The sequence below is a fragment of the Microcoleus sp. PH2017_12_PCY_D_A genome, assembly GCF_020738565.1.
Lineage (GTDB): Bacteria > Cyanobacteriota > Cyanobacteriia > Cyanobacteriales > Microcoleaceae > Microcoleus.
Genome location: NZ_JAEQCI010000024.1, coordinates 1 through 88,020, shown reverse-complemented (window position 1 = coordinate 88,020; position 88,020 = coordinate 1). Strand labels below are relative to the sequence as shown.

Here is an 88,020-nt window from a genome sequence, read left to right as displayed (position 1 = left end):
TGGAGTTGGAGTTGGAGTTGGCGCGGGCGTTGGTGTCGGCGCCGGAGTTGGAGTTGGAGTTGGAGTTGGCGCGGGCGTTGGTGTCGGCGCCGGAGTTGGTGTGGGTACGACTGCACTGCTGAATTCAAAAGAGCCGCTGTCAACGATCGCCCCTGGAATAGTATCGCCATCTTGAGGGCGAGTCACGCCGCGCTGATCCAAAGCGGGTGCGCCACTTGCAACCCCTTTATCAATTGCTGGACTTCCGAGCAGCAGAGGCCTGACTAAAGCGCCGTTGATGTTTTGCAGGGGGCCGAGTTTCGGATCGGCGACTGTCACACTTGTCGTCGCCTTGATATCGGTGCTAATCACGGGCCACTGAAAATTTCCTCCTCGATCGGCGTATTGATCGGTGACGTGTTGGTTAATTCCCCAAGGGTTGCCTCCGTTAGCCGCCGTATTGTTGGAAAGAACCGTGTTTTTGAGGGTGACACTATTGGCATCGGCAAAGATACCTCCACCAACCCAACCGGCGCTATTATCGGCGATCGTCGTGTTGACAATAGTTGTAGGTGCACCAAGAGTCATTGCACCGCCGAGTTTGTTGAAATCACCAGCAACAAACGCGGTGGAGTTGCCCGAAAACGTACTGTTAGTAATCGTAGCAGGGGCATTTCGCATCCACAGGCCACCACCTTGATTGTTGGCTTTGTTGCCAGCAAAGCTGGTGTTGGTAATAGTCAATCCCTGGTTGGTGCTGTCGCTCAAAATCGTTACACCACCACCATTTCCAGGATTTCCACCGCCGGGGCTGCCTGTTAGCGCCATAACTTCGTTATTTTGGAAGGTGGTGTTTTCCAAAATTACCTTGTCTTGGCTGCCGGTGAACAGATAAGCTGCGCCTCCTTCACCTTGACCTTTATTGTTCTGAAATACGCTATTGCTAATCTTGATTGTGCCGGAAGCTTCGCTCGGATTGCTGGCTCTGTCTGTGTAAATAGCACCACCGTTACCCCTTAAACCAGGATTGCCTTGGCCTGTTGCGTAAGAGGCTGCGCTGGTGTCGTTGCCGATGAATCGCGAGTTGTCAATTGTTAACTTGCCCTGAAGGCTGTTAATTGCCCCACCGTTAATTCCCTTGTTGTTGGTGAAGTCGCTGTTGGTGACTGTAAAAGCTTTGGAACTCAAAAAGCCGATCGCACCTGCACCGCGTTCGTCATTACCTGCCGTCGCGATGTTGCCGTTGAATTTACTGTTCGATACTGTCAGGGTATTGTTGAAATTACCGAAAATTGCGCCACCGCCTTTATCGGCAACGTTGTTATTGAACTGAACGTTGTCTACGGTGAGACTTACTTCGTCGGTTGTGCCGATCGCGCCACCTGTATCAGTCGTTTTACCGTTGGCAATAGTGAGATTTTTGACCGCAAAATTCGTCGCAGTCACAACGTTTGCATTGACAAAAAAGGCACGGGATGAGTTGTTACCGCTGATGGTTAAACCTGCGGCGGCGGCGCCGTCAATCGTGAGGTTTTTGCCAACGGGAATAGCGATTTGACCGCTGGTCAGGGTGATGGTTTGACCGGCTAAACCTGGAGCGAAGGTAATTGTATCGCCGGCAACAGCGGAGGCGACCGCAGCCCTCAAGGAACCAGCTCCGCTATCGCTATTATTGGTGACGACGATAGTAGCTAAATCACCTTGGTAATTTGCCATCACATCGGAGTTCAAGGCTAAGTCCGATTCAATTTGACCCTTAGAAAATTCTAAATTCCAGTCGCCGTCTTTGCCGGTGATGTTGGTGGATGCGGCAACGTCAGCCCCCGTTAATTGGCTGAACTTGTCAACGAAATTAGCGCCTGTACCTGAGGCTACATCGCAGCCGTACAGCATGATGTCTGCGGATGGGGCTAGTGAAGTTTGCCACTTTTCCAACTGGCTTTTGTATTGCTCGATGTTATCTGAACCCAGAGCGGTATTACCGAGTTGCAGGCTGCCAGAACTGCCGTGAGAAATAATGTGTACCGAGTCGATCGCCCCGTTGGTAGAGGCGTAGTTTTCAATTTCAGAGGAGATTTGTTCGATGCCGTTTTTGGTGCCATCGAGTATTACGACCTGCTGTCCCGGCAGCACTCCTGCTGCAATTGAATCGTAATCTTCCACCCCGGAATCAATGAATACTAAGGAACGCAGGGGCAGTTTTTCCAAAGAAGATTGTGAGTTGGTTTGAGCGAACGTAGAACTCATTTTTGATACTCCATTAAGGGCGTTATTGGTAGATACAGCCCGGGAGTCATCTCATCAGTCTTATTTGAATTCATATTAACACCTATTTTGAAAATAGTGCAACATTTTTCAATCAATTATTTAAATGTTTTATTTTCCGGATTGTGCTTGCTTCCGCTTGTAGTTACTCAATTTTTTAATAAAAGCTGTTAAATATTTAACAAATATGTGGCGCCTATAAAAAAAAAACCGCTTTTTTGAAGCCGGATCTTTTCATTGTTATTCGCTGAAAATACCTACATCTATAGGCATCAAAAAGTAGCTTAAGCGTACTTGACTACTCAGTAACCCCTTTAAATTAGATTTAGAACTATTTATTTTAGTATGATATTTTGGGTGTGCGGATACGGCTCAGCCTAAGTCACTACCTGTATTTCAGCGAATTTTTAAATTAGTTATATAATACCTTTTGAATGATTCGATCGATGAAAATCAAGAATGCAAGTGGAGGCCAGAGCAAAATTACGAGCTACCTCAGTCATTCCCAGTTTAAAAATCTAAAATTGTATGAGATAGGCTGCGTGGCTGGCTAGCTTTTTGAGACACCAGAATACTGATACCAAGTTGGTTTTGTGGCATTTACTAAGCATCAAAACAGTCTGACATTAAGTGCCGGTTAATCATCGCACTTAAGTTGTTTGGGCGCGGGCACAGGAACTTTGCGGACTTGGGCCGTCACTACACTACAAACGCTATGAGAATTATTCAACGGGAGCTGATACGATCGATCGCAGCTTCAGTCCGATCGCATCGTCGCGCACCGTCATACCAATTTAATGGGTCGTTGCACATATCTAGATCCCCCTCGCATCCCCCTGGTTGAAGGGGGACGAAAGAGCGGAATCTTGTCCCCCCCTTAATAAGGGGGGTTAGGGGGGATCGGATTCGGGAGCAGCCTCATAAAAAATTGGTATCAGGCGGTTAATGACAATTCCATTGTGGCCAATCACCATGTTTCACGCTCCACAGACTCAATTACATCACTCTCCTTAGCAAACAAGCGATCGCGCGCGCGGCCGTTGCTGAGTGTGTCGCTATCTCGATCGGCATAACACGAACCCAGTCCGTTTTTGTCGCTCAGGGAACCGTGCCATGTTAGCAATTGGCTGTTATCTGGTTCGAGGTAATCTGAACTGTCCCCACAAAATGTGCAAACTTTGTCAATCTCTCTAAGGATAGAGGCATATTTTTGAAGTGCCGAGATAACTTGCTGGATCCCGTCAGAGATGGACTTGACTAAAATTACTGCAAGCGTCGCGAAAATCCCAGAGACAAAATATCCGCCGTCATTAATGCTAGAGCCATTAAATGCAAAACTTCTGGATGCGGGATTTTGGTATTCCGAGGCGGGATTGGTTTCCGTCAAAGAAGTGAACATATTCCTTCCTCCAAAAGGGTGTTGACTGGTAGATGTACCCTTGGAGTCAGACCGCAGGAAACAGGCAGCAACCTGGTTGGTGTTGCTCGTGCCCATTGAACTCATCTATCAGTTTCGCCTATTTCTGCGGCACTGCCATCCGCGATCGCACGGAATTTATATTTTCTGTATTTTCCCCAATTGGGGACAGGCCAGTAATTACCGATAGATCCCAGTATCCTGTAGGTAACCGCTTCCACAAAGACCTTATATTTAATGTCAAAGTTGCCTCCGGCTGCGCCGCACCACCGCTCAAGAGTCTGTAGCAGAGGGCGGTTTCTTCCCCGCATTCCGAATATTAATAATCTTGTTGAGCGCCTCAAACCAAAAAGCAGCTCCCATAGAAATCGCTACGCCGCTCAACATCCAACCAAACAATTTTCCCATCAAAGCCGGCAACAATACGTTCCCTTTAGCATCTAGCTCTAACCTGTTCGGTTCGCTCCAGCCAAAAGGTAGAGCTACATTATCCAAAGCGCGATCGACCTGATTTTGAACTTTTGTGAGATTGGTTAAATTATCCAATTTTGTGTTAGGGTTTTTTTCCACCAACTGCTTAGCGTACAAATTAACAGTCGATCGCAACATCGAATCCTTCGACAACCGATTAACAATATTAATCGTGTCAGCATTAGCAGCCAGGGCGATCGCAGTACCGATCAAAATCGCCACCCCTCTAGAATTCCGCTTGTAAACACCCGAAGCGCGCTCCATCGATCGATCGAACCAACCTTCAATTTCTTTCTGAAACCGCTGCAACTGCTCTTGAGTATTTCCACCACCTGTTTCAGCGCGCTGTGCCAAAATATAAAGACTGCGTTTCAAAGATTCTGGCATACTGTCCAAAGTTTCTTGAATTTGTTTGTAAATAGGACTCTCCTCTTTCTCATCCATAATTTGTGCTACCGCATCCTGACTTTTCCTAACTTTTCTCACAGTATTTAACAAATTGCTCAAACTCGGTTGCAGTTGCGCCCGCAGCGCTGCCCGCTCAAACTCGCTATCAAAACTCGCCTTAATAAAAGCCATCTGTCTCTGAAATTCTCTTCCTCCCTGCTCGGTTTCTGGCAGATAAACCTGAGAATCATTAATATAAAATCCTAACTTTTCCGACATCCGATCCAAACTGTTGTTCAAACTTCCCAAATCGTTTTTATAATCTTCAACAACTCGATTGAACTCGGCAGTCAGCCAGCCAAATTCTTGCTCAATAATTGGTTTAGTAGATTCCGGCAGATTCAGACCCTCTCCAATGACTTGAATTTGTGCCAACTGTAAATCTTTAAATCTTTCCAGTCTGCTTTTAGAGAGCGATTCCACCAAAGCAGAAATTTTTAAAGTATCCAAAAGGCTCGCAGCAAAACTATCGGCTGGAATATAAGAAGGCCCTGTTGATTTATTACCAAAAACATTCTTAGTGCCAGTCATTCCGCGGTAAAAATCTCCCAGGCGGTGCGTAACAGAACGAAATCCCTGTGATAAAAGCCCTTTCGCTCCTTGATTCAAATCCTTGATAATTGGATTGGCATAAATCGAATTTGCTAACTGTCCGACTCGCTGCAATTGCAGCGGATCTTTCGTGCCTTCGCTGCCTCCGGAAATCAGCACCTCGATCGACTTCTTTAAATGTTGGGCCCGCCACTGCAAAACAGTAGCAATCAGTTCCTGAATTTCGGAAGCCAGCAAGCTTAAAGTCAGGTAGATAAACACTAAGCCAATTATAATATCTATGATTACAGGTAAGTTCATGGTATTTCCCCGATCGCAAATAACTGCTGTCTAAGTTTACCTTCTCTTTGGGACGCTAAAAACTCTCTTAATTTATGTCAGAAATCTTTCCATTCCCGGGCCGCAAACCCAAAACTCGCTTCAATGACAGCTTGACAGACAAACTGTGGATGCTGGCTTTTCTGTTGGCTGCGGTGTTGATTTTCGGGCTGAATCTGGGCGGCGCGGCGTTGCGGGATTGGGATGAAGGGATTGCAGCCCAGGTAAGCCGCGAAATTTGGCGCGGTAATTTAAATTGGCTGTATCCGACGATCGGCTCCGTGCCTTATTTGAACAAGCCGCCGCTGGTACACTGGCTGATCGGGCTGTGTTTTAGCGTCGGCGGTGTCAGCGAATTGACGGCGAGGTTGGTACCGGCAATGCTGACGGCGGCTTCAGTGCCCCTGCTTTACGCCATTGGGCGCGAGTTGTTCCCGCAGCGCTCGATCGCCATTTTTTCGGCTCTCGTTTACCTGACGCTGCTTCCGGTAGTGCGGCACGGACGTTTGGCGATGTTGGACGGGGCAGTTTTGTGTTTTTTGCTGGCATCGATCTGGTGTTTGCTGCGATCGCGCCGCGACTTGCGCTACGCTTTGGGGGCGGGAATTGGGTTCGGACTCATTTGCCTGACTAAGGGCGTCATGTTGGGGCTGCTGCTGGGCGCGATCGGCTTTGTTTTCCTGGTTTGGGATACCCCGCGACTGCTAACTTCTGGGTATCTTTGGGGCGGATTGGCGATCGGAACATTGCCAGTAGCGGCTTGGTATTTTGCCCAATGGCTGCACTACGGCCAAGATTTCATCAACACTAATTTATTTAACCAATCTTTCCGGCGAATTGGGGAAACTGTAGGCAATCACAAAGGCCCGCCCTGGTATTATCTTTTAGAAATTTTAGAATCAGCATGGCCGTGGCAGTTATTTTGGCTGCAAGGGCTGCGCTTGAGTTGGGAAAATCGCAATTTTCCCGGGCCCAAATTAGTATTAGTTTGGACGGGAGTATATCTGCTGGCTGTGTCGGTGATGAATACCAAATTACCTTGGTATGTTTTGCCAGTTTATCCAGCTTTTGCGATCGCAGTTGGCAGCTATCTCGCCGAAGTTTGGGAACAAATGTCAGTCCCGGAAGAATCCGCAAAAAAAGATGAAACAGAAGAATATTTTAATGCTATATCCTTGTTGCCTCATCCGGCAATTTTGGTAGTAATAGCCGTAGTTGGTCTCGTCGGCTGCGCGTACTTCAGTGGCTGGGTACGGCTGGGCGGACAAATGGTTTCCCCCCAGCAAGATTTGCAGTTAATGCTGATGTTTGTAGCGTTGACAATGACAATATCTGCCGTGTTGCTGCACCGAAAAGACCGACAATTTTTATTAGTTTTAATTTGGGGGACTTACGTCACGCTGTTAGTATTTGTCGCTTCCGATAACTGGGTTTGGGAACTAGGGGAGGATTATCCGGTGAAGCCGATCGCCGAAATTGTCCGCCAAGGAACCCCAGCCGGTCAGCAAGTCTTTACATCTCATAAATTACCGCGTCCGTCGCTGAATTTTTACAGCGAGAGGCAAGTTATTGTCGCCGACGCACCGACGCTGCAACAGAAATGGCAAACTCTCCCGCAACCTTATTTTTTGTTAGAAAAACCCCTTATCAAAAATTTAGCATTGGATAATGCTGAGGTTATCAAAACAGCCGACGATTGGGTGTTAGTAACTAAAAAATCAAAAGGTTTGTAGTGAGGACTTTAGTCCTCTGGAATGAGAATTAAATAACTTACAATTTTTATTTTTCTTGTGGGATGGGCGGGAGAGCCCGTCCAAAAAAGACGGGCTCTCCCGCCCATCCCACAAATATGTGTAAATTATTTAATTCGCGCTCCTCAGTTATTGTAGGCTGCATCACCAGCTATTTGATGACTCAATCGGCTCAACCGATCGAATATCTCCCTCGATCTCCCTTGATGAGTAATCCCACTTCGAGATAGGGGAAATTCTGGAACTCAATAATAACCGCTCGATCGGTTTCCTCGATCGCTACGCCTCTAATCGCTGATTCATTGGACATTCATTGGAAAACGCATACATATACCCATCGTTGCGGTGGATTGATTTACAGTATCTATGACGCACTGGACTAACCTTGCCGAGTGGCGTCTTCATTTCAAAAACTCCGCTTTCTCTAACCGTCAGCCTGCCGACGTGAGTGCCTGCAAACTTCCCAGATGGGAGAATTGCACTTGCCATGTCGCCAGTTCCAAACCCAAAAAACGTTTTGCAGCGCGTTCTGTGCCTGAGAGGAAATCCATATTTATTGGTTGTACACATTTGACGGTTGCCCCATCATGAAAGCTGCAATTAACAACGGCTGCTCGGTGAAAACTTGCAGCACTTCTTGGTTTCCTACACAAGCTGCATCCAACCAATGAGTCTTAGGTAATCCTAAACGAGTGCGGTTGTACTTGGTTATACCTCCTGTTGAAACTTCTATTGGTAATCCTGTTTGCTTAAGTTGCTGAAATAATGCCCAGCGGGTTGAATTCACAGCAGCCGCATCTTTCAATGGTTGTTTTGCTTGTCTCAAGATGCGGGACAAGATGTTAGGCTTTTTGGACAAGAAATCCCGAATATCTTGATTTCCTTTCTTTTGGTTGCAATTGTGGCAGGCAAGGGTGAGATTGGAAACTCTATCGCTTCCACCTTTTGATTTTGGGTGAATGTGCTCTACCTCAAAAGGTACGTTTTCCACTTCGCAGTAAGCGCACTTTCTCCCCCACTTTTCTCTTCAAGTATTCTCTGACTTCATAGCCCGCAAGTTCACCTTGCTGATACTCCTTGCCTGATATTTCAGGATTCTGCATCGCTTGAAGGTCAAACTTAACCAGTTCTTGGGATATCCCTGTAATCGGTACATATCGACGGATGCGGTTGACCCAGGTAAGGATGTTTGTCACCCTAGATTCTAAGCTTGGTGGCAACCATCCAGACCCTCTTGTGCGGTTAAAAAAACGTGGTTTGCGGTAACGAGTTTTGCGGTTGCGACGATTGCGACGAAGGTTGCGACGCGACTCTAAGTCATTTTTAATTTGTTGCCCGCGATGGGTCAACTGGGCACCCCAGATAACTTTCTCACCCTGCACAATTGCTAGCCCAGTTACTTTTGAGCCTGGATCTATTTTTAATTGGTGTGGCTCTATCTCAGGATTAGGAACCACGTATTTCAACATAATCGTGAATGGGTAGCGGCGATATACAGCCGCTTGTCGTAGGTTCAATAATCGTCTTGCCTGTCCGGGCGGTACTGGTAAGAGTGGTTGTTTTTTGGTATCTAAAACGAATACAAAGTTAGACATGAAAGTCCTCTGATTACTCAGGTTATGTTTTCCTCGCCAAGGTTTTGATGGCTTGTTGGGCTAGAGACACTGACTTAACCAAATACATCTGTTTAATCTCTAACGACAGAGCTACAAGCACCGAAAGGACTTGTAGGTGTCATCACCATCAAAACGTAGTATTCAAGATACTTAGGCTGGCTATTTGTCCAGTTTATGCACTAGCACTCTTGTCTTGTCCACTGTTTGGTCAATAGCAACACCTGCAACTGTCTCTGTCGTCGAAATAGCAGTATAAGCGATATCCTCTATCAACAGCTAACAATCAACAGACTCTCTTTCTATTTTCAAGGCCGTTTCGACTCTTTGGTACTCGGCCTCAACCTGCTTTAACAGCCCGGATTCGAGCCCAGATAAAGGCTTATTTGCCTCTGTCCCCATCCGCCCAATGATTTCGAGTTTCTCGCACAACTCAAACAAGCCAAAAGCACCGAGGGTTCCGCTAATCGACTTCAAAGAGTGAGCATCCCGCCTCAAAGCCAGCGGATCGGCACTGCTCAGGGCCCTAGAGATGCCTCGCAGCAGTTCGGGGGCTGTTTTGAGGTAAAGGTCGATCGCCTCCTCCAAAGCTTCGACATCTCGCAGTCCCTCTATAATCTTGGCGCTCAGACAATCGCGGTTTTCTGAAAAAGCCCGATCGACCTTTGATGCACTCCACCCTACGACGGAGGACGAATTGGGAATTGTCACTTGTGGATTGCCCCCAACAGCCGCATTCGTTAGCGCAGCCCTCGAAGAGGATCGCACTTCTAACTCACTTGTTCCTCCTGTCTTTTCAATCTGCGAGCTCGCACAAAAAATTGGCTGCGGACAATCGAATTCGCCATTTGAGCCAGATTTACACGCGCTCAAAGCTCGCACCAACTCCTCAATGGCGATCGGCTTGCTCAAATAGTCGTCCATCCCCGCAGCCATGCACTCTTCGCGATCGCCCTGCATCGCATTTGCCGTCATCGCCACAATCCAAGGCCTCGTCCATTTGAGATTTTGGATTTTGGATTGGGGATTGTTAGATTGCTCCTGAGTCAATTCGGGATTTTCGATTTGGGATTTTGGATTGTTAGATTGCTCCTGAGTCAATTTTCCATTGTTAAATTCCTCGTCAGTTATGGAAACTTCTGATTCTTCCCTGCCATTTTCTAAGCTCAAAGCTGCTAAAAATCCCTCGCGGATGCGACGGGTAGCTTCCAAACCGTCCATTTCCGGCATTTGCACGTCCATCAGCACCACATCGTAAGGCTGGCGGTGCAAAGCTTCGAGCACTTCGATACCGTTTCCTGCCACATCCGCCCGATACCCCATCCGCTGCAAAATTTGCAAAGCCACCTTCTGATTCACCAAATGATCGTCAGCCAACAGAATCCGCAGCGGTAAACTCTCGGCCAGCACTGGTATGCTTTGCAATAAAGGCCGGAGAAGAGTGCGCTGCATTCTAATTTCAGTATTCTGTTTCCCAAAAATATTGATTAAAACATTGTAAAGTTGAGATTGTTTGATCGGCTTGTTCAAAAAAGCAGCAAAATCGACCTCAATCGCAGGGGTGTTAATTTCTTGTCTGCCGATCGAAGTTAGCATCACTAACGGCAACTTTTGGCAATCAGGATACTGGCGAATTTCGGCAGCTAAAGCCAACCCGTCCATTTGTGGCATTTGCATATCCAAAATTGCCAAGTCAAACACCTCTTTAGCCGCGATCCAATCTAAAGCCAAACGAGCTGAAGCTGAAGCCCTAGGAACCATTCCCCAAGACTGAGCTTGGAGAGTCAAAATTTGGCGGTTGGTTGCATTGTCATCGACAATTAAGACTCGCTTCCCAGTTAATTCTGGTTGAGTAGTGCTCAAATTAACTGGCAAGGAACTGTTGCAGCCACCAACGATCGTGCTGAAATAAAAAGTAGAGCCTGCGGATTTGGGATTTTGGTCGATCGGCTCGCTGCTGAGTAAAGATTTGCCAGAGCTATATTTTTCGGCAATTTCGCAAGATTCTTCACCTGCGATATCCAAAACTGGCACTTTAAAATCTCCCGGAGGATTGCCAGCCAGACAACCCATACTTTCCACCCACATCCTGCCGCCCATCATTTCGGCCAAACGCTTGCTAATTGCTAAGCCCAATCCGGTACCGCCGTACTGCCTGCTCGTTGAAGAATCAACCTGGCTGAAAGATTTAAACAGCCGATCCATACGATCGCACGGAATGCCGATACCAGTATCTTTAACCGCAAATTGTATTTCGTATACTTTGTGAATTGCTCGCGGTTCCCCATTAATTGCTGGCGGTTCTTGAGCGTCGATCCTGGACACTGCAAGCTTTTTGGCAGTCACCGAAACCACCACTTCCCCCCTTTCAGTAAATTTAACAGCATTGCTGAGCAAGTTGATTAAAATTTGCCTCAAGCGGGCGCTGTCACCGAGCGCCGTTGGTGGTACGGAGCGATCGATCAAGTAACCCAATTCCAGTTTTTTTTGTGCCGCCTTGGCAGCTACCAAGTCGAGGGATTCCTCAATGCAAGTGCGGATGTCAAACGGATGTTCCTCCAAGTCCAATTTGCCCGACTCAATTTTCGAGAAATCTAGAATATCGTTGATCAGCGTCAGCAAAGCATCGCCGCTGCTGCGGATAGTTTCTACAAAATCGCGCTGTTCCCGACTTAAGCGGGTATCCAGCAGCAAACCCGTCATGCCGATGACTCCATTCATGGGAGTGCGAATTTCGTGGCTCATGGTGGCTAAAAATTCGCTTTTGGCTTTGGTAGCCGCCAGTGCTTCGTCGCGAGCTTTTGCCAAATCTACGCCTGTTTGCTGGCGATCGAGTTCGCTGCCCACCCACTGAGCCATCAGTTTCACCAACTCTCTATCTACAACTCGGAACGGTTCTGTCAGAGGAGTCGGAGCAAAGAAGCATAGAGTGCCGTAAACTTCACCTGCCACCGTGACGGCAGTGCCCATGTAAGCTTCGATGTTGAAGGCAGGATTGGGAGTATTGAAGCACAAACCCGAAAACCTCACCGACTCAAAGTACATCGGTTCTTTTGACATTGCTGTAGCCACGCAGAAGGTTGTTTCCAGATCGTAGATTTGTGATTTGACGATCGACTCATCGGGACATTCAACAGCAATTATTTGATAGTTGTCGCCTTGAATGCGCGACAAAATTCCCACGGAAAGGCCTAACTGCCGGCATCCCATTGCCAGCAGTTCTTGGAGGCGCAAATCAAAGCTATAAAGGCGGCCTTGGGGGTCTGTACGGGGAGCAGAAGTCACTTGGTACAAAGCTTTAATGGCAGCTTCGCTTTCTCGCAGTTCTTCTTCTGTTTGCTTGCGGACGCTAATGTCGCGGGAAACGCCGATAATTTCTTGCACTCCACCGGTTTCGGGATCGCGGATCGTGCGGCTGGTGGTTTCAAACCAAATGTATTTGCCGTCTTTGTGGCGGATGCGGTAGCTGACGGTGTAAGTAACTGGCAGCGCCAGGACTTTCGAGTGAGCTTTGGCGACGGTTTCTAAATCGTCGGGGTGAAAATAATCGTTGGGAAGGCGCCCAATCAGTTCCGAAGGTTCGTATCCCAGCAAAGCGTGGCTGGCGGGCGAGACGTAGATAAACACGCCTTTGGGGTCGTGTCTGGTAATCATGTCGGTTGAGTTTTCGGCGATCAACCGATAGCGGTATTCGCTCTCCTTGCGTTCGACTTGAGAATTGCCCAATGCTTCTAACATTTGGTTGATGGTGTCGGCCAAGCTGGCGAGTTCATCGCCTCCTGGAATTATTTGAACGCGCAAATCTGGATCGCCGTTGGCTGCGATGTTGCTGACGCTAGTGCTCAAGTGGGCCAATCTCGCCAAGACTAAATTTTCTAGCAACAGCATGGCGATCGCGCTAAATATTAAACCTACTGCCAATATCGAGAAAGTAAAGAGTTCTAGGGTAGCCTGACCTTGGCGAGAGATTACTCGGTCTACTTCTACCCGCAGCAGCAGCGCTAGCTTGCCCCGGATGTCCCGAATCAGGGCGTATCCTGCTACTACGCTGTCGCTGAGCGGCTCGACTAAAATTTCTACTGATTTGAGGTTAGAAATTTTGAGTTTGAGATTGTCCAAATCCTGCCTGGAGCGAGCCAGCGCCTTAGCGCCCTGCCCGGAGTAGTTCGTGGCTCCGACTTTAAAATCTAAACTCGGCAATCTAAAATCCACCGACAGGTGAGTCAGTTCTGCAAGCAAACCGATTTCGGTGTTGTCCAGGTAGCGTGCCAGGATCAGCGTCCCCCGCGGCGGGCCTTGGGCGTTGCTGTTGACGATCGGCTTTGAGGCTATCAGCAGCGTAGCTTCTGGCAGGGTGACGACGCCTGTTTTGGCGGGGTACCCCTGGTCAGAACTTGTCTGGGACTTGAGCAGCGCCTCGGTCAAGTGCTGTTGCAAGCTTGCCGGAATTGGGATTTCGGTTTGGGATTTCAGGTCAAAACCTTTGCTGAAGATGGTCTTACCGTTGGAGTCCAGCAGCACCAATAAGTTTAATCTCAAGTAAACAAACGTGGAATCGACGAAATTTGACTTGACAAATTCCTGGTTCCGTGTATCGACAAAAGAGTACGTATCATCCCACTCGGCGTAATCTTGGGCGCTGGTGTCTAAATTCGACAAGTCGTCATCTAAGGCGTCCAAAGCCCGCGCGACATCCTGGCGGACGTACTGTGCCTCCAGGTTGTTAAAATCGTGCAGCAAAATGGTTGATGCAGTGGCATAGAGAACCACAATCAGGCCGATCAGAGCTGCACCGATGATTAATAGTGTTTTTTTTCGGAGTTGCATGGCGTCGCCCCCCTCACGGTGTTACTAGGCAACTAGCCTGGGGAGGTGTGAGACGTAGGTGGTTTAGCATTGGCGATCGAGCCTGGCCTGCGTGTTTTGACTGTTGTGGGCTCATTTGCAAAAGCCCTCGGTATTTCCAAGGTATCGGGTATCTAGCCCCCCACAGTCAGTGTAGTATTTTCACATCTTTAGTTCCCTTCATTATGCACAACCGATCGCCTGCGAGTCATGAGCTAACCGCGATTTTCAAAAGAAACGGGCGATCGCGCCACGAAAAAACTTCGCGTTTGATACTCGCCCCGCCCTGGGCGGGGTGCCGGTGGCGGTTGACACAACAGGCGTGCTGGATTGAGAACCGCTTTTGATTCGCCCGATCGCAATTCTGTTTTGCTTTACGGTTCGATCGTTCGGAATGCAAGTCCTTCTTCTGGAGGACTTGCATTCCGAACGATCGAACCAGTTGTATAATAGTGAATCGAGGCGACACGAACTTACCAGAAACACCTCACCGCCCTTGAGAATCCTGATAACAATTTTGTTTTGCTTTACGGTTCGTAGTGAGGACTTTAGTCCTTCCTAAATGCGGACTAAAGTCCTCACTACAAACCTGTTTTACAATGGTGAATCGATTTGCTTTACGGTTCGTAGTGAGGACTTTAGTCCTTCTTGAATGCGGACTAAAGTCCTCACTACGAACCTGTTTTACAATGGTGAATCGAGGCGAAATGCTCTTAAGCAGAAATACCTCACCGCTTTTAAGAAGGTCGATAAAAATAGTGCCTGATGTGAGTTTCTACTAACATCAGGCACTATTAGAAATCCGAGCGCACAAATTGACTCTTGTTTATCGGATAACAGCTAAAGCACCAGCACCCGCAGCCGCAGCCGCCGAGGTAAGAGCCGTGAAAAACAGCCACCAAGAGGCAACTTCCGCTGCTTTCCGAGTTTCTTCAGCTTGTTTTTCAGCTTGCAATCTGATGTTTTCGAGGCGAAGCTGCGCTTCTTGCTGCAAGCGTTCTGCTCTTTGCAAGACGCTGTTGCGGCTTCTTTCGATTTGGTCGATCAAACGGTTCGCATCTGCTTCAGAAATGTCCTCGCGCGAACTAATTAAAGCCACTAAAGTATCGCGGTTGAAATGACCGAGGCGATCGCGCAAAGCATCAAATCCGGCTTGCGGATCGTCAAATAACTTCCGCACGTCCCGCGTAATGCCTTCGTAATTGAGTTCCGGGCGATCGAGCGAATTGAGGTAATCGCGAATTTTTCCGAGAATCCCGTCAATTACCGACTGAATGCCCTCCTGAATTTTCTGAATTTGCAGTGCGAATTGGTCGCGCACCGACAAAATTTGATCGACAATGCGATTGGCTTCTGCTTCCGAAATATCCGGCCGCTGAGACAGCAGAGAAACCACTGTAGATCGATCGATATGCGACAGCCGCTCGCCCAAACTGTAAGCGCCGACTTTTGGGTCGTGCAGCAGCAGTTGCAAGTCGCGCTTGATGGCTTCGGGATTTAATTCTTCCTTGCCCGTATTCCGCAAATAATCCTCTAAAATGCTCTGAAAATCCTGGACTTGTGTTTGCACCCGATGAGCCAAACGGCGCGGCGCTTTCACGATCGATCCCAGAGTATCCTGCACTTGGTCGATAATTTGATTGACTTGTTCCTCGGTCAAATCTTCTCTCTGAGAAAGCAGTTTTACCAAAGTATCGCGATCGACCTGAGATAGCCTTCCGCGCAGCGCTAAAGCCCCTTCCTTGGGATTTTCCATCAATTTAGTCAAATCCCGCTTAATCCCTTCAGGATTGAGTTCTTCCTTGCCTGTCTTGCGGAGGTAATCTGCCAGGGCGGTAGTAGTTTGGTCGTACTGATCCTTGGCTTTTTCAGCCAACTTTTGCGGTGCTTCCAGCGCGCTGTGCCAAGTTTCTTCGGCGCTGTCTAGAAGCTGGTTTACTTGGTCTTCGCTGAGGTCTTTCCGCTGAGATAGCAATTTTACCAAAGTTTCGCGATCGAACTTAGAAGCTCTCGCTCTCAGCGCCCACATTCCCGCCTCCGGGTTGTCCAGCAGCGTTTTGAAATCGCGCTTGATGCCTTCGGGATTGAGTTCTTCTTTGCCCGTAGACTTCAAGTATTCTTGTACTTTTTGCCACTGATTGTCCAGTCGGACTTGTGCAGCTTCTTGCAGACCTTGAGAATCTGCTAAAACTACATCTCGCGTCCGTTCCAACTCTTTAACAATCTGTTCGACTTCTTGGAAACCGAAGCCTTCGCGGCCTCTGAGGATTTGCACGAAACTGTCGCGGGTGTAAGGAGCAAGCCGATCGCGCAACTGTTCGTAATTCGCATCAGAATCCTCTAAAATTTTCTTAAAATCGCTCCCGATACCTGCTGCTGTCAGTTCTGCTTTCGGCGTCAGCTTCAAATAAGTTTCCACGCGCCACTGCAAATCGCGAGCTTTTTCTTGCTCCTCAGCAAAAAGCACAGTTTGTAAAACTCGCTGTCTGATTCCTTCTAATTCCTGGGAAATTTCTTTAATTTTGTCTTGGGTAAAAACGCCTCGACTTGCCAGGATTTCCGCAAACTTGGACTGATTGAGTTTTTCTAATTCGCGGCGTACAGTTCCCGGATCGGCGGTTGGATCGTAGAGCACGTCACGAAATCCGCGCTCGATCGCGGTAGGGTTCATCTGCCACGAATAAGTGTTGAGCAAGTAGTTTTCTACGTCGGCGCGAATTGGGCTGTAAGTTTCGGGTTCGCCTTTGACTTGAGCGGTGATTTTATCAGCTTGCTGGCTAACTTTGTCTTTAGCTGTTTTGAGCTGACCGATTACTTTTTCCACATCTAAGTCTGAAATATCCGTGCGGCCCAAAACTATTCCCATTAAAGCATTGACTGCCATTGTCGTTGCTTGGGACATCATTGTGGGGTTTTGTCCGGAATTTTGAGGGCCCAGATTGCCGAGAACTTTTTCTACCCTACTTGTCAGCGTATCTGAGAGCAAATCTCCCGATTTTGCTGATTTGAGATAATCTATCAATTGGGCGATGCCGTCAGATTTCTGGTCTTGTTTTCCTACTTGTTTCCAAGCATCTTGGAGTTGGTCTACAATCCGGTTGACATCGCGTTTTGACCAGGACGATCGCGAACTGACTAAATCTACGAGAGTTTGGCGATCGAGATTCGGCAAATTTTCGCCCGCAATGGTTTTGAGTTGCGGATCGTTGAGCAACTTTTCAAACTCGCCGCGCATCGCTTTGATGTCTAATTCCGGCGGTTTGAGGCTTTGGATGTAGTCTTCGACGTTTTCCCGCAAGCTTGTGGGGTCGATCGCGCTACCGAGTTCGTGGCCCACCGCTGCTGCTGCTGCTTTGGCTGTGGCGACTACTTGATTGCTAGCTGCTTTGGCGCCGAGGGCTGCGGCTGCGGTGCCGAAAATAGCTTGAACGCCTGATGTGGCGGTGTTAACGACGGAACCGATCAGGGAACCGACGGTGGTGGAGCTCACCCAGACGAGGAGTGAGAAATAGGCCGCCCACACGACTAAACCGACGATCGCACCTAAACTGGGACTGCTAATCAAGCTGAGCTTAACTGCTAGCAAGCAAGCGAAGAATAGGGCGATAGTGACGGTGATTAGAGTCCAAGTACCGACTTTGCGGCCGATGTGGCGCACGGGGGGGCTGTTGCTATCCGAGTGGTGTCCGTCGTCGTGGGATTGTCCGATGTAGGAAAGGCCCGCGGCTACTGATAAATTTGTTAGCAAGAGTTGGAAAGCGCAGGCGAGCACGACTCCAGCTATCAGGGCGATAAAAAATTGCGGCCCGGAATACAGGAGTGCTGCATCTTCTACTCTGCTTGTTGTTGTTGTTGTCTGTTCTACAGGCACTTGGGCCAGCCAGAACCCGATGTTATACAGTTGTGGATTTATTGGCAAATTTTGATACATAGTATATTCCTCGTTAAAGGGTGGGTGCGCGCGATCGGCTAATGTATAGTTTTAGTCTCGTACCCCTAAAGGCAAGCATCGCCTTATTGACGAGCTAAAACATCCCCCTACAGTCGGAAGTGTATAGATATGTCTGCGGCCTGCTGTTGATTGAGGGATAATTGTGCTAAGTGAAACGATAACGCCACGCCCGCCTGACACTTAGGTCAAAACTTGTGCGATAAGTGGTGTTTTTTGATTAATTGCACTTAGATATGGGCGGCGCAGCGATCGGGGATTGATGCAGGTTATCGAATTTGCTGCTATCGATGCAGAAGGGTTGGAAAGTTTGGTGGAGTCCGGTTTCGGCGATCGGGCAGATGGTAATCTCGAAGTCGGTAAGGGCATCAAGAAAAGTTGGGTGAGTTTGATGATTGAGGTGTCGCTATGCGATAATTAGTAAATAAGTGGGTGTTTGCTTGCGTTCCCTCAACCCAACTCAGAAAATCGACAATCACAGTAAGAGGTAAGATAATGGATTCAGAAAAAGAAGAACAAAAACAAACTGTCACAGAACTCATCAAATCTGGTGAATTAAACAGTATCTATTTCAACGAGTTTGGTATAGGAGTTTCTAAACATGATATTTTCATATTATTAAGACGCAATGGAAAAGAAGAAGCGATACTCAATGCTTCTCACATTACAGCCAAATCTTTTGTGGATTCTCTCGGTGAAGCTTTGAGAAAATTTGAAGCTAAAACAAATCAAACAATACCTATTTCAGATGAAATTGAAATATTAATGGAGGCGCCAGATGAAACCAACGATCGGTAATCAACAGGATAACAGTCCGAATGGCACTAAGTTAAGGAGAAATAGACGGGCGATTGATACCAGTTCAGAATCGTCAACAAGTTCTTATCATCTATTATCTTTTCCCTTAGAAGGGAAAATAGAAGCGAAAAACTACCCTTTTCAACTATATACACTTGGTGAGAACAAATTTTCCATTACAACCAAAAACTATCCCATAATTTATCAAGAACATAAATTTGACAATCTCCAAAAACAAAAAAATAAATTTAAAATAGGGGAAATAGATAAATTATTGACCTTTGAAGAAATACTGAAATACGGTATTGAGTCTATTAAATTGAAGGATGATTATCTCTTTAATCGTATTCGTGAGTTAAAAGAATTATGCGATTGTGAAGAAGAGTATGATGTTTCTTTGGACTCGCTTAAGACAATGTTTATATTTGTTGAAGCAATTGGAAACATTTCTAAACCTAGTAGCTTAACAGTAAGTGAAAGTGGTCTTTTTTATTTAGAATGGGAAAGAGATAAAAATAATTCAATAACCGTGCGATTCAAGAAAGATTACTTTTTAGACTATGTTATTTTTAAGCCAAGTTTGCATATAGATAAACGAATTATTTTTAATGGTTCGATGTATGCTCTAGATCTAGTTGATTTTCTTAAGGATTTAAACCTAAAAATACACCAACAAATATAAACAATAAATATAAAAATGACAGAGATAAAAGCTGGTAATGTTGCGCGCTATTGTAAGCCTTCAAATTTAAACACTAATGGAATACCACAGACTTCTGCGTTTCAAAGACGAACAGAACCTAAAGAAAAATATTTATCTGTCTATTTGCTTGATTTCTTTGACAAAGAAACTGAATTAGAAAATATTATAGAAATTAAAAAATATATGACAGAAGTAACAGGTTTTACTTGCAAACCTAATGGCTCTTTTGCTATTCTTAATATACAAAAATCCAAACATTATATTTTTGAAGAAATATCATCAGAGATTTTCTATAGGGAAAAGAGATTACCTCATTGTGGTCTTTTCCATGATGCTGAGGATCTATTAATTGCCAAGTTACTTGCTGAGTGCGTTGAAAATAATTATCTCATTAAAGATATCCCAGATTCAACAACTTCGCCCCCATAACCGTGCAAAAAATCTGGGGACTCCCCAAAACCTCTGCGGTGACTTTTCCGCACCACAAACGCAAAATCTCATCCTTAATGGGATTTAAGCTATGGCGGTTCTCTGTCTCTCGTTTGTATCGAAGTCTCGATGCTCTTTGCTAATATTATCAAGAGCGCTCTTCGCGCAACTATGTACCTAATTTATATGGGGCGCCAGGGGGAGCTAGACTCGACTATAAGCCAATACGGTTTACTTAAAATGGTCCGAAGAGAGGAACGAAGCAATCTCCGTATCTATTTTTCATAGGGTTTTACCCCCAGGGCGCCCTTAAGTAAACGGTATTGGACTATAAGCGACATTTATTATGAGTTTAAGCCTTAACTTGACACAATAATAGGCAATTCTCACCGTACATTATCGCAAATTAACCTTCAAAAAATTTGATTATGCAACGCGAAAGTCATGCAATTATTATGGGCGGCAGTTTAGCAGGAATGTTGGCTGCTAGAGTATTAGCAAAACACTTCGATCGCGTAAGTATTGTTGAACGAGATTTTTTTCCCGAAAAACCCGCCCCCCGCCCCGGTATTCCTCAATCCCGTCACCTGCACATCCTTTTGACTCGTGGAAAAATCATCCTAGAACAGTTGTTTCCCGGCTTGGAAAACGAACTGATAGCTCAAGGGTGCTCCGAGGTTAGATCCGAAGTCTATCGGGTGGTTTAGTCCGGCTGGTTGGGCGACACATTTTACCCCCGATCCTGATGATTTAATTATGTTCAGTCGGGATTTACTCGATCGCCAAATTCGCCGCCGCTTGACAGAAAATACGAAGGTGCATTTCCTGGAAGGAGGGACTGTAACAGGGTTGCTGGCGAATACTCAGGGCACGGCGATTGCTGGAGTGTCGGTGCGTTTTCGCGATCGCCAAAACCCAGGTAACATAAATGAAGAGAATTTGAATGCAGATTTAGTTGTCGATGCTAGCGGCAAAGTTTCTCAAACGCCTAAATGGTTGAAAAAACTCGGCTATGAACCGCCACCAGAAACCGTTATCAATGCTTTTGTGGGCTACGCTACGCGCATCTAGGAATGCAGCGGTAAATTGTCAGAGACAGCGCCAGTATTTGTATCAGGATCGCCGCCATTACGCACTCGCGGCGGTGCAATTTTCCCGATCGAAAGCAATCGCTGGCTGGTGACTCTCGGCGGGGGCGATCGCGATTATCCGCCCGCAGACGCAGCAGGTTTTGTAGAATTTGCGCGCAGTCTGCCAACTCCGATGATTTATGATGCGATTAAAGATGCAAAGGCGATCGCACCTGTGTATAGTTATCGAGGTACAGAAAACCGTTTGCGCCACTACGAACGCCTCTCCCATTATCCTGAAAATTTGGTAATTGTCGGCCATGCAGTTTGCGCTTTCAACCCTGTTTACGGCCAAGGAATGACGGTTGCTGGATTGGATGCTCAGATGCTGGATGAATGTCTGCAAAAACAGCGGCAGCGCTATCCTGAAGGCGATTTAACAGGCTTTGGGCGACATTTTCAACAAAAACTCGCAAAATTACATACTATTCCTTGGACGTTTGCTATCAGCCAGGATTCGCGCTATCGGGGAAGTGAGGGTGCGAAACCAAACCTGGCTACGCGACTGACAATTAATTACATGGATCTGGTGTTAAAAGCGTTGACCACAGATGCGAAAGTTTGTCAAGCTTTTTTGGAAGTTCTGCACATGATTGAACCACCGACTTTACTTTTTCATCCTAAAATTGCGGTAAAGGCGATCGGGCAATTCGTCACCGGTAGGCAGAAGCTAGAAGCTAGAAAGCAGAATTAATAGAAAGACTTTTTTGCTAAGCGGTAAGGTGCGCATTGCGCACCCTACATATAGAGGTTCAGTAAGGTGCACATTGCGCACCCTACATATAGAGGTTCAACTGAGTCCTGACCAATTACCTAATCCCTCCGCTTCGCTTCGCCCAATCCCTCCGCTTCGCTTCGCCCAATTACCTATTCCCAACCAAACAATCTAATTCCCGTTGCATTTGATTGGTAACTAAATCGAAACAAGCATCGACATAATCGCGATCGCCCGCCGCCTCTTTACCGTACTTCTCAAATACGATCGGTTCGCACACGCGAGTCCGAATTTGCACGGGAAAAGGCAGATTTGGCAAAGGCCCGATACTCAGTCCCCAAGGCAATCCCAAATACACCGGAAATACCACCGGATCGATGCCCAACAACCACGGCATACCGAATTCATGCAATTGCTTAACTTCTTCGTAAAAATCTGCCAAAACTATTAAAGTATCGTGGGCGCCGTGGGATATAATTGGTACGATCGGCACTTCTTCTCGCAATGCTAATTTAATAAATCCCTTGCGTCCGGCAAAGTAGATTTTATTCCGCAAGTGGTGGGGGCGAAAAGTATCTTCTGCGCCGCCCGGATAGACGAGAACCGGGGCATTTTTTCGCAAAGCTGCGATCGCCATTTTCGGATGCGCTTTGAGGGCGCCGCACTGCACAGCCATTCCAGCAATATCAGGAGAAACTTGCCAAACCGTCGGGTGCATCAATCCGTAGGCCAATCGTTCCGTACCGTATCTGTGGAACCATTCGTATAGGAACATAAACATATCAGGAGCGGCGATTCCTCCGTTGTGAGAGCCGACAACGAGCATTTTTCCGCTCGCGGGGACGTGGTGCCAGCCGTCGCTTTGTACGCGAAAATAGTAGCGGTACAGCCACTCCCAGACTGGCAGCAAAAGTTTAATGAAGTCGGGATTGCGATCGTCTAAGGATAATCCGTCAAAGCGAGATGTTTGGCTGTTGTTTCTGGGGCTGGATGCGGAATATTTCATTGATTGGTGCTTAAGTGCGATCGGCGGTAAAAAAGTATTGTTTTAGTATTGCAAATTTTGGGGAATTGACATATACTCAATTTATAATCGTAATTTGAGTATCAAAAATAAAAAAGTCACTATTTCCATTATTTTATATACATTCTCATAGTACAGCAAAAGACCGAGAAAAGTCAACACCATATTAGGCCATTTTTAACAGGTAAATCATAATTCTTGGACATACAGCCTCAAGACAGGTGGCAAAGTATAAAAACTTCCTGTTTTGTCAATGAAGCAACGCCGCGATAAAGATTGTAGGGCATTGAGCAAGTCTGGCGATCGCACTGTGCCATATTCTAGTAATTTTGCCAAGTTGACTGGTTTGCTTTCCCTACAAAACAAGGAGAGGACTTGTTTTTCTATTTCCGATAAGTGGCTGAACTGCTGTTGCAAAACATCTTTCAAATCTTCGGGCAACAATACGGTATCATTTAATAATAATTCATTTGCGTCAATTCCCAACTCTTGAATCAGAGTTGCCACGCTTTTTAACCATAACGGATTCCCTTGGTAGCGGTGAATGAGTGCTTCGCAGTTATCGATTTCTGTTAATCCTTTATCTCTGAGTATTTCCCGCGCGGCCGCAGTGTCTAAGCCTGTGAGTTGTAAAATACGAATGGGAGTATTTTCGCTGGTGAGTTGAGGAACTTCTTTGGGTGGTTCCCAACCGATTAGCAGGAAGCAACTTTGATGGGATAATTTTTCTATTTGTTTAAATAAAGAGCGATATTCTTCGTATCCGGGTTTATATTTTCCTGCTAATTCGCCGCTGCTGAACAGGTTATGAATATCATCTAAGACTACTAAACACCGATGTTTTTGTAAATATTTAATTAGGGGTAATACTTTCTGGTTAGTTGTGGGTGAGTCTTGCTTTTGGGACTGGGAGAAAAACTGGATTAAGTTGGCTTCAAATTCCGGGAGAGTGAGTGATGTGTCGAGATTGCGCCAAATGACGTATTCAAACTCGTCTTTGATTTGTTGTACGAGTTGTACTGCTAGGGATGTTTTGCCGATGCCGAGTCCGCCGGTGATGGTTATGAGGCGGCTGTTTTGTTGTAGAATCGAGGTTGTGAGGGTTTTAAGTTCGAGGGTGCGATCGTAGAAAGCACCTAATTCTGGCATTTCGCTTAAATCTTGATGCGAGGTTTCTTTATTTGGCGGGTGTGGATTTGGTATGTTTGGCGGATGTCTAGCTTCTCCACAGGTGTTGAAACTACTAATTGCTACGTTTTCAAAATTAGAGACATTTTCAAAGATAAACCTTCCCATTGCAGAGCGAAAATTAGTTTTATTAACCTCTTCGCCTAATTCCTCTGAAAGTGTTTGCCATAATTTTGAGCCAATATCCCTGACATAACTCTCGTTACAGTGAATCTCATCGGCAATTTTGGTGTATTTCTCACCTTGCATGGTTCCCCGCAGAATCGCTTCTTGTAAGTCATCAAGGTGCTTACCGGTTTTGGCAAATACCATCTCATCAGCCATTTGTAACACTTCCTTAAGATTCATGCGGCATCGCAGATGTTGTGATTTTCCATATTATACCCAACATTTTCCAACATTTTCTGGCATTTGCCAACATTTTTCATGCGGGGGAGTTGGAGTAGCAAGCAAAATTGCCAGCAAAATAGAGCATTTTTTGCTTGACATTTTTTTGTTTTAAATTAATCATTGGTAAAAGTATTAAAGTATTAATTTATAAATTAATCATCAGAAGGTAGTCCCATTGTGTCTAGCTGCTTGCCGATACAGAGGTAAAATATGTCAGGTCAAGAACCAAGAAAGATCGCTTTTCTGGCTAATCAACTCCAGAGTAGATCGATCGTAAAACAGGAAACTCAATCTGATATACAAGTTTATAAAGATACTCTTGCTGAAAGGTTTGCACTAGCGCCAACATCAGAAGAATTAGATAGGTTAATACAGCAGAGACGGAAAATCCAGGAATTAGATAGAGAAGCCAGCCAATTGAACCACGCAAAAGAATTGGCAAAAATTCAGATTCAAGACGCGAAACAAAAAGCTATTTTCCAACGCAGCCAACAAGTTGTAGCAAGTGTTGTTTCAATTATCATTGGTCTTTATTTTATGCAAGCTTTTCCTTTGGCATCTTTGTTGTTTTTGGTTTTAGGTTTAGCCAGACCTTTAGGTTATTCTTTAGGAGAGATAAGTGAGCTTTTTGGTGGATTGACAGGGCTTTCTAAAGAGTCAGATAAACTTCTATCTAATGGAAACGAGCAGGAAATCAGGTCTGAGGAGCTTACAGATGAAAGATACTAAACTAGATTTAATCAGTACGTTCAAATTTGAAAAGCGACTTAAACTTTTTGTTGCGGTATATCTTTCATTAGTTTTGCTTGCAGTAACTGCTGTGTTAATCAAGATTGAGATGGCTACCGAGTTACAGCAGGCTTTGATAATTATTCTAGGCTTAATTACAATTGCTACTCTTGATGCGTTCAGAAAAGCTCTAGATAGTACAGGATCTTCTTTGGCTAATCAGTTTAACCAAATAATTTTGCAGGACGGAGGGCTTTACGTTAGTGGTAATTATACTGGCGATTATGTTTTTAGTAGAGACATTAATCAAGGAGGTGAAAAAACGAAAACTCTTGCTGAAGCTGCTGCTGAAATTCAGGAGCTTCTAATACAACTAGAGAAGTCAAAACCTAATGCTACTGAAGCTGAGAAGGTAGCCTACGTTAACGATGAAACCCCTCCCGCTTTAAAGTCTCGTGTAGCTAGTGCAGCCAAGGCTGGTGGTGAAGCGGCTGTGGATACTATTTTGGATAATAGTCCTTACGGTAACATTGCTAGAGCTGTTCTCAGAGCTTGGATATCTCTGGTTTAGTTTAGTAGCTAGGGCAGAATAAGACGCACATTTTTTACTCACAATCTTACGTCTTGCATTGTCTTCATCCACTAAGCACCAACTGATTGCTACAGAACAATCCAGTACAAACTGCATTAAAACCTGCGCCCTTCTTCAATCAGGGAACGTATTGAATTTTTATCCAAGGCAATTTCTTTACGCAGTTGTAGCATTTTAGTAATTGCTGCTTGAATTGATTTTTTAGTAGTTAGCTTTCCCCAAGCGTTATACTTCGGTTTAACTTCCTCAGATGTTAGAGGCTGTACAACTACTAGAACTTCAACAGAAGTATCTTTAAACTCAGTGGGCATTTGGAGAAGCAATATACCATCGGTTCCAATATGCGATCGCAATTTCATTGTTTCCATGTCAGACTCCAGAAACTTTGAGCAATTATAGTTTACCTCGAAGCTCTTGACCTTGACCAGTATCTTGACCCCGCCCAAAAACGGAAGCCCCCGACAATCATCACTGGATATCCCAACATTTTAGACCCAAGTTCAAGCTCCCAGATTCTCTGCGCTGCAAGTAAATCTAAAATCTAAAATCTAAAATCTAAAATCCACTGACGGATTGTATAGATGCTATTGAATGGGGAAGGCGAGATCCCCTGACACCAAATACCAAACAGTGCCATGATTCTACAAAGAGCATCGCCAATTCCCTACTCATAGCGATCGAGACTCGTTATACTCAAAGTATCAATCCTCCACCAGATGCCGCGATGACCATCAAAGAACTCCTGATCCAAGAAATCGATAGCACCCCTGACGAACAGCTCGCCGATATTCTTAGCTTGGTGCGATCGCTCAAATCTACTCCACACCCCCAACTCAATACCTACGAACAACTGCTAGAGCGCATCGACTACCTCGAAGCCATCATCGGCATCCGCAAAGGACTTGAAAGCTTCGATCGAGGTGAAGGACTCCCAGCAGATAGAGCTATGAGGGCGCTACAGCAGCAGTTCAACATTCCTCAGAGTCTATGAGTTATCAAGTCCTAATCCAACCACCCGCCTTTGCTGAAATTGAAAACGCCTACCGTTGGATGTGCGATTATCTGAGTGCTGATGCTGCAAACCATTGGTATTACGACCTCCAAAACGCGATCGCATCCCTGCAACAGTTTCCTTACCGTTGCTCAGTTGCACCCGAAGCTGCCATCATTGGTCGGGACATTCGACAATTGTGGGTTGGTAAAGGAAGAAACTATCGGATTCTGTTTGTGGTGGAGAGCGATACCGTCGCGATATTACACATTCGTCACCGTCGTCAAGCCTCTCTAGGTACTGAACCGCCAGAGTAATCTAATCAAATAGTCAATAAAAGGCGAGATCCCCTGACACCAAATACCAAACAGTGCGATGATTTTACAAATTGCGATCGCCCTGACTGTTTTTTCCCACAATCACCAAACGCACCGAACCAAGTCAAAACCAGAGGAATCTAATCACAATTCAGCATAAAAGTCAACACTGTTTCATCAATTCCCTTGAGTTGCAGCGACTTATATTTAACAATTCGATCCTCCTCAACATAATCTGCAACCGCCGCCGAAATCAGGACAGAATTTGGTTCCGCCACCTCTTGCAAGCGGGCGGCAATATTCACGCTCGGCCCGATCGCAGTATAATCCGATCGATCGGGGCCGCCAAACATCCCCACAACCGCAGTACCCTGGTGAATACCGCAGCGAAACCGCACCGCAGGAACCCCATTTTCCCCAACAATTCCCTGCTCCAACCAGCGCTGGTTAAGCTCCTTGAGAGCTCGCAGCATTTTGCCAGCAGCAGCTATAGCGCGGCGGACTTGCTCGTTGGGCGTTAGTTCCTCCGGCGCCCCAAACAAAGCCATTACCGCATCTCCCACAAACTTATCCACCGTACCGCCGCTGTCAAAAATCGCCTTAGTCATTGCCGCCAAATATTCATTCAACAGCTCAGCTACCCGGCGCGATCGCAGCGTATTTGCCATTTGAGTAAAACCGACAATATCGCTAAACAAAATAGTAATCAATCGCGGTTCCGGGCGCAAATCCAAGGCCAAATCTCCAGCCGCAGCAGCTTTCACCATCGACGGCGGCAAAAATCGGCGCAGCACCGACTCAGTTAAATAATTGTTCAACTGCTGCACTCGCCGCTCGTTTTGCTTGAGGGCGATTAAATTCCGCACTTCCGCCAACAATTCGCGATCGTTAAAAGGCTTCGACAAATAAGCATCAGCACCCCGTTCTACTCCTTCAATCCGAGTATCTGCGTCAGCTTTAGCAGTTAGCAAAATTGCCGGAGTTCCCCGCAATTCTTCATCCTGTCGAATCATCCGAATCAAATCCAAACCCGAAATTACAGGCATCATCAAATCCGTGAGAATTAGATCGGGACGGCGGTTTTTTGCCACGGCAAATCCTTCTTCTCCGTTGCGGGCTAGCAAAACTGCAAAGCCGGAAGCTCGCAGAATTTCCGACACATAAAAGCGCAAATCTGGATTGTCGTCAACCACCAAAACCGTGCCAGCTACTGTTTCGGAATTTATCGGTTCTAGAGCCTCAAAGTTATGATTTTCTGCTTCATCTTCCGACAAATCCGCCTCCACATCTGCCAGTTCCACCGCAGCTTTGGATGCGTGAAACTCGGCGGGGATTTCCAGTACCCGTTCTGGGGGCAAATGAGTCGAACCGAAGTGCAGCCAAATACTAAAAGTAGTACCTTCGCCGTAAACAGAATCGACGGAAATTTGACCGCCGTGGAGTTCGACTAATTCTTTGACAAGTGCCAAACCTAAACCGCTGCCTTCGTAGGAACGGCTGGCGGAACCTTCGGCTTGGTGAAAGCGCTCGAATAAATAGGGAATTTGTTCGGTGCGAATGCCGATGCCGGTGTCTTTTACTTGCAACAAACAGTGAGCGCCCGCTGGTTCAACTGTCAGGGTGATTGTTCCCCCTTCTGGGGTGAATTTGACAGCATTTGATAGCAGGTTGTAAATAACTTTGTCAAATCTTTCAATATCCAAATAAAGTAAAGGGCATTCTTGCAGTTGGGTGATCAATTGCAGTCCTTTTTTGTCGCAGTAGGCGCGGAAAGACTCTGCGGTAGAGTAACAGAAACCGACTAAATCGCAGGGGCGAAAACTCGGCTGCATCCGTCCTGCATCGAGGCGCTGCAAGTCCAGCAGTTGATTTACTAAGCGCAGGAGGCGGCGGGAATTGCGTAAAGCGATGACGGCTTGTTCGTAGGGTAAGTCTTCTTTGCGGCCGCAAGCTGATTCTAGAGGGCCGATAGTTAGGGTGAGAGGGGTGCGGAATTCGTGGGAGATATTTTGGAAAAATTCGGTTTTGAGCCGATCGGCTTCCAAGAGCCGTTCCGCCTGCTGTCTGGTAGTCTGGTAGAGGCGCGACTGCTGCACCGCCAAAGCAGCTTGAGTTGCCACTATTTGAGCCAGGTCAATGTCTGAGAGGTTCCAGCGGCGGGTGCTGCAATTTTGGCGCAGCGAAATGCTGCCGATGATTTTGCCTTCGGAGATTAAGGGCACGACTAACAGGGCGCGGGCTGGCGATCGCACTTGCAGTTCTGTAACATTTAAATCGGGGCGTTCGTTGAGGTCTTCAATCGCCACGGGCTCTTTTGATACCATAACTTGCAGCAACACCGGATTGCCGCGAATCGGCACCAAAGACTGCGGCAGGGAAGGATGGGCAAAAACCCAGCCGGGAGGGTTCGCAGCAGCACTCTCAGCAGCAGTTTGAGGGCTTGGAGGATTCGCAACTACCTCTGAATTGTTAAAACCCTGTTTTACAGCCACCGTATCCCTATTTGTGTCGTAGAGACCAACGCACTGGACATATTCATCATCTTCTGTCCACAGAGATAGGGCGCAGCCGTCAACTTGCAAAGCTTGGCCGAGTTGTTGAGTAATCGCTGCAAAAATATTTTGGGGGTCGAGGCTCGATCGAATTGCCGTAGTAATAGTATTGACTAAGGTCTCGCGCTTTGCCAGCGCCCGTACCTGTTCGTAAGCCCTGGCCTGAGAAAGGGCCAAAGCCGCTTGGTCTGCCACCGTAATTACTAACTGTACCTCGTGGTCTTGCCATTGGCGCGGTCGATCGAACTGGTGCAGCGCCAAGACTGCCATCAGTTCCATTTGGTAAAACAGCGGTACGATTAAGCTCGATCGAATATTCGCAGCTTGGTAAGCCTGCAATCGCTGCTGATTGTCCCAGCTTAAAACTCGATCGTCAGTTTGGGCATCTTGAATCACCTCCACATCCAGAGTTTCCCAAACCAAATCCGGCAGCAAATCCGGCGAAAGTCTGGCGCTAGAAGCATCTCGTCTAGCTTCAGGATCCCCCCGCAACCCTTTAGTTTCCGCCTTCTGATAAACGAACCACTCATCAGCCACCCGCCCGTCTTGGAAAGGCCGCAGCAAACAGCAACTCACCTCAAACATCTGCCCGACGGTTTCCACAATTCTTTGCAGCATTTGCTGGTAATTGGGAGCCGATCGAATAGTATTGGTAACGGCATAAAGCAGCGATTCTTGCGAGAGAGCCCTCCGCAGTTCATTCGTGCGCGCTTTCAAGACATTGTGAGTATCAACAGCTTGACTGACAAGAGCTCTAAGTTCTTCAGCATCCCAAGGCTTAGTAACGAATTTGAATACTTTGCCAGCATTAATAGCTTCAACTAAATCTTCAACATCCGTATAGCCAGTTAAAATAATTCGGATCACATCGGGGTATTGAGCAGCAGTCAGGCTGAGAAACTCCGTACCGCTCATTTTTGGCATTCGCTGATCGGAAATAATCACAGCAACCTCTCCCTCTTTTGCCAAAATTTCGAGGGCGGCGGGGCCAGATTCGGCTCTGAGCACTTTATAGTCTCGATGGAAAGTGCGGTAAAGCAAGTCGAGGTTATCCGGTTCGTCATCGACGATTAGAAGTTTTAGCTTAGGATTTGATTGGGAATTCATGCACCGTTCTCCTGTGCCCCGGGGCAGTTCGATTTAATAAGTCTGATGAAAGGAAGAATTCGCAGGTTTCAATTGCACAAGTCATACCATTTGCGATTTGCGATGGGGATGACTGATGACATAAGAATTTGGAGTTTGCCCGCAGTTGCATTATTTTTTGAAACTAATGTCACAATAATTCGTGAATCTGAAGTTTTTGTGAGTGGGCTCCCGGCAAGCATCAACCTTGATTTTTAATGTCTGGGTTTTCAATTCCGAATTCTTCGCTCGCCACAGTTGTCGTGCACCCCAATTTTATTATTTAATGATATTCACAAGAATCTCGTCTTGCGGGAAGTGTCCTTGACCCCTCACCTCTATGCTGAGCGCGAACATAGGAATCCGCCACTTTTAACTGCCCTCTGGATATCTCATAATACATAGGAATAATCTCGTCCCGATCGTGAGTGGATTTGCCTTTCTTTATGTGCTATTATCGCTCATTTTCCTGTTTTATTAGGTGTGTAAAAACTGTCTGTATCAGCATAAAATAGACAACCAACATCTTCCCCTATGTTTTTCCTGCCTAGGTGATAGCAACTTTAACATTCTGCCAAGGATATGGCTTTCCTCCCCAGATCCTGTGATCCTGACGGATATTCGGGGGTGGCCCACAGACAACACAGGCGGGGAAGTGCGAGTGACGCAATTGCTGTACCATTTTAGTGAGACTGGCACTTTTTGGGCAGAGCGTGGCATTTTTTGTGCCTCGTGCAGACCTTCTTGAAGCCAATTACTGCGGCGAAACACCGCTATCTCGAGCATCCATCTGTTAATCTTAGCTAGGGATGTACTCTGTGGAAACCGGCCAATTAGCTCGATCGAAGTTTTGAAGGTCTCGATCGCCCGCAGCGCAGTATCGCAGCACAATATCGCTGGACAATATCTAGCCCTCCGGCGCAACAGGTAAGGCCTGTTCGCGAGGGGACGGGCTTCCTGATTGCCCAGCACTGCTGAAAGCTGGGTTGTCGGGTTCTGGGACAGGCAGCCAACATCCGACTTGCGATCGCGCCCGGTATTAGTCTAGTAGATAGTTGATATTGTCAATTACCGCTAGACGGATAAATTATATGCGATCGGGTATTTCCGCAAGCACAGAGCGGTAGGCTTCCGGGAACCAGACATTAAAACCTTTTTGATTGTTTTTAATAAGTTTCCCGCTACCCACAAATCTAGTATTAGGGGATGGGTTTTGATCGGCCATAAATTTAGTCTCAAATACTGAATATTTCCAATTTACATCAGATAATAGTTAGAGTAAAGTACAAAAAGAATGCGATCGAATCGCATTCATAAACTCTGAGTATAAGTCACACAATTTAATGTTTTAAATTTAAGGTCTTAAATTTAAGATTCTCGATGACGAATATCATGATTGGGAGTTGGTCTAAAGTTACATTCTTTTTTTAAAGTGATATTACGTTATCACCAGAAGTGAAATTTCTCAGATGGGCAGATCAGAAACCAGCGTAGAAAAATTAATATAGTGACCTGGAATTGTGAATCCTTCCTTTTTTTCCTCAGCTTCTCATCAACAACAAACTCCCGGACTTTCTGGCTTTTCGATCCGGGTAGCTGCATCGAACGACTTGACGCAGCTAGCCGATATTTTGGCCATGAGCTTTCATTCCCGCGAGGGCTTTGTAGAATGGGTGTATCCAGTGTTGCGTTTAGGCATTTACGAAGATTTAAAAAATCGACTGCGTTCTAAGGCAGAACACTACATTTGTCTCGTTGCTGAGCTAGTCTCGCGGGAGTCAGGAATGCAGAATTATCGATCGCACCAAACTCAGTCTATAGCAGGAACAATAGAAATGGCTCTGCGTTCTCGATTCCCTTGGCAAATCCCGAATTCAGACTATCCTTACCTGTCAAATTTAGCAGTTCACCCGGAGTATCGGCGGCAGGGAGTTGCTCAACAACTGCTCGACAACTGCGAGAATACAGCCCGAGAATGGGGATTTTCCGAGATTTACCTCCACGTTTTGGAAAACAATCATGGGGCGCGACAATTGTACTATCAAGCAGGCTACCGCTTGGAACAAGTGGATTGGCATTGGACTTATTGGCTGTTCGGCCAGCCGCGCCGGCTATTTTTACGCAAGCAGATTTCGTTGTCATCAACTCAGTATGGGTAGTGGTGCATAAGCGCCTGCTTTTCGCACGCTCAATCGTTAGGGAGAAAGGGTTGTATCAATTGCATCATTGAAGAAAGCAGCACTACCCAATTTCTACCTCCTGCTTCACTTCTAGTTGAACTTGAGCCTCAACAAATAGCGATTCCTTGATAATCAATTTGTTCATGAGGCTTGAGATTGTTCGAGAAATTTTTGTCTCCTTGATGCGAAGGCCGCCAAATCTGCCTTGGTGAATTGGGTTTGTTGCCATGAGGGACGAGACATTAGTCGATCGCACCAAGCTTTAATTTTAGGATATCCGTCTATGGATACATCAACCCAGGACAGCAAAGGCACGACGGTACCAGCAACGCAATCGGCTAAAGTTACATGATTGCTACCGAAGAAAGGGCGATCGTCCAACAAACCTTCAAAGAATGTCAACACAGTATCGACTTTTTCCTTAGCCTTTGCGATTTCCTGCGCTTCGGGAATTCCCCAGCCCATTTTTTCACTGCTGAGGGGGTAAAGTGCCGGCCCAAGTTCATTAACCGTGACCAATTCTACCATTTTCACAACTGCCAAATCTTTCGCATCTTTCGGGAGCATTGCCGGTTCGGGATACTTCGCTTCTAGATATTCAAGAATTGCCAGAGACTCGACGACAGTGAAACCATCATCGACCAAAACAGGGACGCGATGAAAAGGATTCATTGCCACAAATTCAGGCTCTAAATGATCGCCGTCCAAGTAGATTGTTATTAATTCAAAGTCGAGGTTTTTTTCGATGAGGGCAACCCACACGCGGCTGGAGTTGGTGGAAATGGGAATATGGTAAAGTTTCATAAATTTTGTGCGTGGTTGTTGAGAGAGTCAGCTTTTGGGGGTTGAGTTGCCGATCGGGCTACTGAAAATATTTAGATTTTAGTCAATTTTACACGCACAGGGGGCGATCGTACTTCTGGCACAATCGGACATCATTACCTGTAGTGCGATCGAGCTTGGATAGCATTTGATAACTTACGCTGCTAAACTGGTACAGCACACAGCGGTTGATCGCTTGTCAAGTTTCGAGGCTGTATTATGACCGTTAACTACCGAGTTGCAGCGATCGCCGATATGACGCTTCTTTTAGAACTTGTTAAAGAGTTTCATAAAAAAGAACAATTGGAATTCGACGAAAAAGTCGATCGTGATGTTTTAGCAAATCTTTTGGCTGATGCGTCTTTGGGAAAAGTGTGGCTGATTCAGCAAGAAGATGAGGCGATCGGCTATATTATTTTGACGCTGGGTTACAGTTTAGAATACCGAGGACGGGATGCCTTTATTGACGAGTTTTATATCCGACCCAACTATCGCGGACAAGGCATTGGAACTCAGACTTTAGCATTTGCAGAGGATACCTGCCGAGTTTTGGGAGTCCAAGCTCTTCATCTGGAAGTAGATTTTGAAAATCCCGATGCACAGCGTCTTTATCACAGAGTAGGTTATCAAAGTCATAACCGTTTTCTGATGACTAAAAATTTGGCAGTCTCTGAAGACAAGGATTTGGGCAATTAAGAATGTTCTCACACTCTTGATGGGCTGATTATTGATTGATAGTGACTTCCTGGCGCACAGACGAGGTAATCGCCTCTACTAGAAATAATCGCTCGCTAAGTGACAAATTAAGCGTTAATTTCATTAATTCTTGAAAAGATAATTCTTCTTTTGCATATTCGGAAGAATTATCATTCCGATCTGGCGAAAAAACCTCATCAGAACTTAAAGGCTTGACTGAAGTATTATGCTCTAAACTTTTCTTCATATCTGCGAGTAGAAGCTCTAAAAATTTAATATCGTTCCCTAGATCCGCAGCCTCATCCTCTTCTATATCTTCAATTACCTGCAAACGTTCTTGATAGGCATTGATTTGATGTTCGATCGCTTCTATAATAAACCTTAAATCTTTAAATGATAAATTCATATTGCTTAGCTGTCATTTGATTTATTTTCTCCAAGTTTATCCTCGACCGTTTCACCGTCTCCACTATCGGCTAAATTGTTACTTTCATCTGAAACTTCATAATTATCCATAATTTCAAGCAATAAATGCTTTAAATTCTTATCCGGTGGTCGTTTCTCAAATTCTGCGTGTGTGTAAATCCAAATTAACACAACTTCTTTTTTTGTAATATCTAACAAATATATAAGTCGCCCCTGTTCCGCAGATCCGCGAAGCTGAGGCATTTTAAACTCCAGCTTCCACAATTCCAATCCCTCACGGCTACTGCCTTTAGGCCATTGTTTAGGCCATTGTTCTAAATGTCCCAACGGTGGACGGGGACGGGGGTCAACAGTCAAAATTCTAAGAAATTTTTGGATTAATTCGACAAATTTTACTAATCCTGTCTGATTTTTACGATAGCGATCGCGGATTAGTTTTTGCTGGGTTCTCTCAAAGTTCTTCGAGAGCTTGATTTGAAATTGCTCTGATCCGTTCACAGGCCTCCTCCGCCGTCATCGCCGAGCTAGTTTCCCACTCTGTAAAAGTCTCTTCCAGGGCTTCAGATAGTGCTTTTTCATAAGCCATATCTTCCCGTTCAATCCCACTTAAAATTGCATTAAGAAGACGTTGAAATGCTCCAGCATAAGCTATAAAAGCATCTTGCTCACCTTTGATTGCAATTGAAAACAAAGAAAAAGCCAAATAAAAACGTCTTAAAAACTTAATAAAAACTCCCTTAATTCCTTGAGGGGGTTCAATTAAGGCATAGGCAAAAATTTTGAGTAATTCTCGTGTTTCAGAGGGAATCTGTTCCCAACGAGCGTCAATGATTACAGCTAAATTGTTTGCTTTTTGAGCCAGTTCCCAAAACTTTGAAGCGCTGGACGTGCGCGGCTGAAATATCTGCCGAATTTCGCTGGGGCTAATTGTAATAGTGGCTGACATTGGCCTGACCTCTTGCGATGCGATCGCTTTACTGATACTCACTCATTCTTAGTATATCAGTCAGGCCCTAAAAAAAATTAGCTGTCATTACCAGTAGACACGTCATACGAAAAAGGCGGGCCCGAAAGCCCGCCCCATCAAACTATCGACTTAATAATCGAAGTCGCCGCCGCCCATGCCGCCGCCAGCGCCAGCAGGAGCGCCATCTTTGGGTTCAGGCTTGTCAACGACGATACACTCGGTTGTCAGCACCATGCCGGCAATAGATGCAGCATTTTGCAGAGCAGAGCGAGTTACCTTCGCAGGGTCAACGATACCAGCTTCAAACATATCGACAAACTCATTTGTCGCTGCGTTGAAACCAACGTTGAACGGCTTTTCTTTGACGCGCTCAGCAATCACAGCGCCATTCAAACCTGCGTTTTCAGCAATCCGCTTCAGGGGAGCAGCCAGAGCCCGTGCCACAATCAAAGCACCGGTCAATTCTTCGCCAGTCAGAGTGCTATTCGCCCACTCTTCCAATTGAGGAGTCAGGTGAGCCAAGGTTGTACCGCCGCCGGGGACAATGCCTTCTTCGACAGCAGCTTTGGTGGCGTTGATGGCATCTTCAAGACGCAGTTTGCGATCCTTCATTTCGGTTTCGGTAGCTGCGCCGACTTTGATGACTGCAACGCCGCCAGCCAATTTGGCCAAACGTTCTTGCAACTTTTCTTTGTCGTAGGAAGATTCGGTTTCGTCCATTTGACGGCGAATTTGTTCGCAGCGGGACTTGACGGCGGCTTCATTACCTTCGGCAACAATGGTGGTGCTGTCTTTGGTGATGGTGATGCGGCGGGCTTTGCCGATCATGTCGAGCTTGGTGTTTTCTAGTTTCAAACCGGCGTCTTCGGTGATTAGTTGACCGCCGGTCAATACGGCGATATCTTCTAACATGGCTTTGCGTCGATCGCCAAAACCAGGTGCTTTAACAGCAGTTACGTTCAACACACCGCGCAGCTTGTTGACAACGAGAGTAGCTAGAGCTTCTTTCTCAATGTCTTCTGCAATGATCAGCAGCGGGCGGCCGGAACGAGCTACTTGTTCGAGCACTGGTACTAAGTCTTGTACCAAGCCGATTTTCTTGTCTGTGAGCAAGATGAAAGGTTCTTCTAGAATCGCTTCCATCCGTTCGGTGTCGGTGACGAAGTAGGGAGAAATGTAGCCTTTGTCGAAGCGCATCCCTTCGGTGATTTCGAGTTCGGTGGTCATAGACTTCCCTTCTTCCAGGGAAATTACGCCTTCCTTGCCCACTTTGTCCATGGCGTTAGCAATCATTTGGCCGACTTCATCGTCGTTACCAGCAGAGATTGAGCCAACTTGAGCGATGGATTTGGAATCTTCTACTTGTTTGGCGTGTTCGGCAATTTGTTCTACCAAGAAGCCGGTTGCTTTGTCAACACCGCGCTTGAGGGCGATCGCATTTGCGCCGGCTGCTACGTTCCGCAGGCCTTCTTTGACCATTGCGTGAGCCAGAACGGTAGCTGTTGTGGTGCCGTCGCCTGCTGCGTCGTTGGTTTTGGAGGCGGCTTGACGGATCAAGGCAACGCCTGTATTTTCTACGTGGTCTTCGAGTTCGATTTCTTTGGCGATGGTTACGCCGTCATTGACGATTTGAGGGGCTCCGAATTTCTTTTCGAGAACGACGTTACGACCTTTGGGGCCGAGGGTAACGGCGACTGCTTCGGCGAGAATGTCCATACCGCGTTCGAGGGCGCGACGTGCATTTTCGTTATAGATGATGCGCTTAGCCATAGTTTTTGGGGATTAGAGGGTTTGAGATTTTTGATTGGGTGTGTCATTAGTTGTTGGGCGGTGTTCGCTTTAAACTGATGACTGATGACTGATGACTTTAATCATTTGTCCTGTGTCATTAGTTGTTGGGCGGTGTTCGCTTTAAACTAATGACTGATGACTGATGACTGATGATTAATTAGTTAACGATCGCCAAAATGTCTTTTTCGGCAAGCAAGACGTATTCGTCGGTGCCGAGTTTGATGTCGGTGCCGGCGTACTTCGAGTAGAGAACTTTGTCGCCGACTTTGACTTCCATTTCCACGCGCTGACCATCGTCGTTGCGCTTGCCGGGGCCCACGGCCGCGACTTCGCCTACTTGGGGCTTTTCCTTAGCTGTGTCGGGTAGAAGGATGCCGCCGGCGGTTTTTTCTTCGCTAGCGCTTACTTTCACGAACACGCGCTCGCCTAACGGTTTAACGGTAGAAACACTCAGTGATACTGCTGCCATAAATAAATCTCCAGATTACAGTTCCTAGTCATTGGGCCGTCTGCGGTCGCTATGAAAGCAACAGCCGACTGCTGATAACTGACATATTAGCACTCTCGACTCCTGAGTGCTAATTTAGCTTCCTTCAGGGGCGATCGCAACTTATGTGTCTGTACGGGTTCCCGAACCGATGATGAGTGGGGGAGTGGGGAGAGAGTGGGGGAGGGGGGAGTGGAGGATGGGGCTCGTGGTGATGACGAGCGATCGCCAAACAATTACTGTTGACGAATGAATAAGATGTCGGAAAATAACAACGATGAATCTTGCAGCCAAGGCTTGAGCGCTTGCGTCCAAAGCCTGGGAATAGAGCGAATTGAACGGCATATTTTTATGTGTGCCGACCAAACCGTGCCCAAGTGTTGCGATCGAGAAAGCAGTCTGGTGGCTTGGAATTACTTAAAAAAACGCTTGCAAGAATTGGGGTTGGACAAGCCAAAAGCCGATCGGCCGAACTGCATTTTTCGGACTAAAGCTAACTGCCTGCGAGTGTGCGCGTCTGGCCCGATTATGGTAGTGTATCCAGACGGAGTGTGGTATCGCGATGTTACTCCCCCCGTCATCGAGAGAATTATTCAAGAACATCTGATCGGCTCACAGGTGGTTGAAGAATACGCTTTTTTAACTCATCCTTTGCCAAAGCCTGCTGAGGCGAAAGCAAATATTTAACTATAGCGCTGTGAAAAGGTACAGCTTGATAAGTAAGGTGTTAGGTTTAAGGTTATGAACTCGAAAGCGTGAGGGTGTTGGACGATCGCACCTGGGTCGCGATCGAAAAACTGTAGTTTCCCGTGTGTCTTTGGTAGTCTTGCTTGTCGCTGTGTGTTTTTTTAGGAGGTGTATCGAAGCAGTTCGATCGCGCGATCGGCTCCAAGTTTGCCGAAAACTTTCTCAGTAGCAGACATCCGGCAGTTTGCCAAACTACACTAGAAATAGTTAAATACGTAAGTAGGGAGCCTGCTTAAATTTCTCTATATCAGAAGTATCATTTAAAACCGGGGCATCAACTTGCAATTGAACCGATCGAGATTAAATATTTAACTTGGGCTCGGGAGCGTGAGTCTTCCATCAATCAAAGCCGCTCGTGACGACGGGCGATCGTCCATTACAGGTTTTGGCTCCGTTCCACGTCGCAAGACATTGACAAACGGGCATCGAACACTGGGAGAGGAAGCGGTAATACCCGCCCCGCTTTCCCCTCACCGCCATCCCTTTACCCCATCGCCGTCCTCAACCCCCAACCAACGGGGCTGGTACGGGACAGACGGAAAAAACAAGAGTGAAAACAAGGAATTGTGCGGGATACTCTAGCGGGAAGAAACATGAAGGACAATAATTCAGGAGAGCAAAAACGGTTGATGCTGGTTGACGATGACCCGAACTTGATCTTGCTAGTCAAGGATTACTTAGAGTTTCGGGGCTACAACGTCATCACAGCAGAAAACGGCAGACACGCTCTAGAAAAACTCGAACAAGAAGTCCCCGATTTAATCATCTGCGATGTGATGATGCCAGAAATGGATGGGTACACTTTAGTCAAACACATCAGGGAAGACCCTCGCACGAACTGGATTCCGGTTCTTTTCTTATCCGCAAAAGGTCAAAGTTCCGATCGAGTAAAAGGCTTGAGCACTGGGGCTGATGTTTATATAGTCAAGCCTTTTGAACCCGAAGAACTGGTAGCCCAAGTAGAATCTTCTCTAAAAGCAGCATCCCGCTTGATTCGCCACTCAAATCCAGGTATTGAGAGCGGCCCCAAAATTAAGGCGCGCCGCAATGTCGAATTGACTCCCACTGAGTTAAAGGTGGTACAGTTGCTAGCGCAGGGCATGGCAAACCGCCAGATCGCAGACGTGATGAATGTCAGCCAGCGCACTATAGAGAGCCACGTCAGCAATATGCTGGGCAAAACAGGTCTGCACAACCGGACAGAGCTAGCTCGCTGGGCCCTTGAAAGCAAAAAGGCTTGAGTTTAGGCTCTCTGCTATAAAATCAGGGGAGCAAAAAATACTGCAATGCAATTCGGTATGCCTGCAGGGCGGTAGGGTGGTTGGCGCGGTAGTTTCGATCCCCATTAACCTTGACACCGCAGCCTCTACTGAGTTACTGGGCGTCTGGTTTTTGAGGGTTGGTCGATCGAATGCAAGCACCCCTAAAAGAGCCCTCTGGCGGTAGAGCCGAAAATATGAAATACTGGGGGGATGGAGTTTTCTGAAGTTTAATCTATTGCCTCAGTTAGCTCCCTATTGCTAAAATGTGATATTTAGATTAACTTCTTTCTACAATTATTAGGTCTAAGTTCTATGACAAACTTAATGAACCGCCTTTCTATTTTTGTGGACGGGAACAATATGTTCTACGCTCAACAAAAGAACGGCTGGTTTTTTGATCCGCGCAGGGTGCTCGAATATTTCAAAACTTCGCAGCCAAATGTCATCTTGATCAATGCTTTCTGGTATACGGGTTTGAAAGACCCCCAAGATCAAAGGGGATTTCGAGATGCTTTGATCAGTCTGGGTTACACGGTTCGCACTAAGATTCTTAAGGAATATTACGATGATGCTTCGGGCAGATATTCTCAAAAGGCTAATTTAGACATAGAAATTGTGGTTGATATGTTTAATACGGTGGATCAGTACGACCAAGTTGTGCTATTTAGCGGAGATGGGGATTTTGAGAGGGCTATAGAGCTACTGCGATCGAAAAATACTCACATTACTGTGGTATCCACCGAAGGAATGATTGCTAGAGAATTGCGAAATGCTACAGATAGGTATATAGACCTAAATGAAATTCGGGAACATATCGAGAAAATGGATTATTAGTCAGTAGTCAGTAGTCATTAGTTATTAGTCATTAGTCATTAGTCAGTAGTCAGCAGTCATTAGTTATGGGTTATGGTTATGGGTTATGGGTTATGGGTTATGGTTATGGGTTATGGGTTATGGGCGCGAAACACAAGACTGGTGCTCCCGCCCAAAAAAGGATACTTGTTTTCTGCAGGACTGTCGCGAGCTGCCAAAAATTTTAGACTAAGAGCTAGTACCTAGGTAGCGAATAGATAGACAAAATAGTACAGTAATAGACAAATCTACGATCTACTATTTTGTTCAAACCCTGCGCGATTAGCATTAACAGCTTGGATTGTCAGCAAAGATACTGCTTAGGGGCGAAATATCAACTTCGGAGGTCGAGCAATGCTTTTATCCATCAAAACAAAGTTAAAGCTAAACAAAAGTCAAGTAACAATGATGAGCAAACACGCTGGCATAGCGAGGTTTACTTATAATTGGGGACTGGCTACTTGGAGCAACCTTTATAAAGATGGATTAAAGCCAAACAAATACCTGCTCAAGAAATTCTTCAACAATCATGTAAAACCTGAATTCACGTGGATAAAGGAGGTGGGAATCTGCCAAAAAATAACTCAATACGCCTTTGACAATCTTGGAGATTCGTTCTCTAAATTTTTCTCAAAAAAAGGTGGATTTCCCAGATTCAAAAAGAAGGGACATCATGATTATTTCACTATTGATGCTGGCGGTAAGCCTATCCCTGTGGGCGGTACGTCTATAAAGCTGCCGACAATCGGCTGGGTAAAAACCCACGAAGGACTACCTCACACAACTTGCAAATCAATTACCATTTCGCGCACTGCCGATAGTTGGTTTATCGCTTTTACTTACGAGCAAAGCCACGAACCAACGGTCAAAAGTCATGACGTTGTAGGAGTTGATTTGGGAGTAAAAGAGTTGGCTACACTTTCAACTGGTGTAGTATTTCCGAACCCAAAGCACTATAAAGCACATCTGGTAAAACTCAAGAGATTATCAAGAGGTCTTGCCAGAAAGGTAAAAGGTTCTGGAAATAGATACAAAGCTAAAGTCCAGTTAGCGAAACACCATGCAAAAATAGCAAACAAGAGAAAAAACACTCTGCATCAAATCACTACTTACTTATGCAAAAACCACGCAACAATAGTAGTAGAAGACTTGAATGTTGGTGGAATGTTAAAGAATCACAAGCTAGCCCAGGTAATAGCTGATTGTGGTTTTCATGAATTCAATCGTCAACTAGAATACAAGGCTAAAAAGTTTGGTTGTGAAGTGATTGTTGCAGATCGCTGGTTTCCATCAAGCAAAACTTGTTCAAATTGTGGGCATATTCAAGATATGCCACTAAAAGAAAGGACTTACAACTGTGAAAATTGTGGTCATTCGATGGACAGGGATTTAAATGCAGCGATAAATTTATCACGGTTGGCTAAACCGTGAAAGCTTACCGAGGGATAGCAGCTCCCATGCTCCCGATGAAGTAAGAAGCAAATGTATAGACTTGTCTAGTATTTGTGTAGCAGTTTAAGCTCCCAGATTCTGTGCGCTGCAAGTAAATCTAAAATTCTTCAAGTCTTTAATCTAAAATCGATCGACTGACTGGGGTTCGCGTGCCCAGAAAAACGGACAAGTAAAAATCAGGAAAATACTTTTGTAGAGCTATGAAAACTCAACCAAGTCAAGACCGGATTATTATTTTCGATACGACTTTGCGGGACGGAGAACAATCTCCTGGTGCATCTCTAAATGTGGATGAAAAGCTGACTATTGCCCGTCAGTTAGCGAGATTGGGTGTGGATGTGATTGAAGCGGGTTTCCCTTTCACCAGCACGGGAGATTTCGAGGCTGTCCAAAAAATAGCTCGGGCCGTCGGTACGGAAGATGGGCCGACAATTTGCGGTTTGGCAAGGGCGAGAAAGCCGGATATTAAAACAGCAGCAGAAGCACTGAAACCAGCCGTAAATGCTCGAATTCACACGTTTCTGGCAACGTCTGACATTCACTTGGAGTATAAGCTGAAAAAGACGCGGGCTGAGGTTCTGGAAATTGTACCGGAAATGGTGGCTTACGCTAAATCTTTTGTGGATGATGTGGAGTTTTCGCCGGAAGATGCTTGTCGTTCGGAACCGGAGTTTTTGTATCAGGTTCTGGAACGGGCGATCGCAGCGGGTGCAACTACTGTTAATATTCCCGATACTGTCGGCTACACAACTCCGAGCGAGTTTGGGGCTTTGATTCGGGGAATTAAGGAAAACGTGCCGAATATCGATCGCGCGATTATTTCGGTTCACGGTCACAATGACTTAGGATTGGCGGTTGCTAACTTTTTGGAAGCTGTAAAAAATGGCGCCCGACAGTTGGAATGCACGATTAACGGGATTGGGGAACGGGCGGGAAATGCGGCGCTGGAAGAGTTGGTAATGGCGCTTTACGTGCGCCGCCAATATTATAATCCGTTCTTGGGCAGACCTGCGGATTCTGAGGAACCGCTGACCAATATTGACTCGCGCCAAATTTACAAAACATCCCGCTTGGTTTCCAATTTGACGGGGATGTTGGTGCAGCCAAATAAGGCGATTGTCGGGGCTAATGCTTTCGCCCACGAGTCGGGAATTCACCAAGACGGGGTGCTGAAAAATAAGCGGACATACGAGATTATGGACGCTGAGTCGATCGGCTTAACCGAAAATCAAATCGTACTCGGTAAATTGTCGGGGCGCCACGCTTTTCACACTCGCTTGAAAGAGTTGGGTTTTGAAATGGCCGACGACGAGTTAAATAAAGCTTTTGTCAAGTTTAAGGATTTGGCCGACAAGAAAAAAGAGATTACTGATTGGGATTTGGAGGCGATCGCCAACAACGAAGTCCACCAAGCGCCGGAACTTTTCCGGTTAGAATTGGTACAGGTTTCCTGCGGCGACAAATCGCGGCCGACAGCAACCGTTACGGTACGGAATCCGGCGGGGGAAGAATTGACCGATGCTGCGATCGGGACTGGCCCCGTAGATGCGATTTACAGGGCGATTAACCGGGTGGTAAATGTCCCGAACGAGTTGATCGAGTTTTCGGTACAGTCGGTGACAGGGGGCATAGATGCGATCGGCGAAGTAACAATTCGCTTGCGTCACGAAGGCAAAGTATTTTCCGGCCACTCCGCAAATACCGACATTATTGTAGCATCCGCAGAAGCATACATCAGCGCCTTAAATCGCCTGTACGTGTCATTGCAGCAAGAATCTGTCGCTGGAAATAAATCGAAAGTGGCAACAGCAGCTCAGTCTTAAATTACCAATTCTTTACCAGTTTTCAGTTAATTTGTAGGGCGGGCCTTGCTCGCCCTACTGCTGTAAAAGTACCGGGAGATGAGGAGAAATGGGTAAATTTTCGGTGCATTTATTGTTGTCGATCGCAGCAATTTTGAGCTACGGTTTAGTTGGATTGCCAGATGCAGCTAAGGCTCAGAGCGAACCTCAACCTGCGGGACAGACTGTTACTGTAACTGAACCCAATCCAGTAGTCAAACCTACTGACTGGGCTTACATAACCTTAAAACTCGTAGCATCAAAATTCAACTGCCCCTCCACACCGGATCTTTCATCAACTTATTTTATATCTGGTGTAGAGATAACACGGTACGAATTTGCACAGGTTTTATCGGAGTGTTTAGATAAAGTAAGTCAACTTCTACGCACACAGGAAATAACAAAAATCATCACCAAGCAAGACATAGCAGCTATACAAAAACTGCAAGAAGAATTTGAGGCTGAACTTTCTACCGTGGGAAAAGGTCTTCAGGGAATTATGTCACCGATATCCATTCAACCGAACGAGCCTATTTACAAACACCTACAGTTAATAATACAGGAATACGGCTGCGTTCCAGAAACGAGAAATAGCAGTTACGATCTTGGCAACACAGAATTGAAGGAAGCAGAATTCGTAGAAATTTTCAACGGTTGTTTGCGGCGAGTTAATCAATTGGCGATATCTGGTACAAAACAGTGGACGCGAGCCGAATTAGAACCTCTGGCTAAACTGGAGAGTGAATTTTATTACAGGCGTATTCGATAATACAAAAATTTGCAGCCAGAAGACATGAATAAGTTGCCAACTAATTCCCGTCAATCAAACACACACAACAAATAGTCAATAAAATGCAAGATGAAACCTTAAAAAAAGAGCGACAATTCCACGATGCTTGGGCATCTACCATAGATATAGATGGCATTCGAGTCAATGATTACTTTGAAGCTTGCACCGCCCCAGAAAATAGATTTATCCTCAAACAAATGGGCGATATTACGGGCAAACGCCTGTTAGATTTAGGCTGCGGCGCCGGAGAAAACAGCGTTTATTTTGCTAAAAAAGGCGCGCATTGCGTCGCAGCAGACTATTCTCAGGGCATGGTAGAAGTTGCGCTGAAATTGGCAGAAAAAAACGGCGTCACCATAGAAGGTTGTACTGTCAATGCAATGGCGCTAGATTTCCCAGACAACAGTTTTGATATTGTTTACGCTTCTAATTTGCTGCACCATTTACCGGAACCAGAAAAGGCAATTCGCGAAATGCAGCGAGTGCTCAAACCGGGTGGCAAAGCTTGTTTTTGGGACCCGATGAAGCACAATCCGGTGATTAATGTTTACCGCAGGATGGCAACTGAGGTGCGGACTGAGGATGAAACTCCTTTGGATATTAATATTGTCAAGTTTGTCGAGTCTCTGTTTTCCGAGACGGCTTACGATACGTTTTGGCTGACGGCGCTGTGGATTTTTTTGCGCTTTTATTTGATCGAAAAGGTGCATCCGAATGAGGAGCGTTATTGGAAGAAGATTATTATTGAACAGGAGAGATTGAAGCCGGAATACTCTCGGTTGGAAGGGTTGGATGGCTTTTTGAAGAAGTTGCCTTTGATGAAGCGGTTGGCTTGGAATTTGGCTGTGGTGGCAACGAAGTAATTAAAAGAAGTACAATAAGTCTAAGCATTTAATTAAGAGGCTAATTATGCCAGAAACTATTACTGCTATCTACGAAAATGGGGTTTTTCGCCCGTTGAGTTCCGTGTCTTTCCAAGATGGGGAAACTGTGCTACTAAAAATAGTACCGGAAGTTCCGTCGGAAGAATTTCAGGGCGATCGCGAAAAAGCGATTAAGTTGATGGATGTACGAGGATTGATGCGTTTGCCAAATAAGCAGGGTAAGCTCGATCGAGCAGAATTAGCACGCCGCGAACAGAAATGGCGCGAATTGATGAAAAAAATGGAACCGCTACCAGGTAAGCCTCTGTCAGAAATCATTATCGAGGATCGTGGCCCGTGGTAAATGCTTATTTTTTCGATACTAGCGCTTTAGTCAAACGGTACGTGCCTGAAATAGGCAGTGACTGGATTTTATCGATTACCGATCCTGCTACAAACAGCGATTTAGTTATTAGCCAGATTACTTGGGTGGAGTTACACAGCGCTTTTGCACGCCGTCTGCGGGATGGAAGTTTGTCTGCGGAGCGCTTTGATTTAATTGTGCAAAAAGTTAGGGAGGATTTTGAAAATGAATACCGAGTTATAGATGTCGATCCAACTGTGATAGAAACAGCCACCGAATTGGTGATGCAACATCCGCTGCGGGCTTATGATGCTGTACAGTTGGCGTCGGCTTTGCGCTTTCAATCTACTACTCTCCTTTCGCAGCCAGATACTCGACTGTTTTTTGTTTCGGCTGATAACAGGCTGCTGAATATTGCTCAGTCGGCTGGTTTGGCGATCGACAATCCTAATAATTATCCACAATCAAATGGTTTGATCGTTCGGACTTTAGTCCTCGGATAGATGCGGACTGAAGTCCTCACTACGAACCTATATTGCTGGGGTGGTTATCTAGAGGATTTCTTTCAAAGTTTTAAGTAATATTTGATTCTGTTCTTCTGTACCTATACTAATTCGCAATTTATCGTCCAATCGCGGCTGATTGAAGTATCGAATCAATATTCCCCGTTCTTTGAGTGTTTGATAAATTCTTTCTGCATCGCCGTTGGGCGGCCTGACTAACAAAAAGTTGGTTTGCGATCGCCAAACTTCAAAGCCTAATTCCTTGAAACTAACGGCTAGTTGGACTCGGTCAGCCTTGATTTTTTCGGCGTTGGCTGTTTTGTGGTCTGAATCTGCGATCGCACCTGCCGCCACCGCATAAGCTATAGCATCCACATTGTAGCTGTCTTTGATTTTATTTAATTCAGCCAACAGTGCCGGATTTGCGATCGCAAAACCCAACCTCAATCCTGCTAGGGAATAACCTTTGGAAAGCGTTCTCAAAACTATAACATTACTGTAGTTTTTTGTCAATTCCAAAGCATTGTTTTCGGCAAAATCTACATAAGCTTCATCGATGACCAGAATGCCAGATAATTCTTGAGCAAGTTTCTCCAAATCTGCCACAGATATCGCTGTTCCCGAGGGACTGTTTGGCGAAGCTACAAATGTCACAGAACCTTTAGCTGCTATTAGCAAATCTACGGGTAATTTGTAGTCGTCTGGATAGGGAACTTCGACAAATTCTGCATCTTGAATTTCTGCCAGCGTGCGGTACAATACATAGGTAGGTGAGGGACAAACAACGGGTTTCCCAGGTTCGCCCGCAGCGCGAACTATCAAGTTTAATAAATCATCGCTGCCGTTACCTACCAAAATCCAATCGTCAGGAACTCCCAAAGCTTTACTAGCAGCGATGCGGAAACTTTTGCCAGTTGGATCTGGATAGCGCCGCAGCATTTCTGGGTCTATTTCCTGAAGCACTTTTAAGGCTTTTGGAGAAGGCGGATAGGGATTTTCATTAGAATTTAGTTTAATGATTTTTGTGCCTAGTGGTGGCTGTTCCCCCGGTACGTAACCGGACATTTCGTGGATGCTTTGGCGAAAGTAGTTCATTTATTAATTGAGTTTTGTGGAACGGGCATCTTGCCCGTTCTCGATCGTGGTGCAAGATATTAAGTTAAACAAATCATATCAAACAATTAGTGACAATCCGAGTTACACCCAAATCAATTAACTTTTGCATATCTTCTGGATCGTCCACCGTCCACGCCACAATGTCAACTCCTTGATTGCGGGTTTCTGCAATCAGTGCGGGGTTTTCCAGCAAAACGCGATACAGGCTGGTAATCAAGTTATCCTGATGGGCGACAGCTTGAGACAATTGAGTTTTGTACGCTTCTAGATTAGCAACAATATGTCCGATCGCCAAATCGCCATCTAGCCGCCGCACTTGTTCCAGAAATTTGTCGCTAAACGAAGTAATAACGCATTTTTCTTTGATTCCTGCACCGTTCAAAGTATTGACAAAATCCGCGACTTCTGCCTCCGACCATTCGCAGTGCGGCTTGACATCAAAGTAGAGAAATTTGTCAACATTCTTGAGGATTCCTAATGCTTCTTTCAAGGTAGGAATTTTTTCGTCGGAAAATTCATCGCTAAACCATTTACCGGCATTGAGTGTCTGCAAGTCTGAGAAGTTTGTTTCCCTGACTTTACCGGAAACTCGGGTGATTCTATCGAGGGTGGCGTCGTGGAAAACTACGGGCACGCTGTCGGCGGATAGCTGGATGTCAAATTCGATCGAACTAGCGCCACGGGCGATCGCCAGTTCAAATGCTGCTAAAGTGTTCTCAGGGGATCTCGCCGAAAATCCCCGATGTGCGATAATTTCTAAATTCATTCTTGGTAATAAGGACTTTAGTCCTAGTTTGTAGTAAGGACTTTAGTCCTAGTTTGTAGTAAGGACTTTAGTCCTTTGCACAAGTGTTAAGAGGACTGAAGTCCTCACTACGAACAGCTATCTAAAAATTCTGCCACAGTTTGATTAAAAGTATCCGGTTGAGTCAAAAAACACCAGTGATTCCCCGGTACTTTGGCAATTGTCAGATTTTGCAAGTATGTTTTGTAGGGCTGCATTTGCCAATCCATGCGATTTACGCCTGTTTCCGGCTGTACGAACAAAGTTGGGATATCAATATTTTCCGTTAAACCGGCAACTTTCATCACTTCGGCAAAAATCTGATTTCTGGCGGGAATCACAAATTTACTTCCCCAACTTCCGTCTGATTTTTGTTCGATTTGGTTTTGGAATATCATTTGCTGCATTTCACTCCAACCAGCGTATTCTCCCGATTGTTTGGCGGCTGCTTCGGCTTGGGCTAAAGTTGCAAACGGGCCCATACATTTGAGACAGTCTAATTTTCGGTAAACTATTGGTAGACTGAGTTTCATCACAGCGGGCAGCTTGGTGATGAAGATTGGGTCTACTAAAATCATACTCGAAATGCGATCGCCCTTCTGCCGCGCCCAAATTGGCGCTAATTTTCCAGTCCAAGAATGTCCGACTATGTGGGCATTTTTCCAGTTGAGGTGTGCCATCAAAGCTTCCAAATCTGCGATCGCCCTAGCAAAAGTATAACCCGTTTCCGGTTTCTCGCTTTCCCCGTGACCGCGCATATCTGGCGCTACAACATGATAGCGGTTCGACAAGTAATTCCCCAAGCTCGTCCAGACGACTGCACTATCTGCTAAACCGTGCAACAGCAGCAAACGCGGAACTTTTTCTGTCCCTGTTTGTGAGTTCCATTCTAAGTAGGAAAGTTCGATATCTGGTAATTTTAAGCTTTTGCGTGTAGGCATATAGAAGTTCGGCAACGGATTTTTTAACGGATTTAACGGATGTAACGAATTTTAGCTATCAAAAAGTAAAAATTTCAGGAATTAATGAGGTGAGAAACCCCCGAAAAGCCGGGTTTCTGAGGTCAAACGCGATATCATATCTAAAGAGAAGCCCCCTAATTAAAATAGGTTCGTAGTGAGGACTTTAGTCCGCATCCATCACCCAATCTCATATCCGAACAAAAACCCCATAAATAAAATAGGTTCGTAGTGAGGACTTTAGTCCGCATTTGGAGAGGAATAAAGTCCTCACTACAAACCTTTTGACTGTGACTAATTGACCGGAAATAATATTCTGATACCAAGCATCCGCACCCTAAAATTTCCCTTTTAAGCTAAACAAAAGAAACTGAGTTTTCTGCGCCTCATCAAAATTATCATCACTCACCAAAACCACACTTTGACTGCCGTCGGGCAACAGTGGGCCCAGAGTCATCCCCTCTAAATTGTACAGCGGAATTCCCCGTTCGCTCAAGTCTAAAAGTAACTTTTTCCTCACAGGTTCAACCATTCCCATTTTTCCTTTAAAACTCTCGATTCTAGAAGTATCTGTAGCCGCCCCAACTGCTACCTGATAAATTTTAGCGCTGTATCCCGACAGTCCAAAAGAACGCTCTAAACTCAAAAAATGACCGCCCCCGACTGTTAATAATTCGGTTAACCCGTTCAAAACAGTCATGGGAACTTGGTCTAATGTGTAAAGATTTTCCGAGACTAATTGCGGCGTTTTATCGACGATGATATAATGTAAAAGACGGACTTTGTTTGCTTTATCTGGGTCTAAATCTTGAATTAACGGTGCTGCTGTCGCTGTAAACAACCTAAACGGATCGAGACCGCCCGGGCTAAAGGTTTCTGGATCGATACTCAAGGATTCAAAACCTAAACTTTTCTGGACTCCTTGCTGCTGTTGTTCATCGTTGGTATCGGGGATGTAACGCTTGGGAATTGGCAAATTTCCTCGCATTTTCCCGGTGGCCAGGTCAAACTCTCCGATAAAAGGATTGCGGCCTTCGCTGGCTACAAATACTGAATTCCGTGGAGACAGGGCGATACCTTCGGGATTGATGGAACCCCAAAGGAAGGTTTCACCGTCTGCTTTTTTGAGGGATGTAACGCCTTCAACAGAAACTTTTTCGAGGCTAATATTGGCTGGATCGCTGGATGTGAGGTCGAGTCGGAGACTGTAAAATCTGGCTTCTCCGTTTTCGCTTTTGTCGTCGGAAAGGGCGTAAAAACGATAAGCTTTGGAAGTGACGCCGCTAATACCTTTGGGGTCGTAGGTGATTCCCGACAAACCGCCGACTGGTACTCCTTCAAAGTTAATTTTTGGCAATTGGTACTCGCCCAAAAAGTTCAGAGATATTTCAGGAAAAGAGCGATCTCTGGCAACGGCGGGAGGGGCGGCGCAAGCTGTGCATACAGTTAGGAAAATTAGAGCTAAACTGAATAGGCGCAAAATGCGTTGGCGAAGCCCTCGAAGAGGATCGCCCAAAGCCTGTAAATTCCAATAATTGCTCAGTGCGGTAAGTTGTATTTTGTTGCTCTTGTTGAACAGTTGGCTTGTGTGCCATCTTTGTGACATAATTTATACCGTTTTGTTAAATATGCAAAACTTGATGTTTCGTGCGGGGCTGCCGAATGGTGGCAATTATATTTCTTTTATGAGAAATTCTTTGCCAATTGGGTGCTTGCTTTGGTTGTGGCTGTGTGCTGGTTCAATTGCTAGCGCCCAAACTAATCCACCACCCCTCGATCAATTTTCTCCTAATCCTCTAGAAATTACCACACCCGATCCCCTAAAACCGGCTACTGAATCTTTGAGTAGCACTCAGCGGGAGGAACTGACAGCGGCTTTGGAAAAGTTAAGCTTAGAAGCAGCGGCTAAACTGCAAGCTGGAGATGGGGCTGGCGCTTTTGATATTTGGTTCCGAGAATTGCGGCTGCAGAGGTATCTCGGCCCGGCGGCGGAAATTGCTGCTTTGAGTCGGGTGGGAAGTGTTGCTTGGAGTAGCAATAAAAACCTGGAACTTCAGCTTATTACTAAACGGTTGCAAGCAATTCACCAACAAGTTAAATCCCAAGTGCCTATCAATACTGAGTTGCTTCCCGCTTTAGCTGCGGCTTTTGGGCAGGTGCGCGCTAAAGGCCCGACTGTAGAAGTTTACCAACAAATTCTCGAAAATGCGCGCCAAAATCAAGATATATTGGCTCAAGGTCAGACTTTAAAGACGATCGCACTTGTTCACATCAATTGGCTGAGTTACGATAAAGCTGCTCCGGTGTATGAGGAATTGGCAACTTTAATTCAGGAAAACCGCGCTGTATTTGCTGCTAATGCTGCTGTACCAAATTCTGCTGTAACGGCGGGAAATGGCGCGCCACCGCAGCCTGTAACTCCTCCGACTGAGGTAGATACTCTGAGACAGTTAGCCTACGTTTACCAGCAGTCGAAACAGCCCCTAAAGGCGATCGCCGCCCGGGAAAAACTAGCATCTGTGTATCTCAACCTGCAAAACCCGGCTGCGATACCGCCGCTCAAAATTGCGATCGGCACCGATTACCAAACTATAGGTCAAATCAACTTAGCAGCTCAATACTATCAGGAAGCCTACAATTTAGCTGTCCCCATTCAACAGTACGCCCAAGCGAGCGAAGCTTTGGATAAATTAGCATTGCTTTATCGATCGCAAAAACAGCTAGAGCCGACTGTGCGAATCTATCAAATGCAGTTGCTGCTGGAAGAACGGGCTTACAATTGGTACGGACTGATGAGTGCTTACGACAATCTCGGTCAAGTTTATCAGGAAATGAAGGATTACAAGAAAGCTTTGGAAGCTTATCAGAAGGGGTTGGAAGTGGCGAAAAGATTGGGACACAGAAAAGAGTATTTTGACAAGAAGATTATTAAGGTTAACAAGCAATTGCAAAAAAGTTCGTAATTGTTAGCCGATAAAAATGTCCAGGGATGAAGCGGTGAACTTAAATGCAGTAAGGTGCGCACTGCGCACCCTACAAAACTGTATCGGTAGCAGTAAGGTGAACTGTATCGGTAGCAGTAAGGTGCGCACTGCGCACCCTACAAAACTGTATCGGTAGCAGTAAGGTGCGCACTGCGCACCCTACAAAACTGTATCGGTAATTCCATGTAAGATAGCTCAATGTCGGGATTGCCGATCGCAAATCCGCTAGTAAGCTTCATCGTAATATCATAGCACTTGTGCAGTCTCGACCCTATTCCAAAGGTTTGAGATTTTTAGCTTTGCTAATTATGACATAATTATGTTATTAATACGTAAGTCCTGAAAAAAAATAGCGTATTTCAAGTGTAAAGAATGGCAAAGGTGATTGCAGTTACAGAAGCTATTAAAAGCCTTGCTGAGGCTGAATCAAGATTGAATTTGAGCCGAACTGAAGATGAGGCTTTTTTTGCAGAATGGCAAGCTGAGTTGCCAAATCTCAGCGATGCCGAACAGACTGGTTTGGATAGGCTACGACGCAGATTACTATATCATAGAGCGGATGGAGAATTGTTAGAAGGGGCTGTGACATTGCTGGTAGCATCACCTTTGCTAGAAATGGCGGGATTCTACGATCCACCTTTCAGGATGAAGGCGGAATCTGCGATTGAAATTGCCATTGATGATGGGGAAGAAACCCTGCGGGGACGAATTGATATCTTGATTTTGCTTCAGCAGCTTTGGGTAATGGTTTTGGAGTGTAAGAAGACTACGATTTCGACGCGATCGGCATTACCTCAAGCATTAGCATACATGATGGCAAATCCCGATTTGGATAAACCGAGATTTGGGATGTTGACGAATGGTGATGATGTGTTGTTTGTGAAACTGATGGCTCAACCTACGCCAGAATATGGGTTATCGCGGGCATTTTCGATTTATACTGTACCAAGTGAATTGCGATCGGCATTTCAAGTCTTGAAACATTTAGGACAAGGCATCAGTTAGGTGACAAAAAACTACTTTACTCCTATCTTTGCCACTAACGTCTTACAGTTTTCAACTAAACGGATGAACTCTGCCCGATAGCCTTCCTTGTCTTCACCTTTCGCCTGACTTGCTAGCTTCAATACTTGATCGAAATTAGCTGCTCCTTTGTACTCAGAATCTCTCAAAACCATCCCGAAAGCAGCTACAGCAGCAGCAAATCTGAAGTTGGCAGAGGCATTTTCTAGTTTTACAGGTTTGTCCATTACTGACTGCGTAATTAACTGACTGACTGTCTCGTTAGGTTTTTTATAACGCAACTTTACCTGCATCAATTCATCAGTTTGAGATGCAGAAGCAGTGGCTGGATTCGGTTGATATTTTAATGGATCGACTTCCGGCAATTTGACATCGCTGGCGACACCAACCGGAATAATTTCGTAAATTGCCGTTACCGAATGTCCCGCACCTAATTCACCTGCATCTTTTTTGTCATCGTTAAAGTCTTGATTTTGCAAAACTCGATTTTCGTAACCAACTAGACGGTAGGCTTGAACTTTAGCCGGATTGAATTCTACTTGAATTTTCACATCTTTGGCTATGGTAAATAGCGTGCCTCCCATTTGAGTGACTAATACTTTTTTGGCTTCCAGCAGGCTGTCGATATAAGCATAATTGCCATTACCTTTATCGGCTAGCTGTTCCATTTTTGCATCTTGCAAATTGCCAGTACCAAATCCCAAGACGCTTAGGAAAACTCCTTGTTCTCGTTTTTCTTCAATCATCCGCACGAGTTCGCCATCGCTGGAAGCGCCGACATTAAAATCGCCGTCTGTTGCCAGAATAACGCGGTTGTTTCCTTGTTTAATAAAGTTGTCTCTAGCAACTTTGTAGGCTAGTTGAATGCCTGCTCCGCCTGCGGTAGAACCACCTGCTTCTAGCTTGTCAATGCTATCTAATATCTTTTCTTTTTGGTTGCCCGGTGTTGGAGGCAAGACTAACCCGGCGGCTCCGGCATAGACTACAATGGTGACGCTATCTTTGGCTCGCAATTCGCTGACGAGATATTTCAAAGATGCTTTGACTAACGGTAATTTGTCCGGCGAATTCATGGAACCGGAAACATCGATCAGAAATACGAGATTGTTCGGCGGTAAATTTTTGGTGGAAATGCTTTTTCCTTGCAAACCAATGTGGACTAATTTGTGTTGGGGATTCCAGGGAGCATTGGCGAGTTCTGTATTAATTGAAAAAGGTCGATCGCCCTTTGGTTGCGGATAGTCGTAGGTAAAGTAATTAATTAGTTCTTCGAGGCGCACTGCATCTTTGGGGGGCATCACACCGCTGTTGATAAAGCGTCGGACATTGCTGTAGGATGCTGTATCGACATCGATGCCAAATGTGGAAAGCGGGTTGTTGCTAGCCCGCTGATAGGAGTTATCGTAAATGCGGTTGTATCCTTCGCGATCGAATTGTTGTTGCTGGGGAAATACAGGGGATATACCGAAAGTTGCTGATTGTGGATTGATGCCACCAGAAACTCTAGTTCTTAATGTATCTTGTCCTATAAGATTCCCAGAAGTGCGACTGTCAAGGTTAAGTCTCACTCGCTGAGGGGATGTTTGGGGAGAAGGCGCTGGTAAAGGTACAGAATTTGGTTCTGAAAGGGGGGGATTTCGATTTTGTTCCAATTCACCACTACGAGCTTCTAATGCGTCAACTCTACCCCGCAGCGTCGCTAATTCAGGGGCGAATTCAGTCTGTAAACGTTGGACTATGGCTAAATCTTCTGGGCCGACTTTTGGCGTACCTGCTGCGATCGCCCGATCGACGTTTACCAAACAACTATTTAAACTTACCGCAAAGTCAGAGCGTTTTAAAGGTCGATCGCCTAAAGTAGTACCAACTGGGGCGACAATCGGGCAACTGTAGCGTTTTGCTAAGGATAGTAGTGCCTGAAAAGCCCAGCTACTTGGTGCAATGTCAGCCGATTGAGAGACATTTGTGGGAGTTGGTGCGTTGGTTTGGCGATCGACTCCTTGGGCGATCGCACTTTTGGCATTCATCCAGCAAAAAGTTAAAACCACTGGACTTAACACCAATATTTGCAACAAAAGTTTACGCATAGACTTTTACTCCTGAAGATATTGCGATCGCGATATGGAACAATATACTACATCAGTTTTATAATAACGACCGTTGTTCTCATATTTGAAACCAACTTTCTGCATCACCCGCTGGGATGCGATATTTTGGAAGTGGGCGATCGCAACTATTCTCTGTAAATTTAATATTTCAAATCTTGTCCGGCTATAAACATTTTAATTTTGTTTCATTCGATGCAAAATATTCAAATCTCGCGACCGAATAATATACTCGATCGCGATCGCAATCGTCAAAATTATGCTGGTATTTCATCCCCACTTTTTCCATTACCCGCCGCGAGGATCTGTTTTCGGCATCTGCAACAGCCACAATTTTTTCTAGTTTCAATACTTCAAATCCATGCTTGAGCGTCGCCGCTGCAACTTCGGATGCTAAACCTTGTCCCCAATAGGCTTTTGCTAACACGTAACCGACTTCTACTTCAGGTGTTTTGCCTAAAAAGCGAAGCCCCCCGTCCCCGATCAATTGGTTATTTTCTTTATTGACAACAGCCCACAAACCGAAAGCGTGTTTTTCCCAATCTGCGACGATCTGAAATAAATCTGCTGCTGTTTCTTCTCTATTTCTGACGCCTTCGCTCAGATACTTCATCACTTCTGAATCGCTGTAGATGCGGTACAGCTCATCTAAGTCGTCTGGCGTAAATTGTCTCAGATACAATCGGGCTGTCTCTATCTCTTGCATGATGATTATATAACTTCTACCAGTCGATTATAATACCAGTTTTGTTTGGATACAAACATTTTAGTTGGGTTGAGGAACGAAACCCAACTAAAATGTTTATACGAATTTTTTATGAAGCTGCAGAGAATTCGATCACCCTGGCACCCCCCTTAAAAAGGGGGGAATAAGAGTCCAATCAAAGTCCCCCGACAATCAGGGGGATGCGAGGGGGATCGGAATATGTGCAACGACCCATTAAATTGGTATTACCGATATTCATGCAAAATATTGATTCTATTTGTTACAATTATTAATTGGATGTATTGTACCATTTTTGGCATCGATGACCATTTCCTCACCAGTAGCAGACACCGAAAACCAACCCCGCCGCGAAACAGACTGGCGGTTATTCATGAGGTTGGCATCTTACGCAACCCGCAGCAAACGCTTGTTGATTATCTCGATCGCACTATTAGTACCGCTAGCAGTCTCAGGAGCAGTTCAACCGATTCTGATCGGACAGGCAATTTCGGTAATTCGAGCGGAACCTACCTATGAATTTTTGCGAGGATTGCCTTTATCTACTGCATTAAATGTTTTGGCAGTGTTGCTGATGCTAACTATAGCATTTAGATTGGCACTGCAATCTGTTCAAGGCTATTTAGTCACGAAAGTAGGGCAAATTATTACTACTGATATTAGAAATGATTTGTTCGCCCACGTCACATCGCTAGCAGTGAGATTTTTCGATCGCACTCCTGTAGGCAGATTGATGACTCGCCTCACCAGCGATGTGGAAGCTTTGGGGGAAGTTTTTTCCTCAGGGGCGATCGGGATTGTCAGCGATTTATTTTCAATTTTAGTAATTGCCATTTTCATGTTTACCATGCAGTGGCAACTAGCTTTAATGTTGGTGACGATGATGGTACCGATTACCGCTTTAATCGTTTATTTTCAGAACCAATATCGGATTGCCAATTACAATACCAGAGAAGAACTTTCCGATCTCAACGCCCAACTGCAAGAAAACCTGACGGGTATTGGCGTAGTGCAGCTATTCCGCCGCGAAAGATTCAACTCAGAATTATTTAGCGTTACCAACAAACGCTACATTAAGGCTGTTGATAAAACTATATTTTACGACTCAGCGGTATCTGCGACATTGGAATGGATTGCTTTAGTAGCAATTGCAGCCGTTTTGTGGATGGGCGGTCAAAATGTTCTGCAAGGTACTCTTAACTTTGGTACTCTGTCAGCATTTATTTTATTTGCTCAGCGTCTCTTCGATCCGCTGCGGCAATTTGCCGAGAAATTTACGGCAATTCAAGCAGGATTTACCGCTGTAGAACGGATTAGCGATATTCTCAACGAACCCATCGAAATTAAAGATCCAACTAGCGGGGAGAAGGAAGAAGGAAGTTCGGCAACGGATTTTGTAGCGGATGTAACGGATGTAACGGATGTAAAAAATAGAAGGAAGAGGGAAGAGGGAAGAAGGGAATATTATTCGCCGCTGCTGATGGCCGGTCATCCAGAGGCACTTGCCTATAATTTATCTTCAAATGAGCCAGAATTGGTAGACAACAATCACACTCCTGTAACTTCTGAATATCGCCTGTCAGCTAACAATCAAAAATCCCTAATTGCCCATGCCCAATCAAAGCAAGCCGCATCAGGAGAAATCCAATTTGACAATGTGTGGTTTGCTTACAAAGATAACGAATATGTTTTGCAAGACCTTAATTTTACGATTAAATCCGGCGAAAAAGTCGCATTAGTTGGCCCGACAGGTGCAGGAAAAAGTTCAATTATTCGTCTTCTGTGTCGCCTCTATGAACCCACGCGGGGCAGGATTTTGGTTAATCATGTAGATATTCGCGATTTGCCTCAAGCAGAATTGCGGAGACACGTAGGTGTGATTATTCAAGATGGCTTTCTTTTTGCTGGTGATGTGAAGAGCAATATTAGCCTTGGCGAAAGTTACTCGATGGAGGAGATTCGAGCAGCAGCAGAAAAGACGAATGTTGCTCGTTTAATTGAAGAATTACCTCAAGGTTATGACACGCAATTGCGGGAGAGGGGAACGAATCTTTCGGGGGGACAAAAGCAGTTGTTAGCGTTTGCTCGCGCGGCTATTCGCAACCCCAGTATTTTAGTTTTGGACGAGGCGACTGCTAGTTTGGATGTGGGGACGGAAGCTTTGATTCAAGAGGCTCTGGAGCGTTTGATGGTGGACAGAACGGCGATAATCATTGCTCACAGGCTTTCGACTATCCGAAATGTCGATCGCATTTTGGTGCTCAAACGCGGGCAGTTAGTAGAGTCTGGGAGCCACGAAGAGTTGTTGCAACAAGAAGGTTTGTATGCCAGTTTGTACAAGCTTCAAATGCTCGGAAGTTAGACAGTAATAAAAAGGGTTCGTACTGAGGACTTTAGTCCTTCTTTATGAGGACTAAAGTCCTCACTACGAACCAGAATAAAAAAGGTTTGATCCTTCGGACTTTAGTCCTTCTTTATGAGAACTAAAGTCCTCACTACGAACCAGAATAAAAAAGGTTTGATCAGGTTTGATCCTTCGGACTTTAGTCCTTCTTTGTTGCGGACTAAAGTCCTCACTACGAACCAGAATAAAAAAGGTTTGATCCTTCGGACTTTAGTCCTTCTTTGTTGCGGACTAAAGTCCTCACTACGAACCAATATTATCGTGATTGTTCGAGCAGACATGATATCCTATTCCTCGCGAGCGATAGGATCGCACTGCGATTGCAAATCTCAAGTCTAAAGTCGGCTCACCTGCCAAAAATAATTTTCCCAAGGGTTTGTGGCAGGTGAGTTATATGTTGAAAAAGCTGATTTGGCCCGATGCCAAACAATAATTGCATCGCCAGCACAATTGCTGCTATAGAAATCGCTGTACCGATGCTGGCTTTCAATACTTTAAAAGCCCAATTAAATACCAGCCAAGATACAAGCAAGGAAGCAATTAAGATAATTAACTCTAGGGGCATATAACATTTTTAACTCTAATTTTTAATTCAAGCAATACTGCCGCGCTTCCGGGTTTCCTTATTAGAAATTCCGACATTTTTTAAACCTGCTTTAATCATTTGTTGCTCTAACAAAGCGAAAAAGCTACTTCGATCGCCCCCGGTGACAACTGCTTGGTTGTGGGCTTCTGCTAGCGTCACGGGATAGCCGCCGCCTTTGTGTACTTGAGCCAGCATCATTCCTAAGGCTAAATCTAGCTCTGTCTTATCTTGTGCTACCCATTCGGGAACTTCTATTCTAGCAATTTCTGTGCCAACATGAACGTAACAAAAATAGATGGGATTGAGACCGTATAAATCTAAAATTCGAGCGTGGGATTTCCACAACGGGCTTCTTTGTCCGGGTAGCAGGATTGTGGCCCACAAGACGGCATCTCGCAGGGGTTCAAATTCTTGACAAGGTGCTTTTTCGTCGAAAGCACTGGTAGCGGAAAATCCGACGTTGGGGCAGTTTGTCATGCAGTCTGGTACTTCGTGGGTGCAGGCTTGAAACCGCAAAAAAGATAAGCTTTCGGTGCTGCGAGAAGCGCTCAAGTATCCTAATAGGGGAATTTTTGCTAAGCGCAATTTGTCCCAAGCTTCTAAAATTGGCTGCAAAATTCGATCGCGCGCTTCGCTAGGTAACTGTTCCAAAAACCAATAAATCAGGGAACCGTCTACCATTGCCAAAGTTGGCGCTGGTAGTTGATTGTCGTTAAATTTTGCCCAATTGCAGCCCATTTCCGCGAGGGCGATGGCTTCGGAAACGGCGCGCCGGTATCCCATCCACTCTTCGGTTCTAATGCCCCACTGGCGCGAAGCATACAAGTCTTCTGGTTTGTAGAAAACTTCGGGCACGCTGTCTAATACTGGGTGGCGGCTTTGGCCGTAGTGCAGCATGACTGTACCGACGTTGATCAGGTAGCAGTAGGCGATTTCGTGATGGCTGGGCGAGATTTGCGATCCGTCTGTGGCGAAGACTGTGTGGGCGGCGGGGGGTGCGGTGATGTATTTGCGATCGTCCAAGGGCTCGATCGGCGTGGCTGCATTGAATAAAGTGCGATCGCTCCAACTTTCTTGCAATTCTACCAAATTTTCTTGTCCTACCGCGGCTTTTTCTAGCAAATTCTGAGCCACTTGCAAACGCAAGCGAGCCGCCAAAGCCTCCACATTCAAATGTTGGCTCATTCCCTGCATTGCTTTGGCTGCTTTAGTTAAATCTAGCATTTGTTTTAAGCCTCAGATTGGTTCGTAGTGAGGACTTTAGTCCTCTCTTGGATGCGGACTAAAGTCCTCACTACGAACCTATTTTATTACTGGGTCATCGACATGAAAAAATCTATTTTTTTTATCGATACCCTTGATTTTTTGGGAAATTCCTGTTATATTTATATCATAATGGGAATATGTTAAAAAATATTATTTACGCCACCATCCCATTATTTAAAAATACCATGCCAGCGCCGCAAAAGTCAACAAAAAAAGTGTGAAATTTAGGGATTTTTTTTGACTCTGCTAAGCGAAAAAAAATCTACCTGCCAACAAGTCTAACATCAACATTCGTCGGGCAGCCAATCGACAAAATCTCCGGCAAACTGCGAGAGAGAAAGCAATTGAACTGGTGGATTTTGAGCCACAGACTCCCGTTCAGCTAAAGTATTGTAACCCCAGTCAGCCAAAAATAACCTTACCTGAGATAAATCCGGCTGCTGCTTCACCGAGAGCAAAGTTTTTAACCGGTCTTCCACAAACCAAATAGTCGTATCTTTGCCAGACGCTGCCAAAAATTCCCGCAAAGTTTGGTGTTTGGGCTTGTTGTATTCCTTGCCAAAAATCAACTCCGACGGCATTTGTACGCCCGCTAGCTGCAAGAGTTCTCGCACAAAACGTCCTTCCTTGGTTGTGACGATCGCCACTTTGACCGAACTATCCTGCAACGAGTGCAGGCGATCGGCTACTCCTGGATAAAAGCGGTGCAAAGACAGCCATCCAGCTAAATCCTCAGCAATCCAATTATCGCGCAGTCCGTCTAACATTGCGCCGACAGACTGGGCTTTTAAATTATTTTCGGTCAATAACTGCGGGACAATGTTCGGCCATTCCAGCAAAATTTGCTCTTCGGTAATTCCTGTCAGCAGTGCGCGAATCAGCAGCGGCATTTCCCAGCCGGTTTCGATGGCTGGCCGCACTCGGTAGAAACTCAAAGCTAAATCTGGCTCGGGGACTGTTTCGATTGGTTTCCAGATTTGACAGTAGCTGCGCCAAGCTGTTTGGAAATATTCGATTAGTCCGTCACAAATTACACCGTCAAAATCAAGGGCGAGAATTGTTGGAGAGTTATTAGTCATCAAGGGATTTTAGATTTTAGATTGGGGATTTTAGATTGGGGATTTGGGATTTGGCTGAATAGTCTCGATTAAAAAGACTGAACTAGCGGTTTGTCGGCAACTGCTTCTAGTGTTTGGGACTGCAACAATTGCGTCCACTCTGCTTTGAGACTCGCATCATCAGGTGCGATGCGTCGCATTTGGGCTAGAGTCGCAAGAGTGTCGTACCAAATCCCATTTTTAGCGCTAGCGATCGCCCTAGCCATAGAGTCGGGATTTGCCAAAGCTTTCTTTAAAGTTTCCTTTGGTTCAATTCGCTCTACGAACCCTACAACATAATAATCCGTAGAGCGCTAGGAGTAAGAATCGCAGCGGGCGATCGGCTTAATTTGTCAATCTTCAGATTCCCAGAAAAAGGACAAATTAAGCCTTGAGAAATCGGGACGATTAAAAAGATTGAACTAGCGGTTTATCGGCAACTGCTTCGAGTTTTTGGGACTTCAACAATTGCGTCCACTCAGTCTTCAGCCGCGCATCATCGGGTGCGACGCTACGCATTTGGGCTAGAGTCGCAAGAGTCTCGTACCAAATGCCATTTTTAGCATAAGCGATCAGCTTCGCCCTCGGGTCGGGATTTGCCAAAGCGCTCTTGAGAGTTCCTTGCGGTTCAACTCGCTGCATCCATCCTTTAGTAATATAATCTCCCGATCGTTCCTGAGGATCGCAAGCCAGTGCAAACGACCAGACATATCGCTTACCAACCTCAATATTTTTTGTCTTGCCTTTGTCAGAAAGGCTAACTCCCACAATTCCAGCTTTGTCAACTTTTAAACTAGATTCGTAGACTACTTCGGATTCATCTTCGTTTAGCAAAACAAACTCTACTTGAGCCGCCGGTTGAGAGACATAGACAAAAAATGTTGGCGACTCTGTTAGGGTTAAGCCAATATTGCTTTCAGGTATTAACGGAGTAATCGATAAACCATCCTGCAACTGACAGCCTCGATGGGCTCCCCCTTGGCGGTTCTCCGGGGCTGTGACTTCAGGGGGTGTGAAATTAACATTCTGACCCAGGGGAGTTGGTGCAGGGACGGCCTGCATCGGTGAAAACAAGCTGGGGAGAGTAATTGCGATCGCCAATACAGCGATCGCCAGTGCCGTAAAATTTAGAAAACGTTTCATTTTTTTCACCAGATAGAATAAAATCAGGGTTGGGATTTTTACTCCTGATACCAAATCCAGGTTTCCGATACCCTTTATGAACCAGTCGGCCTTACTGCCGACTTTGTTTGTGTAGCAGCGGTTTCAACCGCCGAATGATAACGGGGATATCACGCCCCGGATTTGGTATGACTAGGAGTAAGAATCGCAGCGGGCGATCGGTTTAATTTGTCCTTCTTGAGATCCTCAGAAGAAGGACAAAAGAAAGCCTTGAGAAATAGGGAGGCTTAAAAAGACTGAACTAGCGGTTGATCGGCAACAGATTCGAGTTTTTGGGACTGCAACAATTGCTTCCACTCGGCCCTCAGACTCGCATCATTGGGCGCTCTTCGCCGCATTTGGGCTAGAGTACCAATTGTATCGTACCAAATATTATTTTTAGCATAAGCGATCGCCCTAGCCATCGGCTCAGCATTTGCCAAATCTTTCTTGAGAGTTTCCTCGGGTTCAATGCGCTTCACAAACCCTTTAACAAAATAATTTCCCGACGGATCGTCATTGCAAGCCACGGAAAACGACCACTGATACCGCTGGTTAACCTCCAGAGATTTTTTGCCATCGCCTTTGTTAGGAATACTGACCTCAATTATCCCCGGCTTGTCAACTTTGAAAGTCGTTTTATAAGCATCGATTCCTTTTCCGTCGTCAGCTTGCAACCTAAACTCGACTTGAGTCGAAGAGTGAGAAACATAGGCCAAGAATGTTGGCGATTCTGCTAGGGTTAAACCATCATTGCTTTTAGGTATTAAAGGAACAATAAATAAATCCTTCGGACAAGCATTGCCTCGATGCGTCGCCGATTGCCTGTTGTCGGGGGCGTCTACATCGGGAGGTTTAAATTTAACATTCTGACTCAGCAGCATTGGTGCAGGCACAGCCTGCATGGGTGGCCCGAAACTGGGGACACTAAGTGCGATCGCACTTACAGAGAGTGCGAGGGCAGTAAAATGTAGAAAACGTTTCATTTTTTCACCAACTTATAGATATATCATAGATCGCGTCTCGACTGTTAGCGCGGAGTTTTCACCCCGGGCGCGATCGGGTCAACTTTTGCTTCTTCACATCGCCATCAAAAGACGCACAAAAGTTCAATAAATAGCGATCTTTAAAGAGACCCAACCAGCGATTGACCTACCGCTGATTCCAGTCCTTGGGACTGCAACAATTGCGTCCGCTTGGCCCTGGGTCTCGCATCCTGCGGTGTCTGTCGCCGCCTTTGGGCTAAAGTAGCGAGAGTTTCGTACCAAATCTCATTTTTAGCATAAACTTCGAGCCTCGTCATCGGGTCGGGATTTGCCAAATCGCTATGGAGAGTTGGCTGGGGTGCGATGCGCTGTACGAACCCTTTAACAACTGAACCGGACGATCGATCGTCTGGTTCGCAAACCATCGAAAACGACCACAGGTAACGCTTGCCAACTTCTAGTGATTTGTTGCTGTCCCCCGTAGCAAGAATGCTAGTTCCAACAATCCCGTATTCATCAACTTTAAATGTTTTTTGAGACATAACTTTGTTCTCCTTGTCTGTCAGCAAAGTAAACTCTATTTATGCCGAGGTTTGAGGGATACAGACAAAACTTGTGGGAGAATCTTTGATGGTTAAACCGATATTAGTTGGAGACACTAAAAAAGTAATAGATAAACCCGCCGGACAAAAATTGCTACCGCGAGGCACTCCCCCTTAGCTGTTGTCTGGCGCGCTGACATTGGGAGACGGGAAATTAACATTGTGACTCAGCACCATCGGTGGGGATTTTGCCCGCACTCGGGCAAGTTAACTGGGGACGATAGTTGCGATCGCAGATAGGGCTACCGGCAGCGTAGCCCTATCTAAATAACGTTTCATTTTTTTGTATCTTTCCCTATCAATACTTCGGACAGTTTTAGATGCGATCGAGTGTTTGACTTTGCCCCACTCGTTGCAGAAAATGCGTAAAAAATGGCATGGCTTACTACGTAAGGCTTACAGGGCCGTTAAAAAACTGTCCGAAGTATTGCCTATAATATTGCAAACACAGACACTCCCTGCTGGCGACCAATATTTTTGAGAAGCTAGTCTCACACCGCAGATAGAGAATTTGAACCTTGACACATCCATAGCATTAATGAATTAGATCTGCGACTGGATGCTGGGGACAGCAAATCCGGCAGTTGAGGTCGCGACTGTGATTCCATACACATTTCGCTACCAGCGAACTGTAAATTTTTGTTACAAATCGGTCGAAGTTTCCGGGTGTTCTAAGATGGAGGAAGTCTCGTGTAGGTGCCGACAAGCAACATAACTGCTGTTGGGTGAAACGAGTCAAAATTTTATATTGTGGCAATGACTAAAATATCTAACAAATTTCTATCTGACAAAATTCGATCGGCAGCGGCTCAATTGAGTCAACTGTATAAACCATCGCTAACACTTTCTAGATCTGTATTAATTGCCAGCGCGGTAGCAACATTATCGTTGGTGGGGGTCAGGCACCTAGGAATACTGGAACCACTAGAATTAAGCGCTTACGACCAAATGCTGAGATGGCGTCCCGACGAAAAGCCAGATCCGCGCTTGCTAATTGTGGGGATTACCGAAGCAGACATTCAGAAACTGAAGCAGTGGCCGATATCCGATCGCAAAATAGCTGAAATATTACAAAAACTAGAAAAAATGCAGCCGGCAGTCATCGGTTTAGACGTACTGCGAGATGTACCTTTAGGAGAGGGGCGCGAGGAATTAACTAAAGTTTTACAAAAAAGCGATCGAATTATCGGGGTATGTTTAGTCACCGACGGAGGCCCCGAGACTCCCGGTTCTCCCCCTCCTCCGTCCATGCCAGCAAACCGGGTGGGATTTGCAGATTTTGGAATCGATCCGGGCGGCATACTCCGCAGGGCTTTATTATTTATGAAACCACCGATAATTAAGGGCGCTGACTCGGTAGAAAAACATCTTTGCAATGACAATTCTCAAGTCTTAACTTCCTTCAACCTCCAGCTATCACTCCGCTACCTAAAGAAGCACAAAATTTTTCCCAGACTGGCAGCCGATCAATCTTTATGGCTGGGAAAAACCCAATTGAAAAAATTAAAAAGCAATGACGGAGGATACAGCAATGTCGATGCGAGGGGATATCAAATACTAATTAATTATCGTTCCCGGGAGCAAGTCGCAAAGAAAGTCACAATTACCGATGTTTTAGAAGGGAAAGTCGATCCGAATTTAGTTAAAGATAAAATAGTGATGATCGGTTACACCACAGAAACCGTTAAAGATGTATTTTATACTCCTTACAGCGGGCAGCAGCAAAAAAATCAATTCATGCCTGGGCTTGTGGTACACGCACAAGTAATCAGCCAAATTTTGAGTGCTGTTTTAGACAAGAGACCGATGTTTTGGTTTTGGCCGGAATGGGCAGAAATCCTGTGGATTGCAGGATGGTCAATGGTCGGAGGAACCGTGGCATCGCGGATGGCTCACCCAGGGAAGTTGGCGCTGACATTCGCAGCAATACTGTCGGGGTGTGGCGCGATCGGTTTTGGGATTTTTCTGTTGGGAGGGTGGGTGCCTGTGGCAGCGCCAGTCTTAGGATTAATTCTAACTGGCGGCAGCATTGTATCAGCAGACAGATTTAATAAATCGGGATACGGGAAAGCAATTAGCGATCGAGTAAAACAAGTCTTCAAAATCGAAATAGACCAAGCCCAAAAAGAACAGCAAGTTGCAGAAATTGTAGAATCAGATTTCTTTAAAGAATTGCAGCTCAAGAAAGATGAACTCAAAAGTAGCAAAAAAGATCCCTCTGAAAAAGCACTCTTGGAACCCGAAGAAATAACGGTCAGTGCGGGGGATCTTCCCCAGGCCCAAAGCGAGGCAGACGAATTCTTAGCTCAGTTGCAGCTAAAAGCCAAACAGCAGAAGCAGCGGGCCGCCGCGACAGCATCGGAAAGCGACTCAAAAAGCGACTCAAAAACAGAAAGCGCGATCGATCCGGGCGCGAGTGCTAGTTCTGGCGAAACCGAACCCGATGAGGGGTTCAGCGATTTGCAAGCGAGGGCAAAGCAGATGCGGCAGCGCCGGAACGCAGACAAGAGGATAAAAGAGGAAAAGATTGATAGTTTAACAGACCGGGAGGATTTGAGGGGGAAGGAAGATTGAGCGATATATGATGCGATCGTGAATTACATAATAATTGATGCTCTTCGTTTTTACCCGTCATAGTTGTAGAACTTATCGTCAAATATGACTTGCATTCCGTTTTGACGCTGTTACACCTAGTGGGCGAACTACTACGCCCTCTATCTTACAAATCAGGTTGTTGAGATTACTGTTGGTTGTAGACTACAATCTGATCTGCCTCTCAATAATGCCTTCGTTTCTAGAGTCTGATTGATGGGCAGACTTCGCGGCTAAGCAGGGTTCCCACCTATAGAGGACATAAATCAACAACCGAATCTAAATAAAAGTCCAGCATCCCAAAAACTTGAAAGTCCATAAATGACTAGACTTAAAGAGATAATTGTTCAATCTTGGCAATACGCATATCATGTCCAAAATCATCTCTGTCCACTCTTATCGGGGTGGCACTGGCAAATCTAACACGACTGCAAACCTGGCATCTATTATCGCTCGCAGCGGAAACAGGGTTGCCATTGTGGACACAGACATTCAATCGCCCGGGATTCACGTGCTGTTCGGTTTCAGCGAGAACAACATGGAGCGCTGTCTCAACGATTACCTGTGGGGCCGGTGTCCGATCTCGGATACGGCCTACAATGTGAGTTCGCTGCTCCCAAAATTAGCCCGTAACGGCAGCCTATACCTGATTCCTTCGAGCATAAAAGCAGGGGAGATAGCGCGAGTTTTGCGGGAAGGCTACGACGTGGGACTGCTTACCGACGGCTTTCAAGAACTGATCGACGTTCTGAACTTAGACTACCTATTTATCGACACCCACCCGGGGCTCAACGAAGAAACCCTGCTCAGCATCACAATTTCGGACATCCTGCTGCTGATTCTGCGTCCGGATCAGCAAGATTTTCAGGGAACGGCTGTGACGGTAGATGTGGCCCGCAAATTAGAGGTTCCCAAGATTTTGATCACAATTAACAAAGCGCCAGAATCCTTGGATTTCGATGATTTGAAGCAGCAAGTAGAGAGTATTTACAGCATCCCAGTTGCAGGGGTGCTGCCCCACAGCGATAAGATGATGCTGTTAGCGAGTAAGGGGGTGTTTGCCCTGCACTTCCCTAAAGACCCTCTAACTCTGGTGGTGGAAGGGATTGCCAAACAGATTTTGGGATAATTGGGTGTAAGGAGAGCGGGTCACTAACCCCGGCCTGTAGGCACGGGGCTTGTCTGGACTCTAAGCCAATAGAGAAAAGCAAGCGCAAGTAGGACTAGACACTAGCTGAGAAGCTAATTTGAACGATCGGAAGGTGGCACTTCTGGCAACGTTAAGGACACCTCCCTAATCCCTAACCTCTTGGATCGTCAAAGTCGAAGGGAATTAAACAATTAGCCTTACTGGCAAACAAACCAAGATGCAATACGTTCCAGTAGTTGACTCAAGTCAGCGACCTTTGATGCCTACAACACCCGTGGCCCAAAGATGGATTGAATCTGGAAAAGCAACTCCTTTCTTTCGTAAAGGAATCTTTTGCATTCGCTTAAACGTTGAGCCGTCTAATCGTCTAATGCAACCTGTAGCAGTTGGAATCGATCCGGGTTCCAAGCGCGAAGGGTACACTGTCAAATCCAAAGCTCACACCTATCTCAACCAGCAATTTCATGCGGTTGATTGGGTTAAGGATGCTCTTGAGGCGAGTACCAATGCCAGACGTGCCAGACGCAACCGCAAGACACCGTATCGAAAGAATCGCCAAAATCGCAAGCGCGGGGGGATTCCTCCGAGCACAAAAGCAAGATGGCAATTCAAGGTCAGAGTTGTTAAGGTCTTGGCCTCTATCTTCCCTGTTTCCCATATTGGGATTGAAGATATCAAAGCCACAACCAAGAAAGGTTGCAAGGCTTGGAATACATCATTTTCACCCCTGGAAGTTGGAAAGCAGTGGTGCTACTGGGAACTAGAAAAAATTGCACCCGTGACCAAGTTCGACGGCTGGGAGAATACCTATCAAACCAGACAAGCGCTGGGACTGAAGAAGTCCAAGAAAAAACTATCTAACAGTTTTGACGCTCATTGCGTTGATTCGTGGGTTTTGGCTTATTTGCTAGTGGGTGGTGATTCTGGGCCAGACAATACAGCGGTAATGGAGTGCCAGCCGCTTCGCATTCACCGCAGACAACTTCATGTTTTCAATCCCGGCAAGAATGGATACCGCCGCCCTTATGGGGGTTCTATGTCGCAAGGGTTAAAGCGGGGCGGGATTGTCAACCATCCCAAATACGGTAAATGCTATGTCGGTGGTGAAGACATTCAAAAGTCTCGCGTCAGCCTGCACAGTCTTGATACAGGCAAACGCCTAACTCAAGGTGCAAAGCCGGAAGATTGCAAATTCCTTGCCTACAACTCTTGGCGAACTGTAAAGCCGTCCTAGAAGGACGGGGTTTCACACCCTTTTTTCTGATGAAGGTTGACGGCAGGGAGTTGCAGTCTCAATTACTGGGCGCGATGTCCTGCAAGCGCGATCGCTCCTTGCTGTGGAGGAACTTTTTCGGCGACAATATTTGCTTGAGGAGTCAGGAGAATGGCGACAAAATGAGATACAAATAGATTATGAGAATTTGTTAAAAAACTTTAGGAGGAGAACTCATGGAATTTGACTGGCGCATACTAATAGTATTGAGTCCCGTATTGTTGGCGGGCGGCTGGGCTGCTTACAACGTCGGCACTATAGCTCTCAAACAAGTGGAGAAATTGTTGAACAAGGAAACTTAAACTCAGCATTTTCACCGTAATTTCGCAGCCGACTGTTTGTTGAGATACAAAAACAGTCGGCTAATTTGTGCATTGGCTCTCAGGAGAGGGAGGGGTGATGCCATTTTCGATTGTGGCATTGAAGATTTTCGATTGTCAATGACCCCGATTTGCAAATCGAATGACTTACTGCATGAGGGTTTGGAACCCTGACATCGAGTTGCATCCTGTTTGGGAAGTTGTATGATGTTTTGCCGGGAGTTGGCAATGTACGACTTCAGACAGATAGGGCGCAAGCCGCATAAAAGTTATAAAGAAACTTGTGCAGAAACTGGGTGCGATCGACCAAAATAGTCAGCAGCAAACGATCTTGGGTAAGAGTTCCCCATTGACGGCAGTGTCGGCAAGGGTGTAAGTGGGGAGCTTGATGTTTGGCGAGATCCTCAGCATTTGTCATGAGATGGCGACACAAATATTTAGCAAGCACGTTCCCGCAGAAAATATGAGACAATCGCAAAAGTATTTGCCCTGAAAATCGCCCTACAAACTGCGAAGTTTAACCTGTAGGGAATATCGGTCAAATTGTCAATGTTTAACTCCTATATCTTTAGATAGATTATGCTTTTTCCCCGAGCTAGCGGCATTTTACTCCACCCGACATCTTTTCCCAGCCGATTTGGCGTTGGGGATATGGGAATAGAAGCATATCGCTTTATTGACTTTTTAGTAGAGAGCGACCAGCAATACTGGCAGATATTGCCGCTGGGCCCGACAGGATACGGCAATTCTCCTTATTCTTGCTATTCAGCAATGGCTGGAAATCCGCTGCTGTTGAGTCCGGAAATTCTGCGGGACGAGCAATTGCTCGGCGATGAAGATTTAGCTCATTCGCCGGAATTTCCCCTCGATACAGTAGAATTCGATCGCGCGATCGCGCACAAAATACCTCTGCTGAAAAAAGCCTGCGAAAACTTCAAAGCGAAAGCATCGCCGGTGCAGCAAAGAGAATTTTCGGCTTTTTGCGAGAGCAAAGCGACTTGGCTGGAAGATTATGCCTTATTTATGGCACTAAAAGACAGCTTCAACGGCAGTAGCTGGCACACTTGGGAACCAGAAATTGCACAGCGCCAACCGGAGGCGCTAGACAAGTGGCGGCAGGAGCTACATAATGAGATTTATTACTACAAATACGTGCAGTTCGAGTTTTTCCGCCAGTGGACTGAGTTGAAACGCTATGCGAACCTGCGCGACATTAAAATTATTGGTGACATTCCGATTTATGTCGCTCACGACAGCGCGGATGTGTGGTCGCATCCGGACTTGTTTTGTTTGGATGAAGCAACTGGAGAAGCCGCTTTGATGGCGGGAGTTCCGCCGGATTACTTCAGCGAAACGGGTCAATTGTGGGGCAATCCTGTTTACAATTGGGAGGCTTTGGAAGCAACTAATTTTCAGTGGTGGGTGCAGCGTTTTGAGGCGATTTTCGCTTATGTAGATGTGACTCGGATTGACCACTTTCGAGGATTTGATGCTTACTGGGCGGTGAAGCGGGGACAGGAAACTGCGATCGACGGAGAGTGGATTAATGCGCCGGGAACGGCTTTGTTTGAGGTAATTAATGAGAAGTTCGGCAATTTGCCGATTATCGCTGAGGATTTGGGGGTAATTACTCCGGAAGTGGAAGCTTTGCGCGATCGGTTTGAGTTTCCGGGAATGAAGATTTTGCAGTTTGCTTTCGGCGCGGGCCCTGGCGATCCTTTTTTGCCTTTCAATTACGTTCGCAACTGCGTAGTTTACACGGGTACCCACGACAACGACACGACTGTTGGCTGGTTCAATCAACTGCAAAACTACGAAAGAGATGAGGTTTTGCGTTATTTGGGTTGCATCGATCCCCAAGGAATTCACTGGTCTTTAATCCGCATGGGTTGGTTTTCTATTGCTAATTTGGCAATTGTTCCCTATCAAGATTTGTTGGGTTTGGATACGGACGCGCGGATGAATTTTCCGGGGAAAGCAGAGGGAAATTGGGGCTGGCGGTATCGGCGCGAAGCTTTGAATTGGGAGGTGCGCGATCGGCTCAAAACCATGACTTATATCTGTGGGCGCGCTCCCCAGAAAAATTGATAATGGGTAATTGGTAATGGGTAATTGGGAATTGGGAATTGGGAAGAAGGCCTTCCCAGGGCATTGGGCATTTGCTTTCCCAGGGCATGGGTTATTTGTTATTTGTTATTAGAAAAACTACTAACTACTAACGACTAACTATGCCCTGCGCGGGTCTTCTTCCCAATGCCCAATGCCCTATGCCCTATGCCCCATGCCCTATGCCCCATGACCTGGCAAGGCCGATTAACCTTAATTTTTGGGCTTGGCTGAAGGTTTGAGTTCGTCGGCGATAAAAACAACTTCTTTGGCAACTCCCGATTCTCCGAGTTGTTCGGCTTGTCGGTTATTCACAGCAATCATTACACCGCCGGCGTTACCAGCTAGAACTACCAATTTGTTTTGGGCCTGCCAAGTCCGCACAGTTCCTGAAGGCAAAGTTCCCTCAAACTCGGGTTTGCCATCAACTTCAATCTTCATCCATGATTCGGCTTTGAAAGTGACGTTAACCATGACTGGTTGATTGCCAGATTTATCTAAACTTTGACCTGTTCTTGTTGCTTCCACAGCATCGTAACTATCGGCTTTCTGATTTTTTGAAGCGGCGCTCTGGGCTAAACGAGCTTGTTCTTGCTCAAGAGCTAATTCTTTGGTTACCGCACCGTTTTTTGCTGTCATAGAACCGCCCATCAACTGAGATAAGAGATTGACTGAACAGATAATTAGAAATGTGTAAAAGAGGTACAGGTGCATCGGCCGCAATTGTGGGCCATTCTGCCAGGATAGCTTGGTGGTCGATCGCGCTGGCGGTTCGATCGGGAAAAAGTCGCCAAACTGAGCTGCATCTAAACCCATTGCTTCTGCGTACCGCTTGATCAAACCCTGAGTGTAGACGGGTTCGGGGAGTTGGTCGAGTTGGCCGTCTTCAATGGCTTGCAGTAGATTCCGCCGAATCATTGTTACCACGGCTACTTTGTCTAAAGAAATCGACTGCTGTTCGCGGTACTCGCGGAGTTGAGATCCTATTTCCGCTAGTTTCTTCTGAGGTGTTTCTGCCTCTTGGGAGTGCAGTTTCTTCTTAGTTATTTGGGAGAATAAAAACAATAAATTCTTTGTCATATGCTGTGCTCCTGGGGATTCACTGGCACGCTTATTGATGTTAGGTTGACTAGATTCCATAAAAAAATAATTTCTGAATCTTCTAGGGGTCGGTAGCAGCCCGGTGCCAATATCGGCCCTGCGGGGGGCTGCAATTGAATCGGGCCAATGGCTGTGCGGTGGAGGCGTACCACTGGATATCCCAACTGCTCGGCGGTGCGCCGAATCTGTCGGTTTCTCCCTTCTGATAGAATTACTTCTAACAGAGTTTGGTCTCGCGCGCGATCGAGAACTCTAACTTGGGCCGGTAATGTTTTTCTACCGGACAAGATAATGCCCTGACGCCACGCTTGCAGTATGGGTTCCGGGGGATCGCCGAGCACCCAAACTTGGTAAGTTTTGGCGATCGAGTGACGCGGGTGGGTCAAACAAAATGTCAGCTTACCATCATTGGTGAGCAAGAGGGCGCCAGTGGAATCTGCATCTAAGCGTCCTACGGGGTGGATGCCTTGACCAGAGCGCAGTTTGGGCTGCAGCAAGTCGAGAACTTTCGATCGCGCCCTGGGATCGCTGCAAGTAGAAACTACGCCTGCGGGTTTGTTGAGCAACAGATAGACACAAGCCGGTCGATCCGTTGGTTTCACTTGGACTCCATCGACTTCGATGAAATCGCGATCGGGATTTGCTTTTTGTCCTAAACGAACAATATTGCCATTAACTCGGACTCGTCCAGCTACAATCATCTGTTCTGCAAGACGGCGAGAGGCAATGCCCCACTGGGCGAGGATTTTTTGCAGCCTTTCATCAGACATGACGGGAGTGTGGAAACCACCAACACGCGAGCGGTGGAGGGAGGAAATACGACACGGTTAATGGATTAACCTTACTGCCAATGTTTAATTCCTGGTTGGGAATAAATTCTAATGTTTGCTAACCAATCCTTACAGGGCGTCGCACCTGGTGCAGATTGTCCTTATCGCATAACCCTGAATGTGTTGTGCAAAAACTACGAGGAAAAGACTCGCGGCAGGCTATTCCCTGCACCGTTGGTTTGTTGCTTATTTAAAATGTGTGGGTCTGGCACGACCACTAACTAACACTACCATAAAACCGGTACTGGTGGTTAATTTTATACGCTCGATCGCGAAATTTACCTCGGGATCGCACAACTCGCGAATTCTGGAGAGAGTCAGAGGGCCCAAAGGGTGAGAATTTTGCTGCTTCAGGCATTGCTGATGCCTGAAAACTGCTTCGGGAGTGATTTAGGAGTTGCGCTAATCAACCCGGTTCTAACGGAAAATCAGAGGTTGACGGCGATATCTCTGTGGAGAAACCGGGTTTGTGAGACGGGATGCGCTCGTCAACAGTTAATTTTTTGTGTTTGAATGTTAAGGTTTGTATTTTGAAATTGTTTATGACTGTCGATCGCCACTCTCTTTTATTTGACAATATAGCTACCGCTGCGGGCTCTGGTGGGACTGCCAACCTCGACGAGCAAGGGGGGACACCGCCGCCGAGCCAAGGCAGCCGGATCGCGAGTTCGGTGCTGTCTCCGGCGGTGCAGTTGTTGCTGCGATCGCAAGTTCAGCAAGTTGACGAGTTGAAAGTGAAAATTGAGGGGAGCGATCGACAAATCTTTAGCGGTGCGATCCCCAAAGTAACGGCCGCCGCTCGCGGTGCAGTGTATAAAGGATTACACCTAACAGAGGTTGCTCTAGAGGGGTGCGGCATTCGCATCAACCTCGGTCAAGCTCTCAAAGGCAAACCGCTGCGCCTGCTCGAATCTGTTCCCGTGACGGGCGTTTTGAGGCTCTCTCAAGCGGATTTGAATGCGTCCCTGAAAGCGCCTTTGCTGGCGGATGCTTTGAGTGAATTTTTGCTGCCAATGTTACCGCTGACAGATAGCGAAAAATCGCTGAAATTGCAAGATTCTCAGATCAAAATTGAGGCTGGGAAGTTGACGCTTTCGGCGACTATTTTGCGTGCTGGCGGTACGCAAATTCCTGTTGTATTGCGAACTGGTTTGCGGATTGCTAGCGGTCGCGAATTGATGTTTGAATCACCGGAAATCGAAGTCGATGGAGAAATCAAGAGCAGTGATTTCAATGATTTTAAAATTGATTTCGGGCAGGAAGTTGAGATTGATGAGTTGATTTTGAGTCCGGGGGAGATTGTTTGTCGGGGCTCGATTAGAGTTTTGCCTTAGTTAGTTAGCTGTTGATTGTTGACTGTTGACTGTTAGCTGTTGATTGTTGACTGTTGACTGTTAGCTGTTGATTGTTGGCTGTTGGCTGTAACCTGGTTCCCAGGAAGAGCCTGGGAATACATACCCGGAGGAAGAGCCTCCAAATTCCTATGCCCCGTGCCCCATACCCCATGCCCTATGCCCCATGCCCTATGCCCCATGCCCAATTACCGATTAATTAAAAAAGAGTCGATCGCGGGCAATAGCAAAGTCACAAAATAGTAGACTAAGGGTGCAGTAAAAACATAACTGTCAGTGCGATCGAGAATGCCGCCGTGACCGGGAATCAACTGTCCCGAATCCTTAACGCCGGCGTCTCGCTTCATCATCGACTCAGTTAAATCTCCCAACAAGCTAGCAACGCCAATCAACAGACCAAAAGCAGCCCCAGTATAGGGCCACCCCGGCCATTGCAAATACCAAGACCAGGCGGCGGCCACGGCGATGCTGCCGCAAACTCCAAATACGGCACCTTCAACGGTTTTTTTCGGGCTGATGTGGGACAGGCTAGTGCGGCCGAAGAATTTGCCGACAAAATAAGCGCCAATGTCCGCAGCCCAGATGCAGAGGAAAGCCACCAGCAGCGAAGTCAATCCTAAAGATATGTTGCTGGAACTTGTCCAAGACTGGGACGAGTAAATGTTAACGGGCAAATTGCTTGCTACTACTTGCGAAAATTGGGTGGTAGCGAGATTGGCCGGATCGAGGCCGACTCGCAGCCGTACCCAATAGCTGGGCAAATAACCGCCGTAGAACAATCCTAAAATTGAGGAGGCAATATCGGCGATCGTCGATAATTTAGGTTGGAATAACAGGTAGAAACAGATTAAGGTTCCGGCGAGGGGGAACATGGCGTCTACGAGTTGCGGCGCCAGGGCGGCAGTCATCAGCAAGCCTTGACTGACAACTAAGGTAGTTTTGGCCGCAGGTGCAATGCCTTTAGCCCGGGCTAATTGAAAATATTCCAATTGACCTAGGTACACGATGACGCCAAAGCCGAGGGTGAAGTACCATCCCCCCATAATAATCATTCCCAAAGCAAGGACGATCGCAACTATTCCACTCAGGATACGAGACCAAGGCATAAAATGAAGTTCTCACAGCAGACGGCGGGTCAGTCGATTTTAGATTTTAGATTTTAGATTTTAGATTTTAGATTTAGTCCACAGATGAATCTGGGGGTTGGAACTCTAATCTAAAATTTTGTTTTTTGGGCGGGATCGGTCGATTTGGGATGCAAGGATGCAAGGATGGTTAAGGTACTGGTTTGTCCCCCATCCTCAACCGGCGATCCAAAATTTCAACTCTGGCGATCGCTCCAGCTAAGGTCGCCCTTATTCTAAGTATGAACGTTAAGCGAACGTAAAAAAGGTTAAGAATTACATTTAGTGTGTGATTCTCAGTGATACAGCCTCCGGGCCCACATCACCATCTTTGATGTGGTGTGGGAATATCTCAGTGTATTGACTAATGACTAATGACTGATGACTGATGACTGATGACGGCAGGACCAATGACTAATCCAGCTTTTCACCGCTGAGAATAAAGATGGGATTGACAGCGGCAAAGATTTGACTCAGGCCCCGAGTTTCCAACCGGTTGACAGCGGACTGGACTACCTCGATGTTGCGGACTTGCAACTGAGAGAAGGTTTCGGAAAGGGCGTAAAGATTCTCTAAATTCGAGGCTGTGGCGACAACTCGACCCTGTGGGCGCAAGTGTCGCCAGACTTCCTGGAGAATCATTTTAATCGGGCGCCCTCCTTCGATGCAGACTCGGTGGGGGTGTTCGGGGAGGTTTTCGAGGCATTCAGGGGCGCTACCTTCGATGACTTCTACGTTTTTGATCTCGAATCGATCGCAATTTCGGCGAATCAAGCTGGCTACTTCTTCGTCCCTTTCTACGGCAATAATCCGACCTTTGGGACACAGCAAACCTGTTTCTACCGCAATGGTGCCAGTACCTGCACCGATATCCCACACCACTGAGTCTGCTTGCAGCCGCAGGTGGGAGAGTAACAGCAGTCGGACTTCTCGCTTACTCATGGGAATTCCCGGTAAACGTTCAAATAAATCGTCTGGGATACCAGGAGTGACGTAGGGCCAAAGCATAGTTTTATTTTAGATTTTAGATTTTAGATTTTAGATTGAAGCAAGACCGAAGTTGGAAGTCAGGCAGAAGTAGAAATTCTCCCCATTTCTTCCCAGCCTTAATATTTACTTTGCCACAATCCTGAGAGTTTGGAGGCTTCTATCGCTGCAACCTGTGATTTTTCCGCCGGCGGCAAGGATGTGTTGCAGGTAGTCAAGGGCTGTTTGAGTAATGATTTCACCGGGCATCAAAACTGGTATTCCTGGGGGATAGGGACAGATGAGTTCGGCACTGGTGCGATCGACTGCTTTGTCTGCTGCTACGGTTTCCGTTGGCGAAAAGAAGGCCTCGCGGGGGGAGATTGGGGGAGTGGGGGAGAGTGGGAGAGGGGAAACATCTTGCTTCTTGCTTCTTGCTTCCTCTTTAAACATGAATCCGTTAAATCCGTTAAATCCGCTACATAATCCGCTGCCGAACTTGCTTCTTTCGGCTAAAAGCGTAAAAGCTTTAACTAAATTGTCAATATCTGATTCTGTATTTCCCAAACTGATAATAAATGTGAGATGTTGCGGCATTGGTAATTCTGCGGTGACTGCGAACTCCGAGTGCAGAATTTCATCAGCCGCAAATCCAGTAATTCCTAAATCTGATACTTTTACTGTTAGCCTCGTTCTGTCTAATGCTGCAAAACCACGTGTATTTAACTGTTCTAAAACTGATAAGCCGGGAATTTGACTGATGTGCGATCGCGCTTTTGCAGCTAAATCTAAAGTTTGCGCCATTAACTCGTTTCCGTGGAGGGCGATTTGTTGGCGGGCGGCGTCTAATGATGCTAATAATAAGTAGCTGGGACTGGTGGATTGTACAAGCTGCAATGCTCGATCGACTTTTTGGATATTTATGCGATCGCCCTTGACGTGCAGCATCGATGCTTGAGTCATTGCACCGAGGGTTTTGTGGATTGATTGTACTGTTAAATCTGCCCCGGCTGATAGGGCCGGTGCTGGCAAGTTGGGATGGAAGTTAAAGTGCGCGCCGTGGGCTTCGTCTACTAATAACGGTATGTTGTATTGATGGGTAATTTTGGCGATCGCCCGCAAATCCCCGCACACGCCGTGATAGGTTGGGTAGACGACCATTACTGCTTTCGCGTCGGAATGTTGTTCTAAGGCTGCTGCTGCGGCTTCTGGGGTGATGCTGTTGGCAATATCCCAAGTGCGATCGTACTCTGGACTGACAAAAATCGGCATTGCACCGGATAAAATTAAGCCGGAAATCGCCGAAGAGTGGATATTTCTAGGCAAGATAATTTTATCGCCCGGGCCGCAAGTCGCGACAATGGCGGCGATAATTCCGCAAGTCGAACCGTTGGCTAAAAAGCGAGTTGAGTCTGCTTCAAATGCTTGGGCTGCTAACTCTTGAGCTTGGGCAATTGCACCTTCTGGGTTGAAGAGATTATCTAATTCTGGCAATTCGGGCAAATCTGAGCGAAATACTGCGGCCCCGAACAAGTCAACTAAGGGTTGAGAAATGCCTTGTCCGCGTTTGTGTCCGGGGGCGTAGAATGGGCTGTGATGGTGGTTTGTGCGATCGCGCAGCGCATCTAATAGCGGAGTTTGTTGTTGAGGGTTTGCTGGTGACACTTATACAATTTTAGATATTAGATTGGGGATGACTCGCTGGATATGGGTTGGGATATTCCCTAATACTCAAGGCTTAATTTTAGGCGGTCATAACAGTGAAGAATCGCTATTTAGATAGATGTGTTAGCCGCTGTTTTGATTTTAATATAAGAGACTCCTTCATAAATATTTGATTGAGAGTTTAACCGCATATCGAGGCAGATAGACGCAGATAGACGCAGATAAATTTAAGGTGTTTGTCAATTTTGTCAACTCTAATTAACCAATACCACAAATCGGGTGTTTTTGTTTTAAAAGATAGCTGGAAGTGGTGACAAATTGTTTTTGAGACATCTGTATTACTAGCGAGCAAAATACTAACATGATTTATCCCACTCCCGATCCGATGCCAGACCCGCAAATTCCCGGTACTGAACCGGGGCTGCCGGAGATTCCCGCATCGCCACCGGTGCCTGGCCCCGTACCGGAACCTGTACCTGCACCAATTCCGCAGCCAATCCCTGAACCGGTGCCGGAAACTGTACCTTTTCCGATTCCTCAAACAGTTCCGGGCCCTATTCCTCAGACTATCCCTGAACCTATCTAAATTATGTTTTAGTCCACAGGGAAGTTTAACAGAATTTGTGAGGTCGATCGCCCAAACCGAGTTTCTAGCCCAGGACCCAATTTTTGGATAAATAAGGGATGGGGACAGGTTTTGGGCGATCGTTCTTTTGTGTAACAACTTCTGAATCATTGAGCAATCCACCTCAAGTTAGACATTTAGGCGAACACAGGCTTTAAATTTGGGGCAGCCTGTTCGATAGATTGCGGATACTTATGATATTTTTAAACAGTGATATGTGTTTCTAAATAGCTATGCTTACCGCCGGAATTGTCGGACTGCCTAATGTTGGCAAATCAACTCTGTTTAATGCTTTGGTGGCTAATGCCAAGGCGACTGCTGCTAATTTTCCTTTTTGTACGATCGAGCCAAATACGGGTATCGTGGCAGTACCCGACGAACGGTTGAAGGTGCTGAGCAATATTTCCAATTCTGTGCAAACTGTGCCGACGCGGATGGAGTTTGTCGATATTGCCGGTTTGGTGAAGGGTGCGAGTCAGGGGGAAGGGCTGGGAAATCAGTTTTTGTCTCACATTCGGGCTGTAGATGCGATCGTCCACGTTGTCCGCTGTTTTGACAATGATGATATCATCCACGTTTCCGGTTCTGTCGATCCCCAGCGAGATATTGACATTATCAATCTCGAATTAATTTTAGCAGATTTAGCTCAAATTGAACGCCGGCTCGATCGCACTCGCAAACAAGCCCGCAACAACAAGGAAGCTCAAGCAGAAGTAAACGTGCTCGAAAAGTTGGTTGTGGTTTTGAATGCAGAAAAACCCGTGCGCCAAAGCAGTTTAACCGACGAAGAAGCAGAATTAGTTAAAGGTTTAGAATTGTTAACAAACAAGCCGATTATCTATGCAGCTAACGTGTCTGAAGACGATTTGGGAACCGGAAATAGCTATGTCGAACAAGTCCGGGAAATAGCAGCTAAAGAAAATGCTAAGGTTGTCATAGTTTCGGCGCAAGTTGAGTCAGAATTGGTAGAACTACCAGAAGAAGAGCGGGCGGATTTCTTAGAATCTCTGGGGGTAACAGAAGGTGGCTTAAAATCTTTGATTCGAGCTACCTACGAATTATTGGGTTTGCGGACTTATTTCACTAGCGGGCCAAAGGAAACTCGCGCTTGGACAATCATCGCAGGAATGTTAGCGCCGCAAGCTGCGGGGGTGATTCACTCGGATTTTGAGCGGGGTTTCATCCGGGCAGAAACTGTAGCTTATGAAGATTTGGTGGCTACAGGCGCGATGAATGCAGCTAAGGAAAAAGGCTTAGTTCGCAGTGAAGGAAAAGAGTATGTTGTACAAGAGGGGGATGTGCTGTTGTTCCGATTTAATGTTTAGTCTTTTAAGGAGATAAGCACGTGCACATAGATATCGTTTCGCTGATAATTGCTTGGCTGGTAACATCTGTGAGCTTTTTTATTATTTCCAAGTTACCCATCGGGGTAGACATTGACACTTTTGGAAAAGCAATGGTTTCCGCGGCAGTTTTTGGATTGCTGAATGCTTTACTGCGGCCGGTTTTTATGTTGTTTAGTTTTCCAGCTTTGTTGATAACTTTTGGTTTGTTTATGATTGTTATCAACGCTGCTATCTTTGGATTGGCGGCTTGGCTAGTTGAAGGGTTTCGCTTGCGCTGGGGAATTTGGAGCGCTTTGTTGGGCGCTATAGCCCTCGGTTTCATTAACTCTTTTCTTTACAGCATTTTGCCTAATCTTCGCTAGAGAAAGGTAAGGCGGACAAAGGGGCGGGTTTATGTATGCTGTTAGCTATAGCAATATTTTTGCTAGAACCCGCCCCTAATGACCAATGATATTATGCCCGGTCAATTACCAGTAATAAAAATGGTTTGTAGTAAGGACTTAAGTCCTGACAATCAGAGGACTGAAGTCCTCACTACAAACCAAAAAAATAGTTTGTAATGAGGACTTCAGTCCTGATAATCAGAGGACATCAGAGGACTGAAGTCCTCACTACAAACCAAAAAAATAGTTTGTAATGAGGACTTCAGTCCTGATAATCAGAGGACTGAAGTCCTCACTACAAACCAATCTTAATTATCGTCATTCTCTTCGGGTACGATCTGACTAATTATCTGCCACAAAAGCCTCTCGACTGCGACTGTTTGCGACAGGCCAGTTTTTGTTTTCCCCGCCAATAATTAGTTCTTCAATAGTCACAAATTCTTTGCTGAGTTGCTGGAAAACATTAATTAAAACATCGATGCCGATCGCATCGCTAGTCCCCAAATCAAACCAGCAGCGAGCCCAAGAACCTTGATACTCCATTTCTCCCATATTGTGCATCAAAGCCATCATGCTTTGGTCGGCTAGATTAACATCGTAATCCATGTCACTAATATCTAAGCCTTCATCTTGAACTTGCAAATTTTCAGCATTAAATCCTCCCAGTTTTCCCAGGAAAAACCAAGAGTCAAACACTTCTTCTACATACTGTTTTTCGCCGTTTGAAGGCACGTTGCTGAATTTTAGCCAAATCCAGAGGTCAAAGGGGTTAAATTCGCGAAACTGTACTTTCATAGTTTTTTGGTCTTTTTTAGAGTGGTGGTAAAGCCGTCGGCCCCCAGATGCCATCTGCATCTCTAATTTTATCGCGCATCGGGTCGCAGTCGCGAGATTTACTGTCGAGACGGTTGCGGGTTTTGCACTGCTGAAAGAAGATTTCGGCTACTAAACTGCGCGGTAGTTGGTCTGGTTTTGCTAAGGCGGCGTCGAAGTTTTTTCGGGCTTCTTCAAGTATGGTTTTGTTGTTGGATTGAGTCTTGGCTTGAGCAAATAAGACTTGTGCTTTGAGATAAAGGATTTCGGGGTTGCTGGGTGTTTCTGCTAGGGATTTATTGGCAAATTCTAAAGCGCGATCGTACTTTTTCAAGTCTCGATAGCCTACGGCCATGCCGCGATAGGCTAAGTAGCGGGGCGAGGCTTTTTCTTCCAGTCGTTTAATGGCGTCGCTGGGGTTGGAAAAGGGTAGGTTTGAGGCTAACATTAAGTCCATGTAGCCTTTTAGCAGGTTGAGTTCTGGGTCGTTGGGCGCTATTTTTTCTGCTGCATCTAGGTATTGAAATACTACTCGCAGTTTGTTGAGTGCTTGGGGCGCACCTTTGGCTGTTCCTTCTTTGGCTATGGCATTTGCTCCTTCTAGAAAGTGACCTGCTGCTGTGTAAATGTTGCCGCGCAAGGGGTTAGTTTTGGTCAATTTTTCGCCGATTTCGCGGGTTTTTTGAGCGTAGGTATTCATCGAGTTTAAGTCTTGCTCGATGTAGGATAATGAGGCTGCCATTGCATAGGCTAGGGGTTCGTTTGGTTCTGCTGATAGTGCTTGTTGAACTTGGGCTTTTGCTTGTTTGTAGTTTCCTTGCTGAAACATTGTTTTGAAGGCGGTTTCGGTGTTGGGCCCGATCGCCTGCTGGTTGCTCGTGCGGAAGGGATCGCCCGCTACTGCGGAGTTAATGCAGATGCCCAGGGCGATCGCACTTCCACAGGCGATCGCCCGTACTGTCTGTTTGTAACTTAACATTTGCTCCAAGGGCGATGCTAAAGGGTTTTTCGTCATAGTCAATTCTCTCAATGAAATATACTGTAAACTAGAAACAAGAGAGTTACGTTCTCAGACTATCGGGCCGCTAGCAAAAAAGAGTTAAATTTGCTTGATTTTTTGTGGCTCTTGCGGTATATTTTAATAATGGAAGTGTGAATTCTAATATATATGAGCGCACAGATTTCCATTGTCAAAATATACCATAAAAAATGTCAATAATCAAACGCCAAGGCTGAAAAAAACCGAAAATTTTGTAAAGATTTATGTAAAATAAATTTGGGCGATCGGCACCAGCAAAAAACAACCTTAACTATTAATAGCACAACCAAGAGCGGAGGGATAGATGAGTCCCAATGCCCAATGCCCCATACCCCATGCCCAATTTCTAACTACCAATTACGTTAATGCTTTATCTAAAAAACTTAGTCTATCATCCTACAGCCTGTCCCAATGCTATTCTAAAAAATATCAACTTAGAACTGCCATCGCAGCAAATGGGGCTGATAGTCGGCCGCAGCGGTTCCGGCAAAAGTACGCTCTTAGAAATATTAGCAGGTTTAGCAGAAAAAACTAGCGGCGATATCCGCTGGCGCGAACAAGAATTAACACCGGAACACTTGCAACAGTTAGGAGGTTTAGTGTTCCAGTTTCCAGAAAGACATTTTTGCGGAGGTACAATTTTAGAAGAATTGCGACTGGGACATCCCGAATTGGGACAAGAACAAATTAACTCAGCAATGGCAGAAGTGGGACTCGGACATTTGCCGCTGCGCGCTTCCCCCCACGCTTTGAGCGGCGGACAACAGCGCCGGGTAGCGCTGGCGGTGCAGCTAATTCGCCAGCCGCATTTGCTGCTTTTGGACGAACCGACGGCGGGCTTGGATTGGTCGATGCGCCGACAGTTGGTAAGCTTGTTGGGTAAGTTGAAAAATCACTGGACTTTGTTGATTGTAACTCACGATGCTAGCGATTTGTTGAGCGTTGCTGATAAATTTTGGACTTTAGACCATGGGGATTTGCAGGAGGTCGATAGGGCTAAATTAGAGGCTAAGGAAGCAAGTTGTGTTAGTCAGTAGTCATTAGTCAGTAGTCATTAGTCAGCAGTCATTAGTCATTAGTTCTTTCGATAGTTATTAGAAGATGAACCAGACGGAAATTAGTATGTTGCCCGAGATGAATGAGTTGTGGCAGCAAACGCTGAATTGGCAGCCGAATGAGTCGCAGCAGCAACAATTTCAGCGGCTTTATGAGTTAATTGTTGAGGGCAATCGTTCCTTAAATTTAACTCGAATTACTGAGCCGATAGAGTTTTGGGAAAAACATTTGTGGGATTCTCTGCGGGGAATTGCGAGACTGCTGCCACCTCATCACAATTTGGCTGAAAATGCCGAAATTCCTGCTGAGTCGGTGTTGAAAGCGATCGATATCGGGACTGGTGGCGGTTTTCCGGGGTTGCCGATCGCGATCGCCCTTCCGCATTTATCAGTCACTCTCCTGGATTCTACTCGCAAGAAAATCACTTTCTTGGACACGGTTTTGCCGTCTTTGGGTATAGAAAACGCTACGACTTTGCTGGGCAGATCCGATGAAATTGCCCGACAACCGCAGCACAGACAAGCTTACGATATCGCATTGCTGAGGGCAGTTGGAGCAGCTTCTATGTGTGCTAAATACGCGCTACCTTTCCTGAAAAACGGCGGTTTGGCGGTACTTTACCGGGGAAATTGGACGCTGGAGGAAGAGGCAGAGTTGCAAAGTGCGATCGAGCATTTCGGCGGCACAGTCGAGTCAGTCGAAGCATTCACCACGCCGACGAGTCAGGGCGCGCGCCACTGCGTTTACCTGCGGAAAGTTGTCAAGCAGTTCGATCGCCCGATTCGCTAGCGGAAGCCATTTTAGATACAATAGCGGTTGAAACAACCGCCACTGTATCTTTGTTAAACTAACCGATCGCCTTTTCGTAACGTTTGTTAATTTCCGCCCAATTAACAACATTCCACCACGCTTTTAAGTAGTCTGCACGCAGGTTTTGGTATTTGAGATAATAAGCGTGTTCCCAAACATCATTGCCCATAATGGGATACTTGCCATCACTGAAAGGACTGTCTTGATTGCCAGTAGTTGTAATCTCAAGTTTACCAGCTTTATTGCGAACTAGCCACACCCAACCGCTGCCAAAACGCTTAGTACCAGCCTCGTTGAATTTGGCTTTAAAATCCTCAACACTGCCGAAATTTTGCTTAATTGCTGTGGCAATTGCTCCTGTGGGTTCGCCGCCACCTTTGGGACTCATGATTTCCCAAAACATACTGTGATTGAGGTGTCCGCCGCCATTATTGCGTACAGTTGTGCGAATATCTTCCGGCACTTTGCTCAAATCTTTGAGCATATTTTCAACACTCACGTTTTTAAGATTCGGGTATTTATTGACAGCATCGTTGAGGTTTTTAACGTAAGCTGCGTGGTGTTTGTCGTGGTGAAATTGCATTGTCCGCGCATCGATGTGCGGTTCTAAAGCGTTGTATTCGTAAGGCAGAGGCGGTAGTGTAAAAGGCCCGGGAGTTTGGGCTATTTTTGGGCTTTCTGGGGATGGACTTGCTTGCGCTACACTATTGCCTGACGCTTGGCAAGCACCTGCGGTAATAGCTCCGACGGTGGCTGTTAGCAAATACAAGAAATCTCGGCGTTGGAGTGTCATAAAAGATCCCGAAGTGAATTATTAACTGTTTTATCTCAGATTAAAGCAAAATGGGAGAAAGTTGGGAAAAAAATTATAAAATCGTAAATATACCTAATTAAACTTAAAATACAACTCGCGCTCAAGCTTGCTGTGTATATCTTCTTCTTTCCTAATGACTAATGACTACTGACTAATGACTACTGACTACTGACTACTGACTACTGACTACTGACTACTGACTACTGACTAATGACTAATGACTAATGACTACTGACTTATCGCCCGAATGGATGACACAGATGGGCGATGTGGGTGACAACGCCTCAAGTATAGGCTAAGGAGGTACGTGTACATAAGTCTCACGTGCTCCGGCTCACAAACCCGGTTTCTGTCTCGAAACCGGGTTTTTTCGATTATTCTTGGGATAAGCGCTGCACGGCTTCGCCTCCAAAAAGCCGATCGGCTGCTTGGAGAATACCGGGAATTTTCGCAGCGTGGGGGCTGTGGGCGAGACAGCGGCGCAAGTCTAATTCATCCAGGCGATTCCCTACGGGATAGCTGCGCTTCACGGCTTTTTGGCCCGGAAACCAGTGGCTGGCGTTACCTAAAAGGTTGTAGCGCATCTTGCAATAGTCGAGCATATCGTAAGCATTCGCCAAATTCCACAGCCACAAAATCACGCGAATGTTAACTCCTCCGGGAGTATTTTCGATAGTTGGCAAACCGAAGTCCCAAGTCTTAAACCAATCTTCTCCTAATTTATCAATTGCTGCCTTTTCCAGCCTTACTAATATCGGCGGCAAAATTTCATCAGCTTTATCTAACAATTCTACAGCTTTGAGATGCTCGTTAAAATCTTCAGGTTTGGCTGCACCCAAACTCAAAGTATGTACTTGCGGGTGCGACAAACAAAACAAATCATTAAACACCATCGGACTCAGCGGATAACACAAATCTACCAACTTTTGCGGTGGGCTGTAAAGTTGACCGCCTTTGTCGGAAGGACTGATAATAAAAACGCCCATATCGTGACGTTTAGCTGCTTCAATTGCGGGCCAATTATTTTGATTAATGTAGTACCAGTGCAAGTTAAGATAATCGAATTGATTGGTTTCAATGGTTTTGACAATCACATCCCTAGGGCCGTGAGTTGAAAAACCAATAAACCGAACTTTGCCTTCTGCTTGCAATTTTTTCGCTACATCCAAGCAGCCGCCCGGGCGCATAGAATCCTCTAGCAATTCCCAGGTATTAATGCCGTGTATCGAAAATAAATCGACGTATTCTAGCTGTAAATAAGCTAAGGATTTATCAAATTCTTCGCGAAATGCCTCGGAGTTGGCTTGAGGACAAACTTTCGTTTGAACAATCAAGTTTTCGCGGGGAAACTTCGGCAAAATCCACCCCAACTGCATCTCAGAAGTGCCGTAACCGCGAGCAGTTTCTATGTGATTGATGCCGCATTCAAGCGAGTAGCGAATCGTCGCTTCGAGATTTTGTTGATTGTCTGGTGGAATTTCATTTGCTGGCACATCTTGCCATTTGTGGTGATATCTCATGCCGCCGCAGGAAAAGACGGGCATGGATAGTTCTGTGCGGCCGAATCTGCGATATTGCATCATCAAAAAAGAGATACTAACTTATTAACATATCTAAATGTAGGGTGCGCATTGCGCACCTTACGGGAGCTAGCGATTCCCTATTTAGAAATCTCCCGGACTACGGGTTTGCCGTCCTTAATTTCGCCTACTAAAACCAAGTCTGTACAATTGACAAACAAACCATTTTCTAACACGCCGGGAATGTTATTCAAAGTTTTTTCTAATTCCGCAGGATTGTCAAGGTTGTCAAATTGAACATCAATTACCATATTACCTTGATCGGTAATTACCGGGCCAGCTTTTCTGATTCCCATGCGAAGTTCTGGTTTGCCGCCCAATTTTTCAATGGCGCGAGTAACGGGGGTAATTGCCATCGGTATAACTTCGATGGGGACGCGAAAAGTCGAACCCAATTTATCTACCATTTTGGAACTGTCAACTACTACAATAAACTGAGCAGCGAGACAATCGACAACTTTTTCGCGGGTGTGGGCGGCGCCGCCACCTTTAATTAAGTTGAGGTGCGGATCTACTTCGTCAGCGCCGTCAATGGCTACGTCTATTCTGTCAATTTCGTCGAGGGTTGTCAGCGGCACTCCGTACTGTTTGGCTAATACTTCTGATTGAAAGGATGTCGGGACTCCTTTGATATCTTTGAGTTCGCCTGATTTTATGCGATCGCCCAATGCTTGAATAGTATAAGCTGTAGTTGACCCCGTGCCGAGTCCGACAATCATACCAGATTTTACGCGATCGGCAGCAGCAAAGCCAACTTGCTGTTTCATCAATTTTACGGGGTCTTGTGCTGTGGTCATGTTCGGTATTCCTCAATAGCTTTAAGATTATACCATTTATTAGGGATTTTTTTAACCGCAGAGAGCGCAGAGAACGCAGAGAGGAAGAAGCAGAAAAGACCGCACTCACGAATTGTTTCAAGTGGGATATTCTCTCTTTCTTCTCTGC

At 46.0% G+C, this 88,020-nt stretch carries 76 protein-coding genes and 2 pseudogenes; 38 read left to right on the top strand and 40 right to left on the bottom strand.

The genetic code is table 11. The features are described 5' to 3' along the window. The 3 genes from JGK39_RS06700 to JGK39_RS06690 form a co-directional block, all read right to left on the bottom strand. Positions 1 to 2,226: DUF4347 domain-containing protein (locus JGK39_RS06700; RefSeq protein WP_293248733.1), on the bottom strand; the 2,226-nt coding region annotated here is incomplete at its 3' end. Positions 2,227 to 3,211: 985 nt separating this feature from the next. After that, positions 3,212 to 3,643, bottom strand: coding sequence for a hypothetical protein (locus tag JGK39_RS06695; RefSeq protein WP_293248730.1), 432 nt, complete (start codon positions 3,641 to 3,643; stop codon positions 3,212 to 3,214). A 291-nt stretch (positions 3,644 to 3,934) separates the two neighbouring features. Continuing rightward, positions 3,935 to 5,431 carry a hypothetical protein gene (locus JGK39_RS06690; RefSeq protein ID WP_293248727.1) on the bottom strand — a complete coding sequence of 499 codons (1,497 nt, stop codon included), beginning with the start codon at positions 5,429 to 5,431 and terminating at the stop codon, positions 3,935 to 3,937. Positions 5,432 to 5,505: 74 nt separating this feature from the next. On the opposite strand from JGK39_RS06690, the gene JGK39_RS06685 reads away from it, so the two are divergent. Beyond that, positions 5,506 to 7,182 carry a glycosyltransferase family 39 protein gene (locus JGK39_RS06685; protein ID WP_293248724.1) on the top strand — a complete coding sequence of 559 codons (1,677 nt, stop codon included), beginning with the start codon at positions 5,506 to 5,508 and terminating at the stop codon, positions 7,180 to 7,182. A 190-nt stretch (positions 7,183 to 7,372) separates the two neighbouring features. Here the strand turns inward: JGK39_RS06685 and JGK39_RS06680 are convergent, their stop codons facing one another. The 4 genes and pseudogenes from JGK39_RS06680 to JGK39_RS06665 form a co-directional block, all read right to left on the bottom strand. Then, complete coding sequence (locus JGK39_RS06680; RefSeq protein WP_293248741.1) at positions 7,373 to 7,510, bottom strand: hypothetical protein; 138 nt, start codon at positions 7,508 to 7,510, stop codon at positions 7,373 to 7,375. Continuing rightward, positions 7,480 to 8,795: pseudogene (gene iscB, locus JGK39_RS06675) on the bottom strand (RNA-guided endonuclease IscB). Before iscB ends, JGK39_RS06680 begins: the two are co-directional and overlap by 31 nt. A 297-nt stretch (positions 8,796 to 9,092) precedes the next feature. Further along, the gene (locus JGK39_RS06670; RefSeq protein ID WP_293248721.1) at positions 9,093 to 13,640 is read right to left on the bottom strand and encodes a response regulator; all 4,548 of its coding nucleotides are present in this window, start codon (positions 13,638 to 13,640) and stop codon (positions 9,093 to 9,095) included. Positions 13,641 to 14,484: 844 nt separating this feature from the next. Beyond that, positions 14,485 to 17,589 (bottom strand): MFS transporter, encoded by a 3,105-nt coding sequence (locus JGK39_RS06665; protein ID WP_293248718.1) that lies wholly within the window; start codon positions 17,587 to 17,589, stop codon positions 14,485 to 14,487. A gap of 280 nt (positions 17,590 to 17,869) precedes the next feature. On the opposite strand from JGK39_RS06665, the gene JGK39_RS06660 reads away from it, so the two are divergent. The 7 genes from JGK39_RS06660 to JGK39_RS06630 all read left to right on the top strand — a co-directional run bounded on the left by JGK39_RS06660 (position 17,870) and on the right by JGK39_RS06630 (position 21,361). Beyond that, complete coding sequence (locus JGK39_RS06660; RefSeq protein WP_293248715.1) at positions 17,870 to 18,028, top strand: hypothetical protein; 159 nt, start codon at positions 17,870 to 17,872, stop codon at positions 18,026 to 18,028. A 74-nt stretch (positions 18,029 to 18,102) separates the two neighbouring features. Further along, positions 18,103 to 18,405 carry a hypothetical protein gene (locus JGK39_RS06655; RefSeq protein ID WP_293248712.1) on the top strand — a complete coding sequence of 101 codons (303 nt, stop codon included), beginning with the start codon at positions 18,103 to 18,105 and terminating at the stop codon, positions 18,403 to 18,405. After that, positions 18,386 to 19,087: a hypothetical protein gene (locus tag JGK39_RS06650; RefSeq protein ID WP_293248709.1), complete on the top strand. Its 702-nt coding sequence runs from the start codon at positions 18,386 to 18,388 to the stop codon at positions 19,085 to 19,087. Before JGK39_RS06655 ends, JGK39_RS06650 begins: the two co-directional genes overlap by 20 nt. A gap of 15 nt (positions 19,088 to 19,102) precedes the next feature. After that, positions 19,103 to 19,537: a hypothetical protein gene (locus tag JGK39_RS06645; protein ID WP_293248706.1), complete on the top strand. Its 435-nt coding sequence runs from the start codon at positions 19,103 to 19,105 to the stop codon at positions 19,535 to 19,537. A gap of 428 nt (positions 19,538 to 19,965) precedes the next feature. Next, on the top strand, positions 19,966 to 20,244 hold the full coding sequence (locus JGK39_RS06640) for a hypothetical protein (RefSeq protein ID WP_293248703.1): 279 nt from the start codon (positions 19,966 to 19,968) through the stop codon (positions 20,242 to 20,244). Positions 20,245 to 20,293: 49 nt separating this feature from the next. Next, positions 20,294 to 20,608, top strand: coding sequence for a hypothetical protein (locus tag JGK39_RS06635; protein ID WP_293248700.1), 315 nt, complete (start codon positions 20,294 to 20,296; stop codon positions 20,606 to 20,608). 15 nt (positions 20,609 to 20,623) lie between these two features. Continuing rightward, entirely contained in the window at positions 20,624 to 21,361 is a 738-nt protein-coding gene (locus tag JGK39_RS06630) for a hypothetical protein (RefSeq protein WP_293248695.1), read from the top strand. Between the two features lie 169 nt (positions 21,362 to 21,530). Here the strand turns inward: JGK39_RS06630 and JGK39_RS06625 are convergent, their stop codons facing one another. Together JGK39_RS06625 and JGK39_RS06620 are read right to left on the bottom strand one after the other, a co-directional pair. Beyond that, positions 21,531 to 22,388 carry a glycerol acyltransferase gene (locus JGK39_RS06625; RefSeq protein WP_293248687.1) on the bottom strand — a complete coding sequence of 286 codons (858 nt, stop codon included), beginning with the start codon at positions 22,386 to 22,388 and terminating at the stop codon, positions 21,531 to 21,533. 207 nt (positions 22,389 to 22,595) lie between these two features. Further along, positions 22,596 to 23,942 (bottom strand): NB-ARC domain-containing protein, encoded by a 1,347-nt coding sequence (locus JGK39_RS06620; protein WP_293248678.1) that lies wholly within the window; start codon positions 23,940 to 23,942, stop codon positions 22,596 to 22,598. A gap of 252 nt (positions 23,943 to 24,194) precedes the next feature. Between JGK39_RS06620 and JGK39_RS06615 the strand changes: the two genes are divergently transcribed. Continuing rightward, the gene (locus JGK39_RS06615) at positions 24,195 to 24,713 is read left to right on the top strand and encodes a hypothetical protein (protein WP_293248675.1); all 519 of its coding nucleotides are present in this window, start codon (positions 24,195 to 24,197) and stop codon (positions 24,711 to 24,713) included. After that, positions 24,700 to 25,284 (top strand): hypothetical protein, encoded by a 585-nt coding sequence (locus tag JGK39_RS06610; protein ID WP_293248670.1) that lies wholly within the window; start codon positions 24,700 to 24,702, stop codon positions 25,282 to 25,284. Before JGK39_RS06615 ends, JGK39_RS06610 begins: the two co-directional genes overlap by 14 nt. A 116-nt stretch (positions 25,285 to 25,400) precedes the next feature. On the opposite strand, the gene JGK39_RS06605 is transcribed toward JGK39_RS06610, so the two are convergent. Next, on the bottom strand, positions 25,401 to 25,673 hold the full coding sequence (locus tag JGK39_RS06605; RefSeq protein ID WP_293248663.1) for a hypothetical protein: 273 nt from the start codon (positions 25,671 to 25,673) through the stop codon (positions 25,401 to 25,403). A 356-nt stretch (positions 25,674 to 26,029) separates the two neighbouring features. Here JGK39_RS06605 and JGK39_RS06600 point away from each other — a divergent pair, with 356 nt between their 5' ends. Together JGK39_RS06600 and JGK39_RS06595 are read left to right on the top strand one after the other, a co-directional pair. After that, positions 26,030 to 26,296 (top strand): hypothetical protein, encoded by a 267-nt coding sequence (locus JGK39_RS06600; RefSeq protein ID WP_293248660.1) that lies wholly within the window; start codon positions 26,030 to 26,032, stop codon positions 26,294 to 26,296. Beyond that, a complete protein-coding gene (locus JGK39_RS06595) occupies positions 26,293 to 26,613 on the top strand; it encodes a type II toxin-antitoxin system RelE/ParE family toxin (RefSeq protein WP_293248657.1) in 321 nt (106 codons plus the stop codon). The genes JGK39_RS06600 and JGK39_RS06595 overlap by 4 nt, the downstream gene beginning before the upstream one ends. Before the next feature lie 140 nt (positions 26,614 to 26,753). On the opposite strand, the gene JGK39_RS06590 is transcribed toward JGK39_RS06595, so the two are convergent. Beyond that, the gene (locus tag JGK39_RS06590) at positions 26,754 to 30,272 is read right to left on the bottom strand and encodes a response regulator (protein ID WP_293248654.1); all 3,519 of its coding nucleotides are present in this window, start codon (positions 30,270 to 30,272) and stop codon (positions 26,754 to 26,756) included. Positions 30,273 to 31,810: 1,538 nt separating this feature from the next. Between JGK39_RS06590 and JGK39_RS06585 the strand changes: the two genes are divergently transcribed. After that, positions 31,811 to 32,449 (top strand): GNAT family N-acetyltransferase, encoded by a 639-nt coding sequence (locus tag JGK39_RS06585; RefSeq protein ID WP_293248651.1) that lies wholly within the window; start codon positions 31,811 to 31,813, stop codon positions 32,447 to 32,449. Between the two features lie 162 nt (positions 32,450 to 32,611). On the opposite strand, the gene JGK39_RS06580 is transcribed toward JGK39_RS06585, so the two are convergent. Then, entirely contained in the window at positions 32,612 to 33,274 is a 663-nt protein-coding gene (locus tag JGK39_RS06580; protein WP_293248648.1) for a glutathione S-transferase family protein, read from the bottom strand. Positions 33,275 to 33,511: 237 nt separating this feature from the next. On the opposite strand from JGK39_RS06580, the gene JGK39_RS06575 reads away from it, so the two are divergent. After that, positions 33,512 to 33,988 carry a GNAT family N-acetyltransferase gene (locus tag JGK39_RS06575; RefSeq protein WP_293248645.1) on the top strand — a complete coding sequence of 159 codons (477 nt, stop codon included), beginning with the start codon at positions 33,512 to 33,514 and terminating at the stop codon, positions 33,986 to 33,988. A gap of 28 nt (positions 33,989 to 34,016) precedes the next feature. On the opposite strand, the gene JGK39_RS06570 is transcribed toward JGK39_RS06575, so the two are convergent. The 5 genes from JGK39_RS06570 to groES all read right to left on the bottom strand — a co-directional run bounded on the left by JGK39_RS06570 (position 34,017) and on the right by groES (position 37,641). Further along, complete coding sequence (locus JGK39_RS06570) at positions 34,017 to 34,394, bottom strand: hypothetical protein (protein WP_293179004.1); 378 nt, start codon at positions 34,392 to 34,394, stop codon at positions 34,017 to 34,019. Between the two features lie 5 nt (positions 34,395 to 34,399). Next, positions 34,400 to 34,912 carry a hypothetical protein gene (locus JGK39_RS06565; protein WP_293248630.1) on the bottom strand — a complete coding sequence of 171 codons (513 nt, stop codon included), beginning with the start codon at positions 34,910 to 34,912 and terminating at the stop codon, positions 34,400 to 34,402. Beyond that, positions 34,866 to 35,360 carry a hypothetical protein gene (locus JGK39_RS06560; RefSeq protein ID WP_293248627.1) on the bottom strand — a complete coding sequence of 165 codons (495 nt, stop codon included), beginning with the start codon at positions 35,358 to 35,360 and terminating at the stop codon, positions 34,866 to 34,868. Before JGK39_RS06560 ends, JGK39_RS06565 begins: the two co-directional genes overlap by 47 nt. Before the next feature lie 150 nt (positions 35,361 to 35,510). Continuing rightward, the gene (groL, locus tag JGK39_RS06555) at positions 35,511 to 37,151 is read right to left on the bottom strand and encodes a chaperonin GroEL (protein ID WP_293248624.1); all 1,641 of its coding nucleotides are present in this window, start codon (positions 37,149 to 37,151) and stop codon (positions 35,511 to 35,513) included. Between the two features lie 178 nt (positions 37,152 to 37,329). Further along, positions 37,330 to 37,641: a co-chaperone GroES gene (gene groES, locus JGK39_RS06550; protein ID WP_096828723.1), complete on the bottom strand. Its 312-nt coding sequence runs from the start codon at positions 37,639 to 37,641 to the stop codon at positions 37,330 to 37,332. 276 nt (positions 37,642 to 37,917) lie between these two features. On the opposite strand from groES, the gene JGK39_RS06545 reads away from it, so the two are divergent. From JGK39_RS06545 to JGK39_RS06500, 10 genes are all read left to right on the top strand, one after another. After that, complete coding sequence (locus JGK39_RS06545; protein ID WP_293248617.1) at positions 37,918 to 38,346, top strand: ferredoxin; 429 nt, start codon at positions 37,918 to 37,920, stop codon at positions 38,344 to 38,346. 387 nt (positions 38,347 to 38,733) lie between these two features. Then, complete coding sequence (locus tag JGK39_RS06540) at positions 38,734 to 38,988, top strand: hypothetical protein (RefSeq protein WP_293248614.1); 255 nt, start codon at positions 38,734 to 38,736, stop codon at positions 38,986 to 38,988. 11 nt (positions 38,989 to 38,999) lie between these two features. Next, on the top strand, positions 39,000 to 39,647 hold the full coding sequence (locus JGK39_RS06535) for a response regulator transcription factor (protein ID WP_293248611.1): 648 nt from the start codon (positions 39,000 to 39,002) through the stop codon (positions 39,645 to 39,647). Between the two features lie 333 nt (positions 39,648 to 39,980). Further along, a complete protein-coding gene (locus JGK39_RS06530) occupies positions 39,981 to 40,502 on the top strand; it encodes an NYN domain-containing protein (RefSeq protein WP_006633075.1) in 522 nt (173 codons plus the stop codon). Positions 40,503 to 40,874: 372 nt separating this feature from the next. Then, entirely contained in the window at positions 40,875 to 41,951 is a 1,077-nt protein-coding gene (locus tag JGK39_RS06525) for an RNA-guided endonuclease TnpB family protein (protein WP_293248608.1), read from the top strand. A 221-nt stretch (positions 41,952 to 42,172) separates the two neighbouring features. Next, on the top strand, positions 42,173 to 43,795 hold the full coding sequence (locus JGK39_RS06520) for a 2-isopropylmalate synthase (RefSeq protein WP_293248605.1): 1,623 nt from the start codon (positions 42,173 to 42,175) through the stop codon (positions 43,793 to 43,795). 88 nt (positions 43,796 to 43,883) lie between these two features. After that, positions 43,884 to 44,582 carry a hypothetical protein gene (locus JGK39_RS06515; RefSeq protein ID WP_293248602.1) on the top strand — a complete coding sequence of 233 codons (699 nt, stop codon included), beginning with the start codon at positions 43,884 to 43,886 and terminating at the stop codon, positions 44,580 to 44,582. Between the two features lie 83 nt (positions 44,583 to 44,665). Then, on the top strand, positions 44,666 to 45,466 hold the full coding sequence (locus tag JGK39_RS06510; protein ID WP_293248599.1) for a class I SAM-dependent methyltransferase: 801 nt from the start codon (positions 44,666 to 44,668) through the stop codon (positions 45,464 to 45,466). 46 nt (positions 45,467 to 45,512) lie between these two features. Next, positions 45,513 to 45,830 (top strand): antitoxin family protein, encoded by a 318-nt coding sequence (locus JGK39_RS06505; RefSeq protein WP_293248592.1) that lies wholly within the window; start codon positions 45,513 to 45,515, stop codon positions 45,828 to 45,830. Beyond that, on the top strand, positions 45,824 to 46,333 hold the full coding sequence (locus JGK39_RS06500; RefSeq protein WP_293248582.1) for a type II toxin-antitoxin system VapC family toxin: 510 nt from the start codon (positions 45,824 to 45,826) through the stop codon (positions 46,331 to 46,333). The genes JGK39_RS06505 and JGK39_RS06500 overlap by 7 nt, the downstream gene beginning before the upstream one ends. 48 nt (positions 46,334 to 46,381) lie before the next feature. Here JGK39_RS06500 and hisC read toward each other — a convergent pair whose 3' ends face one another. The 4 genes from hisC to JGK39_RS06480 form a co-directional block, all read right to left on the bottom strand. Continuing rightward, positions 46,382 to 47,428, bottom strand: coding sequence for a histidinol-phosphate transaminase (hisC, locus tag JGK39_RS06495; RefSeq protein WP_293248579.1), 1,047 nt, complete (start codon positions 47,426 to 47,428; stop codon positions 46,382 to 46,384). A gap of 73 nt (positions 47,429 to 47,501) precedes the next feature. Further along, positions 47,502 to 48,215 (bottom strand): glycerophosphodiester phosphodiesterase family protein, encoded by a 714-nt coding sequence (locus JGK39_RS06490; protein ID WP_293248576.1) that lies wholly within the window; start codon positions 48,213 to 48,215, stop codon positions 47,502 to 47,504. A gap of 107 nt (positions 48,216 to 48,322) precedes the next feature. Continuing rightward, positions 48,323 to 49,174, bottom strand: coding sequence for an alpha/beta hydrolase (locus JGK39_RS06485; RefSeq protein WP_293248573.1), 852 nt, complete (start codon positions 49,172 to 49,174; stop codon positions 48,323 to 48,325). A gap of 355 nt (positions 49,175 to 49,529) precedes the next feature. Further along, on the bottom strand, positions 49,530 to 50,798 hold the full coding sequence (locus JGK39_RS06480) for an esterase-like activity of phytase family protein (RefSeq protein WP_293295981.1): 1,269 nt from the start codon (positions 50,796 to 50,798) through the stop codon (positions 49,530 to 49,532). 34 nt (positions 50,799 to 50,832) lie between these two features. Between JGK39_RS06480 and JGK39_RS06475 the strand changes: the two genes are divergently transcribed. Beyond that, complete coding sequence (locus JGK39_RS06475; protein ID WP_293248567.1) at positions 50,833 to 52,155, top strand: tetratricopeptide repeat protein; 1,323 nt, start codon at positions 50,833 to 50,835, stop codon at positions 52,153 to 52,155. Positions 52,156 to 52,548: 393 nt separating this feature from the next. Further along, positions 52,549 to 53,181 carry a type I restriction endonuclease gene (locus tag JGK39_RS06470; RefSeq protein ID WP_293248564.1) on the top strand — a complete coding sequence of 211 codons (633 nt, stop codon included), beginning with the start codon at positions 52,549 to 52,551 and terminating at the stop codon, positions 53,179 to 53,181. An 11-nt stretch (positions 53,182 to 53,192) separates the two neighbouring features. On the opposite strand, the gene JGK39_RS06465 is transcribed toward JGK39_RS06470, so the two are convergent. Both JGK39_RS06465 and JGK39_RS06460 read right to left on the bottom strand, forming a co-directional pair. Next, complete coding sequence (locus JGK39_RS06465; RefSeq protein WP_293248561.1) at positions 53,193 to 55,286, bottom strand: VWA domain-containing protein; 2,094 nt, start codon at positions 55,284 to 55,286, stop codon at positions 53,193 to 53,195. 184 nt (positions 55,287 to 55,470) lie between these two features. Beyond that, positions 55,471 to 56,010, bottom strand: coding sequence for a GNAT family N-acetyltransferase (locus JGK39_RS06460; RefSeq protein ID WP_293248558.1), 540 nt, complete (start codon positions 56,008 to 56,010; stop codon positions 55,471 to 55,473). 322 nt (positions 56,011 to 56,332) lie between these two features. Here JGK39_RS06460 and JGK39_RS06455 point away from each other — a divergent pair, with 322 nt between their 5' ends. After that, a complete protein-coding gene (locus tag JGK39_RS06455; RefSeq protein WP_293248738.1) occupies positions 56,333 to 58,390 on the top strand; it encodes an ABC transporter ATP-binding protein in 2,058 nt (685 codons plus the stop codon). Between the two features lie 388 nt (positions 58,391 to 58,778). Here the strand turns inward: JGK39_RS06455 and JGK39_RS06450 are convergent, their stop codons facing one another. From JGK39_RS06450 to JGK39_RS06420, 7 genes and pseudogenes are all read right to left on the bottom strand, one after another. Next, positions 58,779 to 58,997 carry a hypothetical protein gene (locus JGK39_RS06450; protein WP_293248555.1) on the bottom strand — a complete coding sequence of 73 codons (219 nt, stop codon included), beginning with the start codon at positions 58,995 to 58,997 and terminating at the stop codon, positions 58,779 to 58,781. Positions 58,998 to 59,024: 27 nt separating this feature from the next. Further along, a complete protein-coding gene (locus tag JGK39_RS06445) occupies positions 59,025 to 60,242 on the bottom strand; it encodes a DNA double-strand break repair nuclease NurA (protein ID WP_293248552.1) in 1,218 nt (405 codons plus the stop codon). Between the two features lie 326 nt (positions 60,243 to 60,568). Then, a complete protein-coding gene (locus JGK39_RS06440) occupies positions 60,569 to 61,363 on the bottom strand; it encodes an HAD hydrolase-like protein (RefSeq protein WP_293248544.1) in 795 nt (264 codons plus the stop codon). Positions 61,364 to 61,431: 68 nt separating this feature from the next. Next, positions 61,432 to 61,683 (bottom strand): annotated as a pseudogene (locus JGK39_RS06435) (DUF928 domain-containing protein); the annotation flags it as partial. 106 nt (positions 61,684 to 61,789) lie between these two features. Further along, the gene (locus tag JGK39_RS06430; RefSeq protein ID WP_293248535.1) at positions 61,790 to 62,524 is read right to left on the bottom strand and encodes a DUF928 domain-containing protein; all 735 of its coding nucleotides are present in this window, start codon (positions 62,522 to 62,524) and stop codon (positions 61,790 to 61,792) included. A gap of 266 nt (positions 62,525 to 62,790) precedes the next feature. Then, a complete protein-coding gene (locus tag JGK39_RS06425; RefSeq protein ID WP_293248532.1) occupies positions 62,791 to 63,528 on the bottom strand; it encodes a DUF928 domain-containing protein in 738 nt (245 codons plus the stop codon). Positions 63,529 to 63,668: 140 nt separating this feature from the next. Next, a complete protein-coding gene (locus JGK39_RS06420) occupies positions 63,669 to 64,097 on the bottom strand; it encodes a DUF928 domain-containing protein (RefSeq protein WP_293248529.1) in 429 nt (142 codons plus the stop codon). A gap of 789 nt (positions 64,098 to 64,886) precedes the next feature. On the opposite strand from JGK39_RS06420, the gene JGK39_RS06415 reads away from it, so the two are divergent. The 5 genes from JGK39_RS06415 (at position 64,887) to malQ (ending at position 71,553) form a co-directional block, all read left to right on the top strand. Beyond that, positions 64,887 to 66,704 (top strand): CHASE2 domain-containing protein, encoded by a 1,818-nt coding sequence (locus JGK39_RS06415; protein ID WP_293248526.1) that lies wholly within the window; start codon positions 64,887 to 64,889, stop codon positions 66,702 to 66,704. A 388-nt stretch (positions 66,705 to 67,092) separates the two neighbouring features. Next, the gene (locus JGK39_RS06410) at positions 67,093 to 67,851 is read left to right on the top strand and encodes a MinD/ParA family protein (protein WP_293248523.1); all 759 of its coding nucleotides are present in this window, start codon (positions 67,093 to 67,095) and stop codon (positions 67,849 to 67,851) included. 238 nt (positions 67,852 to 68,089) lie between these two features. Then, positions 68,090 to 69,106, top strand: a complete 1,017-nt coding sequence (locus JGK39_RS06405) for an RRXRR domain-containing protein (protein WP_293248520.1) — start codon at positions 68,090 to 68,092, stop codon at positions 69,104 to 69,106. A 215-nt stretch (positions 69,107 to 69,321) separates the two neighbouring features. Then, on the top strand, positions 69,322 to 69,447 hold the full coding sequence (locus JGK39_RS06400) for a photosystem II protein Y (protein ID WP_293248518.1): 126 nt from the start codon (positions 69,322 to 69,324) through the stop codon (positions 69,445 to 69,447). Positions 69,448 to 70,044: 597 nt separating this feature from the next. Continuing rightward, entirely contained in the window at positions 70,045 to 71,553 is a 1,509-nt protein-coding gene (gene malQ / locus JGK39_RS06395) for a 4-alpha-glucanotransferase (protein ID WP_293295976.1), read from the top strand. A 231-nt stretch (positions 71,554 to 71,784) separates the two neighbouring features. Here malQ and JGK39_RS06390 read toward each other — a convergent pair whose 3' ends face one another. Continuing rightward, positions 71,785 to 72,651, bottom strand: a complete 867-nt coding sequence (locus tag JGK39_RS06390) for a RodZ domain-containing protein (protein ID WP_293248512.1) — start codon at positions 72,649 to 72,651, stop codon at positions 71,785 to 71,787. After that, positions 72,648 to 73,442 carry a pseudouridine synthase gene (locus tag JGK39_RS06385; RefSeq protein WP_293248509.1) on the bottom strand — a complete coding sequence of 265 codons (795 nt, stop codon included), beginning with the start codon at positions 73,440 to 73,442 and terminating at the stop codon, positions 72,648 to 72,650. Before JGK39_RS06385 ends, JGK39_RS06390 begins: the two co-directional genes overlap by 4 nt. 602 nt (positions 73,443 to 74,044) lie before the next feature. Here JGK39_RS06385 and JGK39_RS06380 point away from each other — a divergent pair. Then, on the top strand, positions 74,045 to 74,836 hold the full coding sequence (locus tag JGK39_RS06380; RefSeq protein ID WP_293248495.1) for a DUF2993 domain-containing protein: 792 nt from the start codon (positions 74,045 to 74,047) through the stop codon (positions 74,834 to 74,836). A 206-nt stretch (positions 74,837 to 75,042) separates the two neighbouring features. Here the strand turns inward: JGK39_RS06380 and JGK39_RS06375 are convergent, their stop codons facing one another. The 3 genes from JGK39_RS06375 to JGK39_RS06365 form a co-directional block, all read right to left on the bottom strand. Beyond that, a complete protein-coding gene (locus tag JGK39_RS06375) occupies positions 75,043 to 75,960 on the bottom strand; it encodes a phosphatidate cytidylyltransferase (RefSeq protein ID WP_293248492.1) in 918 nt (305 codons plus the stop codon). A gap of 432 nt (positions 75,961 to 76,392) precedes the next feature. After that, on the bottom strand, positions 76,393 to 76,986 hold the full coding sequence (cbiT, locus tag JGK39_RS06370) for a precorrin-6Y C5,15-methyltransferase subunit CbiT (protein ID WP_293248489.1): 594 nt from the start codon (positions 76,984 to 76,986) through the stop codon (positions 76,393 to 76,395). Positions 76,987 to 77,091: 105 nt separating this feature from the next. Further along, positions 77,092 to 78,609, bottom strand: a complete 1,518-nt coding sequence (locus tag JGK39_RS06365) for an aminotransferase class I/II-fold pyridoxal phosphate-dependent enzyme (RefSeq protein WP_293248486.1) — start codon at positions 78,607 to 78,609, stop codon at positions 77,092 to 77,094. A 361-nt stretch (positions 78,610 to 78,970) separates the two neighbouring features. Between JGK39_RS06365 and JGK39_RS06360 the strand changes: the two genes are divergently transcribed. From JGK39_RS06360 to JGK39_RS06350, 3 genes are all read left to right on the top strand, one after another. Continuing rightward, positions 78,971 to 79,195, top strand: coding sequence for a gamma-aminobutyric acid A receptor, epsilon-like protein (locus JGK39_RS06360; protein ID WP_293248483.1), 225 nt, complete (start codon positions 78,971 to 78,973; stop codon positions 79,193 to 79,195). Positions 79,196 to 79,467: 272 nt separating this feature from the next. Then, a complete protein-coding gene (ychF, locus tag JGK39_RS06355) occupies positions 79,468 to 80,559 on the top strand; it encodes a redox-regulated ATPase YchF (RefSeq protein WP_293248479.1) in 1,092 nt (363 codons plus the stop codon). A 26-nt stretch (positions 80,560 to 80,585) separates the two neighbouring features. After that, a complete protein-coding gene (locus JGK39_RS06350; RefSeq protein WP_293248735.1) occupies positions 80,586 to 80,942 on the top strand; it encodes a phage holin family protein in 357 nt (118 codons plus the stop codon). Positions 80,943 to 81,305: 363 nt separating this feature from the next. Here JGK39_RS06350 and JGK39_RS06345 read toward each other — a convergent pair whose 3' ends face one another. Continuing rightward, positions 81,306 to 81,758: a DUF3531 family protein gene (locus tag JGK39_RS06345; protein WP_293248476.1), complete on the bottom strand. Its 453-nt coding sequence runs from the start codon at positions 81,756 to 81,758 to the stop codon at positions 81,306 to 81,308. 16 nt (positions 81,759 to 81,774) lie between these two features. Beyond that, positions 81,775 to 82,791 carry a Sll0314/Alr1548 family TPR repeat-containing protein gene (locus JGK39_RS06340; protein ID WP_293248473.1) on the bottom strand — a complete coding sequence of 339 codons (1,017 nt, stop codon included), beginning with the start codon at positions 82,789 to 82,791 and terminating at the stop codon, positions 81,775 to 81,777. Between the two features lie 389 nt (positions 82,792 to 83,180). Between JGK39_RS06340 and JGK39_RS06335 the strand changes: the two genes are divergently transcribed. Together JGK39_RS06335 and rsmG are read left to right on the top strand one after the other, a co-directional pair. Then, a complete protein-coding gene (locus JGK39_RS06335) occupies positions 83,181 to 83,852 on the top strand; it encodes an energy-coupling factor ABC transporter ATP-binding protein (protein ID WP_293248470.1) in 672 nt (223 codons plus the stop codon). A gap of 85 nt (positions 83,853 to 83,937) precedes the next feature. Further along, positions 83,938 to 84,660, top strand: coding sequence for a 16S rRNA (guanine(527)-N(7))-methyltransferase RsmG (rsmG, locus tag JGK39_RS06330; RefSeq protein ID WP_293248467.1), 723 nt, complete (start codon positions 83,938 to 83,940; stop codon positions 84,658 to 84,660). Between the two features lie 58 nt (positions 84,661 to 84,718). Here the strand turns inward: rsmG and JGK39_RS06325 are convergent, their stop codons facing one another. The 3 genes from JGK39_RS06325 to rpiA all read right to left on the bottom strand — a co-directional run bounded on the left by JGK39_RS06325 (position 84,719) and on the right by rpiA (position 87,872). Then, a complete protein-coding gene (locus JGK39_RS06325; protein WP_293295974.1) occupies positions 84,719 to 85,474 on the bottom strand; it encodes a Fe-Mn family superoxide dismutase in 756 nt (251 codons plus the stop codon). Positions 85,475 to 85,869: 395 nt separating this feature from the next. Further along, entirely contained in the window at positions 85,870 to 87,075 is a 1,206-nt protein-coding gene (locus JGK39_RS06320) for an aldo/keto reductase (protein ID WP_366048817.1), read from the bottom strand. Positions 87,076 to 87,155: 80 nt separating this feature from the next. Further along, positions 87,156 to 87,872, bottom strand: a complete 717-nt coding sequence (gene rpiA, locus JGK39_RS06315; RefSeq protein WP_293248461.1) for a ribose-5-phosphate isomerase RpiA — start codon at positions 87,870 to 87,872, stop codon at positions 87,156 to 87,158. Positions 87,873 to 88,020: the final 148 nt, after the last annotated feature.

Bases quoted from the DNA above. Each gene is read 5' to 3' on its own strand.
- JGK39_RS06650 (WP_293248709.1), top strand. From the start codon at position 18,386: ATGAAACCAACGATCGGTAATCAACAGGATAACAGTCCGAATGGCACT.
- ychF (WP_293248479.1), top strand. From the start codon at position 79,468: ATGCTTACCGCCGGAATTGTCGGACTGCCTAATGTTGGCAAATCAACT.
- JGK39_RS06600 (WP_293248660.1), top strand. From the start codon at position 26,030: ATGACCATCAAAGAACTCCTGATCCAAGAAATCGATAGCACCCCTGAC.
- JGK39_RS06575 (WP_293248645.1), top strand. From the start codon at position 33,512: ATGACCGTTAACTACCGAGTTGCAGCGATCGCCGATATGACGCTTCTT.
- JGK39_RS06460 (WP_293248558.1), bottom strand. From the start codon at position 56,010: ATGCAAGAGATAGAGACAGCCCGATTGTATCTGAGACAATTTACGCCA.
- JGK39_RS06510 (WP_293248599.1), top strand. From the start codon at position 44,666: ATGCAAGATGAAACCTTAAAAAAAGAGCGACAATTCCACGATGCTTGG.
- JGK39_RS06610 (WP_293248670.1), top strand. From the start codon at position 24,700: ATGAAAGATACTAAACTAGATTTAATCAGTACGTTCAAATTTGAAAAG.
- groL (WP_293248624.1), bottom strand. From the start codon at position 37,151: ATGGCTAAGCGCATCATCTATAACGAAAATGCACGTCGCGCCCTCGAA.
- JGK39_RS06625 (WP_293248687.1), bottom strand. From the start codon at position 22,388: ATGAAATATTCCGCATCCAGCCCCAGAAACAACAGCCAAACATCTCGC.
- JGK39_RS06465 (WP_293248561.1), bottom strand. From the start codon at position 55,286: ATGCGTAAACTTTTGTTGCAAATATTGGTGTTAAGTCCAGTGGTTTTA.
- JGK39_RS06360 (WP_293248483.1), top strand. From the start codon at position 78,971: ATGATTTATCCCACTCCCGATCCGATGCCAGACCCGCAAATTCCCGGT.
- JGK39_RS06455 (WP_293248738.1), top strand. From the start codon at position 56,333: ATGACCATTTCCTCACCAGTAGCAGACACCGAAAACCAACCCCGCCGC.
- JGK39_RS06545 (WP_293248617.1), top strand. From the start codon at position 37,918: ATGTCGGAAAATAACAACGATGAATCTTGCAGCCAAGGCTTGAGCGCT.
- JGK39_RS06635 (WP_293248700.1), top strand. From the start codon at position 20,294: ATGTTCAGTCGGGATTTACTCGATCGCCAAATTCGCCGCCGCTTGACA.
- groES (WP_096828723.1), bottom strand. From the start codon at position 37,641: ATGGCAGCAGTATCACTGAGTGTTTCTACCGTTAAACCGTTAGGCGAG.
- JGK39_RS06380 (WP_293248495.1), top strand. From the start codon at position 74,045: ATGACTGTCGATCGCCACTCTCTTTTATTTGACAATATAGCTACCGCT.
- JGK39_RS06615 (WP_293248675.1), top strand. From the start codon at position 24,195: ATGTCAGGTCAAGAACCAAGAAAGATCGCTTTTCTGGCTAATCAACTC.
- JGK39_RS06385 (WP_293248509.1), bottom strand. From the start codon at position 73,442: ATGTCTGATGAAAGGCTGCAAAAAATCCTCGCCCAGTGGGGCATTGCC.
- JGK39_RS06475 (WP_293248567.1), top strand. From the start codon at position 50,833: ATGTTTCGTGCGGGGCTGCCGAATGGTGGCAATTATATTTCTTTTATG.
- JGK39_RS06570 (WP_293179004.1), bottom strand. From the start codon at position 34,394: ATGAATTTATCATTTAAAGATTTAAGGTTTATTATAGAAGCGATCGAA.
- JGK39_RS06645 (WP_293248706.1), top strand. From the start codon at position 19,103: ATGACAGAGATAAAAGCTGGTAATGTTGCGCGCTATTGTAAGCCTTCA.
- JGK39_RS06535 (WP_293248611.1), top strand. From the start codon at position 39,000: ATGAAGGACAATAATTCAGGAGAGCAAAAACGGTTGATGCTGGTTGAC.
- JGK39_RS06525 (WP_293248608.1), top strand. From the start codon at position 40,875: ATGCTTTTATCCATCAAAACAAAGTTAAAGCTAAACAAAAGTCAAGTA.
- JGK39_RS06325 (WP_293295974.1), bottom strand. From the start codon at position 85,474: ATGACACTCCAACGCCGAGATTTCTTGTATTTGCTAACAGCCACCGTC.
- JGK39_RS06450 (WP_293248555.1), bottom strand. From the start codon at position 58,997: ATGCCCCTAGAGTTAATTATCTTAATTGCTTCCTTGCTTGTATCTTGG.
- JGK39_RS06590 (WP_293248654.1), bottom strand. From the start codon at position 30,272: ATGAATTCCCAATCAAATCCTAAGCTAAAACTTCTAATCGTCGATGAC.
- rsmG (WP_293248467.1), top strand. From the start codon at position 83,938: ATGTTGCCCGAGATGAATGAGTTGTGGCAGCAAACGCTGAATTGGCAG.
- cbiT (WP_293248489.1), bottom strand. From the start codon at position 76,986: ATGCTTTGGCCCTACGTCACTCCTGGTATCCCAGACGATTTATTTGAA.
- JGK39_RS06345 (WP_293248476.1), bottom strand. From the start codon at position 81,758: ATGAAAGTACAGTTTCGCGAATTTAACCCCTTTGACCTCTGGATTTGG.
- JGK39_RS06520 (WP_293248605.1), top strand. From the start codon at position 42,173: ATGAAAACTCAACCAAGTCAAGACCGGATTATTATTTTCGATACGACT.
- JGK39_RS06320 (WP_366048817.1), bottom strand. From the start codon at position 87,075: ATGCAATATCGCAGATTCGGCCGCACAGAACTATCCATGCCCGTCTTT.
- JGK39_RS06660 (WP_293248715.1), top strand. From the start codon at position 17,870: ATGCAGGTTATCGAATTTGCTGCTATCGATGCAGAAGGGTTGGAAAGT.
- JGK39_RS06390 (WP_293248512.1), bottom strand. From the start codon at position 72,651: ATGACAAAGAATTTATTGTTTTTATTCTCCCAAATAACTAAGAAGAAA.
- JGK39_RS06530 (WP_006633075.1), top strand. From the start codon at position 39,981: ATGACAAACTTAATGAACCGCCTTTCTATTTTTGTGGACGGGAACAAT.
- JGK39_RS06695 (WP_293248730.1), bottom strand. From the start codon at position 3,643: ATGTTCACTTCTTTGACGGAAACCAATCCCGCCTCGGAATACCAAAAT.
- JGK39_RS06505 (WP_293248592.1), top strand. From the start codon at position 45,513: ATGCCAGAAACTATTACTGCTATCTACGAAAATGGGGTTTTTCGCCCG.
- JGK39_RS06515 (WP_293248602.1), top strand. From the start codon at position 43,884: ATGGGTAAATTTTCGGTGCATTTATTGTTGTCGATCGCAGCAATTTTG.
- JGK39_RS06680 (WP_293248741.1), bottom strand. From the start codon at position 7,510: ATGTCCAATGAATCAGCGATTAGAGGCGTAGCGATCGAGGAAACCGAT.
- JGK39_RS06690 (WP_293248727.1), bottom strand. From the start codon at position 5,431: ATGAACTTACCTGTAATCATAGATATTATAATTGGCTTAGTGTTTATC.
- JGK39_RS06665 (WP_293248718.1), bottom strand. From the start codon at position 17,589: ATGTATCAAAATTTGCCAATAAATCCACAACTGTATAACATCGGGTTC.
- JGK39_RS06640 (WP_293248703.1), top strand. From the start codon at position 19,966: ATGCAACGCGAAAGTCATGCAATTATTATGGGCGGCAGTTTAGCAGGA.
- JGK39_RS06620 (WP_293248678.1), bottom strand. From the start codon at position 23,942: ATGAATCTTAAGGAAGTGTTACAAATGGCTGATGAGATGGTATTTGCC.
- JGK39_RS06470 (WP_293248564.1), top strand. From the start codon at position 52,549: ATGGCAAAGGTGATTGCAGTTACAGAAGCTATTAAAAGCCTTGCTGAG.
- JGK39_RS06580 (WP_293248648.1), bottom strand. From the start codon at position 33,274: ATGAAACTTTACCATATTCCCATTTCCACCAACTCCAGCCGCGTGTGG.
- JGK39_RS06425 (WP_293248532.1), bottom strand. From the start codon at position 63,528: ATGAAACGTTTTCTACATTTTACTGCCCTCGCACTCTCTGTAAGTGCG.
- JGK39_RS06670 (WP_293248721.1), bottom strand. From the start codon at position 13,640: ATGCAACTCCGAAAAAAAACACTATTAATCATCGGTGCAGCTCTGATC.
- JGK39_RS06560 (WP_293248627.1), bottom strand. From the start codon at position 35,360: ATGTCAGCCACTATTACAATTAGCCCCAGCGAAATTCGGCAGATATTT.
- JGK39_RS06410 (WP_293248523.1), top strand. From the start codon at position 67,093: ATGTCCAAAATCATCTCTGTCCACTCTTATCGGGGTGGCACTGGCAAA.
- JGK39_RS06440 (WP_293248544.1), bottom strand. From the start codon at position 61,363: ATGACTAATAACTCTCCAACAATTCTCGCCCTTGATTTTGACGGTGTA.
- JGK39_RS06405 (WP_293248520.1), top strand. From the start codon at position 68,090: ATGCAATACGTTCCAGTAGTTGACTCAAGTCAGCGACCTTTGATGCCT.
- JGK39_RS06655 (WP_293248712.1), top strand. From the start codon at position 18,103: ATGGATTCAGAAAAAGAAGAACAAAAACAAACTGTCACAGAACTCATC.
- JGK39_RS06480 (WP_293295981.1), bottom strand. From the start codon at position 50,798: ATGTCACAAAGATGGCACACAAGCCAACTGTTCAACAAGAGCAACAAA.
- JGK39_RS06400 (WP_293248518.1), top strand. From the start codon at position 69,322: ATGGAATTTGACTGGCGCATACTAATAGTATTGAGTCCCGTATTGTTG.
- JGK39_RS06595 (WP_293248657.1), top strand. From the start codon at position 26,293: ATGAGTTATCAAGTCCTAATCCAACCACCCGCCTTTGCTGAAATTGAA.
- hisC (WP_293248579.1), bottom strand. From the start codon at position 47,428: ATGAACTACTTTCGCCAAAGCATCCACGAAATGTCCGGTTACGTACCG.
- JGK39_RS06490 (WP_293248576.1), bottom strand. From the start codon at position 48,215: ATGAATTTAGAAATTATCGCACATCGGGGATTTTCGGCGAGATCCCCT.
- JGK39_RS06335 (WP_293248470.1), top strand. From the start codon at position 83,181: ATGCTTTATCTAAAAAACTTAGTCTATCATCCTACAGCCTGTCCCAAT.
- JGK39_RS06430 (WP_293248535.1), bottom strand. From the start codon at position 62,524: ATGAAACGTTTTCTAAATTTTACGGCACTGGCGATCGCTGTATTGGCG.
- JGK39_RS06605 (WP_293248663.1), bottom strand. From the start codon at position 25,673: ATGGAAACAATGAAATTGCGATCGCATATTGGAACCGATGGTATATTG.
- JGK39_RS06375 (WP_293248492.1), bottom strand. From the start codon at position 75,960: ATGCCTTGGTCTCGTATCCTGAGTGGAATAGTTGCGATCGTCCTTGCT.
- JGK39_RS06415 (WP_293248526.1), top strand. From the start codon at position 64,887: ATGACTAAAATATCTAACAAATTTCTATCTGACAAAATTCGATCGGCA.
- JGK39_RS06485 (WP_293248573.1), bottom strand. From the start codon at position 49,174: ATGCCTACACGCAAAAGCTTAAAATTACCAGATATCGAACTTTCCTAC.
- malQ (WP_293295976.1), top strand. From the start codon at position 70,045: ATGCTTTTTCCCCGAGCTAGCGGCATTTTACTCCACCCGACATCTTTT.
- JGK39_RS06445 (WP_293248552.1), bottom strand. From the start codon at position 60,242: ATGCTAGATTTAACTAAAGCAGCCAAAGCAATGCAGGGAATGAGCCAA.
- rpiA (WP_293248461.1), bottom strand. From the start codon at position 87,872: ATGACCACAGCACAAGACCCCGTAAAATTGATGAAACAGCAAGTTGGC.
- JGK39_RS06685 (WP_293248724.1), top strand. From the start codon at position 5,506: ATGTCAGAAATCTTTCCATTCCCGGGCCGCAAACCCAAAACTCGCTTC.
- JGK39_RS06340 (WP_293248473.1), bottom strand. From the start codon at position 82,791: ATGACGAAAAACCCTTTAGCATCGCCCTTGGAGCAAATGTTAAGTTAC.